Source organism: Pseudomonas sp. IT-347P (genome assembly GCF_949768005.1).
Classification (GTDB): Bacteria; Pseudomonadota; Gammaproteobacteria; order Pseudomonadales; family Pseudomonadaceae; genus Aquipseudomonas.
Genome location: NZ_CATKPQ010000022.1, coordinates 512,774 through 626,625, shown reverse-complemented (window position 1 = coordinate 626,625; position 113,852 = coordinate 512,774). Strand labels below are relative to the sequence as shown.

General features: G+C 58.2%; 106 protein-coding genes and 2 pseudogenes (2 of these 108 running past the window's edge). 35 read left to right on the top strand and 73 right to left on the bottom strand.

Annotation, left to right across the window (positions count from 1 at the left end; genetic code table 11):
- The 12 genes in view from ACM6IV_RS11615 to ACM6IV_RS11560 are tightly spaced (at most 21 nt apart) and all read right to left on the bottom strand, a layout consistent with a single transcriptional unit that may run on beyond the window.
- A protein-coding gene (locus tag ACM6IV_RS11615; protein WP_414870090.1) for an oligosaccharide flippase family protein crosses the window boundary here: on the bottom strand, positions 1-1,015 show its 5' portion. It extends 293 nt beyond the left edge of the window; only the first 1,015 of its 1,308 coding nucleotides appear in the window; it begins with the start codon at positions 1,013-1,015; its stop codon lies beyond the left edge, outside the window.
- Entirely contained in the window at positions 1,012-2,013 is a 1,002-nt protein-coding gene (locus tag ACM6IV_RS11610) for a polysaccharide deacetylase family protein (protein ID WP_414870089.1), read from the bottom strand. The genes ACM6IV_RS11615 and ACM6IV_RS11610 overlap by 4 nt, the downstream gene beginning before the upstream one ends.
- A gap of 13 nt (positions 2,014-2,026) precedes the next feature.
- Positions 2,027-3,163, bottom strand: a complete 1,137-nt coding sequence (locus tag ACM6IV_RS11605; RefSeq protein ID WP_414870088.1) for a glycosyltransferase — start codon at positions 3,161-3,163, stop codon at positions 2,027-2,029.
- Positions 3,156-4,124, bottom strand: coding sequence for a glycosyltransferase (locus ACM6IV_RS11600; protein ID WP_414870087.1), 969 nt, complete (start codon positions 4,122-4,124; stop codon positions 3,156-3,158). The genes ACM6IV_RS11605 and ACM6IV_RS11600 overlap by 8 nt, the downstream gene beginning before the upstream one ends.
- Positions 4,121-5,488: an O-antigen ligase family protein gene (locus ACM6IV_RS11595; protein WP_414870086.1), complete on the bottom strand. Its 1,368-nt coding sequence runs from the start codon at positions 5,486-5,488 to the stop codon at positions 4,121-4,123. The genes ACM6IV_RS11600 and ACM6IV_RS11595 overlap by 4 nt, the downstream gene beginning before the upstream one ends.
- Entirely contained in the window at positions 5,485-6,576 is a 1,092-nt protein-coding gene (locus ACM6IV_RS11590) for a glycosyltransferase family 4 protein (RefSeq protein WP_414870085.1), read from the bottom strand. Before ACM6IV_RS11590 ends, ACM6IV_RS11595 begins: the two co-directional genes overlap by 4 nt.
- A complete protein-coding gene (locus ACM6IV_RS11585) occupies positions 6,573-8,165 on the bottom strand; it encodes a GumC family protein (RefSeq protein WP_414870084.1) in 1,593 nt (530 codons plus the stop codon). Before ACM6IV_RS11585 ends, ACM6IV_RS11590 begins: the two co-directional genes overlap by 4 nt.
- A gap of 16 nt (positions 8,166-8,181) precedes the next feature.
- Entirely contained in the window at positions 8,182-9,204 is a 1,023-nt protein-coding gene (locus ACM6IV_RS11580; RefSeq protein ID WP_414870083.1) for a polysaccharide biosynthesis/export family protein, read from the bottom strand.
- Positions 9,205-9,225: 21 nt separating this feature from the next.
- Positions 9,226-9,873 (bottom strand): CpsD/CapB family tyrosine-protein kinase, encoded by a 648-nt coding sequence (locus ACM6IV_RS11575; RefSeq protein WP_414870082.1) that lies wholly within the window; start codon positions 9,871-9,873, stop codon positions 9,226-9,228.
- Positions 9,873-10,619: a sugar transferase gene (locus tag ACM6IV_RS11570; RefSeq protein WP_414870081.1), complete on the bottom strand. Its 747-nt coding sequence runs from the start codon at positions 10,617-10,619 to the stop codon at positions 9,873-9,875. The genes ACM6IV_RS11575 and ACM6IV_RS11570 overlap by 1 nt, the downstream gene beginning before the upstream one ends.
- Before the next feature lie 18 nt (positions 10,620-10,637).
- Positions 10,638-11,675: an NAD-dependent epimerase gene (locus ACM6IV_RS11565; RefSeq protein WP_414870080.1), complete on the bottom strand. Its 1,038-nt coding sequence runs from the start codon at positions 11,673-11,675 to the stop codon at positions 10,638-10,640.
- Positions 11,672-13,024, bottom strand: coding sequence for a UDP-glucose dehydrogenase family protein (locus tag ACM6IV_RS11560; RefSeq protein WP_414870079.1), 1,353 nt, complete (start codon positions 13,022-13,024; stop codon positions 11,672-11,674). Before ACM6IV_RS11560 ends, ACM6IV_RS11565 begins: the two co-directional genes overlap by 4 nt.
- A gap of 388 nt (positions 13,025-13,412) precedes the next feature.
- Between ACM6IV_RS11560 and ACM6IV_RS11555 the strand changes: the two genes are divergently transcribed.
- The 7 genes from ACM6IV_RS11555 (at position 13,413) to ACM6IV_RS11525 (ending at position 20,692) form a co-directional block, all read left to right on the top strand.
- On the top strand, positions 13,413-15,110 hold the full coding sequence (locus tag ACM6IV_RS11555) for a sulfatase-like hydrolase/transferase (protein WP_414870078.1): 1,698 nt from the start codon (positions 13,413-13,415) through the stop codon (positions 15,108-15,110).
- Between the two features lie 198 nt (positions 15,111-15,308).
- Positions 15,309-15,962, top strand: a complete 654-nt coding sequence (locus ACM6IV_RS11550) for an ABC transporter ATP-binding protein (protein ID WP_414870077.1) — start codon at positions 15,309-15,311, stop codon at positions 15,960-15,962.
- Positions 15,959-18,430 carry an FtsX-like permease family protein gene (locus ACM6IV_RS11545; RefSeq protein WP_414870076.1) on the top strand — a complete coding sequence of 824 codons (2,472 nt, stop codon included), beginning with the start codon at positions 15,959-15,961 and terminating at the stop codon, positions 18,428-18,430. Before ACM6IV_RS11550 ends, ACM6IV_RS11545 begins: the two co-directional genes overlap by 4 nt.
- Entirely contained in the window at positions 18,420-19,487 is a 1,068-nt protein-coding gene (locus ACM6IV_RS11540) for a lipocalin-like domain-containing protein (RefSeq protein WP_414870075.1), read from the top strand. The genes ACM6IV_RS11545 and ACM6IV_RS11540 overlap by 11 nt, the downstream gene beginning before the upstream one ends.
- An 85-nt stretch (positions 19,488-19,572) precedes the next feature.
- Complete coding sequence (locus ACM6IV_RS11535) at positions 19,573-19,815, top strand: hypothetical protein (RefSeq protein WP_414870074.1); 243 nt, start codon at positions 19,573-19,575, stop codon at positions 19,813-19,815.
- A 9-nt stretch (positions 19,816-19,824) separates the two neighbouring features.
- Entirely contained in the window at positions 19,825-20,022 is a 198-nt protein-coding gene (locus tag ACM6IV_RS11530; protein WP_414870073.1) for a hypothetical protein, read from the top strand.
- A gap of 85 nt (positions 20,023-20,107) precedes the next feature.
- Positions 20,108-20,692 carry a hypothetical protein gene (locus tag ACM6IV_RS11525; protein WP_414870072.1) on the top strand — a complete coding sequence of 195 codons (585 nt, stop codon included), beginning with the start codon at positions 20,108-20,110 and terminating at the stop codon, positions 20,690-20,692.
- A 330-nt stretch (positions 20,693-21,022) separates the two neighbouring features.
- Here the strand turns inward: ACM6IV_RS11525 and ACM6IV_RS11520 are convergent, their stop codons facing one another.
- Positions 21,023-21,850, bottom strand: coding sequence for a glycosyltransferase family 2 protein (locus ACM6IV_RS11520; RefSeq protein ID WP_414870071.1), 828 nt, complete (start codon positions 21,848-21,850; stop codon positions 21,023-21,025).
- 226 nt (positions 21,851-22,076) lie between these two features.
- Between ACM6IV_RS11520 and ACM6IV_RS11515 the strand changes: the two genes are divergently transcribed.
- Entirely contained in the window at positions 22,077-22,889 is an 813-nt protein-coding gene (locus ACM6IV_RS11515; protein ID WP_414870070.1) for a VanW family protein, read from the top strand.
- A 39-nt stretch (positions 22,890-22,928) separates the two neighbouring features.
- On the opposite strand, the gene ACM6IV_RS11510 is transcribed toward ACM6IV_RS11515, so the two are convergent.
- From ACM6IV_RS11510 to ACM6IV_RS11395, 24 genes and pseudogenes are all read right to left on the bottom strand, one after another.
- The gene (locus ACM6IV_RS11510) at positions 22,929-23,426 is read right to left on the bottom strand and encodes a hypothetical protein (protein WP_414870069.1); all 498 of its coding nucleotides are present in this window, start codon (positions 23,424-23,426) and stop codon (positions 22,929-22,931) included.
- 59 nt (positions 23,427-23,485) lie between these two features.
- Positions 23,486-23,956, bottom strand: coding sequence for a hypothetical protein (locus tag ACM6IV_RS11505; protein ID WP_414870068.1), 471 nt, complete (start codon positions 23,954-23,956; stop codon positions 23,486-23,488).
- A gap of 747 nt (positions 23,957-24,703) precedes the next feature.
- Entirely contained in the window at positions 24,704-25,093 is a 390-nt protein-coding gene (locus ACM6IV_RS11500; protein ID WP_414870067.1) for an Imm50 family immunity protein, read from the bottom strand.
- Positions 25,094-25,256: 163 nt separating this feature from the next.
- The gene (locus ACM6IV_RS11495) at positions 25,257-25,649 is read right to left on the bottom strand and encodes an Imm50 family immunity protein (protein ID WP_414870066.1); all 393 of its coding nucleotides are present in this window, start codon (positions 25,647-25,649) and stop codon (positions 25,257-25,259) included.
- A 60-nt stretch (positions 25,650-25,709) separates the two neighbouring features.
- Positions 25,710-25,943 (bottom strand): HNH/endonuclease VII fold putative polymorphic toxin, encoded by a 234-nt coding sequence (locus ACM6IV_RS11490; RefSeq protein WP_414870065.1) that lies wholly within the window; start codon positions 25,941-25,943, stop codon positions 25,710-25,712.
- 143 nt (positions 25,944-26,086) lie between these two features.
- Positions 26,087-26,728, bottom strand: coding sequence for a hypothetical protein (locus ACM6IV_RS11485; RefSeq protein ID WP_414870064.1), 642 nt, complete (start codon positions 26,726-26,728; stop codon positions 26,087-26,089).
- A 127-nt stretch (positions 26,729-26,855) separates the two neighbouring features.
- Complete coding sequence (locus tag ACM6IV_RS11480) at positions 26,856-27,269, bottom strand: hypothetical protein (protein ID WP_414870063.1); 414 nt, start codon at positions 27,267-27,269, stop codon at positions 26,856-26,858.
- A gap of 895 nt (positions 27,270-28,164) precedes the next feature.
- A complete protein-coding gene (locus ACM6IV_RS11475) occupies positions 28,165-28,452 on the bottom strand; it encodes a barstar family protein (RefSeq protein ID WP_414870062.1) in 288 nt (95 codons plus the stop codon).
- Positions 28,453-28,584: 132 nt separating this feature from the next.
- On the bottom strand, positions 28,585-28,809 hold the full coding sequence (locus ACM6IV_RS11470; protein WP_414870061.1) for a hypothetical protein: 225 nt from the start codon (positions 28,807-28,809) through the stop codon (positions 28,585-28,587).
- A 272-nt stretch (positions 28,810-29,081) separates the two neighbouring features.
- Positions 29,082-29,486, bottom strand: coding sequence for a hypothetical protein (locus ACM6IV_RS11465; protein WP_414870060.1), 405 nt, complete (start codon positions 29,484-29,486; stop codon positions 29,082-29,084).
- Positions 29,483-29,617 (bottom strand): polymorphic toxin type 47 domain-containing protein, encoded by a 135-nt coding sequence (locus ACM6IV_RS11460; protein ID WP_414870261.1) that lies wholly within the window; start codon positions 29,615-29,617, stop codon positions 29,483-29,485. Before ACM6IV_RS11460 ends, ACM6IV_RS11465 begins: the two co-directional genes overlap by 4 nt.
- A 141-nt stretch (positions 29,618-29,758) precedes the next feature.
- Positions 29,759-30,154 (bottom strand): hypothetical protein, encoded by a 396-nt coding sequence (locus ACM6IV_RS11455; RefSeq protein WP_414870059.1) that lies wholly within the window; start codon positions 30,152-30,154, stop codon positions 29,759-29,761.
- A gap of 445 nt (positions 30,155-30,599) precedes the next feature.
- Positions 30,600-32,427 (bottom strand): annotated as a pseudogene (locus ACM6IV_RS11450) (RHS repeat-associated core domain-containing protein); the annotation flags it as partial.
- 168 nt (positions 32,428-32,595) lie between these two features.
- The gene (locus ACM6IV_RS11445) at positions 32,596-32,964 is read right to left on the bottom strand and encodes a hypothetical protein (protein WP_414870058.1); all 369 of its coding nucleotides are present in this window, start codon (positions 32,962-32,964) and stop codon (positions 32,596-32,598) included.
- Positions 32,965-32,969: 5 nt separating this feature from the next.
- Positions 32,970-37,808 carry an RHS repeat-associated core domain-containing protein gene (locus ACM6IV_RS11440; protein ID WP_414870057.1) on the bottom strand — a complete coding sequence of 1,613 codons (4,839 nt, stop codon included), beginning with the start codon at positions 37,806-37,808 and terminating at the stop codon, positions 32,970-32,972.
- Complete coding sequence (locus tag ACM6IV_RS11435) at positions 37,805-38,548, bottom strand: DUF4123 domain-containing protein (protein WP_414870056.1); 744 nt, start codon at positions 38,546-38,548, stop codon at positions 37,805-37,807. Before ACM6IV_RS11435 ends, ACM6IV_RS11440 begins: the two co-directional genes overlap by 4 nt.
- Entirely contained in the window at positions 38,538-40,580 is a 2,043-nt protein-coding gene (gene tssI / locus ACM6IV_RS11430; RefSeq protein ID WP_414870055.1) for a type VI secretion system tip protein TssI/VgrG, read from the bottom strand. Before tssI (ACM6IV_RS11430) ends, ACM6IV_RS11435 begins: the two co-directional genes overlap by 11 nt.
- A gap of 131 nt (positions 40,581-40,711) precedes the next feature.
- Positions 40,712-41,227 (bottom strand): Hcp family type VI secretion system effector, encoded by a 516-nt coding sequence (locus ACM6IV_RS11425; protein ID WP_007949952.1) that lies wholly within the window; start codon positions 41,225-41,227, stop codon positions 40,712-40,714.
- A 354-nt stretch (positions 41,228-41,581) separates the two neighbouring features.
- Positions 41,582-42,961, bottom strand: a complete 1,380-nt coding sequence (locus ACM6IV_RS11420) for a VOC family protein (protein ID WP_414870054.1) — start codon at positions 42,959-42,961, stop codon at positions 41,582-41,584.
- Positions 42,962-43,049: 88 nt separating this feature from the next.
- Positions 43,050-44,270: a glycolate oxidase subunit GlcF gene (gene glcF / locus ACM6IV_RS11415; protein WP_414870053.1), complete on the bottom strand. Its 1,221-nt coding sequence runs from the start codon at positions 44,268-44,270 to the stop codon at positions 43,050-43,052.
- 2 nt (positions 44,271-44,272) lie between these two features.
- Positions 44,273-45,322 carry a glycolate oxidase subunit GlcE gene (glcE, locus tag ACM6IV_RS11410; protein ID WP_414870052.1) on the bottom strand — a complete coding sequence of 350 codons (1,050 nt, stop codon included), beginning with the start codon at positions 45,320-45,322 and terminating at the stop codon, positions 44,273-44,275.
- Positions 45,322-46,821, bottom strand: a complete 1,500-nt coding sequence (gene glcD, locus ACM6IV_RS11405; RefSeq protein ID WP_414870051.1) for a glycolate oxidase subunit GlcD — start codon at positions 46,819-46,821, stop codon at positions 45,322-45,324. Before glcD ends, glcE begins: the two co-directional genes overlap by 1 nt.
- A 57-nt stretch (positions 46,822-46,878) precedes the next feature.
- Entirely contained in the window at positions 46,879-47,805 is a 927-nt protein-coding gene (locus tag ACM6IV_RS11400; RefSeq protein ID WP_414870050.1) for an alpha/beta fold hydrolase, read from the bottom strand.
- 21 nt (positions 47,806-47,826) lie between these two features.
- Positions 47,827-49,281, bottom strand: coding sequence for a flavin-containing monooxygenase (locus ACM6IV_RS11395; RefSeq protein WP_414870049.1), 1,455 nt, complete (start codon positions 49,279-49,281; stop codon positions 47,827-47,829).
- Between the two features lie 177 nt (positions 49,282-49,458).
- On the opposite strand from ACM6IV_RS11395, the gene ACM6IV_RS11390 reads away from it, so the two are divergent.
- Together ACM6IV_RS11390 and ACM6IV_RS11385 are read left to right on the top strand one after the other, a co-directional pair.
- Positions 49,459-50,532: a diguanylate cyclase gene (locus ACM6IV_RS11390; protein ID WP_414870048.1), complete on the top strand. Its 1,074-nt coding sequence runs from the start codon at positions 49,459-49,461 to the stop codon at positions 50,530-50,532.
- Between the two features lie 214 nt (positions 50,533-50,746).
- Entirely contained in the window at positions 50,747-51,985 is a 1,239-nt protein-coding gene (locus ACM6IV_RS11385) for a M20/M25/M40 family metallo-hydrolase (protein WP_414870047.1), read from the top strand.
- A 473-nt stretch (positions 51,986-52,458) separates the two neighbouring features.
- On the opposite strand, the gene ACM6IV_RS11380 is transcribed toward ACM6IV_RS11385, so the two are convergent.
- The 8 genes from ACM6IV_RS11380 to ACM6IV_RS11345 all read right to left on the bottom strand — a co-directional run bounded on the left by ACM6IV_RS11380 (position 52,459) and on the right by ACM6IV_RS11345 (position 60,721).
- Entirely contained in the window at positions 52,459-53,328 is an 870-nt protein-coding gene (locus tag ACM6IV_RS11380; RefSeq protein WP_212622453.1) for an isocitrate lyase/PEP mutase family protein, read from the bottom strand.
- A 166-nt stretch (positions 53,329-53,494) separates the two neighbouring features.
- Positions 53,495-54,529, bottom strand: coding sequence for an arginine N-succinyltransferase (gene astA / locus ACM6IV_RS11375; RefSeq protein ID WP_414870046.1), 1,035 nt, complete (start codon positions 54,527-54,529; stop codon positions 53,495-53,497).
- Between the two features lie 61 nt (positions 54,530-54,590).
- The gene (locus ACM6IV_RS11370; protein ID WP_414870045.1) at positions 54,591-55,607 is read right to left on the bottom strand and encodes an arginine N-succinyltransferase; all 1,017 of its coding nucleotides are present in this window, start codon (positions 55,605-55,607) and stop codon (positions 54,591-54,593) included.
- A gap of 118 nt (positions 55,608-55,725) precedes the next feature.
- Positions 55,726-57,075, bottom strand: coding sequence for an APC family permease (locus ACM6IV_RS11365; RefSeq protein ID WP_414870044.1), 1,350 nt, complete (start codon positions 57,073-57,075; stop codon positions 55,726-55,728).
- Between the two features lie 80 nt (positions 57,076-57,155).
- Positions 57,156-57,908: an N-formylglutamate amidohydrolase gene (locus ACM6IV_RS11360; protein ID WP_414870043.1), complete on the bottom strand. Its 753-nt coding sequence runs from the start codon at positions 57,906-57,908 to the stop codon at positions 57,156-57,158.
- The gene (locus tag ACM6IV_RS11355; RefSeq protein WP_414870042.1) at positions 57,892-59,223 is read right to left on the bottom strand and encodes a glutamine synthetase; all 1,332 of its coding nucleotides are present in this window, start codon (positions 59,221-59,223) and stop codon (positions 57,892-57,894) included. Before ACM6IV_RS11355 ends, ACM6IV_RS11360 begins: the two co-directional genes overlap by 17 nt.
- Positions 59,220-59,864, bottom strand: a complete 645-nt coding sequence (locus ACM6IV_RS11350; protein ID WP_414870041.1) for an isochorismatase family cysteine hydrolase — start codon at positions 59,862-59,864, stop codon at positions 59,220-59,222. The genes ACM6IV_RS11355 and ACM6IV_RS11350 overlap by 4 nt, the downstream gene beginning before the upstream one ends.
- Before the next feature lie 2 nt (positions 59,865-59,866).
- Entirely contained in the window at positions 59,867-60,721 is an 855-nt protein-coding gene (locus ACM6IV_RS11345; RefSeq protein ID WP_414870040.1) for a MurR/RpiR family transcriptional regulator, read from the bottom strand.
- A 331-nt stretch (positions 60,722-61,052) separates the two neighbouring features.
- Here ACM6IV_RS11345 and ACM6IV_RS11340 point away from each other — a divergent pair, with 331 nt between their 5' ends.
- Together ACM6IV_RS11340 and cobF are read left to right on the top strand one after the other, a co-directional pair.
- On the top strand, positions 61,053-61,607 hold the full coding sequence (locus ACM6IV_RS11340) for a histidine phosphatase family protein (RefSeq protein WP_414870039.1): 555 nt from the start codon (positions 61,053-61,055) through the stop codon (positions 61,605-61,607).
- Positions 61,607-62,362, top strand: a complete 756-nt coding sequence (gene cobF, locus ACM6IV_RS11335; RefSeq protein ID WP_414870038.1) for a precorrin-6A synthase (deacetylating) — start codon at positions 61,607-61,609, stop codon at positions 62,360-62,362. Before ACM6IV_RS11340 ends, cobF begins: the two co-directional genes overlap by 1 nt.
- A gap of 220 nt (positions 62,363-62,582) precedes the next feature.
- Here cobF and ACM6IV_RS11330 read toward each other — a convergent pair whose 3' ends face one another.
- The 3 genes from ACM6IV_RS11330 to ACM6IV_RS11320 are packed head-to-tail and all read right to left on the bottom strand — an operon-like array spanning position 62,583 to position 65,164.
- The gene (locus ACM6IV_RS11330; protein ID WP_414870037.1) at positions 62,583-63,764 is read right to left on the bottom strand and encodes an acetyl-CoA C-acetyltransferase; all 1,182 of its coding nucleotides are present in this window, start codon (positions 63,762-63,764) and stop codon (positions 62,583-62,585) included.
- An 11-nt stretch (positions 63,765-63,775) separates the two neighbouring features.
- Positions 63,776-64,441 (bottom strand): CoA transferase subunit B, encoded by a 666-nt coding sequence (locus ACM6IV_RS11325; RefSeq protein ID WP_027611653.1) that lies wholly within the window; start codon positions 64,439-64,441, stop codon positions 63,776-63,778.
- A gap of 24 nt (positions 64,442-64,465) precedes the next feature.
- Positions 64,466-65,164, bottom strand: coding sequence for a CoA transferase subunit A (locus tag ACM6IV_RS11320; RefSeq protein ID WP_016983257.1), 699 nt, complete (start codon positions 65,162-65,164; stop codon positions 64,466-64,468).
- 171 nt (positions 65,165-65,335) lie between these two features.
- Between ACM6IV_RS11320 and ACM6IV_RS11315 the strand changes: the two genes are divergently transcribed.
- A complete protein-coding gene (locus ACM6IV_RS11315) occupies positions 65,336-66,223 on the top strand; it encodes a LysR substrate-binding domain-containing protein (protein WP_414870036.1) in 888 nt (295 codons plus the stop codon).
- Positions 66,224-66,875: 652 nt separating this feature from the next.
- On the opposite strand, the gene ACM6IV_RS11310 is transcribed toward ACM6IV_RS11315, so the two are convergent.
- On the bottom strand, positions 66,876-67,718 hold the full coding sequence (locus ACM6IV_RS11310; protein ID WP_414870035.1) for an NAD-dependent protein deacetylase: 843 nt from the start codon (positions 67,716-67,718) through the stop codon (positions 66,876-66,878).
- 54 nt (positions 67,719-67,772) lie between these two features.
- Positions 67,773-68,819 carry a class I SAM-dependent methyltransferase gene (locus ACM6IV_RS11305; RefSeq protein ID WP_414870260.1) on the bottom strand — a complete coding sequence of 349 codons (1,047 nt, stop codon included), beginning with the start codon at positions 68,817-68,819 and terminating at the stop codon, positions 67,773-67,775.
- Positions 68,820-69,227: 408 nt separating this feature from the next.
- Between ACM6IV_RS11305 and ACM6IV_RS11300 the strand changes: the two genes are divergently transcribed.
- Together ACM6IV_RS11300 and ACM6IV_RS11295 are read left to right on the top strand one after the other, a co-directional pair.
- Positions 69,228-70,067 (top strand): DUF692 domain-containing protein, encoded by an 840-nt coding sequence (locus ACM6IV_RS11300; RefSeq protein ID WP_414870034.1) that lies wholly within the window; start codon positions 69,228-69,230, stop codon positions 70,065-70,067.
- Positions 70,060-70,812: a DUF2063 domain-containing protein gene (locus tag ACM6IV_RS11295; protein WP_414870033.1), complete on the top strand. Its 753-nt coding sequence runs from the start codon at positions 70,060-70,062 to the stop codon at positions 70,810-70,812. The genes ACM6IV_RS11300 and ACM6IV_RS11295 overlap by 8 nt, the downstream gene beginning before the upstream one ends.
- Before the next feature lie 128 nt (positions 70,813-70,940).
- Here the strand turns inward: ACM6IV_RS11295 and ACM6IV_RS11290 are convergent, their stop codons facing one another.
- The gene (locus ACM6IV_RS11290) at positions 70,941-72,248 is read right to left on the bottom strand and encodes an ATP-binding protein (protein ID WP_414870032.1); all 1,308 of its coding nucleotides are present in this window, start codon (positions 72,246-72,248) and stop codon (positions 70,941-70,943) included.
- Complete coding sequence (locus ACM6IV_RS11285) at positions 72,245-72,985, bottom strand: response regulator (protein WP_007919579.1); 741 nt, start codon at positions 72,983-72,985, stop codon at positions 72,245-72,247. The genes ACM6IV_RS11290 and ACM6IV_RS11285 overlap by 4 nt, the downstream gene beginning before the upstream one ends.
- Before the next feature lie 298 nt (positions 72,986-73,283).
- Here ACM6IV_RS11285 and ACM6IV_RS11280 point away from each other — a divergent pair, with 298 nt between their 5' ends.
- The 3 genes from ACM6IV_RS11280 to ACM6IV_RS11270 are packed head-to-tail and all read left to right on the top strand — an operon-like array spanning position 73,284 to position 75,180.
- Positions 73,284-73,547 (top strand): DUF2790 domain-containing protein, encoded by a 264-nt coding sequence (locus ACM6IV_RS11280; protein WP_414870031.1) that lies wholly within the window; start codon positions 73,284-73,286, stop codon positions 73,545-73,547.
- 45 nt (positions 73,548-73,592) lie between these two features.
- Positions 73,593-73,931: a hypothetical protein gene (locus ACM6IV_RS11275; RefSeq protein ID WP_414870030.1), complete on the top strand. Its 339-nt coding sequence runs from the start codon at positions 73,593-73,595 to the stop codon at positions 73,929-73,931.
- A gap of 37 nt (positions 73,932-73,968) precedes the next feature.
- Entirely contained in the window at positions 73,969-75,180 is a 1,212-nt protein-coding gene (locus ACM6IV_RS11270; protein ID WP_414870029.1) for a cytochrome c biogenesis protein DipZ, read from the top strand.
- 17 nt (positions 75,181-75,197) lie between these two features.
- Here the strand turns inward: ACM6IV_RS11270 and ACM6IV_RS11265 are convergent, their stop codons facing one another.
- Entirely contained in the window at positions 75,198-75,659 is a 462-nt protein-coding gene (locus tag ACM6IV_RS11265; protein ID WP_414870028.1) for a GNAT family N-acetyltransferase, read from the bottom strand.
- A 225-nt stretch (positions 75,660-75,884) separates the two neighbouring features.
- Between ACM6IV_RS11265 and ACM6IV_RS11260 the strand changes: the two genes are divergently transcribed.
- Positions 75,885-76,157 (top strand): DUF4242 domain-containing protein, encoded by a 273-nt coding sequence (locus ACM6IV_RS11260; protein WP_414870027.1) that lies wholly within the window; start codon positions 75,885-75,887, stop codon positions 76,155-76,157.
- 33 nt (positions 76,158-76,190) lie between these two features.
- The gene (locus tag ACM6IV_RS11255) at positions 76,191-77,003 is read left to right on the top strand and encodes a class I SAM-dependent methyltransferase (RefSeq protein ID WP_414870026.1); all 813 of its coding nucleotides are present in this window, start codon (positions 76,191-76,193) and stop codon (positions 77,001-77,003) included.
- Positions 77,004-77,149: 146 nt separating this feature from the next.
- On the opposite strand, the gene pcsA is transcribed toward ACM6IV_RS11255, so the two are convergent.
- The gene (pcsA, locus tag ACM6IV_RS11250) at positions 77,150-77,872 is read right to left on the bottom strand and encodes a phosphatidylcholine synthase (protein WP_007919592.1); all 723 of its coding nucleotides are present in this window, start codon (positions 77,870-77,872) and stop codon (positions 77,150-77,152) included.
- 259 nt (positions 77,873-78,131) lie between these two features.
- Between pcsA and ACM6IV_RS11245 the strand changes: the two genes are divergently transcribed.
- The 4 genes from ACM6IV_RS11245 (at position 78,132) to ligD (ending at position 84,010) form a co-directional block, all read left to right on the top strand.
- Positions 78,132-78,896 carry a tellurite resistance TerB family protein gene (locus ACM6IV_RS11245; protein WP_414870025.1) on the top strand — a complete coding sequence of 255 codons (765 nt, stop codon included), beginning with the start codon at positions 78,132-78,134 and terminating at the stop codon, positions 78,894-78,896.
- Positions 78,897-79,059: 163 nt separating this feature from the next.
- Complete coding sequence (locus ACM6IV_RS11240) at positions 79,060-80,436, top strand: iron-containing redox enzyme family protein (RefSeq protein WP_414870024.1); 1,377 nt, start codon at positions 79,060-79,062, stop codon at positions 80,434-80,436.
- An 11-nt stretch (positions 80,437-80,447) separates the two neighbouring features.
- The gene (locus ACM6IV_RS11235) at positions 80,448-81,401 is read left to right on the top strand and encodes a methyltransferase (protein WP_414870023.1); all 954 of its coding nucleotides are present in this window, start codon (positions 80,448-80,450) and stop codon (positions 81,399-81,401) included.
- A 17-nt stretch (positions 81,402-81,418) separates the two neighbouring features.
- Positions 81,419-84,010: a DNA ligase D gene (ligD, locus tag ACM6IV_RS11230; RefSeq protein ID WP_414870022.1), complete on the top strand. Its 2,592-nt coding sequence runs from the start codon at positions 81,419-81,421 to the stop codon at positions 84,008-84,010.
- On the opposite strand, the gene ACM6IV_RS11225 is transcribed toward ligD, so the two are convergent.
- The 3 genes from ACM6IV_RS11225 to sodC all read right to left on the bottom strand — a co-directional run bounded on the left by ACM6IV_RS11225 (position 84,011) and on the right by sodC (position 85,487).
- Positions 84,011-84,412 carry a hypothetical protein gene (locus ACM6IV_RS11225; protein ID WP_414870021.1) on the bottom strand — a complete coding sequence of 134 codons (402 nt, stop codon included), beginning with the start codon at positions 84,410-84,412 and terminating at the stop codon, positions 84,011-84,013.
- Positions 84,413-84,491: 79 nt separating this feature from the next.
- Positions 84,492-84,806, bottom strand: coding sequence for a DUF2388 domain-containing protein (locus ACM6IV_RS11220; RefSeq protein WP_414870020.1), 315 nt, complete (start codon positions 84,804-84,806; stop codon positions 84,492-84,494).
- A 159-nt stretch (positions 84,807-84,965) separates the two neighbouring features.
- Entirely contained in the window at positions 84,966-85,487 is a 522-nt protein-coding gene (gene sodC, locus ACM6IV_RS11215; RefSeq protein WP_414870019.1) for a superoxide dismutase [Cu-Zn] SodC, read from the bottom strand.
- A 224-nt stretch (positions 85,488-85,711) separates the two neighbouring features.
- Between sodC and ACM6IV_RS11210 the strand changes: the two are divergent.
- Both ACM6IV_RS11210 and ACM6IV_RS11205 read left to right on the top strand, forming a co-directional pair.
- Positions 85,712-86,488: pseudogene (locus ACM6IV_RS11210) on the top strand (MCP four helix bundle domain-containing protein); the annotation flags it as partial.
- Positions 86,483-87,346, top strand: a complete 864-nt coding sequence (locus ACM6IV_RS11205; RefSeq protein ID WP_371857731.1) for a methyl-accepting chemotaxis protein — start codon at positions 86,483-86,485, stop codon at positions 87,344-87,346. The pseudogene ACM6IV_RS11210 and the gene ACM6IV_RS11205, both read left to right, overlap by 6 nt.
- 147 nt (positions 87,347-87,493) lie before the next feature.
- Here the strand turns inward: ACM6IV_RS11205 and ACM6IV_RS11200 are convergent, their stop codons facing one another.
- Positions 87,494-87,925 carry a nuclear transport factor 2 family protein gene (locus tag ACM6IV_RS11200; RefSeq protein WP_414870018.1) on the bottom strand — a complete coding sequence of 144 codons (432 nt, stop codon included), beginning with the start codon at positions 87,923-87,925 and terminating at the stop codon, positions 87,494-87,496.
- Between the two features lie 472 nt (positions 87,926-88,397).
- On the opposite strand from ACM6IV_RS11200, the gene mqo reads away from it, so the two are divergent.
- On the top strand, positions 88,398-90,044 hold the full coding sequence (gene mqo, locus ACM6IV_RS11195) for a malate dehydrogenase (quinone) (protein WP_414870017.1): 1,647 nt from the start codon (positions 88,398-88,400) through the stop codon (positions 90,042-90,044).
- 64 nt (positions 90,045-90,108) lie between these two features.
- Here mqo and ACM6IV_RS11190 read toward each other — a convergent pair whose 3' ends face one another.
- Complete coding sequence (locus ACM6IV_RS11190) at positions 90,109-90,537, bottom strand: nuclear transport factor 2 family protein (RefSeq protein WP_414870016.1); 429 nt, start codon at positions 90,535-90,537, stop codon at positions 90,109-90,111.
- A gap of 438 nt (positions 90,538-90,975) precedes the next feature.
- On the opposite strand from ACM6IV_RS11190, the gene ACM6IV_RS11185 reads away from it, so the two are divergent.
- Positions 90,976-91,422 carry an NUDIX hydrolase gene (locus ACM6IV_RS11185; RefSeq protein WP_414870015.1) on the top strand — a complete coding sequence of 149 codons (447 nt, stop codon included), beginning with the start codon at positions 90,976-90,978 and terminating at the stop codon, positions 91,420-91,422.
- Positions 91,423-91,458: 36 nt separating this feature from the next.
- Here the strand turns inward: ACM6IV_RS11185 and ACM6IV_RS11180 are convergent, their stop codons facing one another.
- The 5 genes from ACM6IV_RS11180 to ACM6IV_RS11160 all read right to left on the bottom strand — a co-directional run bounded on the left by ACM6IV_RS11180 (position 91,459) and on the right by ACM6IV_RS11160 (position 97,379).
- Entirely contained in the window at positions 91,459-92,220 is a 762-nt protein-coding gene (locus ACM6IV_RS11180; RefSeq protein WP_414870014.1) for a PoNe immunity protein domain-containing protein, read from the bottom strand.
- A 14-nt stretch (positions 92,221-92,234) separates the two neighbouring features.
- Positions 92,235-93,176 (bottom strand): PoNe immunity protein domain-containing protein, encoded by a 942-nt coding sequence (locus ACM6IV_RS11175; protein ID WP_414870013.1) that lies wholly within the window; start codon positions 93,174-93,176, stop codon positions 92,235-92,237.
- Between the two features lie 7 nt (positions 93,177-93,183).
- Entirely contained in the window at positions 93,184-94,734 is a 1,551-nt protein-coding gene (locus ACM6IV_RS11170; RefSeq protein WP_414870012.1) for a hypothetical protein, read from the bottom strand.
- Positions 94,731-97,022: a type VI secretion system tip protein TssI/VgrG gene (gene tssI, locus ACM6IV_RS11165; RefSeq protein ID WP_414870011.1), complete on the bottom strand. Its 2,292-nt coding sequence runs from the start codon at positions 97,020-97,022 to the stop codon at positions 94,731-94,733. Before tssI (ACM6IV_RS11165) ends, ACM6IV_RS11170 begins: the two co-directional genes overlap by 4 nt.
- Before the next feature lie 168 nt (positions 97,023-97,190).
- Positions 97,191-97,379 (bottom strand): hypothetical protein, encoded by a 189-nt coding sequence (locus tag ACM6IV_RS11160; RefSeq protein ID WP_414870010.1) that lies wholly within the window; start codon positions 97,377-97,379, stop codon positions 97,191-97,193.
- Between the two features lie 283 nt (positions 97,380-97,662).
- Between ACM6IV_RS11160 and ACM6IV_RS11155 the strand changes: the two genes are divergently transcribed.
- From ACM6IV_RS11155 to ACM6IV_RS11145, 3 genes are all read left to right on the top strand, one after another.
- Positions 97,663-99,159, top strand: a complete 1,497-nt coding sequence (locus tag ACM6IV_RS11155) for a helix-turn-helix transcriptional regulator (RefSeq protein WP_414870009.1) — start codon at positions 97,663-97,665, stop codon at positions 99,157-99,159.
- 136 nt (positions 99,160-99,295) lie between these two features.
- Complete coding sequence (locus tag ACM6IV_RS11150) at positions 99,296-99,553, top strand: DUF1652 domain-containing protein (protein WP_414870008.1); 258 nt, start codon at positions 99,296-99,298, stop codon at positions 99,551-99,553.
- Positions 99,554-100,805: 1,252 nt separating this feature from the next.
- Positions 100,806-101,399, top strand: coding sequence for a trimeric intracellular cation channel family protein (locus tag ACM6IV_RS11145; protein ID WP_414870007.1), 594 nt, complete (start codon positions 100,806-100,808; stop codon positions 101,397-101,399).
- A gap of 125 nt (positions 101,400-101,524) precedes the next feature.
- Here the strand turns inward: ACM6IV_RS11145 and ACM6IV_RS11140 are convergent, their stop codons facing one another.
- From ACM6IV_RS11140 to ACM6IV_RS11110, 7 genes are all read right to left on the bottom strand, one after another.
- Positions 101,525-102,292 carry an SDR family oxidoreductase gene (locus tag ACM6IV_RS11140; RefSeq protein WP_095120260.1) on the bottom strand — a complete coding sequence of 256 codons (768 nt, stop codon included), beginning with the start codon at positions 102,290-102,292 and terminating at the stop codon, positions 101,525-101,527.
- A gap of 22 nt (positions 102,293-102,314) precedes the next feature.
- Positions 102,315-103,382, bottom strand: a complete 1,068-nt coding sequence (locus ACM6IV_RS11135) for a phosphotransferase family protein (RefSeq protein WP_414870006.1) — start codon at positions 103,380-103,382, stop codon at positions 102,315-102,317.
- 222 nt (positions 103,383-103,604) lie between these two features.
- Entirely contained in the window at positions 103,605-104,573 is a 969-nt protein-coding gene (locus tag ACM6IV_RS11130) for a 2-hydroxyacid dehydrogenase (protein WP_414870005.1), read from the bottom strand.
- A gap of 171 nt (positions 104,574-104,744) precedes the next feature.
- Positions 104,745-105,173: a hypothetical protein gene (locus ACM6IV_RS11125; protein ID WP_414870004.1), complete on the bottom strand. Its 429-nt coding sequence runs from the start codon at positions 105,171-105,173 to the stop codon at positions 104,745-104,747.
- Positions 105,174-105,187: 14 nt separating this feature from the next.
- The gene (locus tag ACM6IV_RS11120; protein WP_414870003.1) at positions 105,188-105,673 is read right to left on the bottom strand and encodes a DUF4822 domain-containing protein; all 486 of its coding nucleotides are present in this window, start codon (positions 105,671-105,673) and stop codon (positions 105,188-105,190) included.
- Between the two features lie 350 nt (positions 105,674-106,023).
- Complete coding sequence (locus ACM6IV_RS11115) at positions 106,024-106,548, bottom strand: cysteine hydrolase family protein (RefSeq protein ID WP_414870002.1); 525 nt, start codon at positions 106,546-106,548, stop codon at positions 106,024-106,026.
- Between the two features lie 218 nt (positions 106,549-106,766).
- Positions 106,767-107,150: a tautomerase family protein gene (locus ACM6IV_RS11110; protein ID WP_414870001.1), complete on the bottom strand. Its 384-nt coding sequence runs from the start codon at positions 107,148-107,150 to the stop codon at positions 106,767-106,769.
- Between the two features lie 239 nt (positions 107,151-107,389).
- Between ACM6IV_RS11110 and ACM6IV_RS11105 the strand changes: the two genes are divergently transcribed.
- From ACM6IV_RS11105 to ACM6IV_RS11095, 3 genes are all read left to right on the top strand, one after another.
- Positions 107,390-107,584 (top strand): hypothetical protein, encoded by a 195-nt coding sequence (locus ACM6IV_RS11105; protein WP_414870000.1) that lies wholly within the window; start codon positions 107,390-107,392, stop codon positions 107,582-107,584.
- Between the two features lie 100 nt (positions 107,585-107,684).
- Positions 107,685-107,867 (top strand): hypothetical protein, encoded by a 183-nt coding sequence (locus ACM6IV_RS11100; protein ID WP_414869999.1) that lies wholly within the window; start codon positions 107,685-107,687, stop codon positions 107,865-107,867.
- A gap of 245 nt (positions 107,868-108,112) precedes the next feature.
- Positions 108,113-109,393 (top strand): HAAAP family serine/threonine permease, encoded by a 1,281-nt coding sequence (locus tag ACM6IV_RS11095; RefSeq protein ID WP_414869998.1) that lies wholly within the window; start codon positions 108,113-108,115, stop codon positions 109,391-109,393.
- 229 nt (positions 109,394-109,622) lie between these two features.
- Here the strand turns inward: ACM6IV_RS11095 and acnB are convergent, their stop codons facing one another.
- Complete coding sequence (gene acnB / locus ACM6IV_RS11090) at positions 109,623-112,232, bottom strand: bifunctional aconitate hydratase 2/2-methylisocitrate dehydratase (RefSeq protein WP_414870259.1); 2,610 nt, start codon at positions 112,230-112,232, stop codon at positions 109,623-109,625.
- A gap of 468 nt (positions 112,233-112,700) precedes the next feature.
- On the opposite strand from acnB, the gene ACM6IV_RS11085 reads away from it, so the two are divergent.
- Positions 112,701-113,171: a DUF1289 domain-containing protein gene (locus ACM6IV_RS11085; RefSeq protein ID WP_414870258.1), complete on the top strand. Its 471-nt coding sequence runs from the start codon at positions 112,701-112,703 to the stop codon at positions 113,169-113,171.
- Positions 113,172-113,331: 160 nt separating this feature from the next.
- Here ACM6IV_RS11085 and ACM6IV_RS11080 read toward each other — a convergent pair whose 3' ends face one another.
- A protein-coding gene (locus ACM6IV_RS11080) for a universal stress protein (protein ID WP_414869997.1) crosses the window boundary here: on the bottom strand, positions 113,332-113,852 show its 3' portion. The gene runs 343 nt beyond the window's last position; only the last 521 of its 864 coding nucleotides appear in the window; its start codon lies beyond the right edge, outside the window — the gene reads right to left on this strand; it ends in the stop codon at positions 113,332-113,334.

Here is a 113,852-nt window from a genome sequence, read left to right as displayed (position 1 = left end):
ACAGGCCCAACAGCCCCGGCAGCAAAGCCAGTAACGCCGGGTAGGCCGGCTGGTAAGCGACGCCGAACAGGGTGACGATCAGCCATTCGCCGATCAGCGCCATGGTGATGCAGGCGCCGAACATCACCGTGGCGGTCAGGCGCAGCGCCAGCGGCGTGACCTTGTCCATGCCTTTGTCCTGTTGCAGCAGTCGCTTCATCAGCGGGGTGGTGACCGCTTCCGGAACGATCAGCAGCAATTCGGCGGCGGCGCTGGCCATGGCGTAGTGGCCGAGCGCGGTACTGCCGAGCAGGGCGCCGATGAACAGGTAGTCGGAGCGCAGAATCACCTGTTGAAACAGCAGATCCGGATGGCTGCGCGCACTGAAACGCAGCAACTCGTTCTGGCTCGCACGGTCCCATTGCAGTTGCAGCGGCTGTGCGCGTTTGAGCCACATCCAGCCGACCAGCACCACCAGGCTGATGCCGGCCAGCCAACTGATCAGCGCGGCTTCGAGTGCGGCCTCTTTCCACATCCAGAACAGCGCAACAAACAGCAGCAGCGGCGCCAGGGATTCGATCAGGCGCAGCACGTTGAATGCGACCACGCCGCCCGACGCGTTGTGCAGGGTCAACAGTCCGCTTTTAAGGACGGTCAGCGGCACCGCCAGCAGCAACAGCCACGCCAGCAGACCGAGCTGCATCGTCACATCGAGTTCGCTGCCGAACTCACGGGCCAAAGCGACCACCAGCAAAGTAAGCAGGCCGGCCAGAAGACAGCCGAACACCAACACCTGAGCGAGCAACACGCCCATCGGTCGCTGATTGGCCGCTTGATAACCGACTGCCGAATTCAGACCGCCGCTGGTCGCCGCGCTGATCAGATCCGGCAGGGTGCTGAGCAGGGCGAACAATCCGCGCTCACTCGGGCCGAGAATCCGCGCCAGCAACACATTGCGCAGCAGGCGCAAGCCGATCATCGCCAATTTGGTGCCCATGCTCAGGGCCAGATGCTTGAGGTAGCTACCGCGACTCATGGCCGTGCTCCGCGAAAGATCCGTAACGACAGCAGCTCTGGATTGCGCGCGGTGCGTTGGCTGACGCCAAAGCGCGGCAGGTTCAACGGGTCGCCGACGCCGCGATAGAGGCCACTGGCCGTGCCAAGGGCAAACGGATAATCGTGATTGGCGACTTGCTCGCGCACGTGCTCATCGTTGTCGCCGTTGGGGTAGCAATACACCGGCAGTGGCCGATTGCAGCCGTTGTGCAAGGCATCGCGACTGCGGCTGATCTCTTCGCGCAGACGCACTTCATCGAGTTCGGTGAGGATTGCGTGACTGGCGCCGTGTGGGCCGAAACGCACCAGCCCGGACGCTTCCATGGCGCGCACCTGATGCCAGTCCAGGGCTTGCGGCAAGGACTCGGTTGGACACTCATCGGTCAGACGTTCAAGTGCCTGCGCTTCGAGACGCTTCAACCCTTGCAGGTAATGCAGCAGCGCCAGGCTGCGCCGGTCGACATCGATATCGTCGAGCAGCACCGGCAGTGGATGACCGGTGCTACGCAGGTACTCGATCAGATGCATGCGCGCCTTTTCGCCATGGCTGCCCCACAGCGTTTCACCCACGCTTTCCCACCAGAAACGTTGCCGGCTGCCAATGAAATCCGTGGAGAGAAAAATGCTCGCCGGCACCTGGTGTTTTTGCAACAGCGGATAGGCGTTGACCGCGTTGTCGCGCCAGCCGTCATCGAACGTCAGCGCCACGCGCGGGCGCTCGGTGCGCAGGGCGCTGGGCTGCAGCAACTCCATCAGCGGCACGCAATCGAAATGCTTGCGCAGCCACACCAGCAGGTGTTCGAACGCCTGCGGGCCGACGCACAGTTCATTGCGGTGCGGCAGGCTGGCGGCACGGTCGTTGGCCAGCACTCGGTGGAGCATCAGAATGACCCCGGCCCCGTGCAACTGGTTGCGCCCCACGGACGAGTTGAGATAGAGCCAGCCGCTGGTGCGTTTTATCAATTGTTTGATCGCCATGGCATGAGTCCTCTCAACGATTCTGGTCAGGATTCCACTGTGCGTAGCGTTGCCCGCGCAAGAACTGCCACAGGCCGACGCTCATGCCTGCCAGCGTCACCAGCAGGAACGCCGCGAGGCGAAACGGTTTGGGCAAACGGTGTTGCGAATCCAGCAGGCCGGCGATGGCAATTGCGTAACCGATCAATTGCGCGATCAGGCTCAAGCGATAGAAACCGTGCTCGTTCCACAGCCAGAAATTGCTCAGCAGCAGTGGCAGCAAGAGCACCGGCGCCAGTCGACGGATCAGTTTGTGGCTGATCAAGGCGATGGAGTACAGGCCATACTTGAACGGATTCAGCAGTTCGCGGCGTTGCGCCAGGCTTTGCAGACCACCGACGGTGACCCGCTGGCGCCGGCGCCATTGTTTGTCCGCTTCGTCGACGCCCTGGTCGATCACTTGCGCCTGGGGAACGTAAACGATGCGTTTGTGCGCGACCGGCGCGCAGGTACTGATAAAGAAATCGTCGTTGACCTCGGCCGGTACGTTCTGGAACAGTTCGCGGCGCAAGGCGAGCAGGGCGCCGTCGGCGGACACCATGCAACCGGTGCGATTCTCGACCCGGCGCAACCAGCCTTCGTAATGCCGATAGAGGCTGTCGCCGATACTCAGGCCGCCACCCGTGACCGGAATCACCATGTGCCCGGCGCAGGCACCGACCTGCGGATCGCTCAACGGCGCGAGCAAGTGGCCGAGGGTGTCGCGCGACCATTGGTTGTCGGCGTCGGTGAACACCAGAATGTCGCCGCTGCTCACGGCGACGCCGGCATTCAGTGTGGCGGCTTTGCCCTGACGCGGCAGGTCGAGCACGGTGATGCGCGGATCAATCACTTTGTGCGCACAGGCCACAGTGTCATCGTTCGAGCCGTCGCTGGCGAGAATGATCTGCAGCGTCGCCGGTTGGTAATCCTGGGCCAGCAGCGTGCGCAACTTGTGCTCGATGTGTCGCGCCTCGTTGTGCGCGGCGATGACGATGCTCACGTTCAGCGGCGGTGCCGGCGCGTGCCGCCAGGCCGGGAACAGCGGCGCCAGCAAGGTCAGCAGCAGCGGATAGCCGATGTAGGCGTACGCCGGCAGCACAAGGCACAGGCAAAAAATGAATTCAGCCACGGGCGGGCCTCCTGGCGTTCCAATGACACAGACCGAGGATCAACGCGGCGCTGGCCAGGTGCAGGCGCACCCAGTGCAGGCCCCAGAGTTGCAAGGTCAGGTTGACGTTATGGTGGCGAATGCTTTGCCGCACGCTGAGCAGCAGACTGGGTAGCAGGCCCGCCATCAGCAGCATCAACGCCTGCTGCGCATAGCCCGCGAGCAACGCAAAGACCGCCAGAACATCGAGCAACCACACCAGCAATGACAGCAACGGAAAGCGCAGCAGCCGCAGGCTCATGCCGTGGGCGCGGAGCAATTGCAGGTGACTGCCCTGACGCCACAGCTCCTTGCCGATCCATTCGCGCCAGGTCATTTCATAACCCCAATGCAGGGCCACGCTGGTATTGACCGACAGCAAGCGAGCACCGTGTCTGCCCAGACGCAGGGTGTACTCCTTGTCCTCCCCGGTGCGCAGGGTTTCATTGAAACCGCCGACCTTGTCGAACCACTGCTTGCGCATCAGCAGGTTGGCAGTGGGCAGCCATTGCACGCTGCGCGTGGCACGATTCGACGGACGCAAAGAGCGGCGCTGCCACGCGGCGGCATACCATGGCGCGGCGGCCGGGGTGTGCAGGTCCAGGCCGAAGACGTCGCCCTGGGCATCCGCCGCCAGGGCGAACAACGGGGTCAGCCAGTCTTCGGGCATTTCGATATCGGCATCAATGAACGCCAGCCATTCACCGCTGGCAAGCGTTGCGCCACGATTGCGCAAGGCGCCGATCAGCAGACCGGGCAACACCAGCACCTGTGCGCCGAATGCGCGGGCGATCTGTGGCCCGTCATCGGTGGAACCATTGTCGACGACGATCAGTTCACAGTCGATGTCGGCGGCGTTCGCGGCTTTGCGAGCGGCCAGGAGGGTGCGGCCGATGTGCCGAGCCTCGTTGTACATCGGAATGACGACGCTGATCCGGCTCATGCCCTGGCCTCCATCAGCGGTGCTTGCTCGGCTTTCAGGCGCAGCACCCAGGTCAGCGCCAGCATGATCCACAGGTATTTCAGGTTCGGCGCGCTGAGAAACATCAGAAACAGCGTCAACGACAGAAAGCTCATTCCCAGATGGGTAATCAGGTCCGCGTGCTGCCACTCGCGTCGTTGCAGCCATGCGCGTCGTGCGCGGATCAGGTTGTAAAAACCCTGCACGAGCATTCCCACAAACAGCAGGCCGGCGGGAATGCCCACTTCGCTGAAAATCTCCAGATAAGTGTTGTGCGCCCGGCGATACAGGTCGCCGATCTTGCGGTTGGCGGAGAACGCCTTGGCATAACCGGTGGTTGCGTAGTGCAGCGGGAAGGTCCCGGGGCCGGAGCCGAGCAGCGGATGCTCGCGGATGATCTGGCTGCCGACGACAATGTACGAGGCGCGACGGCCGAGGGATTCATCCTGAGCCTTGGCCCCGGCGCTCAAGATACTCAGCGACTGGATACGCGCCAGATAACCGGCCGGCATTGCATAAATCGCCAATGGCAGGACGATGGCGGCGCCGAGCATGGCGAAGCCCAAATGCCGGGGACGAATGCGGTGCAGGTGCTGGCGGTAATGCCAGACCCCGAACGCCAGACTCAAGGCCAATACCACCAGGCCTGAGCGCGACTCCGTTTTGGTCATGCCGCCCAGCAGCAACAGGCAGCAGCCCGCCCAGAACAAACGTTGCAGCAGGTTCGGGCTGCGAATCACCAGCAGCAGGCCCAGCGGCACGGCGAAGGCGATCAGCAGAGCAAAGGCATTCGGGTCTTCGAGCAGGCCGGCGGCGCGGCCCTTGTCCTGGAATCGGCTGGAAAACATTGCCATTGCGCAGGTCGTGCTGACGCTGAGCGTGACCAGTCGGGCGAACAGATCGAGGTTCAGCTCACGGCCGATCAACAGGGTGATCACGAACAGAATCAGGCCCACGCTCAATTCACGCAGATGACTCTGTGACATGCCCATGTTGTCGGTGGCGAGCAGGCTCAGCAGGTACAGCGCCATGAAACCGATCAGGTAGCGCCACAGATTGCTGCGCAGGCGCTGCGATGGAATCTGGTGCAATGCCAGTTGCAACGCCAGGATCAGCGCCAGCGAAGCACCGAGGAATTTGCTCCCGGAAAACGCGCTGTCCTTGAAGAACCCTTCAAATGGCACCAGCGCGGCAATGCCCAGCAAGCCCCAGGCCGGTTTGCGGTACAGCACCGTGAAACCCAGCAGCCCCAGCACCGCCCCCGGCGCCAGATACGGATAAGGACTGACCAGCAAAGCCATGCAGACCAGTGCCAGCAGACTGACGATCGAGAGCGGGAAAATCATGCGCGTGCCTCCCGTGCCGTGTGGATGTACAGCTGCGACCAGCGTTCGGCCAAAGCCTTGAGGTCGTAGCGTTCCTGTTGTGTGCGTCTGGCGTTGTCGCGCAGTTGCGCGGCCAGTTTCGGTTCGGCCAGCAAGGTGTCGAGCTGACGGGCGAGGGCGGCGGTATCGGTCGGTGCGGCGAGCAGACCGTTGTGACGGTCCTGCAAGACATCGGGAATGCCACCGACCGCGAACGCCACCACCGGCACACCGGCCTGCATCGCTTCGAGCAGAATCATCGGCGTACCCTCGGTGCGCGAGCTGATCACCAGCGCATCGAGTTGCTGCCACCAGCCTTGCATCGCCGTCTGATAGCCCGGCAGCCGAATCCGCTGTTGTAAACCGGCAGCGTCGATACGCGCCTGCAAGGCCTCACGTTCCGGACCGTCACCGAGCATCACCGCGTCCAGTTGCGGATGCTGGTGACACAGCGCAATCAGCGCATCAAGAAACAGATCCGGGCCTTTCTCGCTGCTCAACCGACCGACGTAACCGGCCAGCCAGCGTGGTCGCTCCAGCGCCGGCGGCATCGCTGGCGCTGCTGGCAAACCGTTGGGAATCACCTGCAACTTCTCAGCACGGACGCCGGCCTGACGGTGCAGCGCAGCGATGCTTTGCGCTACACAGATCACCCGCTTCACCGAGGCCGTGCGGCACAGTTGCAGGCTCAGCCAGGTGTAGAACTTTTGCTTGCGACTGCGCGGGGTGAAGCCGTGCTGAGTGGCCACCAGCGGCAGGCGCAACAGCGTTGCGCCGACCCAGCCAAACAGTTGTCCTTTGAAGTTGTGCGTGTTGAGCAACGGCTGGTCACTGCGGCGCTGATGCAAGTGCCGCAGTAGCCCGCCGAGCCCGGCACAGCCGCGAGCGTCCACCCCGGCCTGGCGAAAGCGCTCGATCAGCTCGGCTGGCGCGTCGAGGAACAGCACCTGATGCTGCCCCGGCGTCGCCAGACAATGATCCAGCAACATCCGCTCGGCTCCGTAGAAGCCGCCGCTGCTGAGCAAATGAATGATCGGCAGGGCGACGCACGGGGTGGACGCCGCGTTCAATTGCGCACCCAGTGAACCAGGCTAGGCATGGTCCAGTTCTTGTGCGGATTGCCGGGCTGCGACGTTTCTTCGTTGAGCACCAACAGCACCGGCAGGCCCAGTTCATGACTGATTTGCGCCGGATGCTTGAAGCGGTGATCGAAGAACTCACGCACATAGACAAAGGCAATGGCCAGCAGCAGACCGGTGAGCATGCCAAACGGAATGATCAGCATCGGCTTGGGAAACGCTGCCTCGGTCGGTTCATACGGCGGACTCAAGACACGGGCGTTGGACAAGTCGTTGTCCAGCGCGCGGGTCGTGCTGCTTTCGGCAAAGCGTTGCGCATAGGTTGAAAACGCTGCGTGCAATGCGCCGATCTCGGTGTCCATCTGGCGCAGCTTGCTTTGGGTCTGCTGCAATTGATGGATGCGATTCTTGAACTCGGCGATGCGCGCGGTTTTCTGCTCGATGACCTGGCTGACCACCGACAGGTCGATCGTGCGTTCCTGAATGCGGTTGTTGACCACTTTGAGGAACTGCTGGCGGGTGCGCGCAATCTGCTCGCGCGCCAGCAACATCGGTTCGCTGCCGGGCTGAAAGACCGCGAGGTCGTTCATATAGCGGCTGACCTGAGTGGTCAGCGCCTCGCCCATCTGCCTGATCTCGCGGTCTTCGAACGCGATGTTGTCCACCGTCGTGGTGAAGGTGAACGGGAAGGTGTAGTCGTTAAGCTTGTTGGTGTTGGCGGCGGCCAGGCTGGTTTTCAGGTAATCGAGCCAGCGCTGGCTTTGCAGCAAGCGATCGCGATACAGGTTGAGGGCCTGTTCTTCGGTATTGATCGCGTTGAGGCGAAAGGTGATTTCCTCTTTCGGATCGGACGAACCGACGCTTTCCAGCAGGCTCAGCCGCGCGCCTTCCAGACCGTCGAGCCGCACCTGATACTGATGCTTTTTGGTCTCGTAGAACGAGTGCGGCAGCTCGATCGATTGCAGCGCCTGACGATCGACCAGATAGTTTCGCAGCAACGTGGCAACAAACGTTGTGCCCTGGGCAGGATCAGGGAAGCTGTAGACGATCGAGATCACATTGGAGCCCGGCAGGGTTTCGATCTTCAGATTGTCGATGGCGTCCTGGGTCAAGCCATCCAGTACCGTGTCGCGCACCGGATCGGTTTCCATGCCCAGTGCGTCACGCAGCGGATTGATCACGTATTCGCGCAGCGGCGTGCTGACGTAGCGCTTGAACGGTTCGCCGGCCAGCTTGCTGAGCATCCCCGGCGGCGGGTTGTACTGACCCTGGTCGCGCAGTTCGCTGATGGTCTGACGAATCAGCGCCGGCGAACGGAGGATATTGCTTTCGGTTTCCATGTCCGCCAGCGACGGCGGAATGAAGGTGGCGTTGTCCTGGGTCAGCGACGTGGTTGCATCGCCCTGGGAGAGTTTTTTCGACTGCACGATCACCTGCGCGGTGATATCGAAGCTCTGTTTGAGCAACAGCGGCAGCAACAGCGCGATCACTGCAAAGATCAGGAAGATGCGCTTCACCAGTTGCTTGTTGGCGAAGAAAATCCTGAAGAACTCGTGCAGGTAATTTTCTTTTGGGTTCATGTCGTTCACCTGAGAGTCAGTTGTCACTGCCTTTGTTGTCGACGCGGTAGCCGAAGCTGAAACCCACGCCCTGGAACAGCACCACATCCGCCAGTTGCCGGGCGAGTTCGCCGGCGCTGGCCAATTTGGTTTTTGGCACGTAGAGCATGTCGTCCGGCTGCAGATAGGCGATTTGTGGCGCGTCACCGGACAGTGCTTTCTCCACGTCGTAGTTCATCGCCTGCACCTGATTGCCGTTGCGCCGCATGATCACCACCGAATCCAGCCGCGCCTTGACGTTGGTACCGCGCGCCAGGGTCAACGCCTCAAGCACCGACACTGGCCGACGGATCGGGTACGAGCCCGGTTGAGCGACTTCGCCGAGCACATAGATCTCGTTGCCGGCGGTGGATTTCAGCAGCACATCCACAGTCATCCGTCCCGGCAATTGCGCATACTTGCTGTTGAGGAAGGTTTCCAGTTGATTGACGGTCATGCCTTGCAGCGGCACCGCGCCGATTTCCGGAAAACTCGCATAACCATCGGTGCCGACGGTGATTTCGCGGCTCATACCGGTGGCCGGGTGGTTCAGCGCGCTTTTGAGGTTCTGCTCGTTGCTCAGCGGGCTGAGAATCTGCACCGCGAGCTGATTGCGATTAGGCTGGAACAGTTGCTTGCGCTCATAGGCACGCTGGATTTCCTGACGCGCTTCTTCGCTGGTCAGCCCGGCGATTTTCACCGAGGTGTTGGCGCCGGGCAGTTCGATGGTGCCATCGGGCAGCACCAGTTGCGTGCCGTTGAGCTGACTGGCGGCGGTGAAGTTCAGGCCGATCTGATCACCCGACTGCACGCGGTAAGCGTCCGAGCCGCTGGTACTGATGTGGAAAATCACATCCAGCACGTCTTTCGGACGCAGGGTCTGCTCGACCCTCGGCATGTCGGTGGCCTGCGCATTGGCCGGTGTGGCGGTGAGGATATTCACCGGCATGTTGCGGGTCTCGGAATTGCTGGTGCAGCCTGCAAGCGGCAGCAACAGCAGGACAAGCATTTTGGCGTTCATGGCGTCATCCTTTGCGTTCGCTTACAGGTTTTTGTAAAGCCATTTGGGCATGTAGTACTTGCGCCGGTTGAAGACGCTGCCGACCACTTTTGCCCCGGCCTGAGTCAGGCGTTGCACGGCGGCCTGGGCGACTTCCCAGCGGGTGTCTTCGGCGCGGACCACAAACACCACGCCGTCGACCTGAGTGCTGATGACCAGGGTGTCGGCGGCGGAGTACACCGCGTCGCCGTCGATCACCACGAAGCGGTACTGGCTGCCCAGTTGATCGAGCAACGGGCTCAGGCGCTCGGCGGTCAGGTGCTCCAGCGTGCGGATCGGCCGGCCGTTGGGCAGCACGTGGAAGGGCAGGCTCGACACCTGCACCACGCAGTCCTGCAACAACGGCGGGTTGTCCGGGTTGAACAACAGGTCGCGCAGGCCGCGCTCCTTGCTCAGGTTCATCTGCTGGGTGAGGTTGTCGGCCGACTGGCTGGCGTCGACCAGCAGCACCTGGCCGCTGCTCATTTGCGCCAGTTGGCTGGCCAGCGCCAGGGCACTGGTGGTGGTGCCAGCGCCGGGATTGGCGGCGGTCAGGAACAGGATCCGCAGATCGAGATCCAGCACGGTCGAGGTCAGGTTCGATTCGCTGGGGGTGGCGATGCTCAGGCTTTTGTTGGTTGAACCGTCCATTAGCTTGCTCCGTGGCCGCTGAATACTTTGAAGGGGGTTTTCAACAGAATCTTCAGATCAAGCAGAAGGCTCTGCTCGGCGATGTAGCTGAGGTCCAACTCAACGCGCTGGTCGAAGTCGATATTGCTGCGTCCGGAGATCTGCCACAGGCCGGTCATGCCGGGGTAGATCGCCAGACGCGCGAGGTGATTGTCCTTGTAGCGATAGGCGTTGAACGAGGTCGGACGCGGGCCGACCAGGCGCATGTCGCCGGTCACTACATTGATCAGGTTGGGCAGCTCATCAAGACTGGTGCGCCGCAGGAAACCGCCGATGCGGGTGATGCGCGGGTCGTGGTCGATCTTGAAATCGATCGCGTCGGCACCGTGCTTGTTGAGGTGGCGCAGCGACTCTTTCAGTTCTTCGGCGTTGGCCACCATGGTGCGAAATTTGTACATGCCGAATTTGCGCCCGCGATAGCCGGTGCGTTTCTGCACGAACATCACCGGCCCTGGGCTGCTGAACTTGATGACCAGTGCCAGCCCCAGCAACAGCGGGGAAAACAATACGAGGATCAGCAGCGCGCCAAGGCAGGCAACCACGCGATTGGTGCGTGACAGCTGCCATGGCCGACCGCCGTCGCGGCCCGTGAACCAGCCGCGACCCTGGCGATGGATCGCCGCGTCGAGACGCATTCGGTGCTCGGGATCCACGCGCTTGTCGCGGCGCATTTCTAGGATCGGTACACCTTTCTCATGTCCAGTCATGGAGTCCTCCACATTGATTCAGCCGCGAACGGCACGTGGGCGATAGGCAGTGGGGTAGTAGTCGCGGAACCAGGCGATGAAACGCCCGAGTCCCTCATCCAGCTCTATCCGGGGCTGAAATCCGGTGGCCTGGGCCAGATCGCTGGTCTCGGCGCAGGTGTTGAGCACGTCGCCCGGTTGCAGCGGCAGCAGCTCGACAATGGCTTTGCGGCCCAGATGTTTTTCCATCAGCGCCAGATAGGTTTTCAGCTCGACCGGGTGCTGCCCGCCGATGTTGAACAGGCGCCACGGCGCCATGCTGCTGGCGGGGTCGGGCTGCTCGCGATCCCACTGCGGATTGACCGGCGGTGGCTGATCGATGAGGCGGGCGATGCTTTCGATGATGTCGTCGACGTAGGTGAAATCGCGCTGGTGTTCGCCGTAGTTGAACAGCTTCAACGGTGTGCCTTCACTGATCGCCCGGGCGAACTGGATCGGCGACATGTCCGGCCGGCCCCACGGCCCGTACACGGTGAAAAAGCGCAGGCCGGTGCAGGGAATGCCGAACAGATGGCTGTAGCTGTGCGCCATCAGTTCATTGGCTTTTTTGGTGGCGGCGTACAGCGATAGCGGATGGTTGACGCCGTCCTTCACCGAATACGGCGTGTGCTGGTTGGCGCCGTACACCGAACTCGACGAGGCGTAGATCAGGTGCTCGACCGGATGATGCCGGCAGCTTTCAAGAATGTTCAGAAAACCGTTGAGGTTGCTGTCCAGATACGCTCGTGGATTTTCGAGCGAGTAACGCACTCCGGCCTGCGCGGCGAGGTGGATCACCACTTGCGGACGTTCGCGGACAAACAGTGCGTCGATGGCCGAGGCATCGGCCAGGTCAACCGTGGCCAGCTGGAAATCGCCGACCTGCTTGCGTACCCACTGCACGCGGTCGTGCTTGAGTTGCGGGTCGTAATAGGCATTGAAATTGTCCAGGCCGACCACCGAGTGGCCGTCGCGCATCAACCGCAACACGCAATGGGCACCAATAAAACCGGCGGCGCCGGTGACCAGCACCTTCATGGCCGCAGTCCTTCAGGGGCAATGTGGCGCAGACCGATGCCGCTGTAATGCAGGCCGGCGGCCGCCACTTGTTCCGGGTTGTAGAGGTTGCGGCCGTCGATGATCACCTTGGAGCGCAGCTTTTCGGCAAGCAGTTCGAAATCGACCACGCGGAAATTTTTCCACTCGGTGCAGATCACCAGTGCATCGGCGTCTTCCAGAGTGTCGTCGCGGGTCGCACACAGGTGCAGATCGTTGCGGTAACCGTAAAGGCGCCGGCATTCGGACATGGCTTCCGGGTCGTAGGCCTGCACGCTGGCGCCTTCGGCCCACAGTGCATCCATCAGATAACGGCTGGGCGCTTCGCGCATGTCATCGGTGTTGGGTTTGAACGCCAGGCCCCAGACCGCGATGGATTTGCCGGCCAGGCCTTGGGGGAATTGCGCTTTCAATTTGCTGAACAGGATGTGCCGTTGCAGATCGTTGACGTCGGTAACGCTGCGCAGCAGTTTCAGCGGCATGCCGTTGTGTTCGGCGGTGTGCAGCAGAGCGCGCAGGTCTTTGGGAAAGCACGAGCCACCGAAGCCGCAGCCCGGATAGATGAAGTGGTAACCGATGCGCGGATCAGAGCCGATGCCTTTGCGCACCGCTTCGATGTCGGCACCGAGCAATTCAGTGAGATTGGCCAGCTCGTTCATGAAACTGATGCGCGTGGCGAGCATGGCGTTGGCGGCGTACTTGGTCAGCTCGGCGCTGCGGTTGTCCATGAACATCAGTTTTTCGCGGTTGCGGCAGAACGGCGCGTACAGCTCGCTCATTTGCTCGCGAGCTGCCTCGTCGCGGGTGCCGACGATGATCCGGTCCGGGCGCATGCAGTCGGCGAGGGCGCTGCCTTCTTTGAGGAATTCAGGGTTGGAAACCACACGTACGGCCAAATCACCTTTGCCGCGGCGCTGCAGTTCACTGTTGGCGGTGGCCAGTACCTGATCGGCCGTGCCCACTGGCACCGTGGATTTGATGATCAGCGTGCGGTCGGCTTCCATGTGCGAAGCGATCTGCCGGGCGACGTTGAGCACGTGGCTGAGGTCGGCGGAACCGTCCTCGTCGGCCGGGGTGCCGACGGCGATGAAAATCAGCTCGGCGTGCTCCACCGCATCACTCGCCTGGGTGCTGAACAACAGGCGCCCGGCCTTGATGTTTTCCTCCAGCGTGCCGGATAAACCGGGCTCGCTGATGGGCGGCACCGCTTGTTGCAGTTGTTTAATTTTGTTTGGGTCAATGTCCACGCATAAAACGCGATGACCGACATCTGCAAGTGCGGCGGCTTGTATAAGTCCGACATAGCCAGTGCCAAATACGCTCACGTCCATCTGCGCACCTCAATAACACCAAAAAGTTAACTACGGAATGAGATCGTTAAAGGGGTATAGCGCAGCGTTTGAAAAGCGTGTCAGCAAAATGACATGTTGCATCGGTATAACACTTGAGTGTTTTTTGGCGATTGGCCATCAAGTCATTGCTGCGATTGAAATTGTTGCTTTCGTGCAGATTTGTTCAGATTTCAACTAAGCGATAAACGGTCGCAAGCCGCTAATTCAAAGGCTTATGGCAGGGAGCGTGTGTCAGATTTGAGTCATCGTTTTTTTGACGCTTTATATTAAAAGCAGTCAATTCTTGCGCTTTTATAGCCGGGTGCTAGTGTCAGGTTCTGATTGCCAGACCTTTGACTCCCTGCCTTTTCGCAAGACCGGTATCGCCATGTTCAGATATGCCAAAGAATTGCTCTTAATTGTTTATCTGTTGCTTTTTTCCGAATATTACATTGATCGGTTAAATGCTATCGGCCTCAGTTTTGCTGTACTTCTTTTTGGCGCGATGTTTTTGGCGCTCGCTTTGGCATTATATCTAACGGCGTATATAAGGCAGGCTCTCATTCGCCACGTGTTCGCATTGGCAATGTTTGTTTCGGCGGTATTTTTCGACGTTTGTACCCGGGTCACGACGGAATACCTGACCTACAGCGGTTTCGTCTCATTGGTGTACTCCGGCGGTTTCATCCAGGAAGCGGCGTACCAATACCGGGACGCGATCCTGCGTGGCGTACTCAGCGGTTTGCTGTTGCTGCTCGGCATCGGTCTGAAACCCCGCCATGGCCTGGCGATTCCCAACGCCTTGCGTGTGGCGGCGCCGTTGTGCGGCGTGTTGTTGCTCAGTGCCGTGCTGTTCTTGCGAGCGGGTGAGGGCGCCCGGGGCTTGCCGATCATGTACACGCCGCTGGCCTACCTCAATTTGTTTGCCTATGAAGCGCTGCACAACACCGTCGGCCCGCGTGAACCGGTGACACTGGCGCGCGCCCCGCAAGCGGTCGGCCACGACATCGTGCTGATCATCGACGAAAGCATCTCCGGCAATTATCTGGACATCAACGCGCCGTTCGGCGTGCACAGCAACCTCAAACAAGCGCGTCCCGGCGTCGCTATCTTCAATTACGGTTACGCCGCGTCCATCGCCAATTGCAGCGCCGACACCAACGTGACCCTGCGCTACGGTGGCACCCGCGCCGACTACATGCGCATCAACACCACGTTGCCGTCGATCTGGCAGTACGCAAAAAAAGCCGGACTGCGCACGGTATACATCGACGCCCAGCGCACCGCTGGCAACCTGCAGAACCTGATGACCGACACCGAGAAAAAGGACATCGACGAATTCGTGCAATTCGACCAGACCAGCGTGCGTGATCGCGACATGGCCGCTGCGGCGAAACTCATCGAATTGCTCAACGACGACAAACCGCAACTGGTGGTGATCAACAAGGTCGGCGCGCATTTCCCGGTGCACGACAAATACCCGGATGCGTTCATGGCCTACCGTCCGACCTTGCCGCGCGGGCAATTCACCGAAGTGGCCGATACTGGCGAGCGCAACGGCTTCAATGGTCAGCCGGATGACTGGGTGCTGTATCGCAACGCCTACAAGAACACCGTGTTGTGGAATGTCGGTGAGTTCTTTGCGCGGGTCTTCGCTCAGGGCAATCTGAACAATGCGTTGCTCATCTATACCTCCGACCACGGCCAGGATCTGCACGAGCGCGGCAATCCGGGATTGAACACCCACTGCGGCGGCGCTCCGGTGGAGGAGGAAGGGCTGGTGCCGCTGGTGGTGATTTCCGGCAGTGGGTTGAAGACGCTGGACTGGTCGGCGCAACTGGCGACAAACAAGGATCGCTCCAGCCACTACAACATTTTCCCGACGCTGTTGCAGTTGATGGGCTATGACCTGGCGGGGATCGAGGCCGTGTACGGCAAGCCGCTGACGGTGCCGACGGCGGATGAGTTCACCTTCAACTATCGTTTCAACGCGCGGCTCGGGGCCAAGCCTGAGTGGAAGCACATTGATCTGGGCAGCATTGTCACGCCGTCGCAGGCGCCGGCGAGTGTCGCGGCCGGTCAGTAAGTTTTGCATTGGCAGGGCTGGCCTCATCGCTGGCAAGCCAGCTCCTACAGTGTTTTAGGGTGAATGCAAATTCGTGAACAACCTCAATCCCTGTGGGAGCTGGCTTGCCAGCGATGGGGTCATTTGCTTCAACGCAAGATTCAAGTCTGTCATCGCCATCCGCTATCCTTGCCCCACACTGACCGATCAGGTGGCGGCATGCTTCGTGTTGAAAACGTCTTCAAAAGCTATTTCACCCCGCAAGGCGCCTTGCCGGTGCTGCAAGGCGTCGACCTGACGCTGGAATCCGGCAGCAGCCTGGCGCTGATGGGCGAATCCGGCAGTGGCAAAAGCACGTTGCTGCACCTGGTGGCCGGTCTCGACCACGTCGACAGCGGCAGCATTCGCAGCGGCGAGCATCGATTGGAAGGGATGAACGAGGCGCAACTGGCGAACTGGCGGCGGACGGAAATCGGCCTGGTGTTCCAGCAGTTCAACCTGATCGGCAGTTTGCGCGTCGAGGACAATCTGGCCTTTCAGGCACGTTTGGCCGGGCGCCATGAGCCGCGCTGGCAGGCGCATCTGGTGCAGCGTCTGGGTCTGGGCGATTTGCTCAAGCGTTATCCCGAGCAACTTTCCGGTGGCCAGCAGCAGCGGGTCGCATTGGGCCGGGCATTGGCCTCGCAACCAAAATTGTTGCTGGCCGATGAACCCACCGGCAGCCTCGATGAAGCGACCAGTGATGAAGTACTGCGCTTGTTGCTGGAATTGCTCGATGACACACCGACCACCTTATTGATGGTGACCCACAGCCCGCGGGTGGCGGCGCGCCTGGCGCAGCGAGTGGTGTTGTCCAGCGGGCGGCTGACGTGAGCGTTTTCCGTCAGACCCTGCGTGCGCTGCTCAGCCATTGGCGGCGACATCCGGTGCAGTTCTTCAGCGTGCTGACCGGTTTGTGGCTGGCGACCAGTCTGCTCACTGGCGTTGAGGCGTTGAACAGTCAGGCGCGTGACAGCTATGCGCGGGCCAGCCAGTTGATCGGCGGCGAACCGCAAGCCAGTCTCAGCACGCCGAACGGTGCAACCTTCCCGCAGCAATGGTTCGTTGATCTGCGCCGACAAGGCTGGCCCGTGTCACCGCTGCTGCAGGGCCGGTTGCTGCTCAAGGGCCATGAAAATCAGCGCCTGCAACTGATGGGCATCGAGCCGGTGTCATTGCCGGCCGATTCCGCAGTGGCCGGACAGGCGCTGGCGATTGAGCGTGTTGTCGAGTTCTTCACGCCGCCGGGCAGTACCTGGATTTCTCTGGAAACCTTGCAGGCGCTGGATCTGCGCGAAGGCGACACGCCGCAAACGGCCAATGGTCTGCGATTGCCGCCGTTGCTTGCGCAAAAGGACATGGCGCCCGGCGTCTTGCTGGTGGACATCGGCGTCGCGCAAACCCTGCTTGAACAACCGGGACAATTATCACGGCTGTTGCTGCCCAAGGATTTCCACGCCGAGTTGCCCGCCGAGTTCAAAGGCCAGTTGCAGCTCAAAAGCAGCGGCGAGGAAAACAATCTGGCGCGACTGACCGAGAGCTTTCATCTGAATCTCGATGCGCTGGGTTTTTTGTCATTCGTGGTCGGCTTGTTCATTGTCCACGCCGCCATCGGACTTGCGCTGGAACAACGCCGAGGTCTGCTGCGTACGTTGCGCGCCTGTGGGGTCAGCGCGCGGATGTTGATCTTGTGCTTGGTCGTTGAACTGGGTGTGCTGGCGCTGATCGGCGGATTGTTCGGCGTGATCAGCGGCTATTGGCTGGCAAGTGTCTTGCTGCCGGATGTCGCCGCCAGCCTGCGCGGTTTGTATGGCGCGGAGGTGGCGGGGCAGTTGCGCCTCAGCCCCTGGTGGTGGTTCAGCGGTATCGGCTTGAGCCTGCTCGGCGCCTTGCTCGCCGGCGCCAACAGTCTGTTGCGCGCCGCCCGTTTACCGTTGTTGGCCGTGGCGGATCCGCAAGCCTGGCATCAGCAATATGCGCGCTGGTTGCGCCGGCAGGGTTGGCTGGCGGTGCTGCTGGGTTTGCTTGCGTTGCTGGCGTTGATCTGGGGTGACAGTCTCGCCAGCGGTTTTGTGCTGATGGCCGGATTGTTGATTGGCGCCGCATTGGCTTTGCCGGTGTTGCTCAGCGCGTTGTTGAATCAGTTGCTCGGGCGCAGCCGTTCGGTGCTGGGTCAGTGGTTTCTCGCCGATTGCCGTCAGCAATTGCCGGCACTGAGCCTGGCGCTGATGGCGTTGCTGTTGGCGCTCGCTGCCAACATCGGCGCCGGCAGCATGACTGCCGGTTTTCGCCAGACCTTCGATGACTGGCTCGAACAACGCCTGAGCGCTGAGTTGTATATCAACCCGAGCAATCCGGCACAGTCTCGGGAAATGTACAGCTGGCTCAAGCAGCAACCGAATATCGCGGCGATTCTGCCCAACTGGCAGGTCGCGGTGACGTTGCAGGGTTGGCCGGCGGAGGTGTTCGGCATCATCGATCACGCGCACTATCGCCAGCACTGGCCGCTGCTCGATGCGATCAGCGGCGACCCATGGGCGCATCTGGCCACGGATGATGCGGTGATGCTCAGCGAGCAATTCGCCCGGCGCCTGAAATTGCACGTGGGGGAACACGTGGCGATTGCGACCCCCAACGGCCCATGGTCGCCGCGCATCGTTGGCATATACGCCGACTACGGCAATCCCAAGGGCCACTTGCTTGTCAACATCCACCACTTGCTGCGCGGCTGGCCACAACTGACGCCGAACCGCTTCAATCTGCGCATCGAGCCGCACAACATCCCGACCTTGTTGAACACCTTGCAGACGCGCTTTCAACTGGAAGACAGCCGCATCGTCGATCAGGCGCGGCTCAAGGGCTGGTCGGTGCAGGTTTTCGAACGCACCTTTGCGGCGACGGCGGCGTTGAATAGCCTGACCCTGGCGGTGGCGGGCGTGGCACTGTTCATCAGCCTGCTGACGCAAAGCCAGAGTCGCCTCGGCCAACTCGCACCGCTGTGGGCGTTGGGCGTAACGCGGCGGCAATTGATGCTGCTCAATCTCGGTCAGACCTGGCTGCTGGCCGTGCTGACATTGCTGTTGGCGTTACCGCTGGGAATCGCACTGGCGTGGTGCCTGGACGCGGTGATCAATGTGCAGGCGTTTGGCTGGCGGCTGCCGTTGCGGGTGTTTCCGTGGCAATTGCTGCAACTCATGGGGTTGGCATTGCTGGCGACGTTATTGGCTTCGGCATGGCCGCTGTATTCGCTATATCGCACGCAACCAGCGGACCTTTTGAGGACGTTTGCCCATGAGGATTAACTTCGTGGTGCTCATGGTTTTGTTGCTGCTCGGTGGGTGTGATCAGTCAGCGCCTGAGCAGAAGGGCTTCGCCGGGATGGGCGATCAGGCGTTGGCGTTTACGCCGGTGGTGTCGGGAAGGGTGTTCAGTTTCCCGGCAGATCATGCTGCCCATGCCGGTTTCCGCATCGAGTGGTGGTATGTCACTGCCAATCTCAAGGATCAGCAGGGCAACGAGTTCGGCGTGCAGTGGACCCTGTTTCGCAGTGCGCTGAAACCGGTGGCGGAGCAGACGGGTTGGGCTGATCAGACGATCTGGCTGGGGCACGCGGCGGTGACGTCCAGTACGGTGCATCACGCCGCCGAACGTTACGCCCGAGGTGGGGTGGGGCAGGCGGGTGTGCGGTTGGCGCCGTTCGAAGCGTGGATCGATGATTGGCGGTTTGCCAGTCAGGCGCAGGATCCCTTGAGCGATATGCAACTCAGCGCGCGTGACAAGGACTTCGCCTACCAACTGCACCTCACTTCCAGCCGTCCATTGGTGTTGCAGGGGGACAAGGGTTTCAGCCAGAAATCCGAGGAGGGTCAGGCGTCGTATTACTACAGCCAACCTTTTTTTCAGGCCAGCGGCACGTTGCAGATCGACGGCCAGACCTACACCGTCAGCGGCCCGGCATGGCTCGACCGCGAATGGAGCAGCCAGCCGTTGACCGCCAATCAGACTGGCTGGGACTGGTTTTCCCTGCACCTGGACAGTGGCGAACACGTGATGCTTTACCGCATGCGCCAGAAGGACGGCGCGCCGTATATTACCGGCACGTGGATCGCCGCCGATGGCCAGACGCAAACCCTGAGTAGCTCGCAGATCCAGCTCATCCCGCAAGACACCGCCACAGTCGCTGGCCGGGCGATGCCGGTGAAATGGTCGATCAGCATCCCCGACAAACACCTCGCCATCACTCTCGATGCGCTCAACCCCAACGCCTGGATGAATCTGCGCATTCCGTACTGGGAAGGCCCGGTGCACATCAGCGGCAGCCATCCCGGCCAGGGCTATCTGGAAATGACCGGGTACTGAGAGGTCTCCATAAATCCTACAAAGATTTGGTTTGAACTCGGATTACCGTGCTGTCCTCTACAGAGAAACCTGTCGAGGATTTGCCATGAGCGACGACCTGCAACCCCCAGACATGAACACTTGGCAGCGCCTGTTCAATGACCAAACCCTTTGGCAGCAATCCCCCGACGCGCATTACTTCGATCTGCAACGCATCGCCGACGATCTGCTCGGCCAGGGCGCCATCGACCTGGGGCAATGGCAACTCCTGCGCGCCAAAGCCGACGATCTGCACAAGGATTCCCCCTCCATCAACGTCACCCGTGAACTCGACGACCCCGAAGCCTGAGGACTACCTATGAAGCCGATCACCCAAGGCGAACACCCCGACGAACCCCGTCCAGCGGGCGAAACCGAACGCGACAACGATGCCTTGCGCCCCACCGACCCGAAACAGCGTGAAAACACTGGCAAAGGCACGCCCAGTGGCGAATCCACCGCGCAAGACACTGCAAAGCAACAGACCCCCTCGCCACAAACCAAAGCCAAGCCCTGAACAGCGTCTATGCTCACTGGCACGTCCGCCGCGCAAGTCGATTAGGCGTCGGGCGCTGCCATTCATCACAGGGAAAGTAATGCATATGAAGCTCGACGCACTGGCCAAGGCCATCACCCTCGCAACCGTACTGTCCGTCTCCAGCTTCGGCGCCATGGCTGCCGATATTCCGCTGTCCGCCACCATCGAAGCGGATCAGGTCACCACCAAAGTGGTCTCCGTCGATCCCGCCAACCATCAAGTCGTGCTCGAAGGCGCCGAAGGTCGTCAGGTCCATGTTCAGCTCAGCGACAAGGCGAAAAACCTCGCCAATCTGAAGGTCGGCGATCTGGTCAAAGTCGAAGTGCAGCGTTCTGTTGCCGCTTCCCTCGACACTGATGTGGATAAAGGTCTGCCTGGCACGACCGAGCGTACCGGTGAGTTACGTAAGGCTCCGGGCAGCGATAACCCTGGTGGCGAGGCGTACCGTCAGGTTCAGGTGCAATTGAAAATCACCAAAATTGATTTGAAGACAAATCAGGTGACCCTGCAAAACCCGCAAGGCCAATCCAAAATCCTCGACGTGAAAAACCCTGAAATTCAAGCCAAGCTGAAAGACCTGAAGGAAGGGCAGAGCGTTATTGTCACTTACACCGATATCTTAAAAGTGACCAGTCAACACGAAAGTTGAGCTGTAGCTCTACAAGATGGCTGCTCTTGTACAGTTTTTGTATGAGAGTAGTCATGTTATTAGTTCGGTTTGAAGTTTTTGAAAGTTTCATGAAAGGAATCGTCGATAAATATCTATTAACGTTTCAGTACATAAATTTCATATTCAGGAATGAGGACATAAGCGCCAACTTCTATTAAAATCCCTTCCGTTCGCCCAGTGTCAGGGCTCTTTACCGGTGCATGGATTGCCAGGCCATTACACTGGGCGAACACCTCTTCGGAGTGGATGTATACAATTTCCGCAAACAAAAAGGGCGACTTCATAGTCGCCCTTTTTGTTTGCCGTGAATCAAGCCGAAGCGTGCGCCTCAGCGTTGTCTTGTTGCCCCTGAAAGCGCTTCAGCGTGGCCTGATACATTTTTGTCCTGCGGTGATTTTTCCCGTAGGTGCCCGCTGCGGCAACCGTCCCTGCCTGGATGTGATCCAGATAGCTGAAAATCTTGCGCGGTGAGAGAAACTTGATGCCATAGCCCAGGCTGCTCATCCGATCTTGCAGCGCGTAACCTGGCACCTGTTCATCCATGCAGAAGTGCAGGCCCTGGGACTTCATCAAACGTGCATTCCACAATGTACAGAAACTTTTCAAGTGAGTTTCGTTGTACGGCCTTGGCATTTTCGAGCGCAGGCCCAGACGCACTTTTGCTTTACGAACATAGTGCTTGCAGAAACGCGAAGTTAAACGCCAGATGTCACGAACGACCCCACGATTAAGTTGTTCGACACAACCGACTGCGGCCATGTTCGGTGTTTTCGTGCACTCGCGCATCATCATGGCAAACACCGCTTTGTCGTAGACAAAGGTATCGGTGTGCAACAGAAACAGATAATCGGTCTCGACTTTTTCCAGCGCCAGATCCAGTGCCTTGCCATGGGCAATATGGCCATCTTCCTTGCCCGGCGAAGCCCGTTCGATCAAGTTGATCCAGTCGAGCGAGCGCAAGTAATCGAGACTGGCATCCGCCGAATCGTTATCCACCACCCACACCGGAATGCGTTGCTCCTGGACGTGCTCACGCAAAAGCTCGAGACACATGCGGGTGATGTCCGGGGTTTTGTAATTTACCAAGACAAGGCTGAAGTTCGACGCTGGCTGGGTTGGTAAATCAAACGCTTTCATGTCAGAAGGACTCATCTGCGATTCAAGGACAACAGGGTTTCGTGGCCGCGATCGTAGCGGCGCAACCTTAGTCGAACCTTAATTTGCGGATTGCGGCGTCCGGCAGAGTGTGTCGAAGTGAGACCGTTTCTCTATGAAATGCATAGGGTGCTGCCGGTCATTACCGGATAAAATGCGCGCCCTCTCACGGTTCAAGGAAGAAACGGCGACCGCCGTTGTGTCACGGATGAAACCACTTTCCCTCTACCATCCGGCCCTGTACTGGCTGCGCGTGTGGCAAAAAAGACTGTTCCGCCAGATTGCCTGGCGCTGTTCCAGCAAACGCTACGCACGCCCCGTCGCCATGGCTGAGCGCCTGCCATTTCGCTACCTCAAACACACCTCGAAACTCATCCGCAAACTCGGCGACTCCGACCTCGCCCTGCAACACAACAAAGTCATCAACCTCAAACTCGCCGTCGCCACCATCGACGGCGTCATCATCGCTCCCGGCGAACACTTCTCCTTCTGCCGCCTCGTCGGCCGCCCGACGTTGAAGCGCGGCTACGTTGAAGGCATGGAACTGTCTTTCGGCGAGGCACGACGCGGGGTAGGCGGTGGAATTTGCCAACTGAGTAACCTGATTCACTGGATGGCAATTCATTCACCGCTGGTGGTGGTCGAGCGCTCCAACCACAGCTTCGACCCGTTTCCGGATGAAGGGCGGGTGCTGCCGTTCGGGTCCGGGGCGGCGATTTTCTATAACTACGTTGATCTGGTGCTGCACAACCCCACTGATCGGAGCTTTCAGCTGAAGTTGAACGTCGGCGAGTCACAACTCGAAGGCGAGTTGTTGTGTGATCAGGTGAGGGAATATCGCTATCACGTGTTTCAAGAGGCGCATCGGTTTGTGCGGGAGGGTGCGCGGGTGTATCGGGAGAATGAGATTTGGCGGGAAGTGCGGGAGAAGGGGCAGGATGGGGAATTGGTGGAGAGGGTTAGGTTGTATCGGAATCGGGTGGTGGTTAAGTACGAGGTGGCAGACGAGTTGATCGGGTAGGGCGCGTGAAAGCGCTTCGCTGACGATGTCGCCCTTTGATCAGTTTTTGAAATACAACTCATCCAGCTGGCGTCTGCGTATCGAGAGGTACTCCTCCCATACCTTGGGAAAGTCCTCATCTTTGGTTAGAGGGAAGGTCAGATAAATGTACTTTCCAACAACGCTGATGTATTGCCTCGCGCGTTTGAAGGCCGGCTGCTCGAAAGCTGCAACGCTTTCATCATAGGCGTCATGGTAGTGATAGATGCTCACCCGATGGGGAGCGATCATGCATCGCGAAAAATCGATCACCCAGCAGCTATCAACGGCTGTACTCAAATAACCGTAAACACCATCAGTAGATAGACGCAGGCATGAATTTGCCTGGGTCCCGTCGTCATCATTGACCAGAATGATCTGGTCCGCGAAGTAATGAATATTCCTGCCGTCCGGCCCTTGCAACGACAAGCTCCAACCTTCGGCTCCCATACGGAATTCACCGTTGTTATCAAAGGTTGCTGTCCATCCATTGGCTAGAGTGATCTGATGTTTATTCATGAGGGTTGGTCAAGTATCGAGCTTACGGTGGTATGAGGTAGTCACATTAAATATCTTGCTCAAAGGTGTTCGAGGTCAATTAGACAGCCTTTGAGTTTTAATCGCCTGAGTTCATCATTAAATTTGTATTTTGGCAAGAGTTCGTTTTTTATGTCGTACTGCTGGCTAAGGAAACGGAATAACTTCCCTATGTTTTTTTTGCTGTTTTCGTCAAGGCTCTCAACCAAGTCGTAATTATTGTCCGACAGAAATTCGATTTTGCTTTTAAGTGTGTAGTAAGCGCTTATGTTTGAAAGCAATCCTTCCGCATCTGAATAATCTTCTTTTAAGTGCTCTATATATTTTTCAAATATAGTTGTCAGCAGAGGTTGTGCTGATTTTTGATGTTTTAAAACTCCGCACATTTCCTGCCAGTTGCTAATGAAGAGATGATCTCCCCAGTCGGAGCCACGGGCAAAATATTTCCCATTGCCTTTAAAGAAATCAAATATTTCATGAAGTTCTAAGGCTGTTTCAAAGGTGGTTTTCATTGAGGCTTTTTCCAATCATCAAAATTTTCAATGGCGCTGCGGAGAAAAAAGGGGGGTGGATTTATTTTCAGTTTGTAGAAAATAAATCTGTCCCATTTTTATTTTTTCGCGTTTTTATTTTTTCTTCTATTTGTATTTCATGCTTCGATCATGAATGATTCAATCTGCTTGATGAATTCAATTTTGCTTTTAGTTCTGAATTCACCGAGAAAAACTTCGGAGTTTTTAACCGGTTTTCCTTTGTGATCATATTCGATTTTTAAGAAGTCAGTTACAAACTCTCCGTCGGGGTCTCCCTCTGGTTCTACTCTAGAATCGAAGCAGTGCCCAGTACTACGCCTTACGCCCCCTAGTAGTACTGAGCAGGTGAACCAGTCATTAGTTTCTGGAGTCAACTCAACCTCAAAAAAATTGTTGATTGTTATTGTCCAGCCGCTTGGCACTCGAATTGGTTGAAGTTCGTGCTTTAGTTTGGGTCTCATTTTACATTGCCCATATAGTTTTTAACTTGTTCAGGTGAGGCTGCAACGCTGTGTATGACAGGTTCGCCAGCTCTTGAAAGTTCAATCCTAACCCAGCTTGTTAGCTCGCCATTGTTGTAGCTAATAGGGGTTTCTGATCTATAAAAATATATCTTGAATCTCCACGGTCAAACACTTTTTCATCGAGAAAAGGGGGCGGATTTATTTTCAGTTATCATCTTCTAAGAAAGAAAACGTGGTCCGCTCGGGTTGTGTCTAGTTGCTGCTATACTGCGCCGTCGTTATGGTATGCCTTAATGTTGGCAATGGTACTACTTTTTGCAGTGCAAGTGGCTATGCACGAACTCCCAAATTCAAGTTTGATTCTTTGATTTGAGCCATCTTGGGTGATGATGATGTTGGTAGGGCCGCTTAAGTTGAAGCTTTCCACGTTGAAGCTCTCTACGTTTACTATGTGAAGTTGGAATTCGTATTCATTGTAATTTTGTTCCCGCCATTTCTTAGGGGCGACGGAATGTTCCACTTGGCTATATAACTTCAAGCAAATAGAGTTTCCATCAAGTATGACGTACGAAGTGTGCACTCTGGCGGGAGAGTGGTCTTCACCAAAAATAGAAGTCCACTGTTTTTTATTTGAGATTGAAGATGTCCACATCGTTAGTGTCACTCAAAACTTAGAAAAGAAAACGTGGTATGTCCCCGACTGCGCCAGGGGCTGCCCCCCGATTACACTGGATAATGGCGCAGGATTATGTCTAGCGTGTATCTGTCAGCAAATTTTTGTTGTTTTCGATGCGTGAGTAGTTGGCTTCTTAACGCTACTCTGGTGAATTAAAATAGGCGGATGGGCCGCATAGCAAAGGATGTTTTGTTGTGAAATCTATTATTGATTCATCATTTTTTGCGCGAACTCTATAGTTGTCGCCTTCATTCGATATCGTGATGGTTAAATTTTTTTTTGTGGGGATGTTTTTTATTAGAAGTCCTTGGATATTGCCGCAGTTGAGACCGATTCTGCAGGTGTTAAAACCAGATTGTTTCCACTTGGTGGGAGGCGTTTCAGGATACTCTGTAATGTCAAATTCGAGAATTATTACTGGTCTGTTATTGTCTATATTTAGGGAGAATAGCGTAACCTCTCCGATAGGGATTGGAGTTGTGAAAACTTTATTAAAGAATAAGCTTCCATCTAGTTCGTTCCAAGACTTCATTTTTTATCCTTAAAGTAATAGTGGTCTTTAGCTCTAGGTACTTTGCCTGTTCTTGGGTTTTCAATTGGCCGTAGATTGAAAGTGAGCTGTCTGGTCGCCTTTGTTGCCTGGTTCGTGGAATTGATGTCCTGCTGAGTGGTCTTGAATGATTACTTTTGAACCGTCAGCACGCGTAAATTGATATTCACTTGTAAGAATCGGTTTCCCTTCACTGTTTAAAATACTTTCGCCAGCTTTATCTGTCATTCTTGCATACTTATATTGTTGTGTTTTACCTGTCGTAGGATCAAACACGGGATCCGGGTTTTGGGATCTAATGTTATTCTGGGACAGACTACTATAAATAGCGAGGAAGAGGTGAGTTTCTAGAGGGTAGATTATAGATGCAAAAAAGAAACCGTGGTCTGTCCCCGTTCACGCCGTTGTCTTGCGTAATGTTAAAGGTTGTTTATTGTTTGGGGGAGTTCGGTGTGTTTAATTTTCTCGATTTTTAGATTTTCAAGTAGTGATGTGAGTTTATTTAGGCTTTCTGCTGGCGCTATAAGTTGTAAGGTTGAATGAGTGTCGCTTTCTAAAAATCGAGCGATAAGCGTCTCTTTGTCAATGGTCATAAAATCAAAAACGCTTTTTGAAGTGACGGCCTTGTCACCTTTACTTAGTTGGTCCCATAGGAGGAATTTATCTGGTTCGATTTTTTTTAGAATTAGAAAAGTATTTCTGTATTGTGTTAGTTTGTCTGGCCTAGATTTGTTTTCAAGAGTGTCAGTCGGATCTAAGTAAGAGTATATTTTTGTATTTTCATTTTTCTTTATTACTCCATTAGCGCCTAGAGTAGACTCAATGTCCTTGCGTAGACGAATCTCTTGGGTTTTTTGATCTTCCAGGGAGTAGCCAACAGTCCGCCACTTTATAGTTGTAGGCCATTCCTGCGCCAGAGAATGGCTGATTTTTTCCCAATTTGACCAAATGTCCTGCAAAGACGCCGAGATAAGTGTAAAACTCACAAAGTCAGGAGAAAGCGTGTACTCGGGTTGCTCGCAAAGCTTAACTCCTGACTCGCATATGTAAAAAGTTCTCATGATTATTCTTTCTTAAAGTAATTAATCAGGGACGGACCACGTTTAAAGTGCGAATCGGAAAATATAGCCTGTCTCCTATTGCGCGGAGCTCCCAAGTGAAAAGGTGGCTCATATATCGTTTTTGATCTTATTCTGTATCAATGAGTTTTTTGTATCGGTTGAATATAGTTATGCAGGTTTGATCTTCGTTAACTAGGTTTTCATAAAAGCTGTCGTCTTCAGCCCACTCTTGAAAAACAAATTGAGTTTTGTTTTTATTGTTGTGAGTCTCCTTGGATTTCAAAATCCAGTGAGATGAAAGTTTCTTGTCGGAAATCTCAAAAAAATCCAGGGCAAACGGTTTTGGATATTCGTCATAGGGCTCTGTGCAAATGTAAAGCCAGGGGCAGTTATCCCAAAGCTCAATGCCATAGACTACATATTCTTTTCCAATTTCGATTTCCAGTTCATCGTCGCCAATTGAAATGTAGCGCTTTAGTCTTGATGCTGCTTCTGTAGAGAAGTTTTCGCCTATCTTGTTTGTTTTGCATGTGACTTTCACTTTTTGTCTCCGGGTGGAACGCTTGGATCGTTACCCCATAGAAAATAAATCTGTCCCTTTTTTAGTCTTTTTTTATGGAAAAGAAACGTAATGTCCCTGGTCACGTTTACGCGTTAGGACTTCTATTTTTAAATATTTGTTAGGTGAAGTGAAAAACCCTTTTGGCTGTTCAGGGTAGATATGGACTGCCCCCACTTACCATTGTTCTATTGTTTGTATACTCGATAACCCGCATCAAAATCGCTAACGGTGTGCATATTGCTGTAGGTTGTGTCGAATATTCCCTGAATTGAAGGTTGGGCACGATTTGCTTGTAAATTTAAGAGTTCTACTGAGTTCTGAAGTTCTTCGTATGTTGCTATATAAGTGTGGTTCGAAGGGGTGAACTCGATAGTTACTTTTTTTGGTGAGATTATGGCAAGATTGATCATTAACTGTGGTGTTGAGAATGATCTCCCTCCGACGTCGTAGATTTTATCTTCGTTCGCTAATTTGGGGCCGTAAAACTCGTGCGTCAAGTAACCTTCATCTTGGTTTAATAGGCGTATTAGTTTTTCATGACCCTTCATCTTCTCAAATGTAATGATTGCTTTCTTGAGTATTAAGAAGCCGTCCTCGTCCATGTTGTCTAGAAATTTTGAGTTCTGTAGTTTTATTGAACAAACTACTGGTTCGTCTGTTAGGTTAAAAACGACATTAAAAATTTCGAGTTGAAAGCTATTTTGAATGTTTTCAGTTGGAGGGATATTTATATAGGACATAACTCCGCCGGCATTGTCGATATCGATAGCTCCAAAGGATTCCGTAATGTAGGCCTTTCAATTGTTCATGTTATTCAGGGACAGACCACCTTCAGACAAAATAAAACGTGGTCTGGTTCCCGTTTACAGCTTTACTATTTCAGTTGGTAACTAAATTTCTCATCCAGTCCAAAGTTTTCATCTTGAGTTTTGACTCGATCAAGAATAATTAATATTTCTCTATATGAGTCGTCCATTAGTTCTTCTGAATGTTTTGAGTTTGTCCAAATTAATTCAATTGGGCGCTCTACATCGGTGCTGAGTAGATCCCAGAGCGCATTAAGATTATTTCCATAGTATTGAGTAACAGAAAAAGCAGACGCTATCCGCTTATGGAATTCTTGCTCAGATGAGATGGACAATCCATCAAGCACAACTATCATTTTGATTTACTTCCTCTTTCCAATACCAGGCATTACAGGGACAGACCACGTTAAATAGCGAGAAAGAGGAGAGTTTCCAAAGGGCAGATTATAGATACAAAAAAAGAAACCTTGGTCTGTCCCGTTTTCTACTCATGATTCGCTGAATTTTATTAGAGTATTTTTCCTCAATAACTGCTTCAGTTCAATCAGGTTGGGAAGCTGCGGCGATTGCCACCTCGGAGAACGTAGAGTCAAGAAGTTTTTTAAAAGCTCTATCGTTTCGGGCGATCGCAACTCTCCGAGAGCAGCAGCGCTTCTTTCTTGCCAGTATTCCTCTTTTAAAAGAATTGATTCATTAAGTTGTTGCCAGTCCATGGCGTTAAATTTTCCTTAAACTCCATGAGCTACCTGTTCAGTAATGTACTCATTCCAATTTGAGTCTTCATTTGCTCCAAGCCAGTAGTTATATTCTTCGTAAACCTTGGTGTTCATGTTGTTCAGGGACGGATCACGCTAAATAGCGAGAAAGAGGTGAGTTCCCCGACGGCAGATTATGGATGTAAAAACTGTGATTTTCCCCGTTTAAAATAAGGAGTCGTGGTCTGTCCTTGTTTTATTTCTTTCGGTTGCCTAGAGTCGATTTGTTTTTATTGAGTGCTATCGCTGGTATGAACGCAATCATGATCATCCATATAGATTAGCACTTTGAAGTTATCGTCGACTATCCAGAATGGGAATCCAGTCGTTTCGGAAAATAGCGTTTTAAGATCTGCAGAGGTTGCTAGTTTCCAAGCGTGAATCTTACTGTCCTGAACTATTAGTAAGGGGTTTTCAAAATTTTCGAGAATGTCTACTTTTTTCCAGAAGTCTGGATCGTGTTTTTTTTGGGGGGGGCTCCTCAAGTAAAAAGGGTCGAGGCCCTTTGTTTCAGGAGAAAAAAATGATGCCGTTAGCTTCATGATCAATTTAGATAGTTTATTCTCGCGTACGTTCTCATGCGCTAAGTTCTGCTCTGATAATACCGAATCGATTTCTTTTTCTAGGTAGTTCATTGAGGATCTCCAATTCTCGCGCGTGATACAGGCACAGATTCTAGCAATATGTGTCCTCTAACAGTCCCACCTGTACCACGCTTACCTAGCGTTTGGTAACCGACATGGAAAAAATGGAAAAAAGGGGACAGATTTATTTTCAGTTTGTAGAAGATAAATTTGTCCCCTGTTTTATTGCTTACTATGTATAGTTGGAATTTATACTAATTTAATCTTGTTTCTGCCAAAAAGTAAAAAACGTAACCTGCCCCCCGATTGCGCCCGTTTTTGTTTTAGTCTAGTGGATACTCACAAGTCCATGGGGGTGTGAAAAGTTCGGGGTTTATATTGTGTTCATGAAGGAATGAATTTATTTCTTCCTCTGTCTCAAACGTTTCCCATGCTGTGATTGTTGCGTCGTTTGCGCCAACACTATCTCTTGTTTCAAGAATATGAATTGGAAGGGTAAACTCTACAATAGCGTATTTAGAATGCCTTGCATCTTCTAGGAATTTATAGTAAAGCTCTCCAGGGTGTCTGTCTTCGAAGTTTAAATGATAAATAGCGTATATTGCGACCCACTTTCGAAGTGACTCTTCCTGCGTCGGGAGCTCTTGAGCAATCTCTGTATATGATTTTGCCTCTAGGCCCCACCACACTTTTCTAGGGATTGTTTTTTGAGTGCTCATTTTTGTCCTTCAAACTGGTTTGGCCAATAGATTCTTATAACTTCCCCTTTCACAGGGTGAAGTTGCAAATGTGGATGATCACCATGTGGGTCGCTCGGGTCGTGATTTGCCATCGTGACCTTTCTAGTTTTAATATCTGAAACTGGAGTGTCATCCCAATGATAGTATTTCTCGGGGTCTTTCGTTTTTCTAAAATGTGTTTTAGCAGTCGCAGAGTTGAACTCTTCGGCGTTTCTATATCCTTGACCTACATATTTCCCCAAAAACAGCTCCTCCGCTTCTGCTCTGCTATTTACGGTGACGGAGGTAGCACCGCGATCAAGCGCATCTGATGCCCTTTTTACAGAACCATTCGACCACGGGATGTCTGGTGTCGAAGGTTCTTTCGTGTCGACTCGCGCATTTTCTGTCGGCGCAGTTGGGTTTCCTTGGCCATCGCCATTTGGGGGGCATCCATTCAAACCCAACGGATCCACCCACCCCGTAGGGTTCGGCACGTACTGGTAGCTATTCAAACCACCCGCAAGCTTGATCGGATCCGGCGTCAAAAACCGTCCAGTTCCCGGATTGTAGTAGCGGTGCCGGTTGTAATGTAACCCTGTCTCCGCATCGAAATACTGACCCTGGAACCGCAACGGGTTATCGATCTCGCTGACGTCCAGCGCGGCGAGATTACCGTAGGCTCGGTACTTCGCCGACCACATGATCTCGCCGCTGTAGTCGGTTAATTCCTGTGGTGTGCCGAGGTGGTCGAGTTGATAGTAAAACGGCGTAGCCTTGCGCGGGCCTTCGCCATCGAGCATCGCCAGTGGACGGAAGCTGCCCGGTTCGTAGATGTAGCTGCGATAGCGGTTTTCAGCGCCCTCTGCGATCAGGCGTTCACCTTGCCAGAGGAACTCGGTGGTGTGCCCGTCGACGGTTTTTTCGATACGGCGGCCAAAGGCGTCGTATTTGTAGCTCGCGATGCTTCCACCCGGCAGGCTGACGCCGACGAGGCGGTGCTGACAGTCGTAGCGGTATTCGGTGACCAGTTTCTGACCCGTACCACGCCGTTCGCGGATCAGATTGCCGTAGGCGTCATAGTCATAATGGCGGTCACCCTGCATCAGCAGGCGGTTGCCTTTGACGTTGGCGAGGTTTGCGGTGCCTTCATTGCTTTGGCCCAGCAGGTTGCCCGCCGGGTCATGGGCGAAGCTTTCCGGAGTAGCACCGCGCACGCTGATGAGTCGATCGAGCGGGTCGTAGTGGTAGCTGCGGTTGCCTTTGCGGCTGTCATCGATACCCGCGAGATTGCCATTGGCGTCGTAGTTATAACGACGCTGGAAGAGGCTCTTGTCTCGCTGGCCGACGGTGTGTGCTTGCAGGCGGCCTTGCTCGTCGTACTGGTATTGGCTGAGCAACAAACCTTGCTGACGTTTTTGTTCGCGCCCAGCACTGAACTGGTGAGAGGTCAGGCGTGAGCCGTTGAGGTCGATGCTGCTCAGTTGCCCGCCGGGTTGGTGACGGTAATCGAGTTTGCTGCCGTCAGGGAGGCGGCAGTGTTTGAGCTGACCAACGCTGTCGTATTCATAGCGCAGGGTGCCCCAGCCTTGGTGTTCTTCGATGAGGCGGTCTTGCAGGTCGTATTTGTAGGCGAGCGGCCAGTGGCCGTCGTCGACGTTAACGAGGCGACCGAGGGCGTCGTAGCTGTAGTGGATTTCTTCGCCATCGGCCAGGGTTTTCACCAGCAGCCGACCAGCAGCATCGCGCTGATACTCAGTGACCAGTTCGCTGCCATCGTCGCCGAATTCGGTTTTCTTCAGCAGTTGGCCGTTGAGGTCATACTCGTAAGCCGTACGACGACCGTCGAAACCGGTTTCCTGCTGGATCAGGCCGTTGGCGTAATAATCGAGGTGATATTGCTCGCCGCGCTCGTTTTCGATTTCAGTCAGCAGCAGACGCGAGTTGTCGTAGCGATAGCGCAGTTGGCTGCCGTCGGGATTGATGCGGCGACTGACCAGATGCAGATTTTCCGCATATTCGTACCGAATTATGCGGCCGAGTTCATCGCGTTCAGCGGTGACATTACCGTAGGCGTTATAGGTAAACGCACGGGTTGCACCGCCCGGCAGTGTGACTTGGGCGAGGCGATTGGCTGCATCCCACTGGTATTGGGTAATGGCGCCGGATTCTTCCTGGCGGGTGATCTGCCGACCCAGCGCGTCGTAACGATACTTGCGTTGGCCGCCATCGGGCAGGCGTTCTTCCAGCAACTGGCCGAGGTTGTTCCAGCCGAAGAAAATGTGACCTGTCCCCGATTACATGCTCAGATAGATTACTCCGAGATTACTCATGGAAAGACCACGTTTAGAAATCTCCAAAATGGAGATTGTTCAGGCGCAGACTACATCTAAAAAACCAGAAAACGTAATCTGTGCCCCCCGGGCCTTCCATTTATGGGTTTACCAGAGGTCGATACGCGCACATTCAAATTCAATTAAGTCTCCGGTCATAATTCCGCCCGGTAGATAGTCATCAATAATCATGGCGATTTCTCCAACGGTTACTATTTGTTCTGAAGCGTTTGATACTTTGCCGATGATTTTTCTGGATAGTCCTTGCTCTTGAATATTCCAAATCCCTACTTTCGCAAGGTCTTTGCAACGCATTGCGTTTTTCATCGAGAAAATATGCAGCGGTTCACTTACTTCATCTCCGATATTTAAGCTACAAGGATAGGAAAAGGCTACGCAAGTAAACTCGCCATCGCTTATTTCAACTTCGGCCTCTTCGGAGGCTTTAGATATCCACTTTATATTTTTTACAATCACAGTCGTCACTCTGATGGTTTTAGGCCGTATGGATATTTCCAGCCGACATGTGGATCTGAACCAATCGTATCTGTCTTGACCGACTTCGGTTGTGCCTTCCATCCCAAGCTCGGAGCTTTAGTTTCAAAAAATGATACGGACTTTAGGTGCATCGTAGTAATCTCACCCGTAACTCTGTCGACTCCCACAAGCAACCCCTTAGCGCTACCTACTCCTCCAGGAATTGCAACAAAAGCGTTCAGTTCGGGCGCAAACGTCCCGTTGCGAATAACCGAGTTTGCGTCAGCTACGTATTGTTCGAGAGTGTAATTGTCGTGCCCCAGGGTTTGTCCAATTTCGTCGCCGTGCTTCTCAAAGTGACGTACGTCTTCTCCCGGCTTAAATTTTCTGTCGGCGATCGGAGGAGTGGGAGCCCCTTCTTTTACTTTGGTTGTTTCCTCAGGCTTCTTCGATGATCCTGAATCACCATTTTTTCCCCCTGGACACTCGCTATGACCTAGTGGGTCTACCCAACCCGTAGGGTTAGTCACGTACTGGTAGCTGTTCAAGCCACCCGCAAGCTTGATCGGGTCCGGCGTCAAAAACCGTCCCGTGCTCGGATTGTAATAGCGATGGCGGTTGTAGTGTAGGCCTGTTTCGACATCAAAGTACTGACCCTGGAAGCGCAGCGGGTTATCGATTTCGCTGACGTCAAGCGCAGCGAGGTTACCGTACGCTCGGTATTTGGCCGACCACATGATCTCGCCGCTGTAATCAGTGAGTTCCTGTGGTGTGCCGAGGTGGTCGAGTTGGTAATAAAACGGCGTGGCTTTGCGCGGGCCTTCGCCGTCGAGCATAGCCAACGGGCGGAAGCTGCCGGGCTCATAGATATAGCTGCGGTAGCGGTTTTCGGCGCTTTCCGCGATTAATCGTTCGCCTTGCCACAGAAATTCGGTGGTATGGCCGTCTACGGTTTTTTCGATACGGCGGCCGAAGGCGTCGTACTTGTAAGTCGCGGTGCTGCCTCCTGGCAGGCTTACGCCGATGAGGCGATGCTGGCAGTCATAACGGTATTCGGTGACGAGTTTCTGGCCGGTGCCGCGACGTTCGCGGATCAGGTTGCCGTAAGCGTCGTAGTCGTAGTGGCGGTCGCCCTGCATGAGCAAGCGGTTGCCTTTGACGTTGGCGAGGTTGGCGGTGCCTTCGTTGTTCTGACCCAGCAGGTTTCCCGCCGGGTCATGCGCAAAGCTTTCCGGTGTCGCGCCGCGCACGCTGATTAGCCGATTCAATGGATCGTAGTGATAGCTGCGGTTGCCTTTACGACTGTCGTCGACGCCGGCAAGGTTGCCGTTGGCGTCGTAGTTGTAGCGACGCTGGAACAGATTTTTGTCTCGCTGGCTGACGCTGTGGGCCTGCAATCGGCCTTGTTCGTCGTACTGGTATTGGCTAAGCAGCAATCCTTGCTGGCGCTGTTGTTCGCGTCCGGCGCTGAACTGGTGAGAGGTCAGGCGAGAACCGTTGAGATCAATGCTGCTCAGACGTCCGCCGGACAGATGACGGTAATCGAGCGTACTGCCATCGGGCAGGCGGCAGTGACTCAATTGGCCGACGCTGTCGTATTGGTACCAAGTGGTGCCCCAGCCTTGGTGCTCAGCGATCAACCGATCCTGCACGTCATATTCGTAAGCAAGCGGCCAGTTACCGTCGTCGACGTTGACCAAGCGACCTAGGGCGTCGTAGCTGTAGTGGATTTCCTCGCCGTCGGGCAGGGTTTTCACCAGCAGGCGGCCAGAGGCATCGCGCTGGTACTCGCTGACCAGTTCACTGCCGTCATCGCCGAACTCGGTTTTCTTCAGCAACTGACCGTTGAGGTCGTACTCATACGCCGTGCGGCGGCCGTCGAAGCCAGTTTCTTGCTGGATCAGGCCGTTGGCGTAGTAGTCGAGGTGGTATTGCTCGCCGCGTTCGTTCTCGATTTCAGTGAGCAACAGACCTGCGTTGTCGTAGCGATAGCGCAGTTGGCTGCCGTCCGAGTTGATGCGACGGCTGATCAGATGCAGGTTGTCAGCGTATTCATAACGGGTGATACGGCCGAGTTCGTCGCGTTCGGCGGTGACCCGGCCATAAGGATTGTAGGTAAAGGTGCGCGTGCCGCCACCGGGCAGGGTGACTTGAGTCAGGCGATCAACAGCATCCCATTGGTAATGAGTGATGGCGCTGAATTCGTCTTGCCGGGTAATTTGCCGGCCGAAGGCGTCGTAGCGGTACTTTCGTTGGCCACCGTCCGGCAGACGTTCTTCGAGCAATTGGCCGAGGTTGTTCCAACCTAATTGATGGCGGCTGCCATCAGGGTGGTGAATCTCCAGCAAGCGGCCTTGGCGGTCATAGCTGTATTGGGTTTCATTACCTTGCGGGTCGATTTGCTGAGTGATATCACCTTGCGGATTGTAGTCGTACTGCCAACGCCCTTTGCCTCGTCTAACCTCGATCAGTTGGCCATTGTAGTAGTTGTAAAGCGTTGGCTCGTCTTCCGGAGGAATCACGGCCAGCAAGCGACCAGCATCGCTGTACTGGTATTCGGTGACCGCGCCCAACGGATCCTTTACAGCGATCAAGCGGCCCTGGTCGTCGTAGGCTTTTTGGGTTTCTGCACCGTTCGGAGCGGTTTCGCTGATCAGACGCGCATGCTCGTCGTGCACGTAAACTTGTTCACTGCCATCGCCGTTGTGAACCGTTACCGTGCCATTGTCATCCCACTCATATCGCGTTTCCAATGGCGAGTAGTTTGTCCAGTGGCGGACGCAGCGGGACAGTTTGCCTTCGCGTTCCCATTCCCAGAAGAAACTGGCGCCGCCGGCCAGTTTCCGCTCAAGAATCACGTGCTGCTGGTTGTACCGGTAATGCTCGGTTTCACCCGCGGCGTTAGTTGCCGAAACGAGTTGATGTTGAGCGTTATACGCGTATGAGACTAGCGTCTTCAGGGTAAGCCATGGATCCTGGCGTTTACCGGACTCGTCATATTCCGAACGTTGTTGCTGTTGATCCACGGCAACGATATGCCGATCGTCATAGCGCAGCAGTAAAGAGCGGCCGGCGCCATTGTCGATGCGTTGAATACGCCCGACCAGGTCATAGCTGATGTGCACCTGGTTTTCATACGAATCGCTGATAGTGGTCAGACGGTTCGCACGGAAATGATAGAAACGCGGCTTTGCCCCGGCTTGCGTGAGAATCAGTTCACCGGGTGTGTCCCCCAGAAAAATCGCCGCTTGAGCGAGGCTGTTGGTGATGGCCGGACGTTGTTCGGTCGGCATCGGGAAGCGGGTCTGGCGATTTTCATTGTCTGTCCACAGCACGCCTTCATCATCGATCTGCAAATGATGAGACAGTGAGTGGCTCCAGCCCGGTCCCATGCGATTGTCGATTTCGACGGCGCTGCTGCGGTAGAGGCGGGTCCACTCCAGGGGTAACAGACCGGCCAGCTCTCCATCGGTGAGGGTCAGCAGTTCCTCACCGGTGACCATGGACACGGGGTCACCGTTGGAGCAGGTTTTGCCGACGCATTGTGCGGGTTCGTCAGCCGGGTTTTTGGACTGTTTTGGCGCGTTATCGATGTTCTCTTGCTGTTCCAGACGCGTTTCGTTCTGGGTTTTGTCTCGTGCGTGGATTTGCGCGTCGTTTTCAATTTTCCCCCCAGTGGCAGGAGAGGACCGCTTCGGAGCGGTTGCCGTTTGCGCTGGCGTATGGTCAGCGACATTAGCCACCGCCTTTTTGCCTGAGTTCGCGACCCCGCTTCCATGGAATCTCAACGAGGCTGCAGCATCGGCATGGGTTTTGGAGCGAATCCTGCTAATTTCGATGAGTTTGGCAGTGACCTTCTCAACCAGGCTGATCGCTTTTTGCGCCTGCAATGTGCCCTTGACCGTTTTCGCACCAGCACGTAATGCAACACCCAATCCCCCGGTGAAAATAATCCCCAGTACGATATAGAGTATCTCCGACTTCAACCTGGCCAGCACATCTGTGCGGGTCTGCGGTGGCAACATCGTCGTCCAGGCCCAGACGGCAGCGACATACACCCATAACAGTGGCTCATCACTGGCGATCAGAAAACTGGTATGGAGGGCTTCCTTCGAAGCGTTGTAGATCTTCTTGATATTCTCGTCGGTGAAAAACTTCTTGAGAGTTTCGTAATTTTCACGGGGATGGGTAACAAGCTGAAACAGCGACTTGATATCGCCCCAGATACCCATGACGAATTTCCAGAAACCATCCCATTCGGATTGCAACTGTTGCCAAAGGCGACCTGCGATCGACGCATTATTATGTTCTTTCCACAATGGCAGGCACGTTGTTGTCCATTCCGAGGACAACCACTTGCTCAGATCGCCGATGACGTCGTCGTAGGATTTGAACAGTCGAGCGTTGTGTGCGTCGGTCAGGTCGGGGTAGAAGGTAATTCGGTAGAGCTGACGAGGTGTCAGGTCGCTAATGACCTCAATCCCGGTTGCGCCGATTGTTTTACGCACAACTTGCCCTGCGACGGGATTGTTCTTCGCGTCGACAGGAGTCAGAACCACTGGAGTGTTGCCAATCGGCACAAAACGCGCCGATTCGAAACTATGAATTAGCGTTAATTTCCCATTCTCGGGACAGGTGGCGAAGTAAACTGGTTTCGTCTTGCTGTCCGTCGCAACAGGTTTTTTGACCTCGTCACCGACTTGAAATTGCTGCTCCATTTCCAGGCCAGGTATGAATCTGGCTGTGGACCGGTAATCCTTCAGGCAGTTTTTGAACTCGGCAATAACCTTGTTGAAGTCAGGCTGTTTAGCGGTGACATGAGCGATCGTATCCAATGGGGTCATACCACCACCTCTTTTTCCAGGTAGGCCTTCAGCAGCCCGGCAAAATTTTCTTCCGTGAGCGGCGTGCGCTTTACGAAACGCGCCACTTTTTGTTTCAGATTTGATTCGGGGAACGAGAAGTACAGATCGGCATGTTCGTCCAGCAGCCACTGCATCATGTTGCCGATGACGGTCGAAGGATTCTCCGCCATCAATCCATCCAGTAAATCCTTCGGCACCTCCCACCACGGCCAATCCTTAACCTTCGGCACAACCCGTGTCCCAACCTCCAGCGACTGCCCATTAATCAGATACCGCTCAAACATCGGCATCACTTCCCCAGCCTTCTCCCCCAATCCGTGCAGAATCGGGTAGATATGCCGCCCATCCCAAAACCGGAAAAACACCTCGGTCCCGTCCGGCATCTTCACCTGCGTCAGGCTGCGCAAGTGCTCGAACACTTCATTCGGCTCGGAACGCGACACCGCCAGCCATCCCCAGTCGAGGGCATCGGTTTCAGCGATCCACGGCAGGAACGCGGAATTGGCTTTGAGTTCGGTGACATACGGCATCACCGGTTGCCAAGTGGAGTAGGGCGTGCCGCCCCAGATCGGGATGAGCTGGGCGGTGGGTTCGGTGAGATACAGGTTTTTCAGCGCGTCGGAATCGCTTGCTGCACTGATGATCAGGTACAGGCGTTCGCCAGTCTGCAACGGCTGTTGCGCCAGCCAGTCCTTGGGCGTAATTCGATCAGATGGCACAGGCACCTGCCTTGCATTTTTCGCATTCTTCGCAGAACGGCGCGTTACGTTTGAGGGTGTTGATCTGGGCCGGGGTCAGGACCTGGCCGGCCTTGTCGGCGTCGGCCTGTTTCAGGATACCGGGCATCAGTGGGGCGGCGCCGGTGCCGCTGCCCGGGCTACCCCCGGAGTTCATGTTGATCACCGGCCCACTCATCGTGACACCACCAGCGTCGATCTTGATGAAGCTGCCACCGCCGATCAGGGTCAGTTCGGCGCCGGCTTCCATCACGACTTTCATGCCGCTGCTCAGATGGATTTCTTGCCCGGCGTCGATGAACTGGCCGGTGCCGATCTTGATGTGCTGGTTGACGCCGACGGTGAGGTGGTCGTTGGCGCGGGCTTCGACTTTGCGGTCGGCGTAGACGGTGTGGTGTTCTTCGGCCTTGAATTCTGTGTAGCTGTTCTGCTCGACGGTGTCGTGGCGTTCGTTGCCGACGCGGATTTTCTGGTCGTGCTCGACGTTTTCGTCCCAGTCGCGCTGGGCGTGCAGGTAGATCTGTTCCTGACCTTTTTTGTCTTCGATGCGCAGTTCGTTGTAGCCGCCACCGCCCATGGAACTCAGGGTCTTGAAGGTGCTGCGGGTCTTGTTCGCCGGCAGAGGATAGGGGACGGTGTTTTCCTTGTGGTACAGGCAGCCGCTGATCAGCGGTTGATCGGGGTCGCCTTCAAGGAAGGTGACCAGCACTTCCATGCCGATGCGCGGGATGGCGATGCCGCCGTACTGGGCGCCGGCCCAGGCGCTGGAGACGCGTAGCCAGCAGCTGGTTTTGTCGTCGGCCTGGCCTTCGCGGTCCCAGTGGAACTGGACTTTGACGCGGCCGTACTCGTCGCAATGGATCTCTTCACCTTTCGGGCCGGTGACCACGGCGCTCTGGCTGCCGAGGATGCGTGGTTTCGGGTGGCGCAGGGGCGGGCGGTTCGGCACGTCCCACGGGGTGGCCTGAAAGCGGTTGCGGTAGCCCTGGTGGAAATCGTCTTTCAGCGCGGTGGTGTCGCTGGTCACCGACTCTTCGAGGACTTGCGGCTGCTTGCCTTCGTGGTGGACTTCGGTGAGCAACCAGAGGTCGTTCCATTTGGCTTTCGGGTGCGCGGTGAGGGCGAGGAAATGGCCACTGACCAGCAACGGCTGATCGCTCTTGCCTTCAGCCAGCTTGAAATCACTGCGATGGCGTTCGAGGGCGCGTTTGGCCAGGTGTTTGCCGCGCTCGCGGTCGATGAAGCGGCCCGGGTAATCGTAGTCCTCGAGGTCGGGCAGAGCGTCGCCGCGCTGCTCGCTTTCGAGGGTGATACGCGGTTTTTCGAAATCGTAATCGCGGCGGGTGGTGCGGCTGGTGCGGGTTTCCAGACGCAGGTCGAAACGCTTGATCACCGGGTCGCTGGCAACCATGCCGGAGTCTTGCTGATAGGCCACTGGCTTGAGTTTCGGGAACACCGTCTGGTCATCGCCGAACACCAGTTTGTGCGCCGTCGCCGTGTGCTCGAAGTGGTAATGAATACCTTCTTCCTCGCACAGGCGCTGGATGAAATGCAGGTCCGATTCATCGTATTGCACGCAATAGACGCGCTCGGGATAAATCGAACCGGTCTTGAATTCGTAGGCGTTGCTCTGGATACCGTGCTCTTCGAGAACCATGCCGATGATTTTCGGCACCGTGAGGTTCTGGAAGATGCGTTGATTGACGCGATGCGCCAGGTACGACAATTGCGGGCGCAGGGTCACCGAATAACGGGTCAGGCGTTTGCCGGAATCGCCTTGCGCGGCGCGATAGATCTGGCCATGGATGCCGCTGCCGTCGGGCGACAGCTGCAGGAAGGCCGGTTTGTGCAGCAGGGTTTCGAGGTCCAGCGACGGCTGCTCACTGACCAGCTCCACCTCGAAGACAAAAGGCTGGCTGATGGCTTCCCGTCCGGTCAGGGTGAATACCTGAAAATCGGCGGATAGCCCTTCGATGGTCAGGGCAAAGTGGGTTTCATTGGCCGGCGCGAACATCCCTTGTTCCTCGTGCTGTACAGCGGCGTTCGTCGACGACCGCAAAGCGGCTCAACGTACGCGAAATTCTGGAGGGGCGTAAACAACATCGACCAGCAGAGCTGGCCGATGCTTGTAACGATCAGCCGTAATTAAACGACTGGAGCACGCCAGTCATCGGAACCCGAAGTACCGGATACTTCGTGGGTCCAGGTGATTTTGCGGTAGGTGAACTGCACTTCTTCCAGGTGGGTGAAGTGCGCGTTGCCTGGATCCTGGCAGTTGTGCATTTTGTTGTTGATGGCGACGATGATCGCGTCTTCCAGTTTGGTGGTGTAGTAGTGCTCTTGAGTACCTTGAGCAGAAGTACGGTACCACTGGATAACGATTTCGCTCATGCGCTCGCCGGAGGTCAGAGCGGCTTGCAGCAGAGGCGAAGCCTTGTCGTAGACCTTGGTGATCACAACTGGCTTGTGAACGCGCTGACCGGTTGGCTGACCGGATTGCGGGTCACGCGGGATGATCACGTCGTGGGTGAAAGCCTGAACCATAACCTGGTCTTCGTGGCCTTCCTGGTAGGTGTTGCCTACGGAGTCAGCGGTGAAAGCGCCTGCAGTGATCAGGCCTTGTTTTTCGCCGGTAACCGACATGTACGCTGGTGTTGCCATGGGGTGCTCTCCTTGCGGATAAATTTAGGGTGCCCGGGAGGCGAAATCGCCCGGTGGGTGCCTGACTGTTATCAAGGAGCGTGCCAACAATTGTGGCGGCCACGCGGGCCGGGGTGTTCAGCCGATTTTTTGCGCCGATGCGCGAAATAGAGCGGCCATCCAAAGCAAAAGTGCGCAAGAAGTTGCGCAGTACTGCGCAACTTCTTGCGCACTTGGCTGCAGGCCTTGTGCGGTGGTGCTTACAGCGGTTTTATCAGCCTTTTTTGCCAATCAAGTGCGCAACTTCTTGCGCACAATGGCCAGATGCCCTCATTTGGCTGAAGCGGCTGCCGAAGGCTGCGATCTTTTCGACCGTTACCGGGAAAGTGTGGTGAGGCACTCATCGATCGAACGCTGCTGCGTCGCCGCATACAACCCCAACTCATCAATGGTCGCGCACCCCAGCGCCTCCTCGAAGGCCTGCCGATTGGAGTGTTCGCCGTAATGCGTCTGTGCCGCATCGCCAAGGTTCGACTGAAAAATCCCCGCGGCACTGACCGGCAGGAAATCTTCGTACACCAACGGCTCCGCTTTCACATAGCCATCGCGCAGCAAGTCCTCCAGAGACGACTGCGCGAGTCCTGCGGCGGCCAAACTTTTTTCCGTGGCGAAATAGCGAAAGTACGCCAACCCTTGTTCACGCATACCCTCGATACTGTCAGGAAATTCACCAAAGTGCTGAGCCATCAGCGCGTTGTAGCGTGCGGCGTTGGCTTCGTTGGGGAAGTCGCCGAGTTCATCGCGTGCGGCATTGAGCAAGCGGTCGTACAGCGCTCGACCCTTGGGCGTGAGTGCCGCGCCGCGCTGTTCGATTTCGCCGAAACGCGCGCTGTGACTGCCACGGGTTTCGTTCTGATCGGTGAAGGCAATCGGCTCGTCCAGCGCCTTGAAACTGGTCTGGCGCAAGAGGATCGGGCACTGTCGGCGCGGCGGGCCTTCGATCACGGCTTTCGGAGTGATGCCATGGGCCGGCATCTGTTCCTGCACGCGGTCGATGTCCAGCGTGCGCGGCGTCAGGTGATTGATGTGCGGGCCTTTGAACGCCACTACGTCGGCGATCAAACGGTGTTGGGCGCTCAGCGTCTGGTATTGCTCGGCAGTAACCGTGGCGCTGTGGTGCCAGCGAAAAGTTTCCAGTGCCTGTAAGACGAATGCCTCGGCCTCGCTTTCATTCAATCCGCCTGCGGATTCAGCTTGCGCGATCAGGCGCAATGCTTCCGGGGTGAAGATTGACCGCTTGGCCAGCACGGATTCGGCAAAGGTGCGCAGTTGCGGATCCTCAATCAACTCCAGGCGCAACAACGACGTGAACACCCGAAACGGGCTGACTTGCAGCGCCTGTTCATGCACCGCGCGAAACGCCGTTGAATGCACCGGCACGCCTGCCGGGGTCAGGTCGTAATAACCCACCGGTTGCATGCCCATCACTGCAAACAAGCGGGCGAGGGTGGCCAGTTCCGTCGCAGTACCAACGCGAATGGCGCCATGGCGCTCCATGTCCAGACGTTCGATTTCACCGGTGCTGTCGAGCTGCCGGGCGATGTCCGGCTGACGTGCAAGCACTTCGCGGTTGGTCTGTTCCACCAACTCCATCAGCGCGCCGTACAGCGGCACTTCTTCGCGGTACATGTCGGACATCGCTTTGGAGAAGCGTTGGCGGATCAGGTCGGGGCTGACGAACGGCTGCACAGTCATGAAAAAAATTCCTGCCACGGTCACGGAATGGATGAGGGAAAAGATCGCAGCCTTCTCGCACGCGGGCAAACGAAGAATCCTACGAACTTCATTCTGCCAACGACTGATCCACCAGTTCGATCCAGTGCATCACCCGCGTGCGCCCGGCGCTGGCCAGATGGCTCTGACAGCCGACGTTGGAGGTGACGATCAACTCAGGGCGGCCGCTCTCCAGCGCATTGAGGCGGTTGTCGCGCAGTTGCCGGGCCAGTACCGGTTGCGTGAGCGAATAGGTGCCCGCCGAGCCGCAGCACAAATGGCCGTCGGGCACGGCGGTGAGATTGAAACCGAGGCGTGTCAGCACGGCTTCCACCGCACCGCCCAGTTTTAACGCGTGCTGCAACGTGCACGGGCAATGCACGGCAATCCGTCGTTCGCTGGCGGCGCAGATCTGTTCGAGCGGTTCCTGCGCGAGTAGCTGCACCAGATCCACGGTCCGCTCGCTGATGTCCCGGGCCTTGGCCGCATATACCGGATCACCTTGCAGCAAATGCCCGTAATCCTTGATGAATGCGCCGCAACCGCTGGCGGTTTGCACAATCGTTTCGGCACCGTTTTGCAGGTGCGGCCACCAGGCATCGATGTTCTGCCGGGCGCGGTCGAGGCCTTTGGCCTGGGCGTCGAGGTGATAGTCGAGTGCACCGCAACAACCGGCCTCGGCCACCGCGGTGACGCTGATGCCCAAGCGATCCAGCACCCGCGCGGTGGCGTCATTGGTGTTCGGCGACAACCCCGGTTGCACACAGCCTTCAAGCAACAACACCCGCCGGGCATGACGCGGGGCAGGGCGCAAACCGGAAGGCGCCAGATGTTGCGGCAGTTTACTTTCCAGCATTCGCGGCAGCAGCGGGCGAAACGTCGTGCCTACCCGCAGCAAGCCTTTGAACACCCCCGGATTCGGCGCCAATGCGCGCAAGCCCTCACGCAACAGGCGTTGCGCCGCCGGACGCGGTACCGCGTGATCGACCACCGCGCGGCCGATGTCGAGCAGGTTGTGATAATCGACGCCGGACGGGCAGGTGGTTTCGCAGTTGCGGCACGACAGGCAACGGTCCAGATGCAGTTGCGTCTGCGCCGTCGCCGGTGCCCCTTCGAGCACTTGCTTGATCAAGTAAATGCGCCCGCGCGGGCCATCCAGTTCATCGCCGAGCAACTGATAGGTCGGGCAGGTCGCGTTACAAAAGCCGCAATGCACGCAGGTACGGAGAATTTTTTCCGCTTCGGCGGCGCGGGGCAGTTGCCGGGACTGTTCGCTGAGCGTGGTTTGCATGACTAGAACTCCGCGTACATCCGCCCGGGGTTGAACAGCCCTTGCGGGTCGAGTTGCGCCTTGAGTTGCCGGTGATAGCGCAGCAGCGTCCAGGCCAGTGGCTGGAACGGCGATGAGCTGGCGCCGTGGGTGAAGCAGGTGGCATGGCCGCCGAGTTCCTGAGCGAGGATATGAATGTGCGCCGCGTCGGATTTCAGCCAGCGTTGCGCGCCGGCCCAGTCGACCAGTTGCTCGCCAGGCAGATCCAGTGGCCCGAGATTGTTCGGCAAAGACAAACGCCACAGCGGCAGACCTTCGTTGAAAAACGCTAGACGTTGTTCATTCAGATCCCGCCAGAACCCTGAATCCAGTGGCTCACCGCCGAGCCGTTTATGCGCCGCCGTCACCGAGCCTTCGCCGCCCTCAAGCCGCAGATACAGGCTCTGGCCATCGTGGCACGCAGCGCTGATCGGCAACGGTTGTTGCCCCCATTCGGCAAGGTTGGCCAGCGCCCGCGCGCACTCCATGTCGAGGCGAATGCTCAGGCACTGGCGCGGTTTTGGCAGGACTTTCAGCGAGACCTCGGTGAGCACGCCGAGGCAGCCGTAACTGCCGGCCATCAGCCGCGACAGGTCATAACCGGCGACGTTTTTCATCACTTCGCCGCCGAAACGCAGGTGCTGACCGAGGCCGGTGATGACCCGCGTACCCAGAACGAAGTCGCGCACCGAGCCGGACCACGGTCGTCGTGGCCCGGACAACCCCGTGGCGATCATGCCGCCCACCGTTGCGCCTTCGCCGAACGCCGGCGGCTCACAGGGCAGCATTTGTCCGCCAGCCTCCAGCGCCGCCAGCAGTTCGGACAATGGCGTGCCGGCGCGTGCGGTGATCACCAGCTCGGTTGGTTCATAACGCACGATGCCGCAGTGGGCGCGGGTGTCGAGCACTTCGCCGGCCACCTCGCGGCCGAGAAACGCCTTGCTGTTGCCACCCTGAATTTTCAGCGGCGTGGCATTCGCCCGCGCTGCATTGACCTGATCGAGCAGGGCGCTGGCGGCGTCGACATCGGCCATCAGAAGCGCTCCAGTTCGGGGAACGGCAGTTGCCCAGCATGAATGTGCATCGCGCCGAATTCGGCACAGCGGTGCAGGGTCGGAATGTTTTTGCCGGGGTTGAGCAAGCCTTTAGGGTCGAACGCGGCTTTTATTGCGTGAAACAGACTCAACTCATCGTTGTTGAACTGCGCGCACATTTGATTGATTTTCTCGCGGCCGACGCCGTGCTCACCGGTGATGCTGCCGCCAACCTGCACGCACAGTTCAAGAATCTTGCCGCCCAAGGCTTCGGCGCGGTGCAATTCGCCGGGTTGATTGGCGTCGAACAGAATCAGCGGGTGCATGTTGCCGTCGCCGGCATGGAACACGTTGGCCACGCGCAAACCGTATTCTTCGCCGAGGCGGGCGATGCCTTGCAGGACGCCGGGCAATTCACGGCGCGGGATGGTGCCGTCCATGCAGTAATAGTCCGGTGACAAACGGCCGATGGCCGGGAAAGCGTTTTTGCGCCCGGCCCAGAAGCGCACGCGCTCGGCTTCGTCGCGGGCCTGACGCACTTCGCTGGCACCGGCTGCGGTCATGACCTCGCGCACCCGCTGGCAATCGTCGTGGACATCGGCTTCGACGCCATCGAGTTCGCACAGCAGAATCGCCTCGGCATCGACCGGGTAACCGGCGTGGATGAAATCTTCGGCGGCGCGAATGGCGAGGTTGTCCATCATCTCCAGGCCGCCGGGAATGATTCCCGCCGCGATGATTTCGGCGACCGCACGGCCAGCCTTTTCCACGGAATCGAAACTGGCCAGCAGGACTTTCGCGACCTGGGGTTTGGGCAGCAGTTTGACCGTGACTTCGGTGATGATCCCCAGCAGACCTTCGGAGCCGGTGAACAACGCGAGTAAATCGAAACCCGCTGAATCGAGGGCATCCGAACCGAGGGTCAGGCGTTCGCCTTCGATGGTCAGCACTTCGATTTTCAGCAGGTTGTGCACGGTCAGGCCGTATTTGAGGCAATGCACGCCGCCGGCGTTTTCCGCAACATTGCCGCCAATCGAACAGGCGATCTGCGAGGACGGATCCGGCGCGTAATACAGGCCGAACGGCGCCGCCGCCTGGGAGATCGCCAGATTGCGAACACCGGGCTGAACCCGTGCGGAGCGAGCGGTGGGGTCGATGTGCAGGATCTGGTTGAAGCGCGCCATTACCAGCAGCAAGCCCTGTTCCAGCGGCAAGGCGCCGCCGGACAAACCGGTGCCGGCACCACGGGCCACCACCGGGACGTCTTTTTCATGGCAGAGTTTGAGCAGGGTTTGCACCTGCTCAAGTCGACGGGGCAGGGCAACCAGCATCGGCGTGGTGCGGTAGGCGGAAAGGCCGTCGCATTCGTAGGGCTTGAGTTCGTCCTCGCGCCATAAAATGTCGAGGTCCGGCACGGCCTGTTGCAAGGCCTTGAGCAATTCAGCCTTCTTCACCTGCGGCAACGGACCGTCGAGGCGCTCGTCATAAAGAATGTTCATTTCGACCTACCGATTTCTCGCGTTGATCGTAGGAACGATCAGGAGCCGGGTGCGTTGTCATCTCTGGCTTCCCAAAAACTCGCGATAAAGCTCTGCAGTATTCCCCGGCTGTTCGACCATCGGCATATGCCCGACATGATCCCAGACATCCACGCGCAAATTGGCGATGCCCTTGCTCCACACCGGCACGCTGCTGACGTCGATCAGCCGATCCTTGCGTCCCCAGAGCAACAGCGCCGGGCATTTGATATCGGCAAGTTTCGGCTCCATCGGCGGGCTGGCGCGGAAATCACGGAAGATTTCTTCCAGTTCATCGCGTTGTTGTTCGTAGCGCTGGGCGATGGCGTCCAGCACCAGGTTCGGCACCCACGGCGGTGATTCCATGGTCATCGCATAAAAACGGCGAAACTCTTCCCGCGAGTTGATCAGAAACGGGTTATGCCCGCGCGCCAGATGCCGCTCCATGTCGCTGACCTCGGGCGCGGTAACGCCCGCCGGATCGATCAACGCCAGCGAGGCGATCCGGTCTGGATACGTCGCCGCCAGCCACGCGGCGATGTAGCCGCCCATCGAGTTGCCGATCACGTGGACTCTTTCCACACCACAGACGTCGAGCAACTGAATCATGCGTTTGGCCTGCAACGGAATGTCGTAGCCGCCGCCAGCCTTGAAGCCGGTTTCACCGTGGCCGGCCAAATCCGGGATGATCACCCGATACTGGCGCACGAAGTGCCGGGAAAAGCGCAGCCACAGGTTCTTGTCGGCGCTGTAGCCATGCAGCATCAGAATCGCGCTGGCCGCTTCATACGGCCCGCCCTGCCAGGTCGAGACGGTCATTTCGGCGATCGGCACTTCGATCTTGTGCAATTTGTACAACTTGGCCTCGATGGCCATGTTCAGGTCATACAGCCAATGGCCGACCGCCGGATAACTCAACCAGCTCCAGGCTACGAAAACCGCGAGGGCGACAAACAGCAAAAGCATCGACGTCTTCCTTTTACGTGTTCAGGACAGAATGTGGTCGGCTGGTTTCAGCGCCCGGGTCAAGCGGTGATAGCTGAAACTGAAGCCGGGAAACATCGCGATCACATGACCGCTCTTGCTTTGATACCAACTGTGGCAGCCGCCGGACTTCCAGACCGTGCGCTGCATTTCCCGATGAATCATCTCAGTGTAGGTACGTTCTGCTTCGCGGCGCACTTCAATGCTGCGCAGGCCTTTGGCCTGCACGGTGCGGATGCAGTCGAGGATGTAGTTCATCTGCGATTCGATGATGAACAGCGCCGAGGTGTGGCCAATGCCGGTATTGGGGCCGGTGACGATAAACAGGTTGGGAAAGTCCGGCAGGCTGGTGCCCAGATAGGCGCGCGGGTATTGCGCCCAAACCTCTCTGAGTTGCACGGCGTTTTTTCCGCTGACCGGGTAGGAAATCACCCCGTCGGTGGCGTCGTAGCCGGTCGACCAGACGATCAGATCAACATCGATGTGCTGGCCGTCCTCGGTGTTGATACCGGTTTCGTCGATGGACGCGATGCCTTGCTCGCGGGTATGCAACGTGACGTTGGCACGGCTCAGTGCCGGGTAATAGGTGCTGGACACCAACACCCGTTTGCAGCCGATGGTGAAGTCCGGGGTGAGTTTTTCCTGCAGCACCGGGTCCGGCACCTGGCGTTTAAGAAAACGCAGGGCGTGCTGCTGCACCAGGTGAATCGCCGCTTTCGAGTATTTGAAGGCAATGACCCGGGTTTCGAATTGCCAGTAAATCAACCAGCGCAACAGTGTGTAGGCGGGTTTGCGGCCGAGCAACCAGCGTTGCAGCGGCCCGAACTGACGATCGGCACGGGGCAGCACCCAGTGTGGCGTGCGCTGAAACACATGCAAATGCTCGACCTGCGACGCAATCGCCGGGATCACCTGCACCGCGCTGGCACCGCTGCCGACAATCGCCACGCGTTTAGCGCGGTAGTCGTAGCTGTGATCCCAGTTGTTTGTATGAAAAGTCTCGCCTTGAAAGCGATTCTGGCCGGGAAAGTGCGGGATGACCGGTTGGCTCAATGGCCCGGTGGCATTGATCAGGAACTGCGCATAAAAGGTACCCTTGCTGCCAGTGTGCACAGCCCAGCGTTTTTCCGTGTCGTCCCATTCGACGCGCTCGACATTGGCTTGCAACTCCACGCGTTCACGCAAACCGAACTGCTCGATGACATGCTCGGTGTAGCGCTGCAGTTCGGCCTGGCCGGCGAACATCTGCGACCAGCGGTAGGGTGCGAACGATAGCGAATACAACGGCGACGGCACGTCCACTGCCGCGCCGGGGTAGGTGTTCTGGCACCAGGTGCCGCCAAAGAAGTCCCTGCGCTCCAGCAGACGAAAATCGTCGATCCCGGCCTTGAGCAGGTTGACCGCGGCACACTGGCCGCCAAACCCGCTGCCGATGATCAACACTTGAAAGGTGTGCATGGGCCTCCTTCTTATAGTTGTTTTTCCATTTTGCTCCTTTCATGTATAGCCAAATATTGGCCCTGTGCGCGGCCCTGATGGCGCGCTATTCAGCCCGCTGGCCGGTGATGGCTATTTAACGTTGCCCTGATAGACTCCCATCACGTCCGTCCTGCGGTGTGCGTGATCGAGGTCCTTATGGGAAACACGGGAGGAAAGGGACTTTCATTAGCCAGGAGGCTTTATACGTCGCGCGTCCTCGGGTTGATTCTGGGGCTCGTGTGCGTGAGCGTGGCGATGTACTCGCTCGATCCGCCGCTGTGGGTCTGGGCACTGATGTTCTTCAATGGCCTGGTCTGGCCGCATCTGGCGTTTCAATGGGCGCGCCGCGCCCGGGTTCCTTACCACGCTGAACACCGCAATCTGTTGATCGACGCCTTTTTCGGCGGCTTTTGGCTTGCCGCCATGCATTTCAATCCGCTGCCCACGGCGACGACCATTTCGATGATGGCAATGAACAATGTCGCGATCGGTGGTTCACGCTTTCTATTGGCAGGCTCGGCGGCGCAGTTGCTCGGGGTCGGCGTCGGGCTGGTGGTGTTTGCGCCGGCATTCGTTCCGCCGACCACGCCTGCGCAAATGTACGCCTGTTTTCCGTTATTGCTGCTGTACCCGTTGGCGCTGGGTTGGATCTGCTTTCGCCAGGCCTACACCCTCGGTCTGCATAAACGCGAATTGCTTGCCCTGAGCCGCACCGACAGCCTCACCGGGCTACTCAATCATGGCGCCTGGAAGGATCAACTGGAGATTGCCTTTCAGCGTTGCAAACGGCAGAAACAGGGCGCGGCGATTGCGTTGATCGACATCGATCACTTCAAAGCGATCAACGACACCTACGGCCACGTTGCGGGCGACATCGTGTTGCGGCAGTTGAGCAAGTTACTTAAACAAAACTTGCGGGCGACAGACGTTGCCGGGCGCTATGGCGGTGATGAGTTTTGTGTGATTTTGCCGGATCTGCCGCTGTTCAACGCCGCGCAAGCCATGGAAGCACTGCGCGAGCGCTTTGCGATTCTGGGTTATGAGCAGAACCCGGCGTTGAAGGTCAGCTTGAGTATTGGCCTGGCGGCATACGATCCGGCGCATGCCGACGCCACGCGCTGGCTCAACGATGCCGATCAGGCGTTGTACGAGGCCAAGGCGAGCGGGCGTAACCGGGTGATCTGCAACTGCGATGACAAGCCGCGGCTGCCATTGCTGGATTCGGTTTGACCGCTACACCACACACCCCCTGTGGGAGCGAGCTTGCTCGCGAAGGCGTCCTGCCAGACGATATCAATGTTGACTGATCCACCGCTTTCGCGAGCAAGCTCGCTCCCACAGGGGTTTGTGTGTGTCTGTTAGATCAGTGTCGCATTCGGTGTAGAGCCTCGCGCCAATGTCGGGTACGTTTAAATCCCCCCAGACGCGAAACAAGGACCGCTTCATGACGTGCTCATTTTCTCGCTCCCTGCTGGCCGCCAGCCTCGGCCTGTCTCTCGCCTTCTCCACAGCACACGCCTTCGCCGAACCGCATAAACAAGTACTCGCCGACGCCGAGCAATACCAGCCAGAAGCCCTGAAATTGCTGGAGCGGCTGGTCAATATCGACTCCGGTTCCGGTTATGAACCGGGCCTCAAGCAAGTCAGCGACATCGCCATCGATGAGCTGAAAAAACTCGGCGCCACCATCGAACTGGTACCGAACACACCGGAAAAATCCAACCATGTACTGGCCACGCTGAAAGGCACCGGCAAGGCGAAAATCCTGCTGATGGCGCACATGGACACGGTGTTCAAGGAAGGTTCGGCGGCCGAGCGGCCGTTCCACATCAAGGATGGCCGCGCTTACGGGCCGGGGGTGATGGATGACAAGGGTGGCATCGTCGCCGGGATCTATGCGCTGAAAGTCCTGAAAAACCTCGACTTCAAGGACTACGCGCAAATCACCTTCCTGCTCGACGCCAGCGAAGAAACCGGTTCGGACGTCGCCACCGACCTGATCAAGAAAACCGCCAAACAGCACGACGTGACCCTCAATCTGGAGCCGGGCCGCCCGGCCGATGGGCTGGTGGTCTGGCGCAAGGGCAGTGCGACGGCGCTGGTCGAGGTCAAGGGCAAAGCCGCACACGCTGGCGTCGCCCCGGAACTGGGGCGCAACGCGGCGATGGAAGCGGCGCACCAGATTCTTCAGTTGGGCAAACTTGGTGATGAGGCGAAGAAAACCACCATTAACTTCACCGTGCTCAAGGCCGGTGACCGCACCAACGTGATTCCCGATCAAGCCACGGCCAAGGCGGACGTGCGCGCGGCGGTGCCGGAGGAGTTTGACCGGATCGAGAAGGACCTGGCGCGGGTGTCGCAGGACAAGCTGATTCCTGAAACTGAAGTGAAGACTTCGTTGCAGCGCGGCTTGCCACCGATGCCGCAGACGCCTGAGTCGGACCGTCTGATGGCCATGGCCCAGGGGATTTACGGCGAGATTGGCCGCAAGTTGACCGAGGAGGGCAGTGGTGGCGCGGCAGATGCCAGTTTGTCCGCCGGGGTCGGCACGCCGACGCTGGATGGTTTCGGGATTGTTGGCGGCAATATTCACACGCCGGAGGAATACGCCGAAGTGGCGAGCGTGGCGCCGCGGATTTATTTGTTGTCGCGGATGATTATGGAGTTGGCCAAGCCGCGGTGAGTGGGTTTGTGGCGTGACTGATGCGGGTGGGGTGTCAGGTGCATTTGCCCTCACCCTAACCCTCTCCCGGAGGGAGAGGGAACTGACCGCGTTGTTAGTGATGAATACGGCGGCCTGAAAGATCAATTTTGAATTCAAAATCGGATTCAGCGCGGTGTCACAAGTCGGCGTAGCTCCCGAGCATCCCCCAATCAGTTCCCTCTCCCTCTGGGAGAGGGCTAGGGTGAGGGGCTTTTGTGGGAAAAGTTGGTATCTGTTGATGCGCGAGGGCTGTGCGATTCTGAATGTGATTCAGGCGCGGGCGGTGCAGCGGGAAGAGGCTTACAAGACGCCGGTTTAGCGCTGTAGCGGCAGACGCCTTCGCGAGCAGGCTCGCTCCCACAGTGGATCTTGGGTGAACACAATATTCGTGTTCGACACCGATCAAATGTGGGAGCGAGCTTGCTCGCGAAGGGGCCGGTGAAGCGTGTGCATCACTCCTTGACGCTCATGTATTCCTTGGCCCAGAGAATGTATTCCTCCGGCTGGGTATAGGTGTGCGTCAACTCGGTCGCGCTCAGGTCCGACGCCTGGGTGAAGATCTGCCGCTGTTCACGCAGGCTGTCGTACGTCGCTTTGATCGCCGCAAAGTAGGCGCCATGGCCATCGATGGTCACGCGCACACCCAGTTCGGCCAGACGTTTGTCATCGCGCAGCGCCGGGTTGCCGTAGGTCACCAGCATCAGCGGTACGGTCAGGTGTTCGGCGATTTGTTCAAGTTGATCGAAATCCTGAATCCCGACCATGCAAATGCCGTCAGCCCCGGCCGCCTGATACTGGCGAGTGCGGCTGATGATTTCCTGATTCGGCAGAATGCCGGCATTGGTACGGGCGATGATCGCCATTTCCGTATCAACCCGGGCTTCCAACGCCGCGCGGATCTTGCCGACGCCCTCGGCAACGGTGATCAGATCGGTGGATTTGCGGCCGAATTGTGCCGGCAGCAAGGTGTCTTCGATGGTCAGGGCGGCGACGCCGGCGCGTTCCAGTTCAACGATGGTGCGCATCACGTTGAGGGCGTTGCCATAGCCGTGGTCGGCGTCGGCGATCACTGGCAATTGGGCGACGCGGCCGATGCGGGTGGCCTGTTCGGCGAACTCGCTGAGGGTGATCAGGGCAAAGTCCGGGGCGCCAAGCACCTGCAACGAGGCCACGGAACCGCCGAGGATGCCCACTTCAAAGCCCAGGTCAGCGGCAATGCGCGCGGACATCGGGTCGAACACCGAAGCCGTGTGGTAGCAGGTGTTAGAGGCCAGCAGTTGACGGAAATTACGGCGCAAATCTTGATGGGAAAGCCGGGTCATACGAGTTCCACCAATACAAAGGAATGGAAGGCTTGAACAAAGGTGTCAACGCCGAAGAATGAAAAGGCTATCACGCGAATGGGCCAAGGATCATGACGAATTTGCAAGGGACAGGTTGTCGCGGACCCTTTTGCTGAAAGGATTTACCTTTTTGCGGTGCTGACCGTCAGGCCGCCACCGCCTGTTGCTGTTGATTGGGCAACATCACCGCGCGCACAGAATTGCCCGGTTGCAGTTGCAGGCGCTTGGCGGTGAGGCGGTCGATCATCAGGCTGCTGCCGACCCGGCGGGCGCGGGCGACGGTGATGCGGCAGTTTTCCAGGCGCCGGTTGTGAATCAGCCACAGGGGTGCCTGTTCGTCAGGGCTGCCGAGGCTCAGGGTCAGCTCGACGCTCTCGCGCACGGTGCGGATCGAGCGCACCGGGGCTTCGATCACAGGGCCGCCGTCGAAGATGTCGATGTAGCCGTTGTGGGTGAAACCCTCAGCCTGAAGGATTTTCAGCGCCGGCTCGGTATTCGGGTGCGCCTGGCCGATTGCCGCCTGGGCTTGCTCGGTGAGCAGGCAGGTGTACAGCGGCTGGCGCGGCATCAGTTCGGCGATGAACGATTTGTTGCCAAGCCCGGACAAGTGGTCGGCATGGCTGAAGTCCATTTGGAAGAAATGCCGGCCGAGACTGTCCCAGAACGGCGAACAACCGTGTTCATCCGCACTGCCGCGCAGTTCGGCGATCATCTTCTCGCCGAACAGGTGCGGAAATTCGGCAACGAACAGCAAGCGTCCCAGCGACAGCAGGCGACCATTGCTGCCGTGGCGCTGATCATGGCCGAGAAACAGCGAGCACAGCTCCGACTGGCCGGTGAGTTCGTTGTTGAGAAACAGCGTCGGGATCTGCCGTTGAATGCCCAGATCCGGCGCCGAACTCACGGTCAACCCGACCCGATAGTTGTACCACGGCTCGCGCAGACCCACGGCCCCGGCCAGGGCACTGACGCCGACCACGCGCATGTCGTCGTCTTCGAGCACAAACAGATAGTCCGCGTCAGCCCGTTCCACCTGTTCGGCGAACGCCCGTTGCGCCCAGCGGACCCGGTGGGACAGGCGATCTTCGTTGGCCGGCAGGGTGGTGAACCCCGGGCCGGCCTGTTGCACCAGCGTCATCAAGGCTGGCAGGTCGCTGACTTTGACCGGGCGGACAATCATGCTGTAACTCCTTCTGCGCGCCTGTTCGGGCACTGTCGTTGGCTGCGCAACCGCGCGGGTTTCACAGGGCAATCAACCGGATCGGGCTGCCATCGGTCACGTTCAGCGCCGCACACATTGCAGGGGTGAGGGACAGCGGTTGATCGGGCTGGTAATCGAGTTCGGCGATGATCGACCGGAAGCCGTGGAGCGCGTCATTGCTCAGCAGATAACGGCCACGGGCATCGATTTGTGGCTGTTGCTGCACCGTTGCAATCTGGCTGCGGGCGATCGAGCGAATGTTGGCGGTGCGCGCATACAGAGTCGGGCCAGCATCGAACAGGTCGATATAGCTGTTGGTTTCGAAGCCTTCACGCTCAAGAATGTCGAACGCTTCCTGACCATCGGGATGGATGCGACCGATGCAGTCTTGCGCGGCTTGCGGCAGCATCGGCACGTAGATCGGGTATTGCGGCATCAGTTCGGCGAGGAAGGTGCGGCTCTGCAGCCCGCACAGGCGTTCGGCTTCCACGTAGGGCAGGTCGAAGAAGTGTTTGCCCAGCGCATCCCAGAACGGTGAATGACCTGCCTCGTCGCTGTAGCCGACGATTTCGGTAATCACCGCCTCGGCGAAGCGCGGCGCGTGGGCGGCGATGAACAACAGACGCGCCCGCGACAACAATTCGGAAAACGGCGTACGCACCAACCCGGCATCGATGTGAAAGCCGCGCAGCAGCGTGTGGCCGCTGAGGTCGTGACACAGCGACAGCGCCGGCACGCCGTGTTCAATGTTCAGCTCGCGCGACGCGCTGGTGAAATGGCGGTTGCGCAAGCTGTAGAACGGCTCGTCGAAACCGGCCGTCGCGAGAATCTCCGAGCAGCCGACCAGCCGTTGGCTGTCGAGGTCCTCCAGCACGAAGAAGTAGTTCTCCGGGCCGTTAGCTTCTGCAGCGCTGGCGAACGAGGCGCAGGAAGCGGCGATTTTTTCGCGCAGGCGGTCGCTGTCGTCCGGCAGGGAGGTCACGCCCACCAGACTGTCGCGGGCCAATTGTTGGAGCTGGGGCAGGTCAATCTGTTCGACTGGGCGTAAGACCAGCATGGATGTACTCCTGTATCAAAAGGTTTGGCGATGTCGCCGAACCTGACTATCACTGTCGGTTTCCACGCGATAAATCGGCGGTCGCCTGATTTGTTGTCAGACGCCGCTCTTTTTCTTGTCAGCCGTTGCTCGGGTCAGGCAGCGCGGTATTGGCGCCGAGCTTGTTGAGGAAGAACAGGTACACCAGACCCAGAGCAATCCAGATCAGGCCGAGTTTCTGCGCATCGACGCCCATGTTGTACATGATGGCCGCGACGATGATGAAGCCGACCACCGGGCAGATCAGGTGCCGCACGACCTGACCGGACTTTTGCCGACGCCAGTAGTAGTTGATCACTGTCAGGTGCAGCAGCATGAAGCCGCTCAGCGCGCCGAAGTTGACCAGCGAGGTCAGGGTGTCGACCGAGTTGATGAACAGGTAGCAGATCACCAGCGACAGCACCGCCACCAGATAAATGCTCAGGTACGGCGTGTTGTGTTTCGGATGCACTTTGGCCAGCACTTTCGGCAGCTTGCCATCGCGGGCCATGCCGAACAGCAGGCGCGAAACCGCCGCTTGCGAGGTGATGGCCACGGCCACGCCCCAGGCCAGTGCCGTCGCGACAGCGGTCAGGGTCGCCAGCCAGCTACCGGCGGCGATTTCGGCGATTTCATAGAACGCGGTGTCGGCGGATTTGAAACCCATGCCGGCTGCCAGATCGGTGGCAATCCAGGTTTGTGCAACGAAAATTACGCCCATGACGATCAAGGTGATCAACGCAGCTTTGCCGACGCTTTTGCCCGGATCACCCTTGATTTCTTCGGCGAGCGTCGAAATGGCATCGAAGCCAAGGAACGACAGCACCGCAATCGACACCGCTTGCATCAGCAGGGCGAAGTTGAAGGTTTCCGGGTGATACAGCGGCGCCAGGGTCAGCTCGCCGTTACCGCCACCGTTGTGCAGGGCATTCCACGCGTAGAACAGGAAAATCCCCAGCACCACCAGTTGCGCGAGCAGGAAGATGATGTTCATCCGTGCAGTGAAGGTGATGCCGCGCAGGTTGACGAAGGTCGCGCTGACCAGGAACGCCAGAATGAAACCGACTTTCGGGATGTCCGGGTACAAATGATTGAGCGCCATCGCCGCGTAGACGTAAAGCAGCGGCGGAATCAGCAGGTAATCGAGCAACATCAGCCAACCGGCGATGAAGCCGACATGCTGATTGAGGCCGCGTTGCACATAGGAATATACGGAGCCTGCAATCGGAAAGGCCTTGGCCATGCTGCCGTAGCTCAGCGCGGTGAACAGCATCGCCACCATGCCGATGACGTACGCCAGCGGCACCATCCCCGGTGCCTCGGCGTTGACGTAGCCATACACACCGAACGGGGCGATGGGGATCATGAAGATCATCCCGTACACCACCAGATCGGTCAGCGTCAGGCTACGTTTCAACTCTTGCTTGTAGCCGAATTCTTCAATTTCCATGAAGCGCAACTCCTTGTCAGCCAGTCGGTCGTTTTTAGTTGTTATATCGGTCCATCGTTTACAGCGTCAGCAGTCTTTCATTACAGCAATGGCGCGAGGTAGCCGGCCCAGCGCGATACCGCTTCGGGGCTGCGCAGCAAGTCGTTGCGCACCTCGATCAGCACCGACTCCAGGCCTCGCGCATCGCCATGCACCGGCACGGTCATGTCGCCCAGCGGATCGATCTTGTACGGCTGATTGCCGGCCACTTTCAGCGGATGCTTGCCGAGGCCGTCGAGCAGGCGTTGCGCGTAGGCCTTGGCCTGACCGAACAACACGCCGGCTTCCAGCGGTCGCGGCTGGCCGTAATACACCGGGGTGAAACTGTGAACCCCTACCACGCGCACCGCTTGGCCTTGGGCTACACGCTCGTCGATCAAGGTCTGCAAGCGTGCGTGGAACGGTTTGAACAAAGTCTGGCGGCGGTATTCGCGGGTGGCTTCGTCCAGCTCGCGGTTGCCCGGCACCTGATAGATTTCGCTCTGCGCCGGAATGCTGTCCGAGGCATGACGTGGCCGGTTCAGATCGATCAGCAGGCGCGAATAATTGGCGCTCAACAGGGTTGCGCCGAGCCGCTCCGATAACTGCTCGGCCAGTTGCAGCGCACCAATGTCCCAGGCGATGTGTTCAGCCGCGGCGGCTTCGTCCAGGCCCAGATTGTTCAGGGCTTCGGGGATGTAACGGCTGGCGTGCTCGCACACCAGAATCAACGGGTGCGTCGAGTCGGCGCGGCTCAGGTTGTAGACCGGTCGGGTGTACAACCCCAGCTCGGCGGATTCAGTACAGGCGTGCATAGTGCTCACACAAGTCAGCGGGCGAGAGCTGTTCCGTCAGCGCCAGTTCCTCGGTTTTAAGGGCGTAGTAGGTGTCGAGCAGCGGCTTGGGCAGCCATTCGCTGAAGGCGCCACTGTTGCGCAGGCAATCCAGCGCCTGGGCCAGCGAGGCGGGCAGGGCGACGATGCCCCGGGCCTGGCGTTGCTCGTCGTTGAGTGAATCGGGAATTTCATTGGTGATCGCGTTCAGCGCCAGGCGTTGCTCGATGCCCAGCCGTCCGGCGATCAACAGCGCAGCCATGGCCAGATGCGGCGAGGCGGTGGCGTCCATGGCGCGGAATTCGAGGTTGAACTGCTGGGCAACGGACTTGCCGCCGAGGCTCACGGTCGGGCAGATGCGCAGCGCCGCCTCGCGGTTCTGTTGGCCTAGACAGGCGTAGGACGCGCTCCAGTGATGCGGCTGCAAGCGCTCGTATGACACCGGTGTCGGCGCGGTGAATGCACACAGTGCCGGCAAGTAATGCAGAATCCCCGCCGCCCAATGCTGGCCGAGACTCGACAGGCCGTTGCTGGTGCCGGCGTCGTAGAGCATTGGCTGGCCGGCCAGATCGAGCAGGCTGACGTGTAGATGCACGCCGTTGCACACCGCGTCGGCGGCGGTCTTCGGGGCAAAGCTCAGATCCAGACCCATTTGTCGGGCGATCTCGCGGCTGATCTCACGCACGTTGACGGCGCGATCGGCCGCCGCCACGCCTACCGCCGGGCGGCAGGTGATTTCGTATTGGTGCTTGCCGTATTCGGGCAGGAACATTTCCGGCTCGACACCGCCGGCACGCAGGGCACTGAGCAGCCAGCCGCCGAATTCGGCACCCTGACGCTGGGCTTCGAGGGAAAACGCCAGGTGCTCGGCGAAACCGGCGTGCAGGTTGAATTCATGTTCGAACGCGGCGTTGACCTGCAAACCCAGCTCATCGCGATAACGCTCGATCTCGTCGCGCAATAACGTGCGCGGGCAGGCGCCCCACGGGCGACCATCGATCTCGCGGATATCGCCGTGGATGAAATCCAGCGCCGGCGCATTGTCGTCCGGACCGTTGCCGACGGTGACCCGGCTGCTCAGATCGGGAATCAACCGCAGGTCGCCATAGGCACCCCACGGATTGGTCGAAGCAATGATGTCCTGCGGCGTCAGCGCGCTGTTGGCTGGCACCCAGCCGCAACCGGCAGCTTGATAATGTTCCAGCTCATCGGTGGGAAACGAGCGGCCCCGGGTGATACCGATAAGGTCGGTGGTGACCAGCGTGGTCATCGGCAACGGTGTCAGGCGCGCGCTCATGGCCGCATCTCCTGCAGGCGGGCGAGTACGCTGTCAGTGTCGGTGATCCAGCAGTAACCCTTGATCGCATTCAGGCAGGCGTGATGGCGTTCGGCGCTGTAGGTGGCGCAGGCATCTTCCACCAGGGTGACCAGATAGCCGCGGTCGGCGGCGTCACGCACGGCCATGTCGACGCATTGGTCGGTGACGATGCCGGCGATGATCAGGTGCCGGGTTTCGAGGTTGCGCAGCACGTAGTCGATGTTGGTCGAGTTGAACACCCCGGACGAGGTCTTCGGCAGGACGATTTCGTTTTCCACCGGGCTCAGGTCTTCAATGATCCGCGCCTGCACGCTGCCTTTGGGCAGGTGCATGTCCGAGAGTTTGTGGTCGAGCGAACGGTCGCGACCATCGGCGGTGAGGCTTTCGATAATGGTGTGCAGCACGTTCTGCCGCGCTTCGCGAAAAGCGCTGAGCAGACGACGTTGGTTGGGCACCACCTGCATGTGTGCGCGGGTCAGGAAATATTCGGCGTCAGGCCCGTTGAGGTGCGCGTCGAACTGCGGCTCAAGCCAGGCACGCTGCATGTCCACCAGCAACAGTGCGGTGTGATCGGTGACAAACGGCAGGTCCCGCGGCGAGCGGTGGGGAAGGCTGAACATCCTTATTTTTCCTCCAGCAGGTGGGTGTTGAAGTCGTTGCGCAGGGCATCGATGCCTTCCAGGCGATCGGCGAGGTTTTCGGTGCGCAAGGTCAGGCAGGCGATCAGTGCTTCGACCTGGGCCAGCGCCGGCACCATGGTGTCGAACGGCGAGGCCGATTCCACCGGGGCGCTGATGATCAGGTCCGCCAGTTCGCGCAGCGGCGAGGCATAGATGTCGGTGAACAGCACCACGCGGGCATTGTTGTTTTTGGCCGCGCTGGCGACCCGCAGGGCCTGAGTCTGATAGCGGCGATAGTCGAACAGCAACACCACGTCCTGGCGTTGCAGGTCGAACAGGCGATCGGGCAGTTGCGCGTTGTCTTCCAGCGCAAAGCAACCGGGGCGCAGCAGGCGCAGGTGATTGAGCAGATAAGTCGCCATCAGACTGCTGAAGCGCCCGCCGAAGCAGTACACCTGATGCCGGGCATCGAGCAGCCAGTCGGTGAGAATGCGCACGTCTTCGGGTTGGGTCAGCGATTGCGTTTCGACCAGCAGGCGATGACTGTCGCCCAGATAGTGGCTCCAGGCGTCGTCCTTGTGCTGATGGGCGCGCGGTTGCAACAGCGTGCGCGGCGAGCGCAGGCGGTGGTCCATATCGCTGAGCAGGGCATCCTGGAATTCGGCATAACCGCCGAAACCGAGTTTTTTCACCAGCCGCACAATGGTCGGATCGCTGACGCCGGCATGTTCGGCCAGACGCGCCATCGGTCCTAGACCGTTGCGTGGATACTGATCAAGCAAGGCGCGAACGACTTTGCGCTCCGACGGCGTAAGATCCAGGCCGGGATCGGTGATCAGGTCTCTGAGAGGGGGCATCCGGGCTCCTGCTGGATGAGAGGGTGTCGAATTCGCTTCATAATCCGTTAAAACAGTATTTATGTAACTGGCGTTACATGTCTAGTGAATTTTTCAGCGTGTTGAAAAGGCCCCACAACAGGGCAAGGTGCCCGTGTAACAAGGGCTACACGGAATTCGACAGGGCTTGTAGTCCATCGCCCACGAGGATGTCAGAGATTGCCGTATTTCTGCTTTTTTCCGCACTTGCCGGAGCCATCTAACAGTTCCGCAGCCCTCGGTTTACGGCACAATTGCTAACAGAACGGCTTGGTGCCGTTGATTTTCATGCAGGCCTACCGGAGCGATTCCTGTGCAGACCACTCGTTTGACATTGATTTGCCATGCGCGAACCGTCGCACAGAAATTGGCGTGTTTTCCTACGAATGAACCTGTTGAAAGTAGCGGGCTAGCGTCGGACGGATTGACGGAGCGTTTTGACGCCGCGCGCCGCTTGATTTGCGCGCCGGAGTTGCGCACGCGCCAGACAGCGGCGTGGTTTGGCGCGGACGCGCAGGTTGATGAGGCGCTGCGTGATTGTGACTGGGGGCGCTGGCACGGGAAGTCGATCAAGGCCCTGCAAGCCTCGGAAGCAGAAGCGCTGCACGCCTGGCTCGAAGACCCCCAAGCCACTCCCCACGGCGGTGAGTCGGTGTTGCAGTTGAGCGAGCGCGTGGCGACGTGGTTGTCCAGCCTGCAAGGCACACCGGAGCATGTAGTAGCGGTGACGCACCCGTTTGTCATCCGCGCCGCACTGATCCACGTGATGCGCGGTTCGGCGTTTCACGACATCGATGTCGAACCGTTGTCGATGCTCGAACTGCGCTACACCGGGCGCTGGCGCCTGTGCCTTAAAGGAGCTTTGTGATGAAACAACTGCTGGTGATCGGCATCGGTGCCGGTAATCCCGACTACATCACGATGCAGGCGGTGAAGGCGCTGAATCGGGTCGATGTGTTCTTTCTGATGGACAAAGGCCAGAGCAAGGGCAAGCTGATCGACCTGCGCCGAGAGATCTGTGAACGCTACATCGACGACCCCGACTATCGCTTCGTCGAGGCCCACAGCCCGGAACGCGAACGTGGCGACGTCGACTACACAACCAGTGTCGATGACTTGAACCGCGCCAAGCAGAAAACCTTCGAGCGGCTGATCAACGACGAATTGTCTGACGGCCAGTGCGGCGGTTTCCTGGTATGGGGAGACCCGGCGTTGTACGACAGCACCGTGCGCATCCTCCAGGCGATACTGGCGTCGGGCGCGTGTGCCTTCCAGTTTGAGGTTATTCCGGGGATCACCAGCGTTCAGGCGTTGGCGGCGCAGCACAAGGTGCCGCTGAACACCATCGGTCGTTCCATTGAAATCACTACCGGGCGGCGTCTGGCGGCAGGGCAGGTGAGTGATGCGGACAGTGTGGTGGTGATGCTCGATGCTGAGGATTCCTATCACCGAGTGGCCGATCAGCAAACCGAGATTTACTGGGGTGCGTATCTGGGCACGCCGGATGAGATTCTGATCAGTGGCAGGCTGGCGGATGTCGCCGATGAAATCGAGCGGGTGCGCAAGGCGGCGCGGGCGGAGCATGGGTGGATCATGGATACGTATCTACTGCGAAAACCTTAGATTTTTCGCTGGCCGGGCTGGCCTCTTCGCGAGCAAGCTCGCTCCCACATTTTGAAATGCGTTCCCTTGTGGGAGCGAGCTTGCTCGCGAAGGGGCCGGAATATTCAAAGCACATTTCGAATGGGCAAAAAACACCCGGTGCAACGCAAGTCGCACCGGGTGTTTTTTGCCAGCCAGCGGTGGATGTCGTGGATCCGCCGCCCGCCGTTGAACTCGATGTTTAAGCGCGTTCCAGCGCCAGCGCCACACCCTGACCGCCGCCGATGCACAGGGTCGCCAGACCCTTTTTCGCATCACGCTTGATCATTTCATGCAGCAGCGTCACCAGCACACGGCAACCCGATGCACCGATCGGATGGCCCAACGCGATGGCGCCGCCGTTGACGTTGACCTTGTCCAGATCCCATTGCAGATCCTTGGCCACCGCCAGCGATTGCGCAGCGAAGGCTTCGTTGGCTTCGATCAGGTCGAGCTGGCCGATGTTCCAGCCGGCCTTGTCGAGGCAACGGCGGGTCGCCGATACCGGACCAATGCCCATGATCGCCGGGTCAACGCCAGCGTTCGCGTAGGCGGCGATTTTCGCCAGGACGGGCAGGCCGAGGGATTTGGCTTTTTCTGCGCTCATCAGAATCACCGCGGCGGCGCCGTCGTTCAGCGACGAGGCGTTGCCAGCGGTGACGCTGCCGTCCTTTTTGAATGCCGGGCGCAGTTTCGCCAGGGATTCGGCAGTGGTGTCGCCACGTGGCTGTTCATCGACCTTGAACGCGACCGGATCGCCCTTGCGCTGTGGAATCAGGATCGGGGTGATCTCATCGACAAAGCGACCGGCTTCAATCGCAGCGGCGGCTTTCTGCTGGGAAGCGGCGGCAAAAGCATCTTGCTGCTCTCGGCTGATCTCGTATTTATCGACCAGATTCTCGGCAGTGATGCCCATGTGGTAATCGTTGAACGCATCCCACAGGCCATCACTGATCATGGTGTCGACGATTTGTGCGTGGCCCATGCGCAGACCGGTGCGTGCGCCCGGCATGACGTAGTTGGACAGGCTCATGTTTTCCTGGCCACCGGCGATGATCACGTCAGCGTCGCCGCAACGGATCGCCTGCGCACCGAGGTGCAGGGCTTTGAGGCCCGAGCCGCACACCTTGTTCAGAGTCATGGCGGGTACGGCGTGGGGCAGGCCGGCCTTGATCGCCGCTTGACGCGCCGGGTTCTGGCCGGCGCCGGCCGTGAGGACCTGGCCCATGATCACTTCATCGACCTGCGCACCGTCCAGACCGGTCTGCTCGAGCAACTGGCGGATCACCGCCGCGCCCAGATCCACCGCGGACACGCTGGCCAGGGAACCCTGGAAACTGCCGATCGCGGTACGCGTGGCGGCAACAATTACGACGTCTTGCATTTTCGAATTCCTCACTGGGCAGCGAACTGCATTTCCGGTACGTGATCCGGGACGATCAGTTTACCAGCGGTTTTGGCGACGATTTCCTCGACGCTGACGCCAGGTGCGCGTTCCTTGAGGACAAAAGCGCCATTTTCGATTTCCAGGTAGGCGAGGTCGGTCAGCACTCGTTTAATGCAACCGGCGCCGGTCAGCGGCAGGCTGCATCTGGCGAGCAGCTTGGACTCACCGTCCTTGGACGCGTGGGTCATGATCACGATGATGTTGTCGGCGCCCGCCACCAGATCCATGGCGCCGCCCATGCCCTTGACCAGTTTGCCGGGGATCATCCACGAGGCGATGTTGCCTTCAACATCTACTTCAAAGGCGCCGAGCACGGTCAGGTCGACATGACCGCCGCGAATCATCGCGAAGGATTCGGCGGAGTTGAAAATTGACGCGCCGATGCGTGCGGTCACGGTTTGTTTACCGGCGTTGATCATGTCGGCATCAATGGTGTCTTCCGTCGGGAACGGACCCATGCCGAGCAGGCCGTTTTCCGACTGCAGCATGACTTCCATGCCGTCGGGAATGTAGTTGGCGACCAGTGTCGGAATGCCGATGCCGAGGTTCACGTAGTAGCCGTCCTGCATTTCGCGGGCGACGCGCTGAGCCATTTGTTCGCGGGTAAGTGCCATGTTCTTGTTCTCCGTCAGCCTGAATTATTTGCGGATGGTGCGCTGTTCGATGCGTTTTTCGAACGTGCCGCAAATGACCCGATCGACGTAGATGCCCGGGGTGTGGATCTGCGAGGGGTCAAGTTCGCCGGGTTCGACGATTTCCTCGACTTCAACCACGGTGATCTTGCCGGCGGTGGCGGCCAGCGGGTTGAAGTTCTGCGCGGTGTGACGGTAGATGACATTACCGAAGTGGTCGGCTTTCCAGCCTTTGACGATGGCAAAGTCGCCGGTGATGGATTCTTCCATCAGGTACTTGCGACCCTTGAATTCACGCACTTCCTTGCCCTCGGCAACAGGAGTACCGACACCGGTGGCGGTGAAGAAGGCCGGAATGCCAGCGCCGCCTGCGCGCATCTTCTCGGCAAGGGTGCCTTGCGGGGTCAGGATGACTTCGATGTCGCCCTTGAGCAGCTGCTCTTCGAACAGTTTGTTTTCGCCGACGTATGAGGCAATGACTTTGCTGATCTGCCGATCGGTGAGCAGCACGCCGAGACCGAAACCGTCGACGCCGCAGTTGTTGGAGACGACGGTGAGGTCGCGGGTGCCTTTGCGCTTGATCTCGGCGATCAGGTTTTCCGGAATGCCGCACAGACCGAAACCGCCGGCGATGACGGTCATGCCGTCCTCAAGCCCGGCCAGGGCTTCCTCGTAGGAACTCACGCGCTTGTCGAAACCTGCCATATGCACCTCTTTTATTATTTGCGGGCGGCTGGCTAGCCGAATGGTTGAAGTGTCGCGCTGGAGGATATATTTGTTAAGTTGATTTTTAAGGTTGATTGATAGATAAAACTCAATAGTCGCGTTATGGCTTGCAGCTTAACGCTTGTAGCTTACAACTGGAGCGAAGCGAACATGACCATCAAACAGATCCGCGCCTTCCTCGCCGTGGCCCAGAGCCTGAGTTTCGCTGTGGCTTGCGAGCGCCTGCACCTGTCGCAGTCAGCCTTGAGCCTGACCATCAAAGCGCTGGAAGAGGGGCTGGGCGGGCGCCTGTTCAGTCGCAACACCCGCAATGTCGCGCTGACAGTGGAAGGCGAATCACTGCTGCCACTGGCGCGGCGCCTGATTGCTGACTGGGACAATGCCGAAGACGAAATGCGCCAACGCTTCAGCCTGCAGCGCGGGCGGGTGACGCTGGCGGCGATGCCGTCGTTTGCCGGCAACCTGCTGCCGCCGATTCTCAAGACGTTTCGCGCGCGCTATCCGAACGTCAACGTCACGGTCAACGACGTGATCAACGAGCAAGTGCTGGAAATGGTCCGTGACCGTCAGGTGGAACTGGGCGTGGCATTCGAGCCGATGCAAAACACGTCAATGACGTTTACGCCGTTGTATATGGATCGCTTCGTCGCGGTGGTGTCGAAGGATTCGCCGTTGGCGCAACGCGGCGAGATCGATTGGCAGACGTTGTTGCAGCAGCCGTTCATCACGTTGCAGCGACCTTCGACGGTGCGGGTGATGCTTGAAGAGCACTTGCAGGCGCGGGGCATGAAGTTGCCGGTGGAATTTGAAAGCCATCAATTGGCGACGGTCGGACGGATGGTCGCCAGCGGTCTGGGCGTCAGTGCCGTGCCGGCGTTGTGCGCCGAGCAGATGCAGGAGCTGGGCGCCCATTGCCTGACGCTGGATGACTCGGTGGAACGGGCCATTGGTGTGCTGACCGAGCCGGGCAATGAACTGTCGGCGGCGGCGCAGGCGTTGTTCGATATTCTCAAGGCTGAAGATCTCGGGCGACTGTGAGATCTACCCCCTCACCCCAACCCTCTCCCCCACGGGGGCGAGGGGGAAAGGGAGCCAATTGGGGATTTCTAAAATCCTGAGTTCGACTCGAAATTTTCAGGTCGACGCATTGCCTGAGAACAACTCGGTCAGTTCCCTCTCCCCCAGGGGGGCGAGGGGGAAGGGAGCCAATTGGGGATTTCTCAAATCCTGAGTTCGATTCGAAATTTTCAGGTCGACGTATTGCTTGAGAACAACTCGGTCAGTTCCCTCTCCCCCAGGGGGGCGAGGGGGAAGGGGAGCCAATTGGGGATTTCTCAAATCCTGAGTTCGACTCGAAATTTTCAGGTCGACGTATTGCCTGAGAACAACTCGGTCAGTTCCCTCTCCCCCAGGGGGCGAGGGGGAAAGAGCCAATTGGGGATTTCTCAATCCTGAGTTCGACTCGAAATTTTCAGGTCGACGTATTGCCTGAGAACAACTCGGTCAGCTCCCTCTCCCCCAGGGGGGCGAGGGGGAAAGGGAGCCAATTGGGGATTTCTCAAATCCTGAGTTCGACTCGAAATTTTCAGGTCGACGTATTGCCTGAGAACGACTCGGTCAGCTCCCTCTCCCTTGGGAGAGGGCTGGGGTGAGGGGCCTGGGTCCTGAGTCGAGCACAAAGTGCAGCAAGTCACCGATCCAGCACTTCAACCAACATCGGCAAAAGCTGTTCGCACGACGCTTCAATCTTCAAATCCAGCAAATCATCCGCGCGGGTCTTGCCCAGGTTGATCGCAATCAACGGCTTGCCGCGATCGGCGATCACCCGGCACAGGCGAAACGCCGAATACGCCATCAACGACGAACCCACCACCAACATCCCCGCTGCATTCTCTGCCGCCGCCATCGCCCGAGCCGCCGTGGGCGGCGCGACGTTCTCGCCGAAAAACACCACGTCCGGTTTCATTCGTTCACCGGCGCAATGCGGGCAGTGCGGCACCTGAAAACGTGCCTCGAAGGCCGGGTCGAGCAGGGTATCGCCGTCCGGCGCTTGCACCGCATCGACCCCGGCCAGATACGGATTTTGCCGTTCCATTAATTGCTGAATCGAATCACGCTCGCTGCGCTGGCCGCAGTCCAGGCACAGCACTCGGTGCAGGCTGCCGTGCAATTCGATGACATCGTGACTGCCGGCCTGATCGTGCAGGGTGTCGACGTTCTGGGTGATCAAGTCGTGAATCAGCCCATGGCGCTGCAGACTGGCCAACGCCTGGTGCGCGGCATTCGGTTGCGCCTGACGCACCCTCGGCCAGCCGAGCATGGCTCGCGCCCAATAGCGCCGGCGTGATTCAGGGGCGGCGAGGAATTCCTGGTACATCATGGGCTGCCGGCCACGGCGTACACCGTCACTGTCGCGGTAATCGGGAATGCCCGACGGCGTGCTGATGCCGGCCCCGGTCAGCACAATGAAATCGCCATCAGCCATCACCTCTTGCAAGGTGTCGAGGTGTTCGCGGGTCGGGCTGTCGAGCATGGTCAGCACTCCGGAGTGGGCAGTGCCAGCAGGTTAGCACGCGACCCGCGCGGGTTACTTGCGCGCCTCCAGAATCAGGTTGAACGGTGTTTGCGTAGCCCGGCGGAAGTGCTTGAACCCAGCCTCGGTAAATACTTTGCGCAAGCGCATTTCTCCCGCTTGCGCCCCCAGACCCAGGCCGACTTCCTGCGACAGCGAGTTGGGTGTGCAGATAAACGTCGAGGCTGCGTAGAACAGTCGCCCGACCGGGTTGATATTGTCGTCCAGCGTGTCGTTGGCGAACGGCTCGACCAGCAACACGGTGCCATCGTCTTTCAGCGAGTCATAAGCGTGACGGGCGGCGCCGACCGGATCGCCCATGTCGTGCAGGCAGTCGAAATAGCAGATCAAGTCGTAATCATCGCCGGGGTAGTTTTTCGCCGAACCCTGGAAGAACGTCGCCCGGCTGCTGACCCCGCCTTCCTCGGCGCGCTGGGTGGCGACGGTGATTGAGGGCGCATGGTAGTCGTAACCGACGAAACGCGAGTTGGGAAATGCCTGGGCCATGATCACGGTCGAGGCGCCGTGACCGCAGCCGATGTCGGCGACTTTCGCGCCTTGCTCAAGCTTGGCCACCACGCCGTCCAGCGCCGGCAGCCATTCGGCAATCAGATGACCTTTGTAGCCGGGCCGGAAGAACCGCTCGGTACCGGTGAACATGCACGGGTGGTGATCGCCCCAAGGCAGCGCGCCGTTGCCGCGCATGGCTTTGACCAGTTTGTCCTTGTCGTGGAAAAACGACGCCACCACCCCGAGGCCGCCGGCGACATACACCGGGGAATCTTCCACGGCCAGGGCCAGCGCTTGTTCTTCGGGTAAACGGAACTGGCCGTCGTGGTGCTCCATGTAGCCGGACGCCGCGTGCGCGCTGAGCCATTCGCGCACCAGACGCGGGTTGCAGGTGGTTTTGGCGGCGAGGGCATCGGCACTGATCGGCTGACTGTCGGCCATCGCCCGGTACAGACCGAGCTCTTCGCCGACGATGACATTGGCCAGCATCGCCGCGCCGCCCATGTCGTTGACCAATTTGCCCATGAATTCGTTGAGCTTCGCCTCATCCATCATGTGTGCTCCTGAAACAGGATCACGGTCCGGCGGCGTCGAGGGTCGAGGCGTGCGCCACCGGGCGGTGGTCACGGAGTTGGGCAGGGCACTGCTGACGTCCTGCGTCCCCCTCGACTGGGTAATAAAGGAGTCTAGCCCCGGTCCGGGGCTGGCGCTGTATTTGTAAACACTGAAAAAACTCGGTGGGAGCGAGCCGGCTCGCGAAAAGGCCAGCCCAGTCGCCATTGTTGTCGACTGTTCGGCAGCCTTCGCGAGCAGGCTCGCTCCCACAGGTTTTTCGGTGTGTATCACTGTGTATCGCGGTGGTTGGAGGATACACAGCGCTGCAAATGCCCGGTCATGTGTACACAGCCGTGATACAGCCAGCGGTTCAACTCGGCAAAACCCACTGCTGAGGTACATCCCATGCACATTCCTCCCTTATTAGCGCAACCCAGCGTCGGCCTCGGCCTGCGCCGTGGCCTGCTGAAAGACCTGCAAACCGCGCGCAGCGGCGCTTTCGACTTTCTCGAAGTCGCCCCGGAAAACTGGGTCGGCGTCGGCGGCGCTCATGGTGCGGCGTTGCGCGAACTGGCCGAGCGCTACCCGTTGTCCTGTCACGGCTTGTCGCTGTCACTCGGCGGGCCGGCGCCGCTGGATGTCGGATTCTTGCAGGAAGTGCGGGTGTTTCTCGACCATTACAACGTGCCGCTGTACAGCGAGCACCTGAGCTATTGCAGCGATGACGGGCATCTGTATGACTTGCTGCCGCTGCCGTTCACCGAAGAAGCGGTGCACCACGTTGCCGCGCGAATCCGTCAGGCTCAGGACATTCTCGGTCGGCGCCTGGCGGTGGAAAACGTCTCCTACTATGCCGCGCCGCGTCAGGACATGGACGAAGTGACCTTCACCAATGCCGTGCTGCGCGAGGCCGATTGCGACCTGCTGCTGGACGTCAACAATGTCTACGTCAACGCGATCAATCACGGCTTCGACCCGCAAACATTTCTCGCCGGTATCGAGCCGGGCAGGGTGGTCGGCATGCATGTGGCCGGGCATTTCGATGAGTCCGACACGTTGAAAATCGACACCCATGGCGCCTCGGTGAAACCGGTGGTCTGGTCGCTGCTGGCGCAGGCCTATAAGCGGTTTGGCGTGCAGCCGACGTTGCTTGAGCGGGATTTCAATTTCCCGGCATTCGCCGAACTGGTCGCCGAGTTGCAGACCATTCGCCGCTTGCAAGCGGGAGGACGCGATCGTGGATAACCTGCTGCAGCAACAACAGGCGCTGACCCGATATTTGCGCGATCCCGAACAGCAATCGCCACCGGCCGACATGAACATGGCGCGGGTTAACGTCTATCGCGATCTGGTGTTCAACAACGTCTCGCAATTACTAAGCGGCACGTTTCCGGTGTCGATCCGCATCATCGGTGAGCAACGCTGGGGTTTGCTGGTGCGAGGATTTTTACGCGACTGGCGTGCGCAGACGCCGAAGTTTGGTGAGATTGCCGAAACCTTCCTCGACTATCTGGCCACGCAACCGCAGGTGTTGCGCGAAGGAGAGTGGCCGGCGTTTTTGCTGGAGCTGGCGCATTACGAATGGGTCGAGATGGTTTTGCAGCAGTCTGATGCTCAGACGTTGCCGCCAAGCGATCCGGCGCTGTTGCTGGAACGCCCGCTGCAGGTCTCGGCATTGGCCTGGCCGTTGGTGTATGCGTGGCCAGTGCATGAACTCGATCCGAACCATCAGCCCGCTAAGCCACCGGCTCAACCGACGCTGTTGCTGGTGCGGCGTGCGGCGGACTGGAGGGTGAAATTTTCTGAACTGAGTCCGCTGGCTTGGCGGTTGTTGCAACGTATCACCGAGTTTGCGTCGCTGACGGGGCGCGAGCAGTTGCAAGGTCTGGCGCAAGAGGCCGGGCAGCCCGCCAGCCATTCGTTCATGGATAACGGTCTGGTGTTGTTGCGGCAGATGCATGAGGACCAGGTGATCGGTCTGGCATCTTGAACACTTAGATCGCGCCGCACACTGTGGGAGCGAGCTTGCTCGCGAAAGCGATCTGTCAGTCAACTTGAACATCGACTGACAGGACGCCTTCGCGAGCAAGCTCGCTCCCACAAGGACTTTCGCTGTTCTCAGGGGTGCAGGGGGAGTTTCAGTTCCGCACACAACCCGCCACCCTCGCGGTTGCTCAAGGTCAGCGATCCCCCCAACGCCATGGCCAGTTGCTGGGCGATGGCCAGTCCCAGCCCGGTGCCGCCGGTATCGCGATTGCGCGAGTTTTCCACGCGATAGAACGGTTGCAGCACCTGCGCCAGTTCGGCGTCGGCGATGCCCGGGCCGCGATCCATGACCGTGATCGCCAGGTTGCCCTTGTTGGCTTCGACCCAGACTTCGGCGGCGCCAGCGAATTTCAGCGCGTTGTCGGTGAGGTTCACCAGCACCCGGCGCAGCGCATGAGGGCGGGTATCGATGACTGCCGCGCTCTTGCCGACCAGTTGCACCTGCTTGCCCATGTCCTGATAGTCGAACACCAGGCTTTCGAGGAAGGAGTCCATGTTGGTGCGGCGGCTTTCCTCGGTCGAGCCATGGATGCTGCGCGCGTACGCCACGCCTTCGCGCACCAGATGTTCCATCTCGCTGAGGTCATTCCAGAGTTTGTCTTTCTCGACGCAATCGTCCATCAGCTCGGCGCGCAGTTTCATCCGCGTGATTGGCGTTTGCAGGTCATGGGAAATCGCCGCCAGCAATTGCATGCGTTCCTTGAGGTAAGCGGCGATACGCGCCTGCATCGCGTTGAACGCGCGTGCGGCGTAGACCACTTCGTTCGGACCGCTTTCGTCGAGCTGGACCGGGTGGGCGTTGGGATCAAGGGTTTCCACCGCGTTGGCCAAGCGGGTCAGCGGGCGGATTGCGATGCGCACCGCCAGCCAGGTGCAGGCGATCATCAGCGCCAATTGGCCGAGCAAGACCACCGGCAACCAGGGCGACAACGGGACCATGGCAGGGCGTACGTCGATGGTCACCGGGCTGCCGTCGCTCAGGCGCAGATGGCCCTGAAAGTGTTTTCTCGGTCCGGGAATATCGGTGAAGGTCAGCGGATAGCGTTCACCAATGGCTGCGGTGATCGAGGTCACAGCCACCGGCACGTCACCGGCCTCGATCGGCGTGCCCGGTTCGCCTGCGCTCAACAGGTAGCCATAATTTTTTCGCGCCAGACGCTCGAGCCAGTCAGGACGCTCTTCGGCAGGCAAGCGATCAAGGATCGCAATCGAGGTCGACACGTCGGTTTCCAGATTGCCGAGCATGGTGTTCTTGGCGCTTTGGTAACGCTCGTAATATTGCGCTCCGAACGACAGCGCCTGAGCGAGCAGCAGGCCGATCAGGAAAATCAGCGACAGGCGCGAGGCGAGGGTGCGCGGCCAGTGCAGATTGACGCTCATGCCGGGGCCCCGAGAATCTCGACCGGCAGCGAGAACACATAACCTTCACTGCGCACGGTCTTGATGTAGGCCGGCTCGCGCGCATCATCCAGCAGCCGCTGACGCAAACGGCTGACCAGCAAATCGATCGAGCGGTCGAACAGATCGGCATCACGGCCCTGAGTCAGGTTGAGCAGTTGATCGCGGCTGAGCACCCGTTGCGGATGATCGAGAAACACCCGCAGCAATCGATACTCGGCGCCGCTAAGGGCGACCATGGTGCCGTCCTTGTCCAGCAGGTGACGGGCCGAAGTATCCAGTTGCCAACGACCAAAGGCCAGCAAGCGACCCGCTTCGGTAACCACCAGATTCGGCGGCAGCATGCGCGTGCGACGCAGCACGGCGTTGATCCGCGCCAGCAGTTCGCGGGCGGCGAACGGTTTGGTCAGGTAATCGTCGGCGCCCATTTCCAGGCCGATGATGCGGTCGGTTTCATCATTGCGTGCGGTCAGCATCAGCACCGGCGTGGCCTTGTGTTTGCCCACCCGCAATTCGCGGCACAACTGCAGGCCATCGTCGCCGGGCATCATGATGTCGAGCACGATCAGGTCGACGGTGTTGGCTTCGAGAAAGCTGCGCATCTGCCGGCCATCGGCGACCACCGTGGTGCGCAGGCCGTTTTTCTTCAGGTAGTTGCCCACCAGTTCACGGATCTCGCGGTCGTCGTCGACGATGAGAATGTGATCGACATGATCCATCGCTTCAAGCCTCAATCAAAAAGGGAATGCCGTGCAGTCTATAGAGCCTTCAATGGCTCGCCTGCCTGCCTTTGTATTGCAGTGTATCTGCCGTGTCGGCGGATACATGGAAACGCAAAATCGCGATTTTTCCAGGGTTTTGTATCGCTGTGTATCCCCCGATGGCAGGGATACACAGCGATTGAAACGCGCCTGTTCCTGACACAGACGCGATACCTCGCAAGCTTCAAATAGGCTCCATCGAGGCCCACACAGATCGCCTCGGCTCAAACCCACTGAAGCCTTGAGGAATACCGCCATGATCAACAAATCCGTTTTCGCCGCTTGCCTGTTTGCCGCCCTGAACGTCTGCACCTTGTCAGCCCGCGCCGAAGCTGTCGCCACCCCGCAAACCTACACCTACGGCACCCACCTGGATATCCGCAAAGTGATCTCGCTGAAAGAGGACAACTCGGTGTCTTGCGGCATCGTCGATGCACGCATGACCTACCTCGACTCGGCCGGCCAGACCCGCGTGCTCGATTACAGCAAATTCGCCGACGGCTGCAACAGCGACAACTGAGTCCTTATCGGCAACCAAGCCAACTCTCTATAGAAGGAAACCACCATGAACAACGTATCGCGCTTTTTGACCGCCATCGCTTTCTCCCTGGCCGGCGTCGCCGCCCATGCCAACGCTGCGGTTGAACAGCATAGCTGCCACAGCGGCAGCTGCTTTCAACTGACGCCGTTGGCCAAGCCGGGCGCCGACGGCCTGATTGCTGCCGACGGCGCCAGCCGCACGCCACAAGGGCAGATGTTTGCCGCGGACGGCTACAGCCGCACGCCACAAGGGCAGATGATTGCTGCGGACGGCGCCAGCCGCACGCCTCAAGGCCAGATGGTTGCCGAGAACGGCGCCAGTCGTACGCCACAGAGCCAATGGCTGGAAAGCCAGAGCGTCTGAACGGCTCGTCACAATCATTGATCGAGGGCGACTCACTATGTATCTCATCGCATTTCTTGGCGGTCTGCTGACCGTGCTCAGCCCCTGCATCCTGCCGGTGGTGCCGTTTCTGTTTGCCGGCGCCCAGCGCAGCCGCGCGGCGATTCTGTTGACGCTCGGCGGCATGGCCCTGACCTTTGCGCTGATCTCAAGCCTGGCGGTGGTCAGCAGCGAGTGGGTGATTCAGGCCAGCAACAGCGGCCGTTATGTCGCGCTGATGGTGATGAGCGTGTTCGCCCTGTCGCTGATCTCCGCGCACATCGGTGACTGGCTGACACGCCCCTTCGTGATGCTCGGCAACCGCCTCGGCCCGGACACGCGGAAAAAGGCCGGGCCGATGGCTTCGATCATGCTCGGCGTGGCTACGGGGCTGTTATGGGCACCGTGCGCCGGACCAATTCTCGGGGTGATCCTCACCGGGGCCATGCTGCAGGGTGCCAACGCGCAGACCAGCCTGTTGCTGCTGGCTTACGGCGTCGGCAGTGCATTGTCGTTGGGCACGCTGATTTTCGCCGGGCGCGGCTTGGTCAATCGCTTGAAACCGTCGATCCCGTTCACTGGCTGGTTGCGCCGAGGTGCCGGCGTTGCGGTACTGGTGACGGCGGCGGTGATTGCCACCGGGTTCGATAAAACCTTGCTGGCAAACACTTCCTCCGAAGACGTCGCCAGCGTCGAAAAAAGCGTATTGGAGAACGCGCCGAAAGTGATTGACTACTTCGTCAGCAAAGTCCGTGCGGACTCGCCGATGGAGGAGGGCAAAGGTGCCATGCCGTCATTGGCCGGCGCTGTGCAATGGCTGAACTCGCCTGAGCTGAGCGCCGAATCCCTGCGTGGCAAAGTGGTGCTGGTGGACTTCTGGACCTACGACTGCATCAACTGCCAGCACACCCTGCCGTACGTCAAAGAATGGGCGAAGAAATACGAAAAGGACGGCCTCGTGGTGATCGGTGTCCACACCCCGGAATACGGTTACGAGCGGATCATCGACAACGTCCGGGAACAGGTGAAAAAACTCGGCATCACCTACCCGGTGGCCATCGACAATAACTATGCGATCTGGCGCAACTTCGACAACCAGTACTGGCCGGCGCATTACCTGATCGACGCCAAGGGGCAGGTGCGTTATAGCCACTTCGGCGAAGGTCGCTACGAGGCGCAGGAGCAGATGATCCAGCAGTTGCTGGAAGAGGCCAAGGCACCTGCGGCGTGATCAGCAAAACCAATGGCTCAGAGGTCGCGGACCATGAGCCATTGTTCGTTGTCCCAGGCGCGAAAACGTTCCAGGACATGCCAGCCGCGTTTGGCGTAGTAGTCCTGCTTGTTCTGCGTGTGCAGATACAAACGCGCAAAGCCGCAGTCTTTTGCCTCCTGACAAATACCCTCGATCAAACGCTCTGCCAGACCTTGCCCACGAGCGTCGGGGCTGACAAAAACGCAGGCCAGCCAAGGCCCGAGATCAGGACGCAACGCGAGGTCATCGCGTGCCAGCGCCGCACCACCGATCAGGTGTTCACCGTCCAGGGCGACCAGGCAGGACCAGTCGCCGTTGCCTTGGCCTTCAGCGAATTCACGTTGCCATTCGGCCAGCGGTTGGTCGACGTATTCGTAGGGAAATTGCTGGTGAATCCATTCGGCATAGCGGTCGCTGTGGTGCATGTGCCGGGCGAGCCAATCAATTTGCAGTGGCATCAGGCGAGTCCTTTCCAGAGGCGAGGGTGCATCTGAAACCAATCCCCCTGCGCTGACAATACCGAAGGTGTTCCAGAGGCTTAACAGATTCGCGCCATTCATCGGCAAACCCACGGTTTTCGCGGCTTGCCGGACGATCGGCAGGGACGCCGATCAGCCGCAGCGCGATAGTGAGCGAGCAGGGTCACTGCCGGCCCTGCCACATAACAAGAACGCGAGGTTGCCATGCCGAAATTCGTGATTGAACGCGAGATTCCGGGGGCAGGGAAGCTGTCGGAAACAGAACTCAAAAACGTCTCGCAAACGTCCTGTCAGGTATTGCGTGAACTGGGGCCGCAGGTGCAGTGGCTGCAGAGCTATGTCACCGCCGACAAAATCTATTGCGTGTACATCGCGCCTGACGAAGAGCAGGTACGCGAACACGCCAGGCTCGGTGGGTTTCCGGCCAACAGTGTGGCCCGTGTGATGACGGTCATCGACCCGACCACTGCCGAATGATCACTGGTCCAACTAGTAGCGGAGCTCACGTTTATGAGTACCCCGATTGATCTGACTGCCTTGAAGGAACGCCAGAAAGTCGCCTGGGCCAGTGGCGACTACGCCGTGATCGGCACTACGTTGCAAATCGTCGGCGAAAACCTTGCCGAAACCTGTGACCTGCGTTGCGATGAAGAGGTGCTGGATGTCGCTGCCGGCAACGGTAACGCGACGCTGGCGGCGGCGCGACGCGGTTGCCGGGTCACGTCGACCGACTACGTCGCGGCGTTGCTGGAACGCGGCCAGGACCGGGCCCGGGCGGAGCATCTCGATGTGACGTTTCAGGTCGCCGATGCCGAAGCACTGCCGTTCGCCGATGAGAGTTACGACGCAGTGCTCTCGACCTTTGGCGTGATGTTCGCGCCGGATCAGGACAAGGCCGCTGCCGAACTGGGCCGGGTTTGTCGTCGTGGCGGGCGGATTGGTCTGGCCAACTGGACCCCGGAAGGTTTTGTCGGCCAGATGTTCAAGACGCTCGGCCGTCATCTGCCGCCGCCTGCCGGTGCCCAGCCCCCGTCGAATTGGGGCTCGGACGCCTGGCTGCACAAACATTTCGATGACCGCGATTTTCTTTTGCGCGTGACGCGCCGCGAGTTCAATTTCCGCTATCGCTCGGCGGCCCATTTCATCGACATCTTTCGTCACTGGTACGGGCCGGTTCACAAGGCTTTCGGAGCGTTGCCACCGGAGAGCGGGCAAGCGCTGGAAAGCGATCTGGCGGATCTGCTCAATCGGTTGAATCGGGCGGGAGAGGGATCGCTGGTGGTGCCGAGTGAGTATCTGGAGGTGGTGATCACCAAACGCTGAGTCACACCCGGTTTTCGGATCTATTGCGATCCCTGTAGGAGTGAGCCTGCTCGCGATAGCGGTCTTTCAGTCAAAAATATTCAGCTGACAGACCGCTATCGCGAGTAGGCTCACTCCTACATTGGATGTGTGTTTGGCTCTGGAGACTATTTCACCTGCGGCCGATCAAACCACTCCAGCGCCGTGCGCCAGATGCAGATCCCCAGAAAATACGCCGACATCAGCAACCACAAGCCCATCACCAACGGGTTGATCACCGGATGGTTGAGCACCAGCGACAGACTGCACAGCAACCAGATTGCCGTCACCGCAATGTTGATCGGCATGAAGCGGCGCACGCGGAACGGGTGCAGGAATTTCATCCGCGTCACGGTCAGCAGCGCCAGACCGATCACCGTCAGGAAGGTGATCCACGGTCCTGGCCCGATGATGTACAGGCACAGCGCGACCACATTCCACGCCGCCGGAAACCCGACAAAGTAGTTGTCCTTGCTCTTCATATTGACGTTGCAGAAGCAGAACAGCGACGACACCAGAATCAGCGACACGGTCAGCAGCAAGGTGTAATCGGGCAGCGGAATGTAGCGATAGATGAACAGCGCCGGAATGAACACATACGTCAGGTAATCGATCACCAGATCAAGGATCGAACCGTCGAAGCTCGGCAGCACCGATTGCACATTGACCTTGCGCGCCAGTGCGCCGTCGAGTCCGTCGACGATCAGCGCCACGCCCAGCCACATCAGGCAATGGGTCGGCTGGTTTTCCAACAGGGCAAGGGTGGCCAGGAAGGCAGTGACCACGCCAGTCGCGGTAAAACCATGGGCGCCCCATGCTTTGAGCCTGGCGATGTGTACGGTCGATATCACGGGGGCGTTCTCCAGAAAGTGAAGCAAGCCGGGTATCACCCTTGGCGGGAAGGGCGCCGGCAAACCGGGTCGGGGTTGCAGCTATCGACCGGTCTGGCCGGGATAAGGTTCACCACTGATCAATCTTAGCTGGCCGGAGAAAAAATACGCGGGCGAAAACCGCGAGGGCTTCGAGCGTCAGCCAAACGGTGCTGGCGCTATGGCCGCACGGGGCTATCGTTGCCAGACGCAGTCACTGCCAATGCTTGAGGATGACGTCATGAACACCAGCGATTTGCTTGAACAACTGCTGCGAGGCCAGGCCTCGGCGGGACAACAATCTGCAAACCCGGCTGGCGGGTTGGGTGGTTTAGGCGGGTTGCTGGGCGGCCTTCTCGGTGGCGCGGATTCCACCGGCACGCGCGCTGGCTCTGCGGCTGGCGGGCTTGGCGGACTGGGCGGCCTTCTCGGTGGTTTGCTGGGTGGAGGTGGCGGCCTGGACGGCGCATTGGGTGGGGCACTGGGCGGCGGGGGCGGCACGCAAAGTCGTTCCGGTGGTACTAATTATGCAGCGCTGGCGTCGTTGGGGATGATGGCGTTCCAGGCGTATCAGGCCTGGCAACGCAGCCAGGCCGGTTCGGCACCGCAACAAACGCCGCAAACGGCTAACCTCCTTGCCGGCCCGGAAATAGAAGAACACAGCCACGCGGTGCTACGTGCGCTGATTGCGGCAGCCAAGGCTGACGGGCGTATTGATGATTCAGAAAAACACCTGATCAGCAGCGAAATCGGCAAGCACACCGCTGATCCGCAATTACAGCAATGGCTTGACGCTGAAGTCGCCAAGCCGCTGAACCCCTCCGAAGTGGCGCAGTCGGCCAATGGCGACCCCGCCGTTGCCGCCGAAATGTACCTGACCAGCGTGATGCTGGTGGATGACCAGCAGGACGCCGAGCGTACCTATCTGGATGAGCTGGCGGCAGCATTGCAGATCGACCCACAGTTGCAGGTGCATCTGGAACAACAGGCCAAAGGGCAGGCCTGAAGTCACGTCAAAAAGCTCTTGCCATCAGCAGCTCCGTCAGGGAGCTGCTTCGCCGTCCGTCCGGGCAATTTTCACGTCGATTGAATTTTTCGCAGGCGCCGCCTCTCTGCTGCTGTAGAGGCGTGTGGAACAACGTCCTGCCAACCGACCGAGATTATCTGCCATGACTGTCCTGACATCCCTGCAAGCCGGGCCTGCCAAACCCCATGAAATGAAAGCCACCGGAAACATCCGGCAGGTTTATGAAGCCTTGTTGCACGATGACGATCCCCGGGACCTTGCACAGGCGTTTTTGCAGGAGCAACTGCAACACGCCGCGCAACTCCCCGATTCCCTGCCCGAAGATCCCGCGACCTGGCATGCCTGGGTGGCCGAACATTGCGCCGATGTCGCCCGGCAATACGCCGACTATCTGCAACAACGCAAGGCCGGCGGGCCTCGGCAATTCTTCCGGAGCAAGGCGCAGGCGCTGTATTTCCTGCAGGCGGTGGCACCGACCAAACTGGTCGACGGCGCTTGGCTCTATGGTCTGTTGCCGCGCTGGCAGGACCCGCGTTTCCAGGGCCTGCTGCGCACCTTTCTGGAAGAGCTGGGCGAAGGCAATCCGGCGCAAAACCACGTAGTGATTTACCAGAAACTGCTCGCCGAGCACGACTTGCAGGACAGCAGCGCCATCGACGATGAACGCTACCTGCAGGGTGCGATACAGCTCGCGCTCAGTGTCTGTGGGGCTGATTATCTGCCCGAGGTGATCGGCTACAACCTGGGCTATGAACAACTGCCGTTGCACCTGTTGATCAGCAGTTACGAACTCAGTGAGCTGGGCATCGATCCGTACTATTTCACCCTGCATGTAACCATCGACAACGCCAGCACCGGCCACGCGCAAAAAGCGGTGCAGGCGGCGCTCGATCTGTTGCCGCTCGAGGCCGATCGCGGCGAGTTTCTGCGTAGGGTAGCGCTGGGCTATCGGCTCAACGATCTGGGGCAGGGCAGTCGCGCAATCATTGAGGGCTTCGACCTTGAGCATGAGCTGCTGGCCATGCTGGAACGCAAGTGTCCATTTGCCCAACACATGCACTCCGATTACTGCCGCTTCGAAGGGCAGACCGTCAATCAGTGGCTGGCCGCACCGGAACAATTGCCCGGTTTCCTCCTGGCACTGCAGAACAAAGGCTGGATCAAACGCCACGAAGATCCTCAGGCCAGTCGTTTCTGGCAACTGATTGCGGGTGATGGTGCGGCAATGTTTGGCGTATTCAACGCCTACGAAAAACAACTGGTGCACGACTGGATAGCCGGCGACTGGACGTCATCGGATACAGCGAAACCTGTTCGGCGACACAGTCACGCCGCAGCGCCCATCGAAGGCCTTGAACAGGATCTCGACGTACAGGCGCTCAATACCGCGCTGCAAGGTCAGGATGCCTCGTCGCAGATAGCGATTCTGATTCCCTGGCTCGCCCCGGCCCGCCACGCACACCCGGCCGGGCTGCTCGCCACCCGGCGTTTTATCGAACTCAAATCCCGCTTGCCTTAAGGACCTTGTCGATGAATCAGGAAGAACAACTCTGCTCCAACGACCTCGTGCTGCTGCACCTGGGCCGGCGTTTGTTGGCAGACGGCTATCGGTTCATTACCCCGACGCCACTGACCCATCAACGGGTCAACCAGCGTGACGAAGGCCAGATGGCCGACTCTTTGCGCGATGTGTTCGGCTGGTCGCGCCCGTTCGCGCCGGGGTTGTTGTCAGCCGATGAACAGCGGCAACTGCAAGACGCGCAGGTCATTGATGCCTATGAGGGTGAGTTGAAAAGTCGCGTGCGCTGGTCGAGCCTGGATGATTTGCTGTTCGTGCATTCCGCGTTCCCCACCGAGGCGGCTGACGCCGTGTTTTTCGGCCCGGACACCTACCGTTTCGCGCAACTGATCCACGCCCACCTGCAACAGAACTTCGCGCCAATCCATCGCGCCGTGGACATCGGTTGTGGCGCGGGCGTCGGGGCGATTCTGATCGGCCGGGCCCGTCGCGAGGCCGAGGTGCTGGCGCTGGACATCAACCCTGCGGCGCTGCGTCTGACCGCGATCAACGCGGCGCTGGCGGAAGTCGCCAACGTCGAAGTGCGCGCCAGTGACCTGTTGCAGGGCGTCGACGGCGAGTTCGATCTGATTGTCGCCAATCCGCCCTATATGGCCGACCCGGCGGAACGCGCCTATCGCCACGGTGGCGGGACGCTCGGGGCCGGGCTGTCGTTGCGCATTGTCGAACAGGCGCTGAACCGACTCGCCCCCGGTGGCTCGCTATTGCTCTATACCGGTGTGGCGATGGTTGACGGTCGCGACCCGTTTCTCGACACCGTGTTGCCGCGACTGGATGAAAAGCGCTTCGCCTGGACCTATCGCGAACTCGATCCGGATGTATTCGGTGAGGAACTGCTCAACCCCGGTTATCAACGGGTCGACCGTATCGCAGTGGTGGCGCTGACCGTGACCCGAATGGGCTGAAACAAGGCAGGTGCACGATGAACAGGAACCTCGACGACTATAACCGCATGCGCGATTTTTCGGCGACCTCGGAACCGGCAGCGGTCAAGCGATCTGAACGTAAAACCGCCGCCGAGCATGCTTTGCAGTTCTGCATTCAGAAGCACGACGCTTCACACCTGCACTATGACTTTCGCCTGGAACTCGACGGCGCGTTGAAGAGCTGGGCGGTGCCCAAAGGGCCGTCGCTCGACCCCAAGGTCAAGCGGCTGGCGGTGCATGTCGAGGATCATCCGCTGGATTACGCGACGTTCGAGGGCAACATTCCCGAAGGGCATTACGGTGCCGGTGACGTGATTGTCTGGGACCGTGGCGTGTGGATTCCGCTGGAAGATCCGCACAAGGCCTACGCCAAGGGCAAGCTCAAGTTCGAGTTGCAAGGCGAGAAGCTCGGCGGGGTCTGGAATCTGGTGCGCACGCACATGCCCGGCAAGAAGGAGCAATGGTTTCTGATCAAGCATCAGGACAGCGCCGCACGGCCGCAGGATGACTACGATGTGTTGGTTGCCGAGCCCGACAGCGTGTTGAGCGAACGCACCCTGGTCACCCGGCCGAAGCTGGCCGCCGAGCAAAGCAAACCGGTGAAAAAGCCCCCGGCGAAGACGCGCAAGACTGCAACCGGCAAGCTGACGGGGGCACACAAGGCCAAGCTGCCGGCGCAACTCAAGCCGGAATTGGCAACGTTGGTCGACAGTGCGCCGGAAGGCCAGTGGAGCTACGAGATCAAATTCGATGGCTACCGGATCATGGCGCGCATCGATCATGACCAGGTGCAACTATTTACCCGCAACGGTCATGACTGGACGCACAAGTTGCCGCAACAGGCCGCCGCTCTGGCCGCGCTGGGATTGGAATCGGCGTGGCTGGACGGGGAAATGGTCGTCGCCAACGAACAGGGCGTCCCGGACTTTCAAGCCCTGCAAAATGCCTTCGAGGCCGGGCGCAGCGGCAACATTCTCTACTACCTGTTCGATCTGCCGTATCTCAACGGTGTCGACCTGCGTGAAGTCCCGGTCGAGGAACGTCGCGCCGCGCTGGCCACGGTGCTCGGTAGTCACGAACAACCGTTGCTGCGCTTCTCCGAGGCCTTCGACGAAACCCCGGACGCGTTGCTCAACAGCGCCTGCCAGATGCAGATGGAAGGCCTGATCGGTAAACGCCTTGGCTCGCCTTATGTGTCGCGGCGCAGCAGCGACTGGATCAAGCTCAAGTGCAAACACCGTCAGGAGTTCGTGATCGTCGGCTACACCGATCCGAAAGGCGCGCGCAGTGCGTTTGGCGCGTTGTTGCTGGGGCTGCATGATCGCGACAGTGGCGAGTTGCGGTACGCCGGCAAGGTCGGCACTGGCTTTAACGAAGCGACGTTGAAAAGCATTCTGGCGCAACTCAAACCGTTGCAGGTGAAGACGGCGGCGGTGGTCAATCCACCCAGTGGCTTCGAGGTCAAAGGCGTGCATTGGCTCAAACCGAAACTGCTGGCGGAAGTCGCGTTTGCGGAAATGACCAAGGACGGTTCGGTGCGCCATGCTGTGTTCCATGGACTGCGCGATGACAAACCGGCCAAAGCCATCACTGAAGAGCGAGCGAAACCAGTGAAGACTGCAGAGAAGAAAACCGCCACGAAAAAAGCGCCGAAAAAGGCCCCGGCGAGCAGCGCCGAGAACGCGCCGTCACAGCTCGGATTGGCCACCGGCAAAGTGCGCATCACCCACCCGGATCGCGTGATCGACGCGGTCAGCGGGACTACCAAGATGCAACTGGCCGAGTATTACGCGAGCGTCGCCGAATGGATTTTGCCGCAGCTCAAGGATCGCCCGGTCGCACTGGTGCGCGCTCCGGACGGCATCGCCGGCGAATTGTTTTTCCAGAAAAATGCCGAACGCCTGGCGATCCCCGGCATCACCACGCTGGACAAGGACATCACCGGGCAACCGGTGATGCTGATCAACAACGCTGAAGCGCTGATCGGCGCGGTGCAGATGAGCACCGTTGAACTGCATACATGGAATGCGACCACGGTCGATCTGGACAAGCCTGATCGCTTCGTCCTCGACCTCGACCCGGATCCGGCGTTGCCGTGGAAAAGCATGGTCGAAGCGACGGCGCTGACCTTGACCGTGCTCGATGAACTGGGCCTCAAGGCCTTCCTCAAAACCAGCGGCGGCAAGGGTATTCACCTGGTAGTGCCGCTGACCCGCAAACTCGGTTGGGACGAGGTCAAGGACTTCAGCCACGCCATCGTCAATCACATTGCCAAGCTGTTGCCGGACCGCTTTTCAGCGGTGTCCGGGCCGAAAAACCGGGTTGGGAGGATATTCATCGATTATCTGCGCAACGGTTTGGGCGCCACCACCATTTGCGCTTACGCCGCGCGCACCCGTGAAGGCTTGCCCGTATCGGTGCCGCTGTTTCGCGAAGAGGTCGCCGAAATCAAGGGCGGTAATCAGTGGAACGTGCACAACGTCCACGAGCGGCTGGCGGAAGTCGGTGACGAGCCCTGGGCCGACATGAAGAAAACCCGCCAGAGCATCACCGCTGAGATGCGCAAACGCCTGGGCCTGAAAAAGTAATCAGGTGTCGCGCAGCAAGTCGTGGGCGTTGAGCAGTTCGAAGGCGATTTCAGGGTGGTTTTCCAGGCCGCGGCGGATGGCGGCCGGGATCGCTGCGCGGGTTTTGCGACACAGGCCGGGCAACTCGTTTATCTGAATGGCGATACCGCGCATGGTCCGCACTTCGTTGAAGCCGGGGGCGACGTCGACGCGCAGGCCCAATTGCTCAAACATCCGCTGTTGCAGATGTTTGAGGTCATTCAGGTCTTTGAGCATTTCGAGGCGAGCGAGCAGGCGCTTCTCTTCTTCACGGGTCAGACGCAGGATGCGCACATCCGCGCCAGGTGTCTCCAGCAACGGGTCGCGCCCGCAAATGCAGGCGCCGGGCGGGCAGGGGGAGCGCAAGGGCACGGAAGTCGTCATGGCCTCCATCATAGAGGCCGTCGGACAGTTTTGCCTATGCGCCTTCAGCGGCCATCCATCGGCTGCTTATTCGTGACGGCTACTGATTCAGGCCTTCGTAATGCACCAGAATCGCGTTGGCCAGATCTTCATCGCTGGCATTGAGTCCAGGGTTGTCCTGGCGAGCCTGTTGCAGTACCGATTCAAGATAAACCCCACGAATGGCCCCGCCACTGGCGACAAATGCAGACAAGTCGTCACGGGCCGGAATCACCATTTTGTGATCCTTGAAGGTCGAGTACAGCGACGCGGAGACACCGGCCGAAGTGGCGACATCACCCGCATCAACACGGGCCAACGCCGAACCGACAGGCAGGCATACGAGTAAAGAAGAAATGAGCACTAACTTGCGCATGACGGTGTTCCTCCACAAGCGCGAAGCAAAAAGGGAAGGTCTACATAATGTGAGAGGGGCGCGCGCGGCGGGAGTTCCGTGGCGCAGAAAAGTCTGCGTTATTGCAAAACAGACACGGGCAACGCCATGGCGGGTTGCCCGTTTTCAGCCTGGGGTGAGTCAGATCACTCCGCAGGCCATGCGATCGCCGCCACCGCCCAGCGGTTTCGGCATGTCGGCGTGGTTGTCGCCACCGGCGTGGACCATCAGCGCGTGGCCCTTGATCTCCGAGATCTTTTTCAGACGCGGCGCCAGTACCGGGTAGTTGGCGATGCCGTCAGCGGTCACGTAAATCGCCGGAAGATCACCGAGATGACCGTCAGCGTAAGGGCCGAGGTGTTTGCCAGTCTTCTGCGGATCGAAATGCCCGCCTGCGGCCAGAGCGGCGCCTTTCACGCCGTCCTTCATGCCAGCCTCGCAACTGCCGTTTTCATGTACGTGGAAGCCATGCACGCCGGCCGGAAGAGATTTCAGGTCAGGGGTGAACAGCAGGCCATAGGCGGTTTCACTGATGGTGACCGAACCTATCGCCTGCGGTGCGCCGTCGGCGCTGACCAGATTGAGGGCGACTTTTTCCGTCGCCGCCTGTGCGCTACCGATGACGAAGGTGCCGAGCAAACCCAACCACAATGCGCGTTTCATAAGCGTTTCCTTTTGCTGCAAGAGTGTTCAGAGCGACGGACTCAATAGCCTGCCGGCATTAACCCACCGATGAAGGCATATCCGTCTGCGTTGCAAAGTGAGACTTGCCGCGCAATCCGAAAGTTTTGCGGCAGTCTGCCTGCATGCCGACACCTGCTGACACGCTCTGGCGCGGCAGACCTGCGCAAATAGGCTTAACTGAAGGCTGACAAGCGCTTACGGGCGTGACGAGGGAGGAAAATCCGGTGTCGATCAAACTGCGTTTAGTGTTGCTGATTGTGACAAGTCTGCTGACGGCATTGATCGTGAGTCTGGTCAGTTACGTCGGCAATCAGCGGATGGCCTCGGCGGTCAGCGACAACGCGGTCAGCATGAGCGCGCTGCGCAACCACATGGAAGCCGACATGATGCACGACGCCCTGCGCGCCGATGTCTATTCGGCGATGCTGGTGGGACTGGGCAAAAGCACCAGTACGGCGAGCGAGGTGCGCGATTCGATCAACGAACATGCCGGGCATTTTCGTGAGGTGCTTGAAGAAAACCTCAAATTGCCGATCAACCCGACCTTGCGCACGGCGCTGGAGCAGATCAAACCGAGCCTCGATACCTACATCAACGCAGCCGAGCGGATCGTTGGGCTGGCGTTGAACCAGCCTGATGCCGCTCAGCAAGAGTTGGGCGCGTTCAACACGGCATTCACTCAGCTCGAAGAACAAATGGCCGCGTTAAGCGAGTTGATCGAGTCCAATACACAGCAGACCAGCGCGGGCACCGAATCAGCCATCCACAGCGCCAACGTCGCCCTTGGCGTGGTGTTGCTCGCCAGTCTTGTGTTGCTCCTGATCCAGGGGCGCTGGGTGATTCTGAGCATCATGGGGCCGTTGAAGACTGCCAGTCGCATCGCCGAGAGCATCGCCCACGGCAACCTCAGCGAGCCGATCGCCGAACCGTCCGGCAAGGACGAAGCCAGTGTCCTGATTCGCACGCTGGCAACCATGCAGCGCGACTTGCGCAACATGATCGACGTGGTACGACGCAATGCTCACGGCGTCAGTGGCATGAGCGAACAACTCAGCCACGGTTGTCATCAAGTCGCCGACAGCAGCCAGCAACAAAGCGTTGCCGCCGGCACCATGGCCGCAGCTGCCAGCCAGATGACCGCGAGCATCGAGGAAATCACCCGCCATGCCGAACGAGCGCTGAGCATGGCCAGTCAGGCCGAAACCCTGGCCAAGGAGGGCGGCGGGGTCATTCATCAAGTGGTCAGCGACATGGACGATATCGCCCGCTCAGCGCAACAGTCGGCCCAGGTGATCCGCACGCTGGATCAGGAATCCGAAGCCATCTTCAACATTATCCAGGTGATCAAAAGCATTGCCGACCAGACCAACCTGCTGGCGCTCAATGCTGCCATTGAAGCTGCGCGGGCCGGGGAGCAGGGCAGGGGCTTTGCGGTGGTGGCTGACGAAGTGCGCAGTCTGGCCGCGCGCACCAGCGCTTCAACCCAGGAAATCGCCGCCATGGTTGCGCGTATTCAGCACAGCACCCGCGAAGCGGTCAGCAGCATGGAGGCGGGTGTCGCGCAGGTCGACAAGGGCATGGCGGTGACGGCGGATGTCGAACGCGCTATTCGCGAAATCCTTGAAGCGACGTTGAGTACGACGCAACTGGTCAACGACATCACCCGTACGATTGGCGAACAGAGCCAGGCCAGTAACGAAATTGCCCATCAGGTGGAGATGATTGCCGGAATGTCCGAAGGCAACAGCCGGGTGATCGGGCAAACGGCGAATACCACCGATGAATTGTCGAGCCTGGCGGGGCAGCTGGCGCAGTCGGTGGATCGGTTTCGGTTATAACGAGGAGGGCAGTGGATTTGTGCAAGCCGGGCTGCCGCATTCGCGAGCAAGCTCGCTCCCACATTGGAATGCGTTCTCCTGTGGGAGCGAGCTTGCTCGCGAAGAGGCCAGCCCAGTCAACATCCATTCAGGCCAGGTAAATCTGACTCAGAACTTGAACGCCTGCCGCCCCACCAACAACCATTTGCCGTCCTGCTTCTGCCAGATCTGGAAATTCTCGATCTCGGTCGGCACCACCTCGGTCCCTTTCAATGCCTGCGCGGAAAAATGGTGGCGCACCAGCGCGGTATCGCCGGACAGGGTGATGGTCTGGTTTTGCATTTCCAGGGTCTTGAACGCGCTCTTGCCGGTTTCGATATCGGCAATGAATTCTTTCTTGTCCTGAATCTTGCCGCTGGAATGGCCGTAGGTCAGGTTGGGCGCGGTGAGCGCGTTCAGTTCGGCGATGTCCTTGTGCAGCATCGCCTGGGTCAGATGATCCACCGCTTGGGCGACATCTTTTTCCGCCGGGGCAGGGGCGGCCATGGCGTAACCGTTGAAGGCACAGAGAAATCCGATCAGCAGTCGGGTCTTGGTCATGAGGTTGTTTCCTTGTTGTTATGAGTTGATGACTGGTTCGTCAGTCATCGTACAACCTAGCAGAAAATCTTAAATCAGGGCACTGCTTCAAAGCGCTGATCATCGGGGTCATGTTCAGCCTTCGTTGGCCGATAATGTCCTGAGCGGAAAAAGACTCTCAAGTCTGGAACAGACGCGCGGGTTTGCCCTGACGTGATATTCTTCGCGCCAACTTGGTTTGACCTTATTCAGTTTGCTTGCCTGCGGGCTGGCCGACGGAACCCCTGTCGCTCAAGTAGCTGAAGCCAATAATGATAAGAAGTCAGTTCAGAAGGGACATTAACTGAGGTCGATGCAACACGTCGGCCTTGTGTGCCCACCCGTCAAAATTGAAGTGTGCCGAAATCTGCGACGCGAGCCTGAGCGTCAACAAAAGCGGACCGCATACAGACAGCAGCGGCGGGCGGAAGGCGTTTTATCATAGGTGCAACAGATGTTTAAAAAAGTGAACACAGCCCTGCTGGGTCTGGCTTTGGCGATGGGGATGACATCCGCCAATGCTGACGAAGCAAAGAAAGTCGACGTCCTGCTGATCGGCGGCGGCATCATGAGCACCACCCTCGGTGTGTGGATCAATGAGCTGGAGCCGAGCTGGTCGATGGAAATGGTCGAGCGCCTCGACGGCGTCGCCCTGGAAAGCTCCAACGGCTGGAACAACGCCGGTACCGGTCACTCGGCTCTGGCTGAGCTGAACTACACCCCGGAAGACGACAAAGGCAACGTAACGATCCCGAAAGCCGTCGAGATCAACGAAGCGTTCCAGGTCTCCCGTCAGTTCTGGGCCTGGCAGGTTCAGCAAGGCGTTCTGAAGAACCCTCGCTCGTTCATCAACACCACGCCGCACATGAGCTTCGTGTGGGGCGATGACAACATCAAGTTCCTGAAAAAGCGCTACGAAGCCCTGCAAGCGAGCCCGCTGTTCGCCGGCATGCAGTACTCCGAAGACCCGGCTGTGATCAAGAAGTGGGTCCCGCTGATGATGGAAGGGCGTGACCCGAACCAGAAAATCGCGGCCACCTGGAGCCCGCTGGGTACCGACATGAACTTCGGCGAAATCACCCGCCAGTTCGCTGCGTACCTGCAGACCAAGCCTAACTTCGATCTGAAACTGTCGAGCGAAGTCCAGGACATCACCAAGAATGCCGATGGCACCTGGCGCGTCAGCTACAAAAACCTGAAAGACGGCACTAAAACCGAAACCGACGCCAAGTTCGTCTTCATCGGCGCCGGCGGCGGTGCCCTGCACCTGCTGCAAAAGTCGGGCATTCCTGAAGCCAAGGAATACGCTGGCTTCCCGGTGGGCGGTTCGTTCCTGGTGACCGATAACCCGGCCATCGCTGAACAGCACCTGGCCAAGGCCTACGGTAAAGCGTCGGTTGGCGCCCCACCGATGTCCGTTCCGCACCTGGACACACGTGTTCTGGACGGCAAGCGCGTCATCCTGTTTGGCCCATTCGCGACCTTCAGCACCAAGTTCCTCAAGGAAGGCTCGTACCTGGACCTGCTGACCAGCACCACCACCCACAACATCTGGCCGATGACCAAAGTTGGCATCAAGGAATACCCGCTGGTCGAGTACCTTGCCGGTCAACTGATGCTGTCGGATGAAGATCGCCTGAACGCGCTGAAGGAATACTTCCCGAACGCCAAGGCCGAAGACTGGCGCCTGTGGCAAGCCGGCCAACGCGTGCAAATCATCAAGCGTGATGAAGCGGCTGGCGGCGTGCTGAAACTGGGCACCGAAATCGTTGCCTCGCAAGACGGCTCCATCGCCGGCCTGCTGGGCGCATCGCCAGGCGCGTCGACCGCTGCGCCGATCATGCTGAGCGTGCTGCAGAAAGTCTTCAAAGACAAAGTCGCAACCCCTGAGTGGCAAACCAAGCTGCACCAGATCGTTCCAAGCTACGGCACTCAGCTGAACAACGATCCAGCCAAAGTGGCTGCAGAGTGGGCCTACACCGCCAAGATCCTCGAACTGCCGACACCTCCGGTGATTGGTCAGGCGGCGGCTCCGGCTGCACCTGCAGCTGAAAAAGCTGAAGCTCCGAAGGAAAACGCTGCACGCGACATGGCGCTGTAACCAGACGCCTGACATACAAAGCCCACTGAACCGGCGACGGTCAGTGGGTTTTTTTGTGCCTGAATCAGGCTTTGGCCGACGCCAGGTAAGCGCCAAGGCGCTGGCCCATTTCTTCACCCAAGGCCTGCAGCCCGCTCAGTGGGCGCACCATCACCTCGAACTCGACAATCTTCCCGCGCTCATCAAAGCGAATCATGTCGATGCCTTTCAGCTCCTTCGAACCCACCTTGGCGCTGAACTCCAGAATCACATTCAACCCGTCCGCTGTCGCCAGTTCCCGGTGGTATTTGAAATCCTCGAATACCTCGAACACCGTGTTGAGGATCATCGATACCACCGGCGCGCCCGGATAAGGCGTGTGGGCCATCGGCGAGCGAAACACGGCTTGCGGATCGAGCAATGAGGGTAGGGCACTCAAGTTTCCGGTGCGGATCATTTCGTGCCATTTGCCTAGCGATGCGGCAACGTTGGGCTGCAGATTCAGGTCGGTCATGTTCACTCCAGATTTTTTCTTGTTGTTGTCGCGACGGCAATGACTCTAGATCAACCACGGCGAAATTGAACCCTTGTGCCGCGATCTGAATATCGGCCCATGGCCCATGCGGATCAGATGCGCATCTGATCCGTGTTTTTTCACTGGATCTGCCTCTGTTACCAGCTCAGTCATCCGCTCAAAATAGCTCCACGGTTCGGCACTCGCGGCAGTCCTTCATCCCGAAGCGCCCAGTGCACCGCATGCTCGGCATTGAGGAGAGCAACATGAACAAGATGGCGATTTTCCTGGGTGGCTTCCTGACACTGACCATTCTGATCGGCCTGCTCGCAACGATTTCTCCGGTCTGACGCGACCCTTTTCAAACGACGTCCACGGGTATGTCGCGCAAAGCATGTTTAAATGCCGCGCCCCCACACCTGTAAATGGACTTCAGTCATGGCCGAACACCGCATTCGCGCGCTCGCACTTTGCGTTTTTCATCACAACGGCAAAATTCTGGTTAACGAATTTCGTGACCCGGTGAGCCAGCAAACCTGCTTTCGGCCGGTCGGCGGCGGTATCGAGTTCGGCGAGACCAGCGCCGAAGCAATTGTGCGTGAAGTGCAGGAGGAGTTGGGGCTGGCCATGACGAATGTGCGCCTGCTCGGCACGCTCGAAAGCCTGTTCGTCTATAACGGCAAACCGGGGCACGAAATTGTCCAGGTATACGACGCGACGTTCGTCGATCCGGGCGTATACCACCACGCACAGATCAATGGCCATGAAAGCGACGGCGCCCCCTTCACTGCGCGCTGGCATGACAGCTCAAGCTTCAGCGAGCAGTCGCCCCTGGTGCCGAAAGGCTTGCAGGATCTGCTAAGGAGCACCGGATTGCTCGGCTGAGCTGAGTTGGGGGAGACGAATTCCGGCGCTATGGATTCACCGACTTCGCGCGTACTCGACGAGATCCCTGGGGTAAACCCAGTGGTCGACGTGGCGATCATCCAGGCCATACAAAAAGGCAATCGCCGCCGCTTCGAATGCCCAGTAGCCGACGTAATTGCCGTCTTCGCCCTGTAGATGCGTATCGTGCCAAGGCGCTTGTTCGAAGGCTGGATACCAGGTCTGGCAATACTCCTTGAGCAGCAGGGATGCCTCTTCGCGGGTGTCGGCATAAATTGTTTGTATGAGAGGGGTGTAGACGTCGTGATACCACTGATCAACGTCTTGCCGATCAGGCAGGACTTTCTTCAGCAGATCTTCATAGAGCGTGTCATCTGCGGCGTAACCCGCGTCGTCCAGAAGTTTGACGAATCGTATGAGCAGGTCGTTGCGGTCGAGCAGAATGCACAGGCTGATTACTTGAACGGCTTCTTCGTACTCATCTGGCCAATCATCAATGGCGAGCGGTGAGATCTGCGGTACATCTTCGTAGGCGGCCAGCCTCTGCTGGCGCAGTTCATACTGATCGAGCAAGTCTTCAAGTAACGGGAGGAGGGCCTCAACAGGCTCGCCAACCGTATAAGTCGCAAGCAACTTATCAAGTGCCAGTCTCTGAAAGAATGCCGCACGCAAGCTCGCTTCTTCGTCGTCAGAATCTGATTGGAAGCGGTGGGTCTTGAAGAACTCCACGACAGCGTCGTGTTCCCCGAGAAAGTGTGCGTAGTGACGTCTACTGAAGAAGGATTGGCGTTCGCTCACTCTTACCCCTGTACTCACGCTTCACCTGACCAATACCAAAGGGTATCGCCCCAACGGGAGTCGTTGATCTTCGGCATGAGTTCACCCTGTTGGAAATGACGACGGGAGTTTGCCTGAGCGGGCGTGAACCAGTAGCCGGTCCGGCTGCATGCATCGCCGGCGACGATTTGGCCGACTTGTGTCATTCGTGGGCCTTGGTGATTTCTCGCGTAGTCGACCAGATCTTTTGGGTAAACCATATGGTCGACGGCGTGATCATCTATGCCATACAAAAATGCGATGGCGCCAGCTTCAAACGCCCAGTAACCCACGTAGTTCCCGTCCTCTCCCTGGAGATGAGCGTCGTGCCAAGGGGCATGCTTGAATGCGGGATACCATTGTTTGCAATAGGTCAGTAGCAGCTCGGAAGCTTCTTCTTTTTCGTCTGCGTAAATCGCCTGTATCAACGGCGTATAAACGTCGTGAAACCACTCATCGACATCGTCTCGATCAGGGAGCACTTTGCAGAGAAGATCTTCGTAGAGTGTGTCCTCTCCCTTGAACCCCGCTTTGTCAACCAGGCATATGAACCGCTTCAGAAGATCAGTGCGGTGGAGCAGGACACACAAACTGATCACCTGTACGCACTCTTCATATTCGTCCAGCCAGCTGTCGATAGCCAGTGGAGAGATATTCGCGATCTGTTCGAAAGCTGCCAGTTTTTGCTGGCGTACTTCATATTTTGAAATCAGGTCTTCAAGCAGGGGCTCTAACTCTGGAATATCGACGCCGGCGGTATAGGAGATCAGCAGCTTTTTTAAAGCAACTGTCTTGAAGTGATTCGCCCGCAGAGAGGCTTCCTGTTCCGGGGAGTCAGATTCAAAGGTGTTGTTTTTCCAGAACTCGTCAGTGTCAACGCTGTAGGCGAGAAATTCCGCAAATTGAGCGTCGCTAATGAATTTTTGTCTTTTCTTCATGGCCGCTCTACTCAAGATTCAAGGAAGGTTGCGCCCCGTATTTCGCGGCGAGAGATTTTTTGCGCCTGTTCACAAAAGCTTTTACTTCCGAGTCTTTGTAATGAAATGCCGAGTGGTTTCTATGGGTTTTCTCATCATTGTTCTTCAGACGAGCTTCGGCATGTTCTTTAGGACCCCATTTCGGATGAAAGAGCGGCGCATAAAAAAGATGGCGACTATATGAGGCAGAGACTTGATCTACCAGTCGCAACGGAACGGCGTTTCCAATGTTTTTCTGGATCCACTCCTTGCTCATTTGAACAAGAATTTCCGTATTTCTCGCGGCTGTCGGTTTGGCTTTCTTATCTGCCGGGGAAGACGGCTGTTTCGTTTTAGCCCTTTTGCCTCTGCTTTTTTCGGCGGGAGCAGCCTGTACTGGATCTTGCGGTTCAAGCAGTGTATCCGTGTCAGGCAGTCCGGTTGCGCCAAGCTTTGAGGAGATGCCGGGAGTGCGAGTATTGTTCGGTTTACGCATGAACTTGGGGCCATCCTCATCACGGCTTGCTTTCGCTTCAACAATTGCGAATGTCTTTCCCTGATTATTGGCCGGGTCTGCACGCCAGACGGAATCAATCCCCGTACCATTGGCTCCGTCTGTGAGTTTGTAGAGAACATGTCTGGCTTTCGGACTTCCACCTTTCGAGAGTTTTCCTTTTTTCGTGGCACTCGGCAGCCCCTCCAGCCATTTGCCATCCGCTCCCTTGTCATGTCCATCCCAATCCTTGCCCCAGCCGAACTCGACTGCGCAGATGTAATCGGCGATATGTTCGCCGCTGACGCCCAGGCCTTCGTTCAGGAGGCTCGAAGGCGCCTGAACGCCGACCCTGGAGGATTCGACGCGGTTGGAATGGGTACCGCTGGCGCCGTCCTTGCCTTGGGTGCCGACGGTGGAATCTCGGTTGGCGGGTTTTTCCGCGCGTCGTGGGTGGCTGCTGCCGGACGAGGCGGCGGAGCTGTTGCGCTGCATGCCTTTCCATTTGATCAGGCGTTTTTCAACGATGCCAAGCATTGCCGGCATGTTGTCTCGGGCGGTAGCGAGTACGGTCACGACGGCGGTTTGAACCCAACCGGGCGAGCCCTTATAAACAGAGGAACTTCTGATCGCAGAAATGATGTCGTCCATTTCCGCGCGCAGTTTGCCGGCGTTGAAAATACGTGACAGGAGTTCTTCCGGACTGGTCTTGATGCCGCATTCCTGCAAGACGAACCGCAGCAAATCGAACAACACCGGGGCGAATCGTTGAGGGTTGCGGTTGACGATACGCATGCTTTTTTTCAAGCCGTCGCCCGCGCCGGGTATCCAGCCGATCACTGCCAGCAGCAAATCGAACTGGGCATCTTCCTTGGCTCCGGGGGTGTCCGATTTGTACAGCAGAACGGCGGATTCAATAGTGTCGTATACGTCAATGGCCTGACCCAGAAACGGCACCGCACCCATCGCAATGCCTTTGCCCAGTTCGATAGCCGCTTCCTGATAAGCCCCGGTGCGGTCGTCGTTGCTGCTTGTTTGTTCGCTCATGCCAGCCTCCCTGCGGCTTTTTCGACCAGTGCCTGTAGATCAACGGTGGCCGGGTCGAGACCCAGTTTTCGCAGGTCTTCGTCGATTTTGTCATCAGAAGCGTCAACCACGGCCACTGCCGGACGATCATACGGACGCGGATCTTCACCGTAATAGACTTTCGCGGGGCCTTTTGGCACGTCTTCCAGCCGGGCGAATCCGTCATTGTCGAGTACACCTTCGCGAGTCGAGCCATCGGCGAATTCAACGCGATAAGACGCGCCGGGTACGGGTTCCAGATTGTCGTAGTGCAGGTTCAGCTCAAGCCAGGTGGAACTGGTTTTGGCCCTTTCCATCAAGTGACCGGCCGTGTCAGTTGCGGCCAGTCCGGGAATCAGCGGAGCAAGGATGGCGATGCCGGACCCCACGCCCGGCGAGCCGCCGGTATTCACCTTCACCTCGGCGCCGCTGATGGTCACGCCGCCGGCATCGACCTTGACGAAACTGCCGCCAGCCTTGGCGGTGAGTTCCATGCCGGCGTCTATTACGACCTTGTCGCCGGCGTGGTAGTGGATTTCGCTGCCGGCTTCGACGAATTGAGCGGTCCCCACCTTCACGTGCTGGGTCACGCCCACCGTCAGGTGATCATCCGCCCGCATCTCGCTAATCCGATCCAGATGCGTAATCCGGTGTTCCTCAACCTTGAACTCACTCAGCGTGTTGGCTTCGACAGTGTCATGCCGTTCATTGCCCACGCGAATCTTCTGATCGTGCTCGATGTTCTCATCCCAGTCGCGCTGGGCATGGATGTAGATCTGCTCGGCGCCTTTCTTGTCTTCGATGCGGAATTCGTTGTAGCCCTTGCCGCCCGGTGAGCTCAGGGTTTTGAAGGTGCTGCGGGTTTTGTTTGCCGGCAGGTCGTAGGGGACGACGTTTTCCTTGTGGTACAGGCAACCGGTGACCAGCGGCTGGTCGGGATCGCCTTCGAGGAAGGTGACGAGGACTTCCATGCCGATGCGCGGGATGGCGATGCCGCCGTACGCGGCGCCGGCCCAGCCGCTGGCGACGCGCATCCAGCAGGTGGTTTTGTCGTTGGACTGACCGTCGCGGTCCCAGTGGAACTGGACTTTGATGCGGCCGTATTGGTCGCAGTGGATTTCTTCGCCTGCCGGGCCGGTGACGACGGCGGTCTGGCTGCCGAGGACTTTCGGTTTCGGGTGTTCAAGGGCAGGGCGGTAATGCGCGTCCCACGGGGTGGCGAGGAAGCTGTTGCGGTAGCCCTGGTGGAAATCGCTTTTGTTGTCGGTGACGTCGCTGGTGACGTTTTCGCCGAGCACTTGCGGCTGCTTGCCTTCGTGGAAGACTTCCAGCAACAGCCACAGGTCGTTCCATTCGGCGCGCGGGTGTTCGGCGAGCGTGAGGAAATGGCCGCTGGTCAGGGTTGGTTCGTCCCCTTTGCCTTCGGCGAGTTTGTAGTCGCTGCGATGGCGTTCGAGGGCGCGGGTGGAGAGGAACTTGCCGCGCTCGCGGGTGGTAAAGCGGCCGGGGTAGTCGTAGTCCTCGAGGTCCGGGGCGAACTCGGTTTTGACCGCGCCTTCGGGGAGGATCTTTGGTTTCTCAAAGTCGTAATCGCGGCGGCTGACGCGGGTGGTGCGGGTTTCCAGGCGCAGGTTGAAGCGCTTGATCACCGGTTTGTCGGCGGCCATGCCGGAGTCTTGCTGGTAGCTCACCGGTTTCAGTTTGCGGAACACGGTCTGGTCGTCGCCGAACACCAGTTTGTGGCCGCTGCTGCTGTGCTGGAAGTGGAAGTGAATGCCTTCTTCTTCGCACAGGCGCTGGATGAAGTGCAGGTCGGATTCGTCGTACTGCACGCAGTACTCGCGTTGCGGGTACTCGGCGTTGAGCTGGAAGCTATAGGCGTCGGCGAGGATGCCGCGATCTTCAAGGACCTGAGCGATGATCTCCGGTACGGTCAGTTGCTGGAAAATCTGCTGATCGTGGTTGTGCCGCAGGTACGCCAGTTGCGGCACCAGGCTGAGGCTGTAACGGGTCAGGGTCTTGCCGGAGTCGCCTTGCTCGATGCGATAGACCAGACCGTGGATCTTGCCTTCGCCGGTCGGGCCGAAAGTCAGGACGCCGGGCTTGTGCAGCAGCTCTTCGAGCTTGAGGTCGGGGCGGGCGCTGACGAGTTCGAGGTCGAAACGGAACGGTTGGTTGAGGGCTTCGCGACCGGTGAAGCTGAGGACTTGCAGGTCGGCGTTGGCGCCTTCGACTGTAAAGGTAATGTGGCTAGCGTTTGCATCCAGCATGCTCGACTCCATCCATTGGAAAAGCTGTGCCGATGTTGCAACAATCCAAAAAGCCGATCAAGCGTCCGAACGTGCCATAAATCGGCTACGAGCTCCCACTGAGTGGCGTATGCACTCAGTGAGCAGCCTCAAGCCCGGAGGGACCGAGCCTGCTGGCGAAAGCGGCTGTCAGTCAGCGTTACGGCGCCGTTCAATGCCATCCAGGCTGCCAATGTCCAGCAACCGTCTTTCCACCAATACATTTTCAAGGGCCTGACGCTCGACCGGCGCCATTTGGTGCTCACGCTTTTTCAGCTCCAGCAGAATCGGGCTGGACCAGGTGCGGTAGGTCTGTTCGATGTTGCGACGCGACGTCATCAGTCTCTCCTTGAAAAAGAGCCCTGTATTGCGGGCAGGGGCTCTGTCCGATGAGGTATTAACCTTAGTCGACAAAGCCGCAAGTCGCGAATGCACCGGATTCATGTGGGAGCGAGCCTGCTCGCGAAAGCGTTGGATCAATCAATGTTGCATGGACTGACCTGATGCCTTCGCGAGCAGGCTCCCACAGGGGATTTGCGTTGTTGCAAGAATTTAACGCTGGCACGATCGCAAGCGCGTGCGGTCGTACTCTTCACATGGGCGTATCACTTGTGGAGATCCAATGAGCCAGGAAGTCCTGACCACCGAAACCAACCGCCGTCAGTTGCAGCAGATCATCGCCGGGCTGTCCGACGGGGTGATTCTGCTTGAACTGGATCAGAGCATTCTTTGGGCCAACGAAGCCGCGCTGGCCATGCACGGTGTCAACCGGATCACCGATCTGGGCCACAATGCCGATGAATACGCCAAGAAATTCAACCTGCGCTATCGCAACAATCATTCGATCACCGCCGAAAATTACCCGATCAGCCGGGTGGCGCGCTGTGAGAGTTTCAATGACGTCCTGATTGAGGTGTCGCCGACCGACGATCCGGAACGCACCTGGGTGCACAGCGTGCGCAGCATGATTCTCACGGATCGCGAAGGGCAGCCCGAGTCGCTGGTGCTGATCATGAGCGACGTCACCGATTGGGCCAATGCCGAGCAGCGCTTCGAACGGACGTTCAACGCCAACCCGGCACCGGCGGTGATCTGTCGTCTCAGCGACCTGCGCTACATCAAGGTCAATCCAGGGTTTCTGGAAATGACCGGGTACACCCGTGAGCAGGTGATTGGCACGTCCTCTTACGAAATCGACATTTTCGAGCAGGCCGAACATCGCGATCTGGCCATACAGCGCTTGCGCGACGTCGCCACCATCCCGCAGATGCAGGCCGAGCTGCGCTTGCCCGATGGCAGCAGCAAACAAGTCATCGTGGCGGGGCAGCCGCTGATACTTAACGATGAGGATTGCATGCTGTTTTCCTTCGTCGACATGGAGCTGCGGCGCAGGGCGGAAGTGGCGCTGCGCCAGAGCGAGGAACGTTTCGCCAAGGCGTTCCGGCTGACCCCGGTGCCCATCCTGATCTGCAGCGCCGACGAGCAACGGGTGATCGATGTCAACCAGGCGTTCCTCGACACACTGGCGTATGACAGCGACGACGTGCTGGGCAATACCGTGACACAGCTGGATTTCATCGATGACAGTGGCGCCCGGGCCCGGTTACTGGCGGCGCTGGAAAACAATGGCCGGATCGATCGGGTCGATGTGCGGGTACGCAAGAGGGATGCGGAGCTGCTGGAGTGCGCGTTGTCCGCTGATACCGTCACTATTCAGGACATGCGCTGTTATCTGCTGGTGCTGATGGACATCACCGAGCGCAAGCGCACCGAGCTGGAGCTGGTGGCGGCGATTGAGGAGGTGATGAAGGATGCCTCATGGTTCAGCCGCACACTGATCGAAAAACTGGCCAATGTGAAGAAGGTCAATTCGCCGCAACTGCCGAGTGTTTCGTTCACCGATCTGACCGCGCGTGAACGTGATGTGCTGGGGTTGATCTGTGAAGGGCTGGCCGACAAGGAGATTGCGGCGCGGTTGAAACTGGCGCCGAACACGGTGCGTAATCATGTCGCGATGGTGTATTCCAAGCTCGATGTGCACAGTCGCAGTGAGGCGATTGTCTGGGCGCGGGAGCGTGGACTGTTTTCCGGGGAGTGGGGCGCCAAGGGCCAGCGTTAGGGTGCAAATGCACTAGTTCACCGGGTGCAAATTGAGGTGTTGGCGGTCGTCGGCTGTTCTTAGTCTGGTGGGGTGCGGTACGAGTTTTTGTGACTTGGGATCGCGGCCCCCTCGCAGTCGTTAAAGGAACAGTCTGATGATGAAAATTGCGCAGTTGCGCGCGCAGCTTGAACACAGTTTTTCGCCGCTGGCGTGCGAGTGTCTGGTGGACGGCGATCATTCGCTGACCGTGAAGCTATATCACCCCGTGTCCGGGCGGGTGGACCTGGTGATCAGTGCGTTGAACCTTGATGCACTGCGCACGCCAGAGTCGGTGGAAGCTTTGATTGAAGAATTGCGGTATGAGCTGGAGAGCAATTCCTTGCGTGCTTCTCGGGATCCGGATTTGGCTTAGGCCTTGGCGGCCTTGGCGGCCTTTGGGCCGACCAGGCTCTTGCGGATTTGGGTGTATATCCGTTGCTTCGGGTGCCGCCACTGGCGGTTTCGCCCTTACGGCGAGGCACTTTTTCCAGACGCCGAAAAAGTACCCAAAAAGGCTTGCCGCAACGTACGGCCCGCTCGCTAAAGCTCGGGGTTCCTTCGCTCCGGCATTGATCCGGGGGCATCGCCTACGGTTTGCTTCGCTGCACCTCCTCTCGATGTGTTTGGCTTCGCCAAACGGCGCTTCGCGCCCACCCCCGGATCAATCCCTCCACTCAGCCTGCCGACGCGGCCGGTGAATCAAGATCAAGAGCGGCAGCCGAGCTTGCGCTCATCCTGTTGAGTGGTGAGAAGCGACGCGGGGTTGGAGGTGTTTTTGTTTTCGCTTTTCTGTGGGAGCGGGCTGGCTCCGGGCGGCGTTACGAGGAAGGCGGCCTGTCAGCCGACCACTATCGACCGGTTGTACTAGATCCTTGTGGGAGCTGGCTTGCCAGCGAAGGCGGCCTGTCAGCCGACCACTATCGACCGGTTGTACTAGATCCTTGTGGGAGCTGGCTTGCCAGCGAAGGCGGCCTGTCAGCCGACCACTATCGACCGGTTGTACTCGGTCCCTGTGGGAGCTGGCTTGCCAGCGAAGGCGACCTGTCAGCCGACCACTATCTACCGGTTGTACTCGATCCTTGTGGGAGCTGGCTTGCCAGCGAAGGCGGCCTGTCAGCCGACCACTATCGACCGGTTGTACTCGATCCCTGTGGGAGCGAGCTTGCTCGCGATGAGGCCTTGTCAAGCAGAGCACATTGCATTCTGCTAACCCTTTCGAATCCCAACGCAAAATCGACAGCCATTCCCTCTCGATCCGGCCAATTCACTGGCGCTTGCAGGCGGCTCGGCTATAAAGAATGAGTGGTCAGGTCTTCCGTGGTCGGTTTGGGCGCGGGAGTTGCTCTTCCATTCATCGCGAGTCGTCCTATGAACCATCCTGGGAAACGCGTGTTGCCGTTGGCTTTTTTTGCCGTCCTGTTGGCTGGCTGCGCCAGTCCTCCACCCCCTCCGCCGGCAGCGCCGCCGCCGCCACCGCCGGAGCGCACGTGTCAGGTGCTCGAAAACACTGAGGTCGCCGGTGACGTTTACGCCGACGGGCAGGTTACTCGACACATCACTACTACCCGTTGCATCACGCAATAGCGCCGGCGGGACGTAAGTCCCGGGTTGAGCGGATTGTGCTGGTGGCCGACCTGGCCGGCACTGCGGTGTTCGCCGTGGAAGGCGCCATTGCAGCGATGCGCAGCCAGCTCGACTTGCTCGGTGTGATGGTGATTGCGTTTATCGTCGCCCTCGGTGGCGGGGTGACCCGTGACTTGCTGATCGGTGCGACGCCACCCAATGCCGTTGCCGACTGGCGTTATCCGGCGCTGGCGTTTTTCATGGGCGGACTGGCATTTGTCTTTCATGAACAGGTGCTGGGCTGGTCCGGTTCAACCCTGATTGTGCTGGATGCAGCAGGTTTGGCGCTGTTTGCCGTGGCCGGTGCGCAGAAGGCGTTGAATTTCGGGATTACGCCATTTGTGGCGATGCTGATGGGTACTGTCACTGGCGTCGGTGGCGGGGTGATACGCGACATTGTGCTGGCGCGGATACCGGTGGTGTTGCAGGCGGATCTGTATGCGAGTTCGGCATTTGTCGGTGCGGCGGTGTTGATCGTCGGTCGCAGGCTGAGCGTTTCGCCGATAGCGGCGGCTTTATTGGCGGGAGCGGCGTGTTTTACGTTGCGTTTGCTGTCGGTGCATTTCGGCTGGCAATTACCGAAAGTCATTGCCTGATACACAACCCTTGTAGGAGTGAGCCTGCTCGCGATAGCGGTGTGTCAAATACATAAATGTTGACTGACACACCGCTATCGCGAGCAGGCTCACTCCTACAGGGGGTTATATGTTTGCAATGGGGATCAGGACAGAAACCCGCCATCCACATTCAGCGCAACCCCGGTGGTGTAGCTCGACGCATCGCTCGCCAGATACAGCACCGCGCCGGCCATTTCACTCGGATCGGCCACACGCTTGAGCGGGATCTGGGTCAGCGCCTGTTTCAGAATCGCATCGTTCTTCACTAACGCCGAAGCGAACTTGGTGTCAGTCAGGCCCGGCAGGAGGGCGTTGCAACGGATGCCGAACTGCGCGCATTCCTTGGCGAAAACCTTGGTCATGTTGATCACCGCGGCTTTGGTCACCGAATAGATGCCCTGGAAGATCCCCGGCGAAATACCGTTGATCGACGCGACATTGATGATGCTGCCGCCACCGTTTTCGCGCATCAGCTTGCCGGCTTCTACCGACATGAAGAAATAGCCGCGAATGTTCACATCGACGGTTTTCTGAAACGCGCCCAGATCCGTGTCCAGCACGTTGCAGAACTGTGGGTTGGTCGCGGCGTTGTTGACCAGAATGTCGAGCCGGCCGAACTGTTCCTTGATCCCGGCGAATACCTGACTGATCTGTTCCATTTCACCGATGTGGCAGGCCACGGCGGTGGCCTTGCCGCCAGCGGCGATGATCGCGTCGGCAACGTGCTGGCAGCCGTCGAGTTTGCGGCTCGACACGATCACATGGGCGCCTTGCTGGGCCAGCAGTTTGGCGATGGCTTCACCGATGCCACGACTGGCGCCGGAAACGAAAGCGATTTTACCGTCGAGGTCGAACAACTGAGTCTTGGACATAAGGGTTCCTGAGTGTGGGCCGTCAGAGGCTCGATTTCGCAATGACCTGCAAGCTCATCTGCTCCAGCAGTTTGTTCATGTGAATGAACTGCGCGAAGCGTTTGTCCTGAGTCTGGCCGTGGTAGAAGCGGTAGTAGATCTGCTGCACGATGCCGGCCAGACGGAACAGGCCGTAGGTGTAGTAGAAGTCGAAATTGTCGATCTGGATGCCCGAGCGTTCAGCGTAGTAATCGACGAACTCGCGACGGGTGAGCATGCCCGGAGCGTGGCTCGGCTGGCGGCGCATCAGTTGCACCGGCGCGGGGTCGTCGGCCTGGATCCAGTAGGCGAGGGTGTTGCCCAGGTCCATCAACGGATCGCCGAGGGTGGTCAGTTCCCAGTCGAGCACGCCGATGATCTGCATCGGGTTCTGCGGGTCGAGAATGACGTTGTCGAAGCGATAGTCGTTGTGAACGATGCTTGAAGTCGGGTGGTCGGCCGGCATCTTGTCGTTGAGCCAGGCTTTGACCTTTTCCCAGTGTGGCGCGTCGGGGGTCAGGGCTTTTTCGTAGCGTTCGCTCCAGCCTTTGATCTGGCGGGCGACGTAGCCTTGCGGTTTGCCCAGATCACCGAGGCCGCAGGCGTTGTAGTCGACGCGGTGCAGTTCGACGAAGCGGTCGATGAAGCTTTTGCACAAGGCTTCGGTTTTTGCCGAATCGAGGCCCAGTTCCGGCGGCAGTTCCGAGCGCAGGATGATGCCCTTGACCCGTTCCATGACGTAGAACTCGGCACCGATCACCGACTCATCAGTGCAATGCACATAGGCCTTCGGGCAATACGGGAAGCCGTCGCGCAATTGATTGAGGATGCGGAATTCGCGGCCCATGTCGTGGGCGGATTTGGCCTTGTGGCCGAACGGCGGACGGCGCAGGACGAATTCCTGTTCCGGGTATTCCAGCAGGTAGGTCAGGTTTGACGCGCCGCCGGGGAACTGGCTGATCGCAGGTGTTCCGCTGAGGCCCGGAATGTGCGCCTTGAGGTACGGATCGATCAGGCTGGCATCGAGTTCTTCGCCAGAGCGGATTCGGGTGGACTGGTCAGTAAGCGCCATGCTTATCCCTTCTGCTTATTTTGGAGGCCAGACATCATTGGCTAATCTAATGGTGCGCCCGGGTCGCCACAAGCGCGGGTCGGTCTTATAGGTTAGCGTGTTGCCCGATAATCACCTTTGGGAATGTGCGCGCCGGGCCGCCACAGGCCGAGGTTTTGCGGGTATTCCATCGAAGGCGGGGAGAGAGGGGCGATGAACGCTCGACACGTCGTTCGGCGTGCTTCAGTGCACGCGCTGATTGTTGAGTTTCGGCGGCAAGGCGATGGGCGTCAGCACCGGTTTGCCCGAGAAGAACGCCACGAGATTTTTGCCCACCAGCTCCACCGTGCCTTGAGTCGCTTCCGGTGACAGGCCGGCGACGTGGGGGGTCAACAGCACGTTGCTCAGGGTTTTCAGCGCATCGGGTACGTGCGGCTCCTGGTCGAATACGTCCAGTGCGGCGCCGGCAATTCTGCGTTGTTCAAGCGCCGTGATCAGATCGGCCGTGGCGATCACGCTGGCGCGGGCAATATTGACGATAAAGCCTTTTTGCCCGAGAGCATCGAGTACCGGGCGTGTCACCAGATGCTGGGTGCCGATGCCGCCAGGCGTGGCGACAATCAGGAAGTCCGACGCTCGCGCCAGTTCGGTCGGCGTCGAGCAAAATGTGTAAGGCACATCGCTGCGTACCTGGCGGCTGTGATAGCTGATCTCCATGTCGAAGCCGAGGTTCGCGCGTTTGGCGACGGCCATGCCCACCGCACCGAGGCCGAGAATGCCCAAACGTTTGCCGGCCAGTGACGGGCGCATGATCTTCGGCCATTCGCCACGGCGAACCGCCGCGTCGCAACGCGGAATATCGCGCACCAGTGCCAACAGCATCGCCATCGCATGGTCGGCCACCGACGAGGCATTGACCCCGGCGCCGTTGGTAACGGTGATGCCGCGGTCGCTGGCGGCTTGCAGGTCGACGTGTTCGTAACCGGCGCCGATGACGGTAATGATTTTCAGCGCGGGCAGTGCAGCGATTTCATCAGCGGTCAGGCCCAACGGGCCACGGGTCAGCACCGCGTCGATGCGGCTGCCGTGGGTGGCGATGGCTTGCGCACGCTCGGCGGGTGTGGGGGCGAGGATCAGGTGAAACCCCTGATGTTCGAGAATCGGCAAATAGTCATTGATGGTTTCAACCAGTACCAGAACGGTTGCGGGCATTGCGCGGCTCCTGTGAGCGTCGGCGGTTGGGTCGCGAGAGTCGTTTCAGAGTGCTGAATCCGCAGCGGCTTGGCAATCGTTGTCGTTCGCGCACTGATGCTTTGATTCTGGACGGCTTCGGGCAAGAAGCAAGGGATTGCAGCACACCGGTGATCCGGTGTGCTGCCGACATCATTGGGCTGTCTGAGCCTTGGTTTGTTCTGCCAGGGCAATCGGTTTGAAATCGTAGGTCGGATAGAACTCGGTGCGGTAACTGCCCCACGCGGTGTTTTCCAGGGCGAGGTTCACTTCTGCCAGCCGCGAAGCGGGGAAGCGTACGGTCACCACTTGGCCAATGCCCATCATGATGTTCCAGCTCACCACTTCGACTCCCGCAGGGGGGAAGGTTTTGTAGAACCCCTGTTGTGCGAGCTGGGCCTTGAGTTCGCTCAATGGGCGGGTCTGATCATGCTTGAGAAAAACGGTCAGCATCATGGCGTTGTCGGCAGTGGCGACGGCATTTTTGGCGGGTTGACTGGCGGTTTGCGCGCTGACCCCGGCGCAATAGACAGAGGAAATCAGTAACGTCGATAACAACAGGGTTTTAAGTGACGTTTGCATATCGAACTCCGGGTTTATTGTTTGATAGCGGATTTGGTTTCTATCGTTCCGGTATAGGGCGCGTGAACGACATGAATACGCACAAGAGGATTACTGTCGATCATGTCGCGGGGGACTTCCCGGGAATAAGTGAATTCACGGTTGTTCAATGTTTCCAGACGCCTGACGATGGTTTTGGTCGGGCCGATATCGGGCACCAATACGTGCTGTTTCTGATCGCCAGTGACAAAGAAATAGCCGCCTCCACCGTTGTTGTATTTTGACTCGCCTGTGTCGGTGTAAAAGAACTCGTATCGATTACTGTCGGGATCCCATGTCGATATGCCCACGACGCCGGGATACTTCTCCTTGACGTCGGTTTCGGGGGTGCCGTCGATGTAGACCTTGGTGGTCAGCCATCGCGGCGAAGAACCCAGCTCGCGGACATCTGCGCTGGCGCTGGCAAGCGGGGTAAAAAGCAGTGCGGCCAACAACAGGCCGGTCATTGTGTGCTTTTGCATGATGTGTCCTCTTCAACAAACCAGGAAGGTCGTTTGCTATGGGTCTCATTCAGGGCGTGAAAAATATAGACCTGGAAAAGAGGAATGTTCAATGCTTGCGTAGTTGCTTGTAACAAATGGCTGTTCTTCGGATTTTGGTAATGTTTCGTCGTGATTTTATTTGTCTTTTTTGTTTGTAGGAGTGTTCTGAAGTATCGATAGGGTGATGAGCTTATTATTAGTGTTTTCTGTAATTAATGCCGCTGCTGATATTGGATAAGTACACGTAGTTGTAGGACGGAAGATGAGGTTACAAAAGAAAGATTGACGCAACCGCAGCCGAAGTTGCGTCGATTTCGAGAAGCGTTTCTTTAGAACGTCACGTCTGCGCTGTCGATTAATCGTGCGAAGGCGGCACCGAGGGTTGCATTGTGATGCCTGATGATCGCCTCGGCCGGCAGCGCGGCAGTGTCCATGCAGGTGTGGGCGTCGGCGACCAGCATGACGTTGAAGCCCAGATCGGCAGCGCTGCGGCAAGTGCTGTCGATGCAGAACTGGCTTTTCATACCCACCAGATAAAGCTCCTCGATATTAGCGGCGTTGAGTCGCTGAGCGAGGTCGGTGCCCTGGAAAGCATTGGGGCGGCATTTGTCGAAAAGGGTGTCGAGTTCAGCGTCCAGTTCAAGCGCGTGCAGCAGTTGCCAGAATGGACTGCCGGCAGCAATTGGCGAGCCTTCGGGGCCTGTGTGGCGTACGGCGAAAATCGGCACGTGTCGCTCACGAGCCTGAGCGATCAGGCGCTGGATGTTTGCCAGAATCCGTTCGCCGTCATAGGGCTTTTCCGGGCCGTTGAACAGGCCGACTTGCATATCGATGATCAACAGTGCTGCGCGCATGTTACTTCTCCTTGAGTGCTGCAGATGCCGCACGGACGGGAGAAACAACAAGGCCCCGTCCATTGCTGGCGGGGCCTTGGGTTCGCTGCGCTGGATTTACCTCAGGCACAAACACCACGACCCGCCGGTGGCGGTCGTGGTGGTCCGGGTGAGGTGCAGCGTGCGAGTGGTCATGGGCCGATCATGCTGGCGCCGGTGCCTGACTGTCAATGCCCGGATTACGTGACGTATTGAGCAATGCCATTGCCGAATGACCAGTTTTCTTTCTTTACTTCAACCAGATTGATGAACACGTCCTCCAGGCGTATCGCCAATGCTGTGTGCAGGCTTTCTGCGATGGTTTTGAACAGCAACTGCTTTTTCTCCACCGTGCGCCCTTTGCTGATAGTGATCTGAATGAAGACCATGCCGTCGCTGCGCTGAATCCCGAGATATTGCGGGTCGTAGACGAGATGCTGGCCATCGTGTTCGGTGAGGATCTGAAAGTTGTCGTGCTCGGGCACATCGATACAACTGCGCAGGGCAGCGTAGATTTGCTCGCCGATGCGTTTGGCGAAAGTGGGATCGGAGTGTTGTCTGATGTCGACGCGAACCAATGGCATGGGAAGGCTCCGCAGGGCAGGGGACTCATCTCACGCTAGATCATGTGGGCCAGATTGAAAGGGTTGAGTGCTAGATCACGGGAATTTTCTAAATGGTTTCTGTATGAGGCTGCCTACCTGACTCGGGGATTTTGCCTACGAATTCGACAGATCCGTCCGCTATCCGACAGGGGATGAGTGCGAAATCATGAGGGCACAAAGCATCCCGGGCACTAAGTGCCAAAAGCCAAGGAAGGCACATGCTTCAGAATGATCGAGAAAACCTGGAACTCGAAAGACTGCAAAACGAATCACGCAAGCTCATTGTCGAGAGGCGCAAGCTTATGGCTGAGGAAAACAAACTCAAGCGAGAAAGGTTCTGGTACCCGGTAGCGGTGGGCACGGGACTGCTAACCGCGATTACAGCCGTATTCGGGATATTGACCAAGTTTTAAATGACAAGCTGCACGCATCAGGTTTGCGATCACGCGCACCGGATACTCAAAACGGTTTACCTAGGAAATTGGTCTCTTGGCCTCGCGAAGGAAAATAAACATGTATATAGAAGACCCCAAGGCCAGAGCTGAACGATTACGACGGGAGGATGCCGAGTTCGCCGAAGAGGCTAAAGGTCTATCCCCGGCGGAGATTCGCTCCGAATTATTCAGGTTCGCTATGGGGGCAGTATTTGCGCTGGTCGTCATCACTATCGGAACGATAGTTCTTCGTTCGATTTGAAATGTGTTCTTGAACGCGCGGAAGCATGCCAATAAACGACATTTATCGTGTCTTCGTACGACAGCTTTTTTTCCGAAAACGACGCTCAGACGTCTGCTCCGCACAACCATTCCTCAGCTAAGTCTTTGCTTATGCTCATTTATCGCGGAGAATCGCGCCCCTGTTTCGGCCGGAGCATGTCTGTCGGTTTTTTCCGACGCGTCCTGACCGAGTGGCAAGTGACCGGAATGCGGAGATCCGACCGGATGAATGATCAGGCCAAAAGCGTTGATCAACGCTTTGATGCAGCAGCACCCGCTGAACTTTCGAGCTGGAATCGCCAGGACACCACCTGGATGTTGGGACTGTTTGGGACGGCCATTGGCGCCGGTACCCTGTTTCTGCCGATCAACGCAGGGCTGGGTGGCTTCTGGCCGCTGGTGGTTCTTGCGCTGCTGGCTTTCCCGATGACGTTCTACGCCCATCGTGGCCTGACCCGATTTGTCCTCTCCGGACGTGAAGGCGGCGACATCACGGAAGTGGTCGAGCAGCATTTCGGCATCAAGGCCGGCGCGCTCATCACCTTGTTGTACTTCTTCGCTATCTTCCCGATCCTGCTGATCTACAGCGTCGGCCTGACCAACACGGTCGCCAGTTTCCTCGAACATCAACTGCACATCACGCCGCCGCCGCGGGCACTGTTATCGTTCGTGCTGATTCTCGGCTTGCTGGCGGTGGTACGGTGCGGTGAGCAGGCGATCGTCAAGGCGATGAGCCTGATGGTTTACCCGTTTATCGTCGCGTTGCTGTTTCTTGGGGTGTACCTGATTCCGCACTGGAACGGCGGCATCCTCGCCACCGCTTCGCACGTGCCGGCACCGTCGGCGCTGCTGCACACGCTGTGGCTGGCGATTCCGGTGATGGTGTTCTCGTTCAATCACTCGCCGATCATTTCGGCGTTTGCAGTGGATCAGAAGCGTCAGTACGGCGTGCATGCCGATGAGCGCAGCTCGCAGATCCTGTTCCGCGCCCATGCGTTGATGGTGCTAATGGTGCTGTTCTTCGTCTTCAGTTGCGTACTGACGTTGTCGCCGGAGCAATTGGCGGAAGCCAAAGAGCAGAATCTGTCGATCCTGTCGTACCTGGCCAACCACTTCAACAATCCGACCATTGAATTCGCGGCGCCGCTGATTGCGTTCGTAGCGATCTCCAAATCGTTCCTCGGTCACTACATCGGCGCCAGTGAGGGCCTGAAAGGCTTGATCGTGAAGAGCGGCAAGCGTCCGAGCGCCAAGGCACTGGATCGCATCGTGGCGGCGTTCATGCTGGTGATCTGCTGGATCATCGCGACGCTGAACCCGAGCATTCTGGGCATGATCGAGACCATTGGTGGTCCAGTGATCGCGGCCATTCTGTTCCTGATGCCAATGTACGCCATCCGTAAAGTGCCAGCGATGGCGCGCTATCGTGGTCAGGCGTCCAACCTGTTTGTCACGGCTGTAGGTTTGGTAGCGATTTCGGCACTGGTTTACAAGCTGACGATGTAAACCTGGTTCCATCAATAAAACCGCTGTGCCTGCTCAGGCACAGCGGTTTTTTTTGCCCGGGAGCCGGGCTTGCTTGCGAAATCGGTGGATCATCAGCAATGACATTGACTGAGCCATCGCCATCGCTGGCAAGCCAGCGATGAGGCCCGAACAGGCAACCACCCTCCAACAGGCATAAAAAAACGCCGCTCATCTCACGATGGGCGGCGTTTTTCAGTGCGTTGCAGCGTTAGGCTTGAACGACCGGAATGTTGGCGTTCGCAGCAGCTTCACGGAACTCGGCGATCTGGTCGAAGGACAGGTAGCGGTAGATATCGGCCGCCATGCTGTCGATCTTGCCAGCGTATTCCATGTACTCCTCGACGGTCGGCAGGCGACCCAGGATCGAAGCAACGGACGCCAGTTCGGCCGAGGCCAGGTAGACGTTCGCACCGTCGCCCAGACGGTTCGGGAAGTTACGGGTCGACGTCGACACCACGGTGCTGTTCGGCTCAACGCGTGCCTGGTTACCCATGCACAGCGAGCAGCCTGGCATTTCCATGCGCGCGCCAGCTTTGCCGTAGATGCCGTAGTAGCCTTCTTCGGTCAGTTGGTGAGCGTCCATTTTGGTCGGCGGCGACAGCCATAGACGGGTTGGCAGCTGACCTTTGACCTGATCCAGCAGTTTACCGGCAGCGCGGAAGTGACCGATGTTGGTCATGCACGAACCGATGAACACTTCGTCGATCTTCTCGCCAGCAACGCTGGACAGCAGACGGGCGTCGTCCGGGTCGTTCGGCGCGCACAGTACAGGCTCGCTGATGTCGGCCAGGTCGATTTCGATGACTTCGGCGTATTCGGCGTCGGCATCGGCTTCCATCAGTTCCGGGTTGGCCACCCAGGCTTCCATCGCTTGAGCACGACGTTCCAGAGTACGTGCATCGCCGTAGCCTTCGCCGATCATCCAGCGCAGCAGGGTGATGTTGGAGTTCAGGTACTCGGTGATCGATTCTTTCGACAGCTTGATGGTGCAACCGGCAGCCGAACGTTCGGCGGAGGCGTCGGACAGTTCGAACGCCTGTTCCAGGGTCAGGCCTTCCAGACCTTCGATTTCCAGAATGCGGCCGGAGAAGGCGTTTTTCTTGCCCTTCTTCTCGACGGTCAGCAGACCGTTCTGGATAGCGAAGTACGGAATGGCATGAACCAGGTCACGCAGGGTGATGCCAGGTTTCATTTTGCCTTTGAAGCGCACCAGGATCGATTCCGGCATGTCCAGCGGCATGACGCCGGTGGCTGCGGCGAACGCGACCAGACCGGAACCGGCCGGGAACGAGATGCCCATCGGGAAACGTGTGTGCGAGTCACCACCGGTACCCACGGTGTCTGGCAGCAGCATGCGGTTCAGCCACGAGTGGATGATGCCGTCGCCCGGACGCAGGGAAACGCCGCCGCGGGTCATGATGAAGTCAGGCAGGGTGTGGTGGGTGGTCACGTCGATCGGCTTCGGATACGCCGCAGTGTGGCAGAACGACTGCATCACCAGGTCAGCGGAGAAGCCCAGGCACGCCAGGTCTTTCAGTTCGTCACGGGTCATTGGACCGGTGGTGTCCTGAGAACCTACGGTGGTCATCTTCGGTTCGCAGTAGGTGCCAGGACGAACGCCCTGGCCTTCTGCCAGACCGCAAGCTTTACCAACCATCTTCTGCGCCAGGGTGAAACCCTTGGTGCTTTCAGCTGGGGCTTCCGGCTTCTTGAACAGGTCGAACGGTGGCAGACCCAGCTCGGCGCGAGCCTTCTCGGTCAGGCCACGGCCGATGATCAGCGGGATACGGCCGCCGGCACGGACTTCGTCCAGCAGCACAGGAGTCTTCATTTCGAAGGTGGTGATGACTTCATCGGTACCGTGCTTGCAGACTTTGCCAGCGTGCGGATACAGGTCGATCACGTCGCCCATGTTCATGTTGGAAACGTCGAACTCGATTGGCAGTGCGCCGGCATCTTCCATGGTGTTGTAGAAGATCGGAGCGATTTTGCTGCCGAAGCAGAAACCGCCAGCGCGCTTGTTCGGCACGTAAGGAACGTCGTCGCCGAAGAACCACAGCACCGAGTTGGTCGCCGATTTACGCGAGGAACCGGTACCGACCACGTCACCGACGTAGGCAATCGGGAAGCCTTGACCGCGCATTTCTTCGATCTGCTTCATCGGGCCGATGGCGCCCTGCTGATCAGGAACGATGCCGTCGCGAGCCATTTTCAGCATGGCCAGGGCGTGCAGCGGGATGTCTGGACGCGACCAGGCATCTGGAGCAGGGGACAGGTCGTCGGTGTTGGTTTCGCCGGTAACCTTGAATACGCGCAGGCTGATCTTGTCGGCCAGGGTCGGACGGTTCTTGAACCACTCGCCGTCAGCCCAGGATTGCAGCACTTCTTTAGCGTGAACGTTACCGTTCTTGGCTTTTTCCGCGACGTCGTGGAACGCATCGAACATCAGCAGGGTGTGCTTGAGTTGCGCGGCAGCGACTGGCGCCAGCTCGGCGTCGTCCAGCAGGTCAACCAGGGTCACGATGTTGTAGCCGCCCTGCATGGTGCCGAGCAGTTCTACAGCGCGCTTTTTGTCCAGCAGAGGGGAGGAAACTTCGCCCTTGGCCAGTGCAGACAGGAAGCCGGCTTTGACATAGGCCGCTTCGTCCACGCCTGGTGGAATGCGATTGGTGATCAGGTCAACGAGAAATTCTTCTTCGCCAGCCGGAGGGTTTTTCAGCAGCTCGACCAGGCCTGCTGTTTGTTCGGCGTTAAGCGGCTGGGGAACGATACCCAGGGCTGCACGCTCTTCGATATGTTTGCGGTAGGCTTCAAGCACAGTTATTACCCTCATCAGTGGTCCCAAATGGGTGTCCGGGACGCTCATCCCGAAATTGCCGTACTCATGCTCCTCACGACGTTGTGGGTCGTTCGGCCAGAATTACCGGCAATTCCTTACAGAAGCTGCTTTCAAAGTTTTACGCCTGCAGAACGGGGAGCTGATGAGGGTTGGCGCTGGATTTTTCCCCGCTGGAAAAATCCCTCGCCAACACCGCTCTGAAGGAACGACTGTGCTCGTGACGCTTTGAAAACAGCTTCTAACGGACATTGGCGCCTTAAAAGGCTGGCTGATTCTACGGCAAAAAAAATTTAAAGGTAAGTCGCGCTCTATTGGACTTTCGTGGCAATGCGCGTGGCCGGGACAAACGCCGCGCGCGGCTGAGACCCTGATGTTTGAGGGGTGATCAATGCCCGACAAAGGGCTAAGATGCCGACCTGTTCCGTGTTTCAGTGTTTTGCCTATCTTATGCCCAATCAGACCATCAAGACCCCCTGCGTCGGCCTCTGCTCCACTGTTTACGGTGATCTGGTGTGCCGTGGCTGCAAGCGTTTCCACCACGAAGTGATCCACTGGAATGGCTACAACGAGGAGGAAAAGCGTGCGGTGTGGCTGCGTCTGGAGCAATTGCTGTCACAAGTGATGGCAGCCAAGGTCGAGATTTTCGATCCGGCGCGCCTGCGTGAACAGCTGGAACAGCGCAAGATCCGCTTCGTGCCGCATCAGTCGGAATATTGCTGGGCCTATCAGCTGATTGCTCGCGGTGCGCGGGTGATCATTAATCTGGAAGCGTACGGGATGGTATTGCTGCCGGAGTTTCGCGACTGGAGCCTGCCGGAACTGCGTGATGCCATTGATCGGGAATTCTTCCTGCTGTCGGAAGCGCACTACCAGCGCTACATCGCCCCCGGATTTCTCAAAGACGCCTTTGGCGGCTAGAAGCTTCGCGAGCAGGCTCGCTCCCACAGGGAAATAGATTTCAATTGTAGGAGTGAGCCTGCTCGCGATAGCGGTCTATCAGTCAACATTGTTGTCGTCTGACACGCCGCCATCGCGAGCAGGCTCACTCCTACAGGGATCGCATTTCAAATGTGGCTGTTCAGTGCTTCACCACCAGCTCCACCAGATGATCCTCAACCTCCTGCGGCTTGAGCACCAGCACATCGCTCTCCAGTGCATCGAGAATCACTTCCGCGGTATTGCCGATCAACGCCCCTGACAACCCGGTGCGCGCTACCGTGCCGATCACCGTGACCGCCGCCCGCAGCTTTTGCGCCATGAACGGAATCAACACGTCCGCCGGGCCTTCCTCGATGTGCAGGTGTTCATCATCAACATCGAATTCCGCCTGAAACGCCCGACACTGCTCGCGATAACGTGCCTCGATGGTTTCGCTCAGTTGCAGCGTCGGATCGGCTGCCGACAACATCGGTGACGGATGGGCGCTGATCACATGCAGATGCGCTTTGGCCAGACTGGCAATGTCATAGCCGTGATCGATGATGGTGGTGTGCAAATGCCGGTGTTCGCCATCGACATTGCCAACATCCACCGCGGCCAGAATCACCCGATCCTTCCATGGCGTACTGGTTTTCACCAGCAGCACCGGGGTAGGGCAGT

Bases quoted from the DNA above. Each gene is read 5' to 3' on its own strand.
- ACM6IV_RS11610 (WP_414870089.1), bottom strand. From the start codon at position 2,013: ATGGCGATCAAACAATTGATAAAACGCACCAGCGGCTGGCTCTATCTC.
- ACM6IV_RS11600 (WP_414870087.1), bottom strand. From the start codon at position 4,124: ATGAGCCGGATCAGCGTCGTCATTCCGATGTACAACGAGGCTCGGCAC.
- ACM6IV_RS11595 (WP_414870086.1), bottom strand. From the start codon at position 5,488: ATGATTTTCCCGCTCTCGATCGTCAGTCTGCTGGCACTGGTCTGCATG.
- ACM6IV_RS11585 (WP_414870084.1), bottom strand. From the start codon at position 8,165: ATGAACCCAAAAGAAAATTACCTGCACGAGTTCTTCAGGATTTTCTTC.
- ACM6IV_RS11580 (WP_414870083.1), bottom strand. From the start codon at position 9,204: ATGAACGCCAAAATGCTTGTCCTGCTGTTGCTGCCGCTTGCAGGCTGC.
- ACM6IV_RS11575 (WP_414870082.1), bottom strand. From the start codon at position 9,873: ATGGACGGTTCAACCAACAAAAGCCTGAGCATCGCCACCCCCAGCGAA.
- ACM6IV_RS11570 (WP_414870081.1), bottom strand. From the start codon at position 10,619: ATGACTGGACATGAGAAAGGTGTACCGATCCTAGAAATGCGCCGCGAC.
- ACM6IV_RS11565 (WP_414870080.1), bottom strand. From the start codon at position 11,675: ATGAAGGTGCTGGTCACCGGCGCCGCCGGTTTTATTGGTGCCCATTGC.
- ACM6IV_RS11560 (WP_414870079.1), bottom strand. From the start codon at position 13,024: ATGGACGTGAGCGTATTTGGCACTGGCTATGTCGGACTTATACAAGCC.
- ACM6IV_RS11555 (WP_414870078.1), top strand. From the start codon at position 13,413: ATGTTCAGATATGCCAAAGAATTGCTCTTAATTGTTTATCTGTTGCTT.
- ACM6IV_RS11550 (WP_414870077.1), top strand. From the start codon at position 15,309: ATGCTTCGTGTTGAAAACGTCTTCAAAAGCTATTTCACCCCGCAAGGC.
- ACM6IV_RS11540 (WP_414870075.1), top strand. From the start codon at position 18,420: ATGAGGATTAACTTCGTGGTGCTCATGGTTTTGTTGCTGCTCGGTGGG.
- ACM6IV_RS11535 (WP_414870074.1), top strand. From the start codon at position 19,573: ATGAGCGACGACCTGCAACCCCCAGACATGAACACTTGGCAGCGCCTG.
- ACM6IV_RS11530 (WP_414870073.1), top strand. From the start codon at position 19,825: ATGAAGCCGATCACCCAAGGCGAACACCCCGACGAACCCCGTCCAGCG.
- ACM6IV_RS11525 (WP_414870072.1), top strand. From the start codon at position 20,108: ATGAAGCTCGACGCACTGGCCAAGGCCATCACCCTCGCAACCGTACTG.
- ACM6IV_RS11520 (WP_414870071.1), bottom strand. From the start codon at position 21,850: ATGAAAGCGTTTGATTTACCAACCCAGCCAGCGTCGAACTTCAGCCTT.
- ACM6IV_RS11515 (WP_414870070.1), top strand. From the start codon at position 22,077: ATGAAACCACTTTCCCTCTACCATCCGGCCCTGTACTGGCTGCGCGTG.
- ACM6IV_RS11510 (WP_414870069.1), bottom strand. From the start codon at position 23,426: ATGAATAAACATCAGATCACTCTAGCCAATGGATGGACAGCAACCTTT.
- ACM6IV_RS11505 (WP_414870068.1), bottom strand. From the start codon at position 23,956: ATGAAAACCACCTTTGAAACAGCCTTAGAACTTCATGAAATATTTGAT.
- ACM6IV_RS11500 (WP_414870067.1), bottom strand. From the start codon at position 25,093: ATGTGGACATCTTCAATCTCAAATAAAAAACAGTGGACTTCTATTTTT.
- ACM6IV_RS11495 (WP_414870066.1), bottom strand. From the start codon at position 25,649: ATGAAGTCTTGGAACGAACTAGATGGAAGCTTATTCTTTAATAAAGTT.
- ACM6IV_RS11485 (WP_414870064.1), bottom strand. From the start codon at position 26,728: ATGAGAACTTTTTACATATGCGAGTCAGGAGTTAAGCTTTGCGAGCAA.
- ACM6IV_RS11475 (WP_414870062.1), bottom strand. From the start codon at position 28,452: ATGATAGTTGTGCTTGATGGATTGTCCATCTCATCTGAGCAAGAATTC.
- ACM6IV_RS11470 (WP_414870061.1), bottom strand. From the start codon at position 28,809: ATGGACTGGCAACAACTTAATGAATCAATTCTTTTAAAAGAGGAATAC.
- ACM6IV_RS11465 (WP_414870060.1), bottom strand. From the start codon at position 29,486: ATGAACTACCTAGAAAAAGAAATCGATTCGGTATTATCAGAGCAGAAC.
- ACM6IV_RS11455 (WP_414870059.1), bottom strand. From the start codon at position 30,154: ATGAGCACTCAAAAAACAATCCCTAGAAAAGTGTGGTGGGGCCTAGAG.
- ACM6IV_RS11440 (WP_414870057.1), bottom strand. From the start codon at position 37,808: ATGACCCCATTGGATACGATCGCTCATGTCACCGCTAAACAGCCTGAC.
- tssI (WP_414870055.1), bottom strand. From the start codon at position 40,580: ATGTTCGCGCCGGCCAATGAAACCCACTTTGCCCTGACCATCGAAGGG.
- ACM6IV_RS11425 (WP_007949952.1), bottom strand. From the start codon at position 41,227: ATGGCAACACCAGCGTACATGTCGGTTACCGGCGAAAAACAAGGCCTG.
- ACM6IV_RS11420 (WP_414870054.1), bottom strand. From the start codon at position 42,961: ATGACTGTGCAGCCGTTCGTCAGCCCCGACCTGATCCGCCAACGCTTC.
- glcF (WP_414870053.1), bottom strand. From the start codon at position 44,270: ATGCAAACCACGCTCAGCGAACAGTCCCGGCAACTGCCCCGCGCCGCC.
- glcE (WP_414870052.1), bottom strand. From the start codon at position 45,322: ATGGCCGATGTCGACGCCGCCAGCGCCCTGCTCGATCAGGTCAATGCA.
- glcD (WP_414870051.1), bottom strand. From the start codon at position 46,821: ATGAACATTCTTTATGACGAGCGCCTCGACGGTCCGTTGCCGCAGGTG.
- ACM6IV_RS11400 (WP_414870050.1), bottom strand. From the start codon at position 47,805: ATGCTTTTGCTGTTTGTCGCCCTCGCGGTTTTCGTAGCCTGGAGCTGG.
- ACM6IV_RS11395 (WP_414870049.1), bottom strand. From the start codon at position 49,281: ATGCACACCTTTCAAGTGTTGATCATCGGCAGCGGGTTTGGCGGCCAG.
- ACM6IV_RS11390 (WP_414870048.1), top strand. From the start codon at position 49,459: ATGGGAAACACGGGAGGAAAGGGACTTTCATTAGCCAGGAGGCTTTAT.
- ACM6IV_RS11385 (WP_414870047.1), top strand. From the start codon at position 50,747: ATGACGTGCTCATTTTCTCGCTCCCTGCTGGCCGCCAGCCTCGGCCTG.
- ACM6IV_RS11380 (WP_212622453.1), bottom strand. From the start codon at position 53,328: ATGACCCGGCTTTCCCATCAAGATTTGCGCCGTAATTTCCGTCAACTG.
- astA (WP_414870046.1), bottom strand. From the start codon at position 54,529: ATGATTGTCCGCCCGGTCAAAGTCAGCGACCTGCCAGCCTTGATGACG.
- ACM6IV_RS11370 (WP_414870045.1), bottom strand. From the start codon at position 55,607: ATGCTGGTCTTACGCCCAGTCGAACAGATTGACCTGCCCCAGCTCCAA.
- ACM6IV_RS11365 (WP_414870044.1), bottom strand. From the start codon at position 57,075: ATGGAAATTGAAGAATTCGGCTACAAGCAAGAGTTGAAACGTAGCCTG.
- ACM6IV_RS11360 (WP_414870043.1), bottom strand. From the start codon at position 57,908: ATGCACGCCTGTACTGAATCCGCCGAGCTGGGGTTGTACACCCGACCG.
- ACM6IV_RS11355 (WP_414870042.1), bottom strand. From the start codon at position 59,223: ATGAGCGCGCGCCTGACACCGTTGCCGATGACCACGCTGGTCACCACC.
- ACM6IV_RS11350 (WP_414870041.1), bottom strand. From the start codon at position 59,864: ATGTTCAGCCTTCCCCACCGCTCGCCGCGGGACCTGCCGTTTGTCACC.
- ACM6IV_RS11345 (WP_414870040.1), bottom strand. From the start codon at position 60,721: ATGCCCCCTCTCAGAGACCTGATCACCGATCCCGGCCTGGATCTTACG.
- cobF (WP_414870038.1), top strand. From the start codon at position 61,607: ATGAAACAACTGCTGGTGATCGGCATCGGTGCCGGTAATCCCGACTAC.
- ACM6IV_RS11330 (WP_414870037.1), bottom strand. From the start codon at position 63,764: ATGCAAGACGTCGTAATTGTTGCCGCCACGCGTACCGCGATCGGCAGT.
- ACM6IV_RS11325 (WP_027611653.1), bottom strand. From the start codon at position 64,441: ATGGCACTTACCCGCGAACAAATGGCTCAGCGCGTCGCCCGCGAAATG.
- ACM6IV_RS11320 (WP_016983257.1), bottom strand. From the start codon at position 65,164: ATGGCAGGTTTCGACAAGCGCGTGAGTTCCTACGAGGAAGCCCTGGCC.
- ACM6IV_RS11315 (WP_414870036.1), top strand. From the start codon at position 65,336: ATGACCATCAAACAGATCCGCGCCTTCCTCGCCGTGGCCCAGAGCCTG.
- ACM6IV_RS11310 (WP_414870035.1), bottom strand. From the start codon at position 67,718: ATGCTCGACAGCCCGACCCGCGAACACCTCGACACCTTGCAAGAGGTG.
- ACM6IV_RS11305 (WP_414870260.1), bottom strand. From the start codon at position 68,819: ATGGATGAGGCGAAGCTCAACGAATTCATGGGCAAATTGGTCAACGAC.
- ACM6IV_RS11300 (WP_414870034.1), top strand. From the start codon at position 69,228: ATGCACATTCCTCCCTTATTAGCGCAACCCAGCGTCGGCCTCGGCCTG.
- ACM6IV_RS11290 (WP_414870032.1), bottom strand. From the start codon at position 72,248: ATGAGCGTCAATCTGCACTGGCCGCGCACCCTCGCCTCGCGCCTGTCG.
- ACM6IV_RS11285 (WP_007919579.1), bottom strand. From the start codon at position 72,985: ATGGATCATGTCGATCACATTCTCATCGTCGACGACGACCGCGAGATC.
- ACM6IV_RS11280 (WP_414870031.1), top strand. From the start codon at position 73,284: ATGATCAACAAATCCGTTTTCGCCGCTTGCCTGTTTGCCGCCCTGAAC.
- ACM6IV_RS11275 (WP_414870030.1), top strand. From the start codon at position 73,593: ATGAACAACGTATCGCGCTTTTTGACCGCCATCGCTTTCTCCCTGGCC.
- ACM6IV_RS11270 (WP_414870029.1), top strand. From the start codon at position 73,969: ATGTATCTCATCGCATTTCTTGGCGGTCTGCTGACCGTGCTCAGCCCC.
- ACM6IV_RS11265 (WP_414870028.1), bottom strand. From the start codon at position 75,659: ATGCCACTGCAAATTGATTGGCTCGCCCGGCACATGCACCACAGCGAC.
- ACM6IV_RS11260 (WP_414870027.1), top strand. From the start codon at position 75,885: ATGCCGAAATTCGTGATTGAACGCGAGATTCCGGGGGCAGGGAAGCTG.
- ACM6IV_RS11255 (WP_414870026.1), top strand. From the start codon at position 76,191: ATGAGTACCCCGATTGATCTGACTGCCTTGAAGGAACGCCAGAAAGTC.
- ACM6IV_RS11245 (WP_414870025.1), top strand. From the start codon at position 78,132: ATGAACACCAGCGATTTGCTTGAACAACTGCTGCGAGGCCAGGCCTCG.
- ACM6IV_RS11240 (WP_414870024.1), top strand. From the start codon at position 79,060: ATGACTGTCCTGACATCCCTGCAAGCCGGGCCTGCCAAACCCCATGAA.
- ACM6IV_RS11235 (WP_414870023.1), top strand. From the start codon at position 80,448: ATGAATCAGGAAGAACAACTCTGCTCCAACGACCTCGTGCTGCTGCAC.
- ligD (WP_414870022.1), top strand. From the start codon at position 81,419: ATGAACAGGAACCTCGACGACTATAACCGCATGCGCGATTTTTCGGCG.
- ACM6IV_RS11225 (WP_414870021.1), bottom strand. From the start codon at position 84,412: ATGACGACTTCCGTGCCCTTGCGCTCCCCCTGCCCGCCCGGCGCCTGC.
- ACM6IV_RS11220 (WP_414870020.1), bottom strand. From the start codon at position 84,806: ATGCGCAAGTTAGTGCTCATTTCTTCTTTACTCGTATGCCTGCCTGTC.
- sodC (WP_414870019.1), bottom strand. From the start codon at position 85,487: ATGAAACGCGCATTGTGGTTGGGTTTGCTCGGCACCTTCGTCATCGGT.
- ACM6IV_RS11205 (WP_371857731.1), top strand. From the start codon at position 86,483: ATGCAGCGCGACTTGCGCAACATGATCGACGTGGTACGACGCAATGCT.
- ACM6IV_RS11200 (WP_414870018.1), bottom strand. From the start codon at position 87,925: ATGACCAAGACCCGACTGCTGATCGGATTTCTCTGTGCCTTCAACGGT.
- mqo (WP_414870017.1), top strand. From the start codon at position 88,398: ATGTTTAAAAAAGTGAACACAGCCCTGCTGGGTCTGGCTTTGGCGATG.
- ACM6IV_RS11190 (WP_414870016.1), bottom strand. From the start codon at position 90,537: ATGACCGACCTGAATCTGCAGCCCAACGTTGCCGCATCGCTAGGCAAA.
- ACM6IV_RS11185 (WP_414870015.1), top strand. From the start codon at position 90,976: ATGGCCGAACACCGCATTCGCGCGCTCGCACTTTGCGTTTTTCATCAC.
- ACM6IV_RS11175 (WP_414870013.1), bottom strand. From the start codon at position 93,176: ATGAAGAAAAGACAAAAATTCATTAGCGACGCTCAATTTGCGGAATTT.
- ACM6IV_RS11170 (WP_414870012.1), bottom strand. From the start codon at position 94,734: ATGAGCGAACAAACAAGCAGCAACGACGACCGCACCGGGGCTTATCAG.
- tssI (WP_414870011.1), bottom strand. From the start codon at position 97,022: ATGCTGGATGCAAACGCTAGCCACATTACCTTTACAGTCGAAGGCGCC.
- ACM6IV_RS11160 (WP_414870010.1), bottom strand. From the start codon at position 97,379: ATGACGTCGCGTCGCAACATCGAACAGACCTACCGCACCTGGTCCAGC.
- ACM6IV_RS11155 (WP_414870009.1), top strand. From the start codon at position 97,663: ATGAGCCAGGAAGTCCTGACCACCGAAACCAACCGCCGTCAGTTGCAG.
- ACM6IV_RS11150 (WP_414870008.1), top strand. From the start codon at position 99,296: ATGATGAAAATTGCGCAGTTGCGCGCGCAGCTTGAACACAGTTTTTCG.
- ACM6IV_RS11140 (WP_095120260.1), bottom strand. From the start codon at position 102,292: ATGTCCAAGACTCAGTTGTTCGACCTCGACGGTAAAATCGCTTTCGTT.
- ACM6IV_RS11135 (WP_414870006.1), bottom strand. From the start codon at position 103,382: ATGGCGCTTACTGACCAGTCCACCCGAATCCGCTCTGGCGAAGAACTC.
- ACM6IV_RS11130 (WP_414870005.1), bottom strand. From the start codon at position 104,573: ATGCCCGCAACCGTTCTGGTACTGGTTGAAACCATCAATGACTATTTG.
- ACM6IV_RS11125 (WP_414870004.1), bottom strand. From the start codon at position 105,173: ATGCAAACGTCACTTAAAACCCTGTTGTTATCGACGTTACTGATTTCC.
- ACM6IV_RS11120 (WP_414870003.1), bottom strand. From the start codon at position 105,673: ATGCAAAAGCACACAATGACCGGCCTGTTGTTGGCCGCACTGCTTTTT.
- ACM6IV_RS11115 (WP_414870002.1), bottom strand. From the start codon at position 106,548: ATGCGCGCAGCACTGTTGATCATCGATATGCAAGTCGGCCTGTTCAAC.
- ACM6IV_RS11110 (WP_414870001.1), bottom strand. From the start codon at position 107,150: ATGCCATTGGTTCGCGTCGACATCAGACAACACTCCGATCCCACTTTC.
- ACM6IV_RS11105 (WP_414870000.1), top strand. From the start codon at position 107,390: ATGCTTCAGAATGATCGAGAAAACCTGGAACTCGAAAGACTGCAAAAC.
- ACM6IV_RS11100 (WP_414869999.1), top strand. From the start codon at position 107,685: ATGTATATAGAAGACCCCAAGGCCAGAGCTGAACGATTACGACGGGAG.
- ACM6IV_RS11095 (WP_414869998.1), top strand. From the start codon at position 108,113: ATGAATGATCAGGCCAAAAGCGTTGATCAACGCTTTGATGCAGCAGCA.
- ACM6IV_RS11085 (WP_414870258.1), top strand. From the start codon at position 112,701: ATGCCCAATCAGACCATCAAGACCCCCTGCGTCGGCCTCTGCTCCACT.